This window comes from Prevotella sp. khp7, assembly GCF_900109055.1.
Classification (GTDB): Bacteria; Bacteroidota; Bacteroidia; order Bacteroidales; family Bacteroidaceae; genus Prevotella.
The window spans coordinates 749,728-853,413 of sequence record NZ_FOIV01000002.1; the positions used below are offsets into that span (position 1 = coordinate 749,728).

General features: G+C 47.8%; 71 protein-coding genes, 1 rRNA gene and 2 pseudogenes (1 of these 74 only partly in view). 47 read left to right on the forward strand and 27 right to left on the reverse strand.

Annotated features, from left to right (window positions below):
* The 5 genes in view from BMX82_RS06555 to nrdG are tightly spaced (at most 28 nt apart) and all read left to right on the forward strand, a layout consistent with a single transcriptional unit that may run on beyond the window.
* Window positions 1–138 carry the 3' end of a deoxynucleoside kinase gene (locus BMX82_RS06555; protein WP_036913895.1) on the forward strand. It extends 483 nt beyond the left edge of the window, so 138 of the gene's 621 nt are visible here — the last part of the coding sequence; the start codon falls outside the window, past its left edge; its stop codon occupies window positions 136–138.
* Window positions 139–143: 5 nt separating this feature from the next.
* On the forward strand, window positions 144–1,403 hold the full coding sequence (locus BMX82_RS06560; protein ID WP_091767310.1) for a peptidase U32 family protein: 1,260 nt from the start codon (window positions 144–146) through the stop codon (window positions 1,401–1,403).
* Complete coding sequence (locus BMX82_RS06565; protein WP_036913892.1) at window positions 1,393–1,815, forward strand: SufE family protein; 423 nt, start codon at window positions 1,393–1,395, stop codon at window positions 1,813–1,815. Before BMX82_RS06560 ends, BMX82_RS06565 begins: the two co-directional genes overlap by 11 nt.
* Before the next feature lie 28 nt (window positions 1,816–1,843).
* On the forward strand, window positions 1,844–4,081 hold the full coding sequence (locus BMX82_RS06570; protein WP_036913889.1) for an anaerobic ribonucleoside triphosphate reductase: 2,238 nt from the start codon (window positions 1,844–1,846) through the stop codon (window positions 4,079–4,081).
* Window positions 4,082–4,083: 2 nt separating this feature from the next.
* A complete protein-coding gene (gene nrdG / locus BMX82_RS06575; protein WP_036913887.1) occupies window positions 4,084–4,599 on the forward strand; it encodes an anaerobic ribonucleoside-triphosphate reductase activating protein in 516 nt (171 codons plus the stop codon).
* Here nrdG and BMX82_RS06580 read toward each other — a convergent pair.
* Entirely contained in the window at window positions 4,584–5,870 is a 1,287-nt protein-coding gene (locus BMX82_RS06580; RefSeq protein WP_036913886.1) for a histidine-type phosphatase, read from the reverse strand. The genes nrdG and BMX82_RS06580 overlap by 16 nt on opposite strands.
* A 68-nt stretch (window positions 5,871–5,938) precedes the next feature.
* On the opposite strand from BMX82_RS06580, the gene BMX82_RS06585 reads away from it, so the two are divergent.
* From BMX82_RS06585 to ispG, 5 genes are read left to right on the forward strand one after another with little or no spacing between them, the layout of a single operon-like run.
* Window positions 5,939–6,586, forward strand: a complete 648-nt coding sequence (locus tag BMX82_RS06585; protein WP_036913880.1) for a hypothetical protein — start codon at window positions 5,939–5,941, stop codon at window positions 6,584–6,586.
* A gap of 21 nt (window positions 6,587–6,607) precedes the next feature.
* Window positions 6,608–8,119: an RNA polymerase factor sigma-54 gene (rpoN, locus tag BMX82_RS06590; RefSeq protein WP_036913877.1), complete on the forward strand. Its 1,512-nt coding sequence runs from the start codon at window positions 6,608–6,610 to the stop codon at window positions 8,117–8,119.
* 9 nt (window positions 8,120–8,128) lie between these two features.
* A complete protein-coding gene (locus tag BMX82_RS06595; RefSeq protein WP_036913872.1) occupies window positions 8,129–8,761 on the forward strand; it encodes a phosphatase PAP2 family protein in 633 nt (210 codons plus the stop codon).
* Window positions 8,762–8,782: 21 nt separating this feature from the next.
* The gene (gene purE, locus BMX82_RS06600; RefSeq protein WP_036913869.1) at window positions 8,783–9,289 is read left to right on the forward strand and encodes a 5-(carboxyamino)imidazole ribonucleotide mutase; all 507 of its coding nucleotides are present in this window, start codon (window positions 8,783–8,785) and stop codon (window positions 9,287–9,289) included.
* Between the two features lie 2 nt (window positions 9,290–9,291).
* Window positions 9,292–10,668 carry a (E)-4-hydroxy-3-methylbut-2-enyl-diphosphate synthase gene (ispG, locus tag BMX82_RS06605; RefSeq protein ID WP_036913861.1) on the forward strand — a complete coding sequence of 459 codons (1,377 nt, stop codon included), beginning with the start codon at window positions 9,292–9,294 and terminating at the stop codon, window positions 10,666–10,668.
* A gap of 401 nt (window positions 10,669–11,069) precedes the next feature.
* Here ispG and BMX82_RS06610 read toward each other — a convergent pair whose 3' ends face one another.
* Window positions 11,070–11,762, reverse strand: a complete 693-nt coding sequence (locus BMX82_RS06610) for an SIR2 family NAD-dependent protein deacylase (protein WP_036913854.1) — start codon at window positions 11,760–11,762, stop codon at window positions 11,070–11,072.
* Window positions 11,763–11,930: 168 nt separating this feature from the next.
* On the opposite strand from BMX82_RS06610, the gene BMX82_RS06615 reads away from it, so the two are divergent.
* The 6 genes from BMX82_RS06615 (at window position 11,931) to BMX82_RS06640 (ending at window position 17,651) form a co-directional block, all read left to right on the forward strand.
* Window positions 11,931–12,536, forward strand: a complete 606-nt coding sequence (locus tag BMX82_RS06615) for an FKBP-type peptidyl-prolyl cis-trans isomerase (protein ID WP_036913853.1) — start codon at window positions 11,931–11,933, stop codon at window positions 12,534–12,536.
* Window positions 12,537–12,582: 46 nt separating this feature from the next.
* Window positions 12,583–13,461 (forward strand): FKBP-type peptidyl-prolyl cis-trans isomerase, encoded by an 879-nt coding sequence (locus BMX82_RS06620; protein ID WP_036913851.1) that lies wholly within the window; start codon window positions 12,583–12,585, stop codon window positions 13,459–13,461.
* Window positions 13,461–14,363 carry an FKBP-type peptidyl-prolyl cis-trans isomerase gene (locus tag BMX82_RS06625; protein ID WP_036913849.1) on the forward strand — a complete coding sequence of 301 codons (903 nt, stop codon included), beginning with the start codon at window positions 13,461–13,463 and terminating at the stop codon, window positions 14,361–14,363. The genes BMX82_RS06620 and BMX82_RS06625 overlap by 1 nt, the downstream gene beginning before the upstream one ends.
* A 116-nt stretch (window positions 14,364–14,479) precedes the next feature.
* A complete protein-coding gene (locus BMX82_RS06630; RefSeq protein WP_036913847.1) occupies window positions 14,480–14,956 on the forward strand; it encodes an Lrp/AsnC family transcriptional regulator in 477 nt (158 codons plus the stop codon).
* On the forward strand, window positions 14,956–16,671 hold the full coding sequence (locus tag BMX82_RS06635) for a membrane dipeptidase (protein WP_091767061.1): 1,716 nt from the start codon (window positions 14,956–14,958) through the stop codon (window positions 16,669–16,671). The genes BMX82_RS06630 and BMX82_RS06635 overlap by 1 nt, the downstream gene beginning before the upstream one ends.
* Window positions 16,672–16,706: 35 nt before the next feature.
* Entirely contained in the window at window positions 16,707–17,651 is a 945-nt protein-coding gene (locus tag BMX82_RS06640; protein ID WP_255396570.1) for a M28 family peptidase, read from the forward strand.
* A gap of 42 nt (window positions 17,652–17,693) precedes the next feature.
* On the opposite strand, the gene BMX82_RS06645 is transcribed toward BMX82_RS06640, so the two are convergent.
* On the reverse strand, window positions 17,694–18,359 hold the full coding sequence (locus BMX82_RS06645; RefSeq protein ID WP_255396557.1) for a DUF4294 domain-containing protein: 666 nt from the start codon (window positions 18,357–18,359) through the stop codon (window positions 17,694–17,696).
* Between the two features lie 93 nt (window positions 18,360–18,452).
* Between BMX82_RS06645 and BMX82_RS06650 the strand changes: the two genes are divergently transcribed.
* A complete protein-coding gene (locus BMX82_RS06650; protein WP_091767067.1) occupies window positions 18,453–20,438 on the forward strand; it encodes a ComEA family DNA-binding protein in 1,986 nt (661 codons plus the stop codon).
* Window positions 20,439–20,440: 2 nt separating this feature from the next.
* Here the strand turns inward: BMX82_RS06650 and BMX82_RS06655 are convergent, their stop codons facing one another.
* Together BMX82_RS06655 and BMX82_RS06660 are read right to left on the reverse strand one after the other, a co-directional pair.
* Window positions 20,441–21,577 carry a glycosyltransferase family 4 protein gene (locus BMX82_RS06655; protein WP_091767071.1) on the reverse strand — a complete coding sequence of 379 codons (1,137 nt, stop codon included), beginning with the start codon at window positions 21,575–21,577 and terminating at the stop codon, window positions 20,441–20,443.
* The gene (locus BMX82_RS06660) at window positions 21,574–21,957 is read right to left on the reverse strand and encodes a GtrA family protein (RefSeq protein ID WP_036913833.1); all 384 of its coding nucleotides are present in this window, start codon (window positions 21,955–21,957) and stop codon (window positions 21,574–21,576) included. The genes BMX82_RS06655 and BMX82_RS06660 overlap by 4 nt, the downstream gene beginning before the upstream one ends.
* Before the next feature lie 74 nt (window positions 21,958–22,031).
* Between BMX82_RS06660 and BMX82_RS06665 the strand changes: the two genes are divergently transcribed.
* Genes BMX82_RS06665 through BMX82_RS06685 form a run of 5 tightly spaced genes read left to right on the forward strand, consistent with a single transcriptional unit; the run spans window position 22,032 to window position 26,255 of the window.
* A complete protein-coding gene (locus tag BMX82_RS06665; RefSeq protein WP_177172034.1) occupies window positions 22,032–23,072 on the forward strand; it encodes a pyridoxal phosphate-dependent aminotransferase in 1,041 nt (346 codons plus the stop codon).
* Window positions 23,069–23,800 carry a phosphocholine cytidylyltransferase family protein gene (locus tag BMX82_RS06670; protein ID WP_091767074.1) on the forward strand — a complete coding sequence of 244 codons (732 nt, stop codon included), beginning with the start codon at window positions 23,069–23,071 and terminating at the stop codon, window positions 23,798–23,800. The genes BMX82_RS06665 and BMX82_RS06670 overlap by 4 nt, the downstream gene beginning before the upstream one ends.
* 4 nt (window positions 23,801–23,804) lie before the next feature.
* Window positions 23,805–24,623 carry a LicD family protein gene (locus BMX82_RS06675; protein ID WP_091767077.1) on the forward strand — a complete coding sequence of 273 codons (819 nt, stop codon included), beginning with the start codon at window positions 23,805–23,807 and terminating at the stop codon, window positions 24,621–24,623.
* Window positions 24,613–25,536: a LicD family protein gene (locus BMX82_RS06680; protein WP_091767081.1), complete on the forward strand. Its 924-nt coding sequence runs from the start codon at window positions 24,613–24,615 to the stop codon at window positions 25,534–25,536. The genes BMX82_RS06675 and BMX82_RS06680 overlap by 11 nt, the downstream gene beginning before the upstream one ends.
* Entirely contained in the window at window positions 25,533–26,255 is a 723-nt protein-coding gene (locus tag BMX82_RS06685) for a lipopolysaccharide kinase InaA family protein (protein ID WP_091767084.1), read from the forward strand. Before BMX82_RS06680 ends, BMX82_RS06685 begins: the two co-directional genes overlap by 4 nt.
* A gap of 12 nt (window positions 26,256–26,267) precedes the next feature.
* On the opposite strand, the gene BMX82_RS06690 is transcribed toward BMX82_RS06685, so the two are convergent.
* From BMX82_RS06690 to miaB, 5 genes are read right to left on the reverse strand one after another with little or no spacing between them, the layout of a single operon-like run.
* Complete coding sequence (locus tag BMX82_RS06690; protein ID WP_255396558.1) at window positions 26,268–27,296, reverse strand: glycosyltransferase; 1,029 nt, start codon at window positions 27,294–27,296, stop codon at window positions 26,268–26,270.
* Between the two features lie 12 nt (window positions 27,297–27,308).
* On the reverse strand, window positions 27,309–28,220 hold the full coding sequence (locus tag BMX82_RS06695; RefSeq protein WP_091767090.1) for a lysophospholipid acyltransferase family protein: 912 nt from the start codon (window positions 28,218–28,220) through the stop codon (window positions 27,309–27,311).
* The gene (locus BMX82_RS06700; RefSeq protein ID WP_177172035.1) at window positions 28,217–30,013 is read right to left on the reverse strand and encodes an LTA synthase family protein; all 1,797 of its coding nucleotides are present in this window, start codon (window positions 30,011–30,013) and stop codon (window positions 28,217–28,219) included. Before BMX82_RS06700 ends, BMX82_RS06695 begins: the two co-directional genes overlap by 4 nt.
* Before the next feature lie 4 nt (window positions 30,014–30,017).
* The gene (locus tag BMX82_RS06705; RefSeq protein ID WP_091767096.1) at window positions 30,018–31,844 is read right to left on the reverse strand and encodes an ABC transporter ATP-binding protein; all 1,827 of its coding nucleotides are present in this window, start codon (window positions 31,842–31,844) and stop codon (window positions 30,018–30,020) included.
* A complete protein-coding gene (gene miaB, locus BMX82_RS06710; RefSeq protein ID WP_091767099.1) occupies window positions 31,841–33,175 on the reverse strand; it encodes a tRNA (N6-isopentenyl adenosine(37)-C2)-methylthiotransferase MiaB in 1,335 nt (444 codons plus the stop codon). Before miaB ends, BMX82_RS06705 begins: the two co-directional genes overlap by 4 nt.
* 181 nt (window positions 33,176–33,356) lie before the next feature.
* Here miaB and preA point away from each other — a divergent pair, with 181 nt between their 5' ends.
* Window positions 33,357–34,814, forward strand: a complete 1,458-nt coding sequence (gene preA / locus BMX82_RS06715) for an NAD-dependent dihydropyrimidine dehydrogenase subunit PreA (protein ID WP_091767102.1) — start codon at window positions 33,357–33,359, stop codon at window positions 34,812–34,814.
* Window positions 34,815–35,228: 414 nt separating this feature from the next.
* On the opposite strand, the gene dgt is transcribed toward preA, so the two are convergent.
* On the reverse strand, window positions 35,229–36,566 hold the full coding sequence (gene dgt, locus BMX82_RS06720) for a dGTP triphosphohydrolase (protein ID WP_091767319.1): 1,338 nt from the start codon (window positions 36,564–36,566) through the stop codon (window positions 35,229–35,231).
* A gap of 162 nt (window positions 36,567–36,728) precedes the next feature.
* On the opposite strand from dgt, the gene dut reads away from it, so the two are divergent.
* From dut to BMX82_RS06740, 4 genes are read left to right on the forward strand one after another with little or no spacing between them, the layout of a single operon-like run.
* Window positions 36,729–37,166 (forward strand): dUTP diphosphatase, encoded by a 438-nt coding sequence (gene dut / locus BMX82_RS06725; RefSeq protein ID WP_036913790.1) that lies wholly within the window; start codon window positions 36,729–36,731, stop codon window positions 37,164–37,166.
* A gap of 1 nt (window position 37,167) precedes the next feature.
* A complete protein-coding gene (locus BMX82_RS06730; RefSeq protein ID WP_091767105.1) occupies window positions 37,168–38,763 on the forward strand; it encodes a tetratricopeptide repeat protein in 1,596 nt (531 codons plus the stop codon).
* On the forward strand, window positions 38,760–39,617 hold the full coding sequence (locus BMX82_RS06735) for a lipoprotein insertase outer membrane protein LolB1 (protein ID WP_091767108.1): 858 nt from the start codon (window positions 38,760–38,762) through the stop codon (window positions 39,615–39,617). Before BMX82_RS06730 ends, BMX82_RS06735 begins: the two co-directional genes overlap by 4 nt.
* Before the next feature lie 47 nt (window positions 39,618–39,664).
* On the forward strand, window positions 39,665–41,287 hold the full coding sequence (locus BMX82_RS06740) for a murein hydrolase activator EnvC family protein (protein ID WP_091767130.1): 1,623 nt from the start codon (window positions 39,665–39,667) through the stop codon (window positions 41,285–41,287).
* Here the strand turns inward: BMX82_RS06740 and BMX82_RS06745 are convergent.
* Complete coding sequence (locus tag BMX82_RS06745) at window positions 41,284–42,348, reverse strand: M20 family metallo-hydrolase (RefSeq protein ID WP_091767133.1); 1,065 nt, start codon at window positions 42,346–42,348, stop codon at window positions 41,284–41,286. The two genes, BMX82_RS06740 and BMX82_RS06745, sit on opposite strands and share 4 nt — an antisense overlap.
* Window positions 42,349–42,474: 126 nt before the next feature.
* Here BMX82_RS06745 and BMX82_RS06750 point away from each other — a divergent pair, with 126 nt between their 5' ends.
* The gene (locus BMX82_RS06750) at window positions 42,475–43,905 is read left to right on the forward strand and encodes a ComEC/Rec2 family competence protein (RefSeq protein WP_091767136.1); all 1,431 of its coding nucleotides are present in this window, start codon (window positions 42,475–42,477) and stop codon (window positions 43,903–43,905) included.
* On the opposite strand, the gene BMX82_RS06755 is transcribed toward BMX82_RS06750, so the two are convergent.
* Window positions 43,871–44,770 carry an AEC family transporter gene (locus BMX82_RS06755; protein ID WP_255396559.1) on the reverse strand — a complete coding sequence of 300 codons (900 nt, stop codon included), beginning with the start codon at window positions 44,768–44,770 and terminating at the stop codon, window positions 43,871–43,873. The genes BMX82_RS06750 and BMX82_RS06755 overlap by 35 nt on opposite strands.
* Before the next feature lie 49 nt (window positions 44,771–44,819).
* Window positions 44,820–47,549 carry a triple tyrosine motif-containing protein gene (locus BMX82_RS06760; RefSeq protein ID WP_091767142.1) on the reverse strand — a complete coding sequence of 910 codons (2,730 nt, stop codon included), beginning with the start codon at window positions 47,547–47,549 and terminating at the stop codon, window positions 44,820–44,822.
* A gap of 293 nt (window positions 47,550–47,842) precedes the next feature.
* On the opposite strand from BMX82_RS06760, the gene BMX82_RS06765 reads away from it, so the two are divergent.
* The 18 genes and pseudogenes from BMX82_RS06765 (at window position 47,843) to BMX82_RS06845 (ending at window position 85,674) form a co-directional block, all read left to right on the forward strand.
* Complete coding sequence (locus BMX82_RS06765) at window positions 47,843–50,950, forward strand: SusC/RagA family TonB-linked outer membrane protein (protein WP_255396560.1); 3,108 nt, start codon at window positions 47,843–47,845, stop codon at window positions 50,948–50,950.
* A 40-nt stretch (window positions 50,951–50,990) separates the two neighbouring features.
* Window positions 50,991–52,664 carry a RagB/SusD family nutrient uptake outer membrane protein gene (locus BMX82_RS06770; RefSeq protein WP_091767147.1) on the forward strand — a complete coding sequence of 558 codons (1,674 nt, stop codon included), beginning with the start codon at window positions 50,991–50,993 and terminating at the stop codon, window positions 52,662–52,664.
* A gap of 29 nt (window positions 52,665–52,693) precedes the next feature.
* Window positions 52,694–53,293: a hypothetical protein gene (locus tag BMX82_RS06775; protein WP_143058334.1), complete on the forward strand. Its 600-nt coding sequence runs from the start codon at window positions 52,694–52,696 to the stop codon at window positions 53,291–53,293.
* A gap of 204 nt (window positions 53,294–53,497) precedes the next feature.
* Window positions 53,498–54,307, forward strand: a pseudogene (locus tag BMX82_RS13315) (alginate lyase family protein); the annotation flags it as partial.
* A gap of 1,188 nt (window positions 54,308–55,495) precedes the next feature.
* Window positions 55,496–57,076 carry a ThuA domain-containing protein gene (locus BMX82_RS13320; RefSeq protein ID WP_410524405.1) on the forward strand — a complete coding sequence of 527 codons (1,581 nt, stop codon included), beginning with the start codon at window positions 55,496–55,498 and terminating at the stop codon, window positions 57,074–57,076.
* A 25-nt stretch (window positions 57,077–57,101) separates the two neighbouring features.
* Window positions 57,102–60,344: a SusC/RagA family TonB-linked outer membrane protein gene (locus tag BMX82_RS06790; protein ID WP_091767179.1), complete on the forward strand. Its 3,243-nt coding sequence runs from the start codon at window positions 57,102–57,104 to the stop codon at window positions 60,342–60,344.
* A 17-nt stretch (window positions 60,345–60,361) separates the two neighbouring features.
* Window positions 60,362–62,359 carry a RagB/SusD family nutrient uptake outer membrane protein gene (locus BMX82_RS06795; protein WP_091767325.1) on the forward strand — a complete coding sequence of 666 codons (1,998 nt, stop codon included), beginning with the start codon at window positions 60,362–60,364 and terminating at the stop codon, window positions 62,357–62,359.
* Window positions 62,360–62,538: 179 nt separating this feature from the next.
* A pseudogene (locus BMX82_RS13190) lies at window positions 62,539–64,278 on the forward strand (glycoside hydrolase family 2 TIM barrel-domain containing protein); the annotation flags it as partial.
* Window positions 64,279–64,722: 444 nt separating this feature from the next.
* The gene (locus BMX82_RS13195; protein ID WP_255396571.1) at window positions 64,723–66,906 is read left to right on the forward strand and encodes a glycoside hydrolase family 2 protein; all 2,184 of its coding nucleotides are present in this window, start codon (window positions 64,723–64,725) and stop codon (window positions 66,904–66,906) included.
* Between the two features lie 35 nt (window positions 66,907–66,941).
* Window positions 66,942–69,521: a triple tyrosine motif-containing protein gene (locus BMX82_RS06805; protein ID WP_091767185.1), complete on the forward strand. Its 2,580-nt coding sequence runs from the start codon at window positions 66,942–66,944 to the stop codon at window positions 69,519–69,521.
* Window positions 69,522–69,680: 159 nt separating this feature from the next.
* Window positions 69,681–71,390 (forward strand): hypothetical protein, encoded by a 1,710-nt coding sequence (locus BMX82_RS06810; protein WP_143058335.1) that lies wholly within the window; start codon window positions 69,681–69,683, stop codon window positions 71,388–71,390.
* A gap of 19 nt (window positions 71,391–71,409) precedes the next feature.
* Window positions 71,410–74,571, forward strand: coding sequence for a SusC/RagA family TonB-linked outer membrane protein (locus BMX82_RS06815; RefSeq protein WP_091767191.1), 3,162 nt, complete (start codon window positions 71,410–71,412; stop codon window positions 74,569–74,571).
* 18 nt (window positions 74,572–74,589) lie between these two features.
* Window positions 74,590–76,545, forward strand: coding sequence for a RagB/SusD family nutrient uptake outer membrane protein (locus BMX82_RS06820; RefSeq protein WP_091767328.1), 1,956 nt, complete (start codon window positions 74,590–74,592; stop codon window positions 76,543–76,545).
* 19 nt (window positions 76,546–76,564) lie between these two features.
* Window positions 76,565–77,335, forward strand: a complete 771-nt coding sequence (locus BMX82_RS06825; protein ID WP_255396561.1) for a DUF3823 domain-containing protein — start codon at window positions 76,565–76,567, stop codon at window positions 77,333–77,335.
* Window positions 77,336–78,925, forward strand: coding sequence for a glycoside hydrolase family 99 protein (locus BMX82_RS06830; RefSeq protein ID WP_255396562.1), 1,590 nt, complete (start codon window positions 77,336–77,338; stop codon window positions 78,923–78,925). It begins immediately after the preceding gene.
* A gap of 10 nt (window positions 78,926–78,935) precedes the next feature.
* On the forward strand, window positions 78,936–79,910 hold the full coding sequence (locus tag BMX82_RS06835) for a family 43 glycosylhydrolase (RefSeq protein ID WP_091767200.1): 975 nt from the start codon (window positions 78,936–78,938) through the stop codon (window positions 79,908–79,910).
* Window positions 79,911–79,936: 26 nt separating this feature from the next.
* On the forward strand, window positions 79,937–83,338 hold the full coding sequence (locus tag BMX82_RS06840) for a GH92 family glycosyl hydrolase (protein WP_410524404.1): 3,402 nt from the start codon (window positions 79,937–79,939) through the stop codon (window positions 83,336–83,338).
* 5 nt (window positions 83,339–83,343) lie between these two features.
* Entirely contained in the window at window positions 83,344–85,674 is a 2,331-nt protein-coding gene (locus BMX82_RS06845) for a glycoside hydrolase family 31 protein (RefSeq protein WP_091767203.1), read from the forward strand.
* Window positions 85,675–85,803: 129 nt separating this feature from the next.
* Here BMX82_RS06845 and BMX82_RS06850 read toward each other — a convergent pair whose 3' ends face one another.
* The 13 genes from BMX82_RS06850 to tsaB all read right to left on the reverse strand — a co-directional run bounded on the left by BMX82_RS06850 (window position 85,804) and on the right by tsaB (window position 102,750).
* Window positions 85,804–87,789: a glycoside hydrolase family 97 protein gene (locus BMX82_RS06850; RefSeq protein WP_317039586.1), complete on the reverse strand. Its 1,986-nt coding sequence runs from the start codon at window positions 87,787–87,789 to the stop codon at window positions 85,804–85,806.
* A gap of 2 nt (window positions 87,790–87,791) precedes the next feature.
* Entirely contained in the window at window positions 87,792–88,994 is a 1,203-nt protein-coding gene (locus tag BMX82_RS06855) for a glycoside hydrolase family 71/99 protein (RefSeq protein ID WP_143058336.1), read from the reverse strand.
* A gap of 1 nt (window position 88,995) precedes the next feature.
* Complete coding sequence (locus BMX82_RS06860) at window positions 88,996–90,528, reverse strand: RagB/SusD family nutrient uptake outer membrane protein (protein WP_091767212.1); 1,533 nt, start codon at window positions 90,526–90,528, stop codon at window positions 88,996–88,998.
* A gap of 29 nt (window positions 90,529–90,557) precedes the next feature.
* Complete coding sequence (locus BMX82_RS06865) at window positions 90,558–93,473, reverse strand: SusC/RagA family TonB-linked outer membrane protein (protein ID WP_255396563.1); 2,916 nt, start codon at window positions 93,471–93,473, stop codon at window positions 90,558–90,560.
* 21 nt (window positions 93,474–93,494) lie between these two features.
* Window positions 93,495–94,757 carry a hypothetical protein gene (locus BMX82_RS06870; protein WP_255396564.1) on the reverse strand — a complete coding sequence of 421 codons (1,263 nt, stop codon included), beginning with the start codon at window positions 94,755–94,757 and terminating at the stop codon, window positions 93,495–93,497.
* Between the two features lie 15 nt (window positions 94,758–94,772).
* Window positions 94,773–95,267, reverse strand: coding sequence for a DUF5004 domain-containing protein (locus BMX82_RS06875; RefSeq protein WP_091767341.1), 495 nt, complete (start codon window positions 95,265–95,267; stop codon window positions 94,773–94,775).
* A 189-nt stretch (window positions 95,268–95,456) separates the two neighbouring features.
* Window positions 95,457–97,046, reverse strand: a complete 1,590-nt coding sequence (locus BMX82_RS06880) for a DUF6377 domain-containing protein (RefSeq protein ID WP_091767215.1) — start codon at window positions 97,044–97,046, stop codon at window positions 95,457–95,459.
* 10 nt (window positions 97,047–97,056) lie between these two features.
* Entirely contained in the window at window positions 97,057–98,442 is a 1,386-nt protein-coding gene (gene rseP, locus BMX82_RS06885; RefSeq protein ID WP_091767218.1) for an RIP metalloprotease RseP, read from the reverse strand.
* A 24-nt stretch (window positions 98,443–98,466) separates the two neighbouring features.
* On the reverse strand, window positions 98,467–99,624 hold the full coding sequence (locus BMX82_RS06890) for a 1-deoxy-D-xylulose-5-phosphate reductoisomerase (RefSeq protein WP_036913777.1): 1,158 nt from the start codon (window positions 99,622–99,624) through the stop codon (window positions 98,467–98,469).
* Entirely contained in the window at window positions 99,621–100,130 is a 510-nt protein-coding gene (rimM, locus tag BMX82_RS06895) for a ribosome maturation factor RimM (RefSeq protein ID WP_091767221.1), read from the reverse strand. The genes BMX82_RS06890 and rimM overlap by 4 nt, the downstream gene beginning before the upstream one ends.
* Window positions 100,130–101,437, reverse strand: coding sequence for a UDP-N-acetylglucosamine 1-carboxyvinyltransferase (gene murA / locus BMX82_RS06900; RefSeq protein ID WP_091767224.1), 1,308 nt, complete (start codon window positions 101,435–101,437; stop codon window positions 100,130–100,132). The genes rimM and murA overlap by 1 nt, the downstream gene beginning before the upstream one ends.
* 8 nt (window positions 101,438–101,445) lie before the next feature.
* Entirely contained in the window at window positions 101,446–102,039 is a 594-nt protein-coding gene (locus BMX82_RS06905; protein WP_036914448.1) for a DUF4290 domain-containing protein, read from the reverse strand.
* A 15-nt stretch (window positions 102,040–102,054) separates the two neighbouring features.
* Window positions 102,055–102,750, reverse strand: coding sequence for a tRNA (adenosine(37)-N6)-threonylcarbamoyltransferase complex dimerization subunit type 1 TsaB (gene tsaB / locus BMX82_RS06910; protein ID WP_091767227.1), 696 nt, complete (start codon window positions 102,748–102,750; stop codon window positions 102,055–102,057).
* A gap of 804 nt (window positions 102,751–103,554) precedes the next feature.
* On the opposite strand from tsaB, the gene BMX82_RS06915 reads away from it, so the two are divergent.
* A 16S ribosomal RNA gene (locus BMX82_RS06915) occupies window positions 103,555–103,686 on the forward strand; the annotation flags it as partial.

The window sequence follows — 103,686 nt, forward strand, 5'->3', positions numbered from 1 at the left end:
GACTGGATCGCTACCTATAATGGCCCACTGATTATTGTTGACGGCGACCATTGTAAATTTGGGGATTTCCCTGAAGACTTCAAGATGGTGACCGATATGATTGACGCTAAGCTATATGGACTTTTCCCAATGGATTGAAAATGATGAACCAAACGATAAAAGACTTTGAAATTATGGCGCCCGTCGGTTCTCGTGAGTCGTTGGTAGCAGCCATACAGGCAGGTGCCGACAGTATCTATTTCGGCATCGAGAAACTGAACATGCGAGCACACTCCGCCTCTACCTTTACGATTGATGATCTTAAGGAGATGGCACAGACATGCAATGAACACGGTATAAAAAGCTACCTGACCGTCAATACCATTATATATGGTGAGGATATTCCATTGATGCACGAGATTATCGATGCGGCCAAGGAAGCTGGTATCTCGGCTGTTATTGCCTCAGATGTGGCTGTGATGACCTATTGTAATAAGGTAGGTCAGGAGGTACATCTTTCTACGCAGTTGAATATTTCTAATATCGAGGCTCTGCGCTTCTACGCCCAGTTTGCTGATGTGGTGGTGTTGGCGCGCGAACTGAATATGGATCAAGTGGCAGAAATCTACCGTCAGGTAGAAGCGGAACATATTTGTGGCCCAAGTGGCGAGCAGATTCGTATTGAGATGTTCTGCCATGGGGCCCTCTGTATGGCTATCAGCGGTAAGTGTTATATGAGTCTCGACAATGCCAACCGTTCGGCCAATCGTGGCGAGTGCATTCAGATATGCCGTCGTAGCTATACGGTTACTGATAATGAAACAGGCAATCAGTTGGAAATCGATAATAAGTACATCATGTCGCCCAAGGACCTGAAGACCGTTCGCTTTATTGACAGGATGATGAAGTCGGGCGTCCGGGTGTTTAAGATTGAGGGACGTGCCCGTGGTCCGGAATATGTCTATACCGTAGTGAAGTGTTATAAGGAGGCCATTCAGTCTGTACTCGACGGAACCTTTACAGAAGAGAAGAAGGACGAGTGGGATGAGCGACTGGCTACCGTTTTTAACCGTGGATTCTGGGACGGCTATTATCAAGGACAGAAACTGGGCGAGTGGAATAAGAACTATGGTTCGAATGCTACAGAGCGCAAGGTGTACATCGGCAAGGGCGTGAAGTACTTCTCGAAATTGGGTGTGGCGGAGTTTACCGTTGAGGCCAATACCTTTAAAGTGGGTGACAATATGCTGATAACGGGTCCTACCACAGGAGTGATGTATGTAACGGCCGATGAGATTCATGGCGATAATGGTCCTATAGAGCAGGCCCATCAGGGAACGAAGGTCTCTATTGCTGTGACGGGCAAGGTGCGCCCAAGTGACAAATTGTTTAAATTAGAAAAGACAGAACAACATGACAATTAATGAAATTCAAGATGAGATTATAGAGGAGTTCAGTGGCTTCGACGACTGGATGGATAAATACCAGTTGTTAATTGATCTTGGCAACGAACAGGAGCCGCTTGACGAGAAATACAAGACGGAGAATAATCTGATTGATGGATGCCAAAGTCGTGTGTGGCTGCAGGCAGATTATCTTGATGGTAAGATTCATTTCTCTGCCGAGAGTGATGCTTTGATTGTGAAGGGCATCGTGGCTCTTCTTATAAGAGTGCTCAGCGACCATACGCCAAAGGAAATACTCGATGCAGATCTTTATTTCATCGAGGAGATAGGACTGAAAGAGCACCTCTCGCCAACACGTAGCAACGGCTTGGTGGCTATGGTGAAGCAGATGCGTGTCTATGCGCTTGCTTTCAGTGCAAAAGAAGGATAATACTTAATACTAAAAACTTGATATATATATGATTCAAACAGTTGTAAAGCGCGACGGACGTATTGTCGGCTTCAATGAGCAGAAAATCATGGCTGCCATTCGTAAAGCGATGCTCCATACTGACAGGGGCGAAGACGAACGTTTGTTGTATCAGATAACCGATCACATTGCTCAGCGTGGTGAGAGCCAGATGACAGTAGAACAGATTCAGGATGCCGTAGAGGTAGAACTGATGAAGTCGAGCCGTAAGGACGTGGCTCAGAAGTACATCGCCTACCGCAATCAACGTTCTATTGCCCGTAAGGCCAAAACGCGTGATGTGTTCCTTGATATTGTAAACATCAAAAACAACGATGTTACTCGTGAGAATGCCAACATGAATGCCGACACACCTGCAGGCATGATGATGAAGTTCGCATCAGAGACAACCAAACCTTTCGTAGATGATTATCTGCTTTCAGAAGACAGCCGTGATGCTGTAGAGCACAACTATCTGCATATTCATGATAAGGACTATTACCCCACAAAGTCGCTCACTTGTGTACAGCATCCGCTCAATCATATTCTGAACTGTGGCTTCATTGCGGGTCATGGCGCTTCACGTCCTGCAAAACGCATCGAGACAGCCTCTGTGTTGGCTTGTATCTCTATGGAATGTGCACAGAATGAGATGCATGGTGGACAGGCTATCCCCGCATTCGACTTCTATTTAGCTCCTTATGTGCGTATGAGCTATATTGAAGAGTTGAAGCATCTTGAGGAACTGAATGGTGAGAGCTATAAAGATCTTTACGATGAGCCGTTGATGGACTATATCAAAAAACCGCTTGATGGGCTGACAGGTCGTGAGCGTGCTCAGCAACATGCCATCAATAAGACGGTGGGTCGTGTTCATCAGGCTATGGAGGCTTTTATTCATAATATGAACACCATCCACTCTCGTGGCGGTAACCAGGTGGTTTTCTCTTCAATCAACTATGGAACGGACACTTCAGCAGAAGGCCGTTGTGTGATGCGTGAGATTCTGCTCTCTACTTATGAAGGTGTAGGTGGTGGCGAAACCGCAATATTCCCCATTCAGATATGGAAGAAGAAGCGTGGCGTGAACTATCTGCCTGAGGATCGTAACTTCGACCTCTATCAGTTGGCTTGTAAGGTAACGGCCCGCCGTTTCTTTCCTAACTTCCTGAATCTTGATGCCTCATTTAATCAGGATGAGGCGTGGAAAGCTGACGATCCAGAGCGATATATTCATGAAGTGGCTACCATGGGTTGTCGTACTCGTGTGTTTGAAAACCGCTTTGGACCAAAGACAAGTATCGGACGCGGTAATATCTCCTTCTCTACAATCAATATTGTGAAACTCGCCATTGAGTGTATGGAAGAGGCTGATGAGCAGAAACGCATAGATATGTTCTTTGCCAAGCTCGACCACATGCTGGAGGTTACTGCCCAGCAACTCGACGATCGCTTCCAGTTCCAGAAGACAGCCTTTGCAAAGCAATTCCCTCTGTTGATGAAGAGCCTTTGGATTGGAGCAGATAAACTGGGCCCGATGGATACTATCGAAAGTGTGATTAATCAGGGTACGTTAGGTATTGGATTTATCGGACTGGCTGAATGTCTGGTAGCTCTTATAGGCAAGCATCACGGCGAAAGTGAGAAGGCGCAGGAGTTAGGTTTGAAGATCGTGACTTACATGCGTGATCGTGTCAACGATTTCTGTCAGCAGTTCCATCATAACTACTCAGTGCTTGCAACTCCCGCAGAGGGCCTGAGTGGCAAGTTCACGAAGAAAGACCGCAAACAGTTTGGTGTCATCCCTGGTGTTACTGATCGTGACTATTATACCAACTCGAACCATGTGCCAGTCTATTACAAGTGCTCAGCCCGTCATAAGGCAGAGATTGAGGCGCCTTATCATAACCTGACTCGTGGTGGTCACATCTTCTATGTGGAGATTGATGGCGATGCCACACACAATCCTCAGGTCATTATGAGTGTGGTTGACATGATGGATCAGTTTGATATGGGCTATGGGTCGGTGAACCACAACCGCAACCGTTGCATGGATTGTGGCTATGAGAATGCAGATGATCATTTGGAAGTCTGCCCGAAGTGTGGTTCAAAGAATATCGATAAGTTACAGCGCATCACAGGCTATCTAGTTGGAACAACTGATCGCTGGAATAGTGGTAAACTGGCAGAACTTAATGATCGTGTGACACACATCGATCATGGCTCGCAAGACATGTTTGAGAGCTAGCCATGATTCGTGTACTCGATATCATAGAAGATACAATGGTGGATGGTCCGGGTTTCCGGACCTCCATTTATTGTGCTGGATGTAATCATCAGTGTCCAGGCTGTCATAATCCCCAATCGTGGGCTTTTGATGGCGGACGTGAGATGACTACCAGTCAGCTTATGAAGATTATCATGGCTGATCCTTTTGCCAACGTCACATTTTCGGGTGGTGATCCTATGTATCAGGCAGCAGGCTTTGCTGAGTTGGCTTGTGCTATCCATGAGTATTCCAATAAAGATATTTGGTGTTTTACGGGCTTTACTTTTGAAAGTTTAATTCATGACGACCAGCGTGAGTTGCTTGAACAACTTGATGTGCTTGTCGATGGTCCCTTTATTCAGAAATTGCATGACCCCGACCTGTTGTTTCGCGGTTCGTCCAATCAGCGTCTCATCGATGTGCAGAAGTCACTCTACACAGGGCAGACCGTTCTTTGGCAACCAGATGTGGCTGTCAGTGGTCACTCTTCCTTGTAGGCATTGAGCTTCTTCAGGTAAACATCCCGGAAATCGCTCCAATGATAATAGGGCGCGCTGTTTGTAGGAATGGGTAGAGTGGCCTCGTTCTCATTGAGTAGTATCTTGAAAAGCACATCCTTGTCCTTTGGATTCTTTCGGTAAAAAATAAACTGTATGTTGGCGGCCATGGGGAATACATCGAAGTTCTGCCAGCCGTTTATGTCAAGCTCCTCCAAGTCGGTAAACTGATGGTCGAACCCGTTGAGGCCTAATAAACAGGTTAGTGGCAGTACGATAGTCTCATGCCCGAAACGCAGTGTGGCACCATTGCGGGGTGTGGCAATGCAGCTGTCAGCATCTTCGATAATCTTGCGCAGCAGGTTGCGCTGGGTGTAAGGTTGTGTACCGCCGTTGAAAGGACAGTTGCCGAAACTGAGATACCAATAAGCATTGTATTGTAGCCAGTTGGAATAGAGTTCGTCAATTGTGTAGATGTCAAACAGATTGAAGTGGTAGCGCTGTTCTGTACCCTGGATACTGGATGCTATCTTGAAGATGGTTTTGTTCAGTTCATAGCTGTCAATACTGTCACGATAGAATACTGAGTCATTGAAAAGCTTGCCCATAGCCTGTTCGTGTATGGCGTGACGGTCGCAGAAAGCCTTATAGGTGTCAACAGATTCCTGGGGAAAGCGTTTCTTGTAGAGTGCGGAATCCTGAAGGTTCATGTAATACATGTCGTGCTGGCTGGCATCCGACCTGATGACAAGCATCGGATTGTTCCTCACCAGTTGCGTTAACTCGTTTTCCATGGATATGATGCAACGAATGACCACCGTACTCTTGGCGTCGATGATTGCATGTCCCTTGAATACCTCAGGGAAATTGTCGTACATGCGCTGGGCAATCATACGATGCTGATGGGCACCAAGAGGTGTCAGGTCGCCATAGCGGTCGCGTGCCTCATTATGAAAAACCTTCAGTTGCTGGAGTGTCCTCTCTCCCAGCTCGCTCAACTTCCCTTGCTCATGAGCTTTTTGTAGAACGGTTTCCGGCCATTCATATTCACTGGCCCTTATCAGGAAACGGGATCCATGACGGGCATAGGTACTGATGTAGAAGGGCTTCTTACCCTTGGGGGCTGGCGCTAAGTTAGTCGATGGAGATGGATAGGCATAATAGTTACTACCCGCTTTAAAGATATCACTTTTAAGCTGTTCTCTGACGCTTTGCGCCAATAAGGTCTGTAAAGAAAGGAGCCAAAAGGCAAATAATGCTATCTTTCTCATAAGTTTTTTCCTTTTCGGTTGCAAATATATAAAAAAAACAGTATTTTTGCAAAAAAATAGCGAGGATTATGGCAAAAAAAACAAAATGGCAGGATGATTATTGGCTTCTGCTTATGCAGATATACCTACAAAAACCTGTGGGAATCAAGCCGATGTACAGCCGGAAGATGATAGACTTGAGTCTTGAGCTGCACGTCTCTCCAAGCGTCTTATTTAATAAGATGTGCCAGATTGCCAATCTTGAAACTCCCCGCATCGAGCATATTTGGGAAGTATATGGCAGCAATCCCAGAAAGCTTGCGAGAGCTGCCAGTCTGCTGCGTGAGATGAAGGGCTTTAACAACGCCGGTTTGTTCTATGAGGGCGTTGAGACCAACGAGAGTTTTGAGTTGGATTTCAAGCCTGTGGCAGAGGGTGAGACCCTCACACCGGTTATGCTCACATTGATTCTGGATCTTTATTTCCGTCTGACGCCTATCACGATGGTGATAGAGACGCCTGAGGTACAGGAACTTGCGAAATTACTGAAACAAAAGCCCCAGCGTGTTGTAGAGGTGTTGGAGGTGTTCCAATATTGCGACCCTTATTTAAATCGTAAGGATGTAACCTTCGACCCGCTATTGTTGCCTTGCCAGCAGGTATGGCGCCGATATGGTAATGCTAACACAGAAGACCTTGCGTCTTATGCCGAGCAACTTAAAGAATACTTTAAGTAGTAGAAAAAGTAAAAAGGAAAAATGAGTGAAAAATACGGTCAGATACAGGAACAGACACAACAGCTGAAGTTGGGTCAGATGATCTCTCATCAGCAGTTGCTTCAGGCATCATTGGTGGAATTGCCAGTCATGCAGCTTGTTGATCGTATCAACACAGAGATGAACGATAATCCCGCCTTGGAGTCGGCAGGCTCGGGCGATGAGGACTATCAAGACCATCAGGACTACTCAGACTATCAGGACTCAGTCGAGGGGGCAGATGATTTTGAGTCGGCCACAGAACAGGAAGAACGCCAGTCGGCGCTCGATGAGGCCTTGAGCGGTATTGGCCGTGACGACGAGGAGCTGCCTGTGTATCAGGGTGGCCATTTCGCATCTGAGGAACGTGAAGAGATGGTCTATGGTGAGACCTCTTCATTCTATGATCAGCTAAAAGAGCAGATGGGCGAGGTCGATATGACAGAACAGGAGCGCGATGTGATGGAATACCTCATTGGCTCGCTCGATGACGATGGTCTGCTTCGTAAGGACCTTGAGATAATCAGCGAAGAACTGGCCATCTACCATAATATTGACCTGACTGTGGCTCAGATAGAGCAGGTGCTAAAGAAGCTTCAGGAGTTCGACCCTGCCGGCATTGGCGCCCGAACGCTCCAGGAGTGTCTCTTGCTGCAGATTGAACGTAGAGCCCCTTCCCGTCTAAGAGACTTGATGGAACAGGTCGTGAACTCCTATTTCGAAGAGTTCACCAAGAAGCATTGGGATAAGATACAGTCGTCTTTAGGACTGAATGACGCGCAGGCTGAAGTACTCTTTCAGGAGCTGAGGAAACTCAACCCGCGTCCAGGTGCTTCTTTAGGCGAAACGGTTGGCAGAAGTCTGCAGCAGATTACGCCCGACTTTATTGTCGATACACTGGATGATGGTACGGTCACCTTTACGCTCAATAATGGCGAAGTCCCGGAGCTGAAGGTGTCGCAGTCGTTTGTCGACTCCATGAAGGAGTATCAGCAGAACAAGGAACATCTCAGTCGCCAGACCAAGGAGGCACTGCTATATATCAAGAAGAAGGTTGATGCCGCTCAGGGCTTCATCGAGGCGGTGAAGATGCGTAAGCACACGCTTACCATCACCATGCGTGCCATCATCCAACTGCAGCATCAGTTCTTCGTTGATGGCGATGAGGCTTCGTTGCGCCCTATGATATTAAAGGATGTGGCAGAGAAGACAGGTCTCGACCTCTCTACTGTGTCGCGTGTCAGCAACTCCAAGTATGCGCAGACCCGTTGGGGCACTTTCCCCCTCCGTCATTTCTTCAGTGATGGCTATGTAACAGAAAGCGGCGAGGAGCTGTCGACCCGTCAGATTAAGGCTGCGCTTCGGGATATTATTGATTCAGAGGATAAGAAACGTCCGCTAAGCGATGACCAGTTGAAGGACCTGCTCGCCTCGAAGGGCTATCCCATAGCCCGTCGTACGGTGGCGAAATATCGTGAGCAACTGGGTATACCTATAGCGCGACTGAGAAAGTGAAAGAAGAAAATGAAGAAAGAAATAAGTAGAGAAAAGGCTATCATTCTTACGGCACGTGTCATCAGCATGCTGTTCACCCCGTTCTATCTGCCGTTGGTAGGTCTTATGGCACTTTTCTTGTTCAGTTATTTGGGTCTTATGCCTTGGGGGTATAAACTACAGGTGCTCACCCTTGTCTATCTGTTCACCATCCTCTTGCCGTCGCTTCTGATTCATCTCTATCGTCGCTATCAGGGATGGAATCTGATAGAGCTGGGACACAAGGAGCGCCGCGTGGTGCCTTATGTCATCTCCATCCTGTGCTACTTCTTCTGCGTCTATCTCATGGAGATGATGCATATCCCTCATTTCATGGGTACCATCGTTTCTGCGGCGATGGCCATTCAGGTGGTGTGCGCACTTATCAACGTGTGGTGGAAGATATCTACCCACATGGCTGCTATCGGCGGTGTGGCTGGTGCCCTGTTTGTTTTTGGCGAGATATTCGGCTTCAATCCTGTATGGTGGTTCTGTGTTGTCATGATGCTGGCTGGCGTGCTGGGCTCAAGCCGTATGATTCTGCGCCAACACTCCTTGTTGCAGATTGTAGCGGGCTTCCTGATTGGAGCTGTCTGTGCCTTCTTTGGATTAATCTATATGTAAAAGTAAAAAAGTAAGATATATATGAAACCGTTAGTTAGTATTATCATGGGTAGTACAAGCGATCTGCCCATTATGGAGAAAGCCTGCAAGTTGCTCGACGAGATGCAGGTGCCTTTCGAAGTGAATGCCCTCTCAGCCCATCGCACCCCCGATGCTGTTGAGGAGTTTGCCCGCACCGCCAAGGATCGTGGCATTAAGGTTATCATTGCCGGCGCAGGCATGGCTGCTGCCCTTCCTGGCGTCATCGCAGCCTCTACCACTCTTCCTGTGATTGGTGTTCCTATTAAAGGCATGCTCGACGGACTTGATGCCATGCTCTCTATCATCCAGATGCCACCGGGTATTCCTGTGGCTACTGTCGGTGTGAACGGTGCTCAGAACGCCGCTATCCTTGCCGTTGAGATGATGGCGCTTAGCAACGACGAACTGGCTCAGCGCCTGGCCGTCTATAAAGGTAATCTCCGTGTAAAGATTGAGAAGGCTAACCAGGAGTTGGCCGAGGTGAAATATCAATTCAAGACCAATTAATTATGTATCAGAGACGACAATCATCCGAGACCCGTGTCGGCCAGATTGGCATTGGCGGCTCGAATCCCATCCGCATCCAGTCGATGGGAACGGTAGATACGAATAACACCGAGGGCTGTGTGGCTCAGGCCAAGCGCATCATCGATGCCGGCGGCGAACTGGTACGTTTCACCACCCAGGGTATCCGTGAGGCCGAGAACATGAAGAATATCTCTGCCCAGCTGAAGGCCGACGGCTATCCTACGCCACTCGTAGCCGACGTGCACTTCACGGCCCATACAGCCGATGTGGCAGCACTTTACTGCGAGAAGGTGCGCATCAATCCCGGCAACTACGTTGACCCGGGACGTACGTTCAAGCACCTCGAATATACCGACGAGGAGTATGCCGAGGAATTGAAGAAGATTGAGAAGAAGCTCGTACCTTTCCTTAATATCTGTAAGGAACACCACACCGCTGTGCGCATTGGTGTCAACCACGGCTCGCTCTCCGACCGCATCATGTCGCGCTATGGCGATACTCCCGAGGGCATCGTCGAGAGCTGTATGGAGTTCCTGCGCATCTTCAAGCGCGAGCAGTTCAACGACGTGGTCATCTCTATTAAGGCTTCTAACACCGTGGTCATGGTCACCACCGTGCGTCTGCTCGTTCAGACCATGGACAAGGAAGGTATGCACTATCCCCTTCACCTTGGTGTTACCGAGGCTGGCGAGGGTGAGGACGGCCGTATAAAAAGTGCCGTAGGCATTGGCGCCCTGCTCACCGAGGGCATTGGTGACACCGTACGTGTGTCACTCTCGGAAGAGCCTGAATACGAGATTCCCGTGGCCCGCAAACTCGTCGACTCTATCGCCGAGTGCGCTGCCTTGCGTGAACAGGCTGAGGCAGGCATTAAGGACGATACCATCACCCTCGAGATGCACGAGACCGACTGGGAGTCGCTCCAGCTGAAGGCCGCCATGGCCGTTGGTGCCCTCCTGATTGATAAGAAAGCCCATCAGCTTGTCATCCGCAACGAAGGCTTTTCAACCGAAAAGCTTGTCGAGCTGGCCGATGGCATCCTGCAGGCCGCCCGCATCAAGTTCACCAAGACCGAGTACATCTCTTGTCCGGGCTGTGGCCGCACGCTCTACAACCTGCAGGAGACCATCGCACGTATCAAGGCCGCCACGAAAGATATGGTAGGTCTGAAGATTGGTATCATGGGCTGTATCGTGAACGGTCCTGGCGAGATGGCCGATGCCGACTACGGCTATGTAGGTGCCGGTCGCGGTAAGATCAGCCTCTATAAGGCCAAGGAGTGTATCGAGAAGAATATCCCCGAGGAAGAAGCTGTCGACCGACTTATCGACTTTATCCGTAAGGATCGCGGCTTGTAGCCGATATAAAAGCTAATCCTCAGCGCGCCATCAGCGCCCTGATAATAAAGCAGTGAATGACGTCTTAGACACATCATTCACTGCTTTCTTTTTCTCCCTTTCTTTGACCTTAATCAATATAAAGCGTCCGTTGATTAGCTCTCTTTAGCGTTTCTATGTTGTATCATGTATTGATGGGGCGGCTTGCGGTGTTGTCATATCATAGCGCTTTGCCTGTCATGGAATGGCCCGCTTATTGACAGAGATTATCTCTTTGATTGCAATTTAGTCTATTTTGTTCTGCAATTTAGTCTAAATTGCTTTGCATGATAATATAGATTACAATCAGCGGGATTATTCTTGTCATAACCCACGCCTATCTTTGTCGGCAGAAAGCCTTATCTTTGCCAGTATGAGAGCCGCTATTCCATCAGTTCGGCGAAAAGCTCTTTCATACCTTCAGAGGCACCCTTCTGAATCTGATGAACACGGGTACCGGCATTGATGGGGTTGGGGTCGATGAGATAGATGGGCACATCGGGGCGGGCGTAATGCAGCAGACCGGCGGCGGGATAGACCACTAGCGAGGTGCCGATGATAATCAGAATGTCGGCCTCTTGAACTTCCTCGGCGGCAAGGGTGATGTTGGGCACGGCTTCGCCGAAGAAGACGATGAAGGGGCGCAGTAGCGAACCGTCGCCAGCCTTCGTGCCGGGTACTATCTCACAGTTGTCGGGGGTGAGCGTCTGCTGGTAGCGCGGGTCGTCGACATCGCGGCTAGAGCATACCTTCATGAGTTCGCCGTGTAGGTGGATGACTTTCGACGAACCGGCCATCTCGTGGAGGTTGTCGACGTTCTGAGTGACCACGGTGACGTTGTACTGCTCTTCAAGGCGGGCCACCAGTTTGTGCCCCTCGTTAGGTTTTACGCCCCAGCATTTCTTGCGGAGCATGTTATAGAAGTTGGTGACGAGCGTCGGGTCTGCCTCCCAGCCTTCGTGGGTGGCCACTTGCTGCACGGGATAGTTCTCCCAGAGACCATCGGCATCGCGGAAAGTCTTGAGCCCGCTTTCCACCGACATGCCAGCACCTGTAAGTACGACAATCTTTTTCATAAGCTGTGACGTTTGTTTTATGTTGCAAAAATAAGAAAATAGCCTCAGACGGCGCAGGTTTTAACCGTTTTTTTATATTAATCTGTGTTAATCTGTGCAATCTGTAATTAAAAAGTAGTATCTTTGCGTCCGATTTTGAGAGTTACACATTATTAATATAAAGAAAGAATGAACAAATTAAGTTATGCTTTGGGCTTGGGCATCGGACAGCAGCTGGCTCAGATGGGTGCTGATGACATCAGCGCAGAGGACTTCGCACAGGCCATCAAGGATGTGCTCGAGGGTAATGAGTTGAAGGTGAGCCACCGTGAAGCCCAGACCATTGTACAGGACTATTTCCAGAAGCAGGAGCAGAAGCTCCAGGCTGAGCGTGCTGAGAAAGGTAAGGCACATAAGGAGGCTGGTGAGAAATATCTGGCCGAGAACAGTAAGAAGGATGGTGTCGTGACGCTGGCCAGCGGTCTGCAGTACCAGGTTCTGAAAGAGGGTAACGGCAAGAAGCCCAGCGCAAAGGATACCGTGAAGTGCCACTACGAGGGTACGCTGATCGACGGTACCGTATTCGACAGCAGCTATCAGCGCGGCGAGCCCGCTACATTCCCCTTGCAGCAGGTGATTGCCGGTTGGACCGAGGGACTGCAGCTGATGCAGGAGGGTGCCAAGTACCGCTTCTTCATCCCCTACCGTCTGGCTTATGGCGAGGGTGGCGCAGGTGCTTCTATTCCTCCGTTCGCAGCCCTGATCTTCGACGTTGAATTGATTCAGGTTGTGTAAAGGTAAAAGGGAAAAAGGTAAAAAATAAATATAAACAATCACGAAAATGAAAAAGATTACATTTGCTGCTGTTGCAGCTGTAGCTGCCATCATGATTTCTTCATGTGGCAATTCGACTCCCAGAGCGAGTCTGAAGAATGAAGTAGACACCTTGAGCTATGCTATCGGTATGGCTCAGACTCAGGGTCTGAAGGAGTATCTCGTTGGTAGTCTCGACGTAGATACCACTTACATCGATGAGTTTATCAAGGGTCTGAACGAGGGTGCCAATGCTGGTGACAACAAGAAGAAGGCTGCTTACTATGCAGGTATCCAGATTGGTCAGCAGATTGCTAACCGTATGGTGAAGGGCATCAACCACGAGGTGTTCGGTGACGACTCTACCAAGACCATCTCTTTGAAGAACTTCATGGCTGGTTTTATCAGCGGTACAACAGGCAAGAAGGGCCTGATGACTGTTGATTCAGCTCAGATGGTGGCTCAGCGCCTGATTAGCAGCGTTAAGGCCAAGGAGCTTGAGAAGAGCTATGGTGCGAACAAGGCTGCCGGTGAGAAGTTCCTGGCTGAGAACGCTAAGAAAGAGGGCGTGAAGGTTCTGCCCAGCGGCGTTCAGTACAAGGTTATCAAGGAGGGTACTGGTGCCATTCCTGCCGACACTTCTTTGGTGAAGGTTAACTACGAGGGCCGTCTGATTAATGACTCTATCTTCGACAGTTCTTACCAGCGCGGCGAGCCCACCACATTCCGTGCCAACCAGGTTATCAAGGGTTGGACAGAGGCTCTCTGCCACATGCCTGCAGGTTCTGTTTGGGAGGTTTATATTCCTCAGGAACTGGCTTACGGTGAGCGTGAACAGAACATTATCAAGCCTTTCTCTGCACTGATCTTCAAGATTGAGTTGCTCGAGGTAAACGCTAAGAGATAATGAAGAAGACGATATGCGTGGCACTCGCCCTTGTGGCGGGTGCTTCTTTGTTTACGGCTGAGGCCGCAAAGAAGAAGACCGTTCAGAAGCCTGTAGAGGAGAAGGTGCAGGCTGTTCAGCTCACAAGCAGTTCCGACTCAGTGAGCTATGCGGCAGGTATGACAATGACCAACGGACTGCTGAACTATCTGCTCCAGCAGAAGATGGACACAACGATGATGGCCGATTTCGTGCGTGGCTTCATGGACGCCGTGAAGACTGCCGACGATCCTAGGATGAAGGCATACATGACCGGACAGAACATTGCCCAGCAGCTGAACGAGCGTATGCTGCCCAGTCTGAAGACGGAGTTCCAGGATTCGCCCGATTCCATCATGGCCGACGTGCTCTACCGCGGCTTTACCGACGCTATGCTGAATGATACCACGATCTTCACCTTGCAGAAGGCCGAAGATTATTTCTCCGCCAGACAGAAGGCCGACAAGGCTGCTCGTGATGAGAAACTGTATGGCGCCAATCGTGAGGCTGGCATTAAGTTCTTGGAGGAGAATGCCAAGAATGACAGTGTGATCACCCTGCCCAGTGGCCTGCAATATAAGGTGCTGGTGAAAGGTTCTGGCGCTGTGCCTCAGTCTAGTGACAAGGTGAAAGTGCATTATGAGGGCCGCTTGATTGACGGCAAGGTGTTCGACAGCAGCTATCAGCGTGGTGAGCCTTCTGAGTTTACACCTACGCAGGTGATCAGAGGCTGGACAGAGGCGTTGACGATGATGCCTGTAGGTTCGAAGTGGCAGTTGTATATCCCCTATGAGCTGGCTTATGGCGAGCGTGGGGCTGGGGCTGATATCAAGCCTTACAGCATGCTGATTTTCGACGTAGAACTGTTGGAAATCGTGAAGTAAAGAGCAAGTGTGTCACAAAAGTGACACACTTTTTTTAAACTTTTCCTGATAAAAGTTGCATTATTCAATTAATTTGCTTACTTTTGCTGACAAATTGTAACTAAAAAGGAAAGGTGATGGATAAAATTGATTTTCTTGACAAGAAGATACTGAGTATTCTTTCCAAGAATGCACGTATCCCGTTTAAGGATGTGGCTGCAGAGTGTAATGTCTCCCGTGCCGCCATTCATCAGCGTGTGCAGCATCTGATTGATGCTGATGTGATTACCGGTAGTGGATTCGACGTTAATCCCAAGAGCCTGGGCTATTCTACTTGTACCTATGTGGGTATCAACCTGGAAAAGGGTTCTATGTATAAAGACGTGGTAGAGTGTCTGCAGCATATCCCTGAGGTGGTAGAGTGCCACTTTACCACAGGCCCGTACACCATGCTGGTGAAGCTCTATGCCCGTGACAACGAGCAGTTGATGGAGCTGTTGAACGGAAAACTGCAGGGCATACCTGGCGTTGTAGCTACTGAAACATTGATTTCTCTGGAACAGAGCCTAAAACGAGAGATTCCTATTGTCATTAACGAAGTTGGGCAGAAGTAATGAACAGATTTGACTTACAGTCGCATCTGGATGATATCTATGCTCACTTTCCTGAAGCCGACCAGAAACCTGTCATAGGTATCACTGGTAATTATGAAGATCTGACCTGTAAATTAGGACAGGGCTACTACAAATCTGTAGTGGCTGCAGGTGGTGTGCCTGTTATCATTCCGCCTGTGGCTGATAAAGATGTAATCATCAACACCCTTGAGCATCTTGATGGTCTGATTCTGAGCGGTGGCGGCGATATCAACCCCTTGTGGGCTGGTGAGGAGCCTTCACCCAAACTTCATGGTGTTAATCAGGAGCGCGACCTGCCAGAGTTGCTGATAGCACAACTGGCCTATAATCGACAGATACCGATGCTGGGCATCTGTCGGGGCATCCAGACACTGGCAGTGGCTCTGGGCGGCAAGGTGGCTCAGGATATCGGAGATGTGGCAAAGGTGAAGCATTCGCAGGATGCCGACCGCTCTGAGCCTACGCATAGCATCAGTATTATAAGAGATTCTATACTTGACAGCATCTACAAGTCGTACGACAGGCCTCTTATGGTGAACAGTTTCCACCATCAGGCTGTGGTTGAGACGGGCGATAAGTTCCGTGTAGTGGCGCAGTCGGCTGATAATATCATCGAGGCGATAGAGAGTACGGAATATAAATCTATAGTAGGTGTCCAGTGGCATCCAGAGTGTCTGGAGGAGGGGCTGCCCCTGTTCCAGTGGCTGGTGGGCGAGGCTGCCTCGTTTAGACAGGCTCAGCGTGTGCATAACCGTGTGCTGACGCTCGACACCCACTGCGACACCCCGATGTTTTTCCCGTCAGGCATCCACTTCGACCAGCGCGACCCAAAGATATTGGTCGACCTGCATAAGATGACTGAGGGGCGTCAGGACGCAACGATCATGGTGGCCTATCTGCCCCAGAACACTGAGAATCCTACGACATATGCTGACCGCATCTTCGACAAAATAGAGGATATTGTGGCGCAGAACCAGCAGTATATCGTGCTTGCCCGCACCCCTGACGACCTCTGGATGAACAAGCATCGGGGGAAGAAGAGCATCATGCTCGGTATTGAGAACGGCATAGCCATTGACAGTAAACTGGAGAACCTGCAGCACTTCAAGGACCGTGGCATTGTATATATGACCCTCTGCCATAATGGCGATAACGATATCTGCGATGCCGCGTCGAAAAGCAATAACACCCATGGTGGCGTGAGTGCCTTTGGCGAGCAGGTCATCAAGGAGATGAACCGTTTGGGTATCATGGTTGATTTGAGTCATGGTGGCGAGAAGAGCTTTTATGACGCCCTTGACATCAGCACCATGCCTATCGTGTGCAGTCACTCGAGCAGTCGTGCCCTCTGCGATCATCAGCGTAACCTGACGGATGACCAGATGCGTGCCTTAGCTAAGAATGGCGGTGTGGCTCAGACCACGATATACAACGGATTCCTGCGTAAAGACGGCGAGGCAACAATCTTGGATGTGATGGAACATCTTGAGCATGCCATCGACGTGATGGGTATCGACCATGTGGGACTCGGTACTGATTTCGATGGCGATGGCGGCGTGAGAGGACTGGCCGATTCGTCGGAACTCATTAACTTTACCCGTGCGCTGTTGGCTCGTCGCTTTAGCGAACAGGACATCCAGAAAATCTGGGGCGGCAACTTCCTGAGGGTCATGCAACAAGTTCAAATGAAATGAAGAAAGGTGTATTTTTTGTTTTATCCATACTCCTGATGCTGAGCTGTGGAAACCTGCGTAAGCAGACTGCGGACGAGACGGCTGTGGCCCAGCCTGTAGGTCCTGCGTTCTGTGCAGACAGTGCCTACCAGTATTGTCAGGCTCAGTGTGATTTCGGCCCGCGAGTGATGAACAGTGTGGCTCACGACCAGTGTGAACAGTGGATTATTGCCAAGTTCAAAAGCTTTGGTATGGAGGTGATGGCGCAGAAGGCCGACCTGAAGGGTTATGATGGTACCATACTTCACAGCACCAACATCATTGCCAGCTATAAGCCAGAGTTGTCAGAACGTGTGCTGCTTTGTGCACATTGGGACAGCCGTCCCTGGGCTGATAACGACCCTGATGAGGCTAATCACAAGAAGCCGGTGATGGCAGCCAACGATGGTGCCTCTGGGGTGGCCGTAATGTTAGAGGTGGCGCGTCTGCTCTCAGCAGACACTCTAGGCATAGGTGTTGATTTTATTTGTTTCGACGCTGAAGACTGGGGTGTGCCTCAGTGGAGCGATGCAACAGACGATGGTAACTCGTGGGCACTGGGCGCTCAGTATTGGTCGGCTAACCTGCATCGTAAAGGCTATAAGCCACGCTTTGGCATTCTGCTCGATATGGTAGGCGGACAAGGCGCTCAGTTCTATAAGGAAGGCATGTCGCTGCAGTATGCCAGCAACGTTGTAGATAAGGTTTGGCGTGCTGCTCAGGTAGTGGGCTTTGGTAGCCTGTTTCCCACTCAGACGGGTGGTTACATTACTGACGACCATATTCCTGTGAATACCAAGGCAAAGATTCCGACAATTGACATTATTCCTTATTACCCCAACTGCGAGCAGAGCAGTTTCGGGCCTACGTGGCACACTGTCAACGACGATATGGCGCATATTGACAAGAATACGCTTCAGGTCGTTGGTCAGACGATGATACAAGTGCTATATTCAGAATAAATAATCCCCGTCAGCAGCGGGGATTATTTATTGGGTACGGGGTTATATCTGTCCTGCCTCAACCATGAGAACCACGCGCTCTGTGAGGCGGTCTACACCCTTAGGGTCGTATTCTTTTTTGAGCGAAGCACCGAACCCCCAGGCGAAGACTTGCCAGAACCCAGCACGGATAGGCCCCATGAAGGCACTGATCATATCGTAAGACGACGAGTGGCACTCCCTGTCTATTAGCTTGATGAGCAGCTTACCTTGCGAGTAAGTCAGCTTCTTCATCTGAGGCTTGTAAGTACGGAAGATGTCATCCTCTACACGCTTGATGTGCTCCTCCTTCGATTTCTGGTCAGGCAGTGTCTCGAGATATTCCGTGGTCTCGATCAGCATCTGGCGTGCCTGCTTGGCAATGGGCAGCACCTTCTTCACGTTCTTTACCAGACGCATGTACGAGTCGGCTTGCTTCCTGTTCTTGAAGGTGAGCTGGGGGTAAACATACACATTATTCATTTCCATATACTGTATGCTGTCGCCCTCGTGAAGCACCTTACCCACTTTGACAGTAGGTACGAAAGTGGGAGAGTCCATCTCAGCCAATACCTCCTCAGCTGTCATCCGCTTGTCTTGGGCAGAGGCAGTGAAGAGTGAATAGTGAAGGGTGAACAGAATGATCACCATTCGCATCATCCATGGGGTATATGGCTGCAGATTCGTCATTTCAGCTGCAAAAGTAAGCAGTATCTCTGAGAAATCCAAATATTTCTTTGGGATTTACGCAGATTTATCATATCTTTGCGCCGCTAAACAATTATGAAGACACTATTTATATCAATCATGATGATTATGCCACTGGGCTTACAGGCTCAGGAGGGACATGTGTGGGAACGTTATCTGAGTGAAGTGATGACTGTTGAGGATTCTGAGTCAGAATCGTGGGAAAGGACTTACGATCTGCTATGCGAATTGGAGCAGCAGCCCTTAAACCTGAATACCGTAACGAGAGAACAACTGGAGGAGTTACCTTTTCTTACAGCCCAACAGATAGAAGATATGATGGAGTATCGCTATCGTTATGGGGCGATGAAGTCGGTGGGCGAGTTGATGATGATTCGCTCGCTGGGTGAAGTCCAAAGGCGACTGCTTACCTATTTTATATATGTTGGTGATGACGCGTCACAGCGAAGTCCCCGACTCGGCGATGTGCTTAAGTATGGGCGTCATGAACTTACTGCCACTATGCGCATACCCTTCTATGAGCGAGAGGGTGATCATGAACAGTATCTTGGCTATCCCTATCGTCATTGGATGCGTTATCAGTTCAGCTATGGCGACTATGTGAAGCTGGGACTGGTGGGTGCTCAGGATGCTGGTGAACCTTTCTTCGCGAATCGTAACAAGTGGGGGTATGACTACTATTCGTCTTATCTTCAACTTCGTAACTTAGGCAGACTGGAGACACTCGTCTTGGGCAACTATCGCATGTCGATGGGTATGGGACTTGTTATGAATAATGGTTTCGGACTAGGTAAGATAGCCACTCTCCAAAACATGGGGCGAAGCACCAATACGCTTACAGCCCACTCTTCGCGCTCAAACAGTTATCTGCAAGGCATGGGGGCTACCATCCGTCTCTCCACAGCTTTCAGGGCCACAACCTTTTTGTCTTATACTCCCTTGGATGCAACCCTCAACAAAGACTCGACAGCCCGCACCATCCTTAGCTCAGGCTATCATCGAACAGAGACGGAGATGGCGAAGAAACACAATCTGTATGCCTTGAAAACTGGTGGTGCGCTGCGCTATGAGGCTCATGGCCTGCATCTGGGCGTGAATGCGCTTTATGTGCATCTTGACAGGCCGCTGCATCCGCAGAGAGTTTCACTATACCAGCGTATTTACCCCTATGATCAGGACTTCATGAATACCAGTCTTGATTACGGCTATGTGAGTCATCAGCTGTCCTTGAATGGTGAGACGGCATTGGATAAGAGAGGACATATCGCAACCATCAACACTTTCAATATCCGCTTGTCTGACGTGCTGAGCATGATGGCTCTCCAGCGATTCTATTCATACAAGTATGCCTCGCTCGATGCTCAGAGCTATAGCGATGGCGGACGCGTACAGAACGAGAGTGGTGTCTATCTGGGGCTTTCGTGGCATCCCTCGCCAGAGTTTCAGGTCTCTGCCTATACAGACTATGCCTATTTTGCCTGGGCAAAGTATCAGGTGTCGCAATCGTCGTATTCATGGGATCAGCTGTTGCAGGCGGCCTATACGGGAAAGCGTTGGAACCTGGGTGTCCGCTATCGATTAAGGATGAAACAGAAGGATGATAAGGACAAAAAGACGTTGAATGACCGTTGGGAACACCGTGGGCGTCTGAGTGCCGAATATGCGACAGACTTCGGTCTCAGTTGCCGCACCCAGTTGGATGGGGGCTATTGTGCCTATAGCGAAGGCGAGTGGGGTGGAATGGTGAGTGAAAGTTTGTCGTATACCAAGGACTGGTTGAGGCTGAATATAGGGGCCGGCTATTTCCATACAGATAGCTATGACAGTCGCGTGTGGCTCTACGAACAAGGGCCGCTTTACGCCTACTCTATGAATCAGTTCTATGGTGAGGGCATCCGTTATTGGCTCATGGTAAGGGCGAAAGTCGCGGGAAACCTTATGCTCACGGCCAAAATAGGTACAACAGACTATTTCGACAGGGATTACATCGGGAGTGGCTATCAGCAGATTGACGGCTCATCACAGACGGATCTCGACCTCCAGCTGCGCTGGATTATATGATGTTAGAGCAGTGAGTGGTAAAGCTCAATCATCTGATTGGCCATATCGCTGCCCAGAAAACGACGGATGTATGCCTGGCTGCTGGCTATTCTATGTTCGCGCCCTGTTGCCCCGCGAAGCGACTCTTTGATGGCTCTGGTCATGCCTTCTACGTCGTCTGGTGCTACATAAAAACAATCAGGCCCTCCTGCCTCTTCCAGACAGGAACCTGAACATGCTACCACAGGAAGTCCGCAGTTGATTGCTTCGATGATGGGGATGCCAAAACCTTCGTAGACAGACGGATAGACAAAGGCTTCTGCTTGGGTGTAGATGGCTGGCAGATGCTTGTTGGGCACACCATGTAGAATCAGTACGCGATGGCTCAGCTGGTGACTGTTAACATAGTCGATGACTTGATCCGTATATTTGGTATGTCTTCCTACAATGACGAGCGATAGGTCTTCTGGAAGGCTTTGCAATGCCTTGACTGCCAAGATGATATTCTTTCTTGCCTCTATACTGCCGACGTTTAGGATATAGCGTTGGGGCAGGTTGTAGTGCAGCCTTACCTCTTGTTGCTTCTGCGTGTCAGGTTCTGCAGAGAATCGTGGCGCACAACTCTGATAGATAAGGGAGATGCGGCTTTCGTCCACATGTCCATACTCAATGATGTCGCGTTTCGTACATTCGCTGATGGCAATGATACGGTCGGCTTCTTTGATGGTCTTCCTGAATTTCCATGCGTAGATCTTTGTGTCTATCCAATGGTAGAACTCCGGGTGGCGCAGGAAAATCAGGTCGTGGATGGTAACCACGCTCTTGATGCCGCTCTTCCTGATGCCAATGGGCAGCTCGCCAGAAAGCCCGTGATAGATCTGTATACCGTCTCTCTTGAGGTCTTTTATAATGCCATGCGTGCGCCAAAGGGAAGTTCCCAACGCGGGAACTCCTGGTTTACCGTAATGAAACTGCAAGTTTCCTCGGAGTAAAACCTGACTTCTAAGGTCGTCTCTTCCTTCATTGGGCGCATAGAGGTGAAGGTCGAGATGTTCGCTGGCGGCGAGGTCGTTGACGAGCGTCCTGCCATAGCTGCCAAGACCTGTAGCGTTGCTGACAATGCGTTTGGCGTCGAAACCGATGGAGAGTTGTGGTGTCATGAGCGTTTGAAGTGTTTGAAGACATACCTTACGAGTATGAAGTTGATGGGCACAGAGATGCTGAACACCGCGAAGGGAGCCAGGATTCTGTGTACACCTATCCAGAGGAAGAAATTGAAGAGACCCATTTGCAGGAAATAATTGAATATGTGAGCCCCCGCAAACCCCGCTCCGTTTCTGGCAGAGGTCTTCTCCTTGAACGTGAAATGGGCAGAGAGATAATAGTTGGCGCAGAAACTCACCAGATAGCCTATGGTGAAGGCTATGTTTACATCAATCCAGTATTGCAGTATCCAGTAGACGGCGTAATGAATGGCCACTGCCAGAATACCAACGATTCCGAACCTGACGAGCTCCCCTAAAGTCTCTTTTTTCTCCATATTTCTGAAAATATGGGGCAAAGTTACGAATAATTCTCGAAATCTTTGTACCTTTGCAGGCAAATAATGACGTTATGGAAAAGAAAATGAATTATCTCGACAGGAACGAGTTTAACTTTGAACCCAGTCAGAAAGTGGTGGAAGCCATTCGTAATTTCGATCCCAAGACCCTATGTTTCTATACCCGTATTTATGACGAGGGGAAAAAGAGCGTGGTGTCTGTACGTTTGAGTGAAATCTATGGTGTCCCAGAGGAACAGGTTCTCTTGGCCTATGGCGGAGAGGACATTCTGAAGAATGCAATCCATTATTACCTCATGAAGGGTGACAACAAGAAGATTCTTATTCCAGAGTTCTCTTGGTGGTATTACAACAAGGTGGCCAGCGAGTGCTATGGTACGTTCGAGATGTATCCCCTTCACGAGCAGGATGATACTTTCGCCTATGATGTGGAAGAGGTCATCGAATATACAAACCGCATCCACCCGCGTATGCTGCTGTTGGCATCGCCCAACAATCCTACGGGTAACAGCCTGACGCCTGACGAGATAGGACGTATCATGGAGAATATCCCCGACGATACGATGGTGCTTATCGACGAGGCTTATGCCAGCTTTATTACCTCAGATACCGACTATATTGCCCCTCTGGTCAATAAGTACGCTAATCTGATTATCTCTCGTACCCTGTCTAAGTTCTATGGCCTTCCAGGCTTGCGCTGCGGTTTCGGCTTCATAGGTGCCGGGCACGACCATTTTGTAAGCTATATCAATAAATATCTGGGCTACAATCGCTTCTCTGAGGCTGTTGCCTTGGCTGCCCTCGATAGTGATGACCACTATCGTCGTGTGGCAGATGATATGGAATGGGGTCGCCAGCTCTATAAAAAGGCCTTGGGCGACAAACCTGGTTTCAAGGTTTATAAGAGCGTGGCCAACTTTATCCTTATCAAGTATCCTATCGCCATCAAGGAGAAGCTTCAGAAAGCCCTTGCCGAACAGGATTATAAGATTAAGTTCATGACTGATAAGGGACTTGAGGAGACCCTGCGCATCACCTTGGGTCGCAAGGAACAGACTCAGACTGTTGTCGATACGATTCTGCGTTGCTTATGATAGGTGTGATTCTGGCCGCAGGAATGGCCAAGCGGCTAAGACCGTTAACGGATACGAAGCCTAAGTGCTTGTTGGAGGTGGGCGGAAAGACGCTGCTCCAGCGCACTGTAGACGCCATGCTGTCTGCCAATATCCGGGAATTTGTTGTTGTGACGGGTTATCGTGCAGAGATGATTCGCGACTTCCTCGCCAGTCATTATCAAGATCTTTCAATCCGTTTCATTGATAATCCTGATTATGCCCATAACAACAATATCTTCTCCCTCTGGCTGGCGATGGAACAGTTGCATGGCCAAGAGGTATTGCTGATGGATAGCGACATCCTTTGTGATCCGGAGGCCGTGCGCCGCGTGGCAGCTCAGGAATGCTCAGCCCTTGCCATGCAGCGTCATGAGTTGGGCGAGGAAGAGATGAAGATTGTCGTCGATGGCGAAGGCCGGATAACGGAAATCAGCAAGACCTGTCGTGTCGAGGATGCTGTCGGTGAGTCGGTGGGCATCGAAAAGATTACGTCATCCTATGGCGAGGCTCTCTATCAGGAACTTCGTGGGATGATACTCGACGAAGGTCTCATAGACATTTTCTATGAACGTGCTTTTGAGCGTTTGATTCCTCAGGGCCATACCTTCAAGGTCGTAGACACTACGGATCTGTTCTCATACGAACTCGACACCCCAGAGGATTTACAGCGTGCACAGCTTGAATTGCCCCAGAACCTGATTTATTGAAATAATGGCTGATTACGATATTGACAAGCTCCACCAGCGAATCCTGAAGATTCTCCTGGCTGTCGACAAGACCTGTCGAGAGCATAGCCTGCGCTATTATCTATGGGCAGGGACACAGCTTGGGGCTATACGGCATAAGGGCTTCATCCCCTGGGATGACGATATCGACATCGCCATGCCCCGGCCTGATTATGAGAAGATGATTAAGCATAGCCGGGAATGGTTGCCAGAACCTTTTGAACTGGTTTGTGCAGAAAACGATGCGTCATATAATCTGCCATTCGGAAAAATACAGGATGCGTCGACAACGCTGATAGAACGTATGCATCTGCGCTATCTGGGAGGTATCTATATCGATGTGTTCCCTATAGACGGGGTTCCCGAATCCAGCCTCATGCGCAAGCTCCATTTTGCAAGATACGAGTATCTGAAGCGAGTACTCTATCTGCTTCATCGTGATCCCTACAAACATGGCCATGGCCCCTCAAGTTGGGTTCCTCTATTGTGTAGGAAGTTCTATACGCTGGATGGTGTCCAAAAGAGAATACGGCAGCTGTTGATGACCTATGACTATGAAAAGTCTGCTTTGGTCGCTGACTACGATGACGGTTCTAACGGATCTATGCCGAAGGATGTTCTGGGAACTCCCACCCCATATACTTTTGAGAATGAGATGGTCATGGGGGTGGAAAAAGCTGATACATATCTCTCAAAGAAATATGGTGATTACATGACTATCCCTGATGGAGACCATCAGCGACAGCATAATTTCCATTATTTAGACTTGGACCATTCCTATAAAGACAATATCCATGGGCTTTAATACCGACGCAGAGAAACGTGGCGGATATCTGGTATCGCACGAGATGAAGAAAGTCTGGGCTGTGGAGCTCGATCTTCTTAGACAGTTGATAGAAGTCTGTCAGCGTGAGAACTTGCGTATGTGGGTAGATGGCGGAACACTACTTGGAGCAGTCCGTCATCAGGGATTCATCCCTTGGGATGATGATATAGATGTGTGTATGCCCCGTCCTGACTACGATCGTCTGACGGCTATTTCCGGGCAGGTATTCAAAGAGCCCTATTTCTATCAGAATGCCTATACTGACAAGGATTATTTTGCTGGTCATGCACAACTTCGCAATAGCCGTACTGCCGCCATACGTCCCTCTGCCAGCTTCAATCCTTTTAATCAGGGCATATTCATCGATATCTTCGTGCTTGATGGTGTCCCTGAGGAAGAGACTGAGCGTAGAAGGGTATGGAAGGCATCACGTCGTATGCAGCATTTTCTGAAAGCCAAGAATCTTAATATCCTTATATCGGGTCGCTGGCTTCAAGTATTCAGGAAGATACAGAGCCGTCGGGCTGTCAGCAAGACTGGCTGGACTTCATTATACCGTCAGGCAGAGGATCAGTTGCGCTTGGCCTCTTTCGATGAAAGCAAGGAGGTGGCAGAGATTTCATTCAGTGCCTATGACATCGTACTTGACAGACATATATTCGATGATACAGTATGGTTGGATTTCGAGGATATGAAAGTACCGGCTCCTTCTGGATACGATCAGCTCCTTCGGACGCAGTATGGTGAAAACTATATGACTCCTATCCAGACAGGCAATTATCATGGTGAATTGGTATTCGATACAGAAAGGAGTTACGTGGAGTTGTTGCCTGAGGTCAGACTTCGATATAAGAAATCACAGATAGCCAAGCTTTTTGGGAAAAAGAAATGAAAATAGTTGTAGACGGTAAGTACCAGTATTTGGCTCCTTTTATAGCCCAACTTCCTCATTTGTTGGATGAGGGACGGGGAGAGCTGGTCTACGATGGGCGCAATCAAGTGGCCCGTTTCCATGAGCAGGGATTGGTAATGATGGTAAAGCGCTTTAAACGTGTAAACTTTATCCAGCAGATAGTCTATAGCTTCTTCCGTAAGACGAAAGCCGAACGGGCATATCTCTTTGCTGAAGAATTCGCTAGTCGTGGTATAAAGACCCCGCAACGTGTGGCTTATATAGAACAAAAGAAGAACGGACTTTTTACCATTGGCTATTTTGTCAGTCTTGAAGCTGTCGGTACGGAAGGCCATCTGTTGCTGCGCGAAGTGAAAGATTACGATCCGGATTTAGCCGAGGCCGTAGCTCGTCAGATGGTGCTGATGCATAGCAGAGGTGTTCTCCATGGCGATTTGAATTTGTCGAACTTCCTTTGTAACCATGATAACGAAGGCTATCATTTTACTATGATTGATATCAACCGCTCTCATTTCTGTGTGGGTTTCCCATCTGAAAAGGAATGCCTGCAGAATATGGTGCGTCTGACGCATCGTCGAGATCTTTATGAAGACCTGATACGTCGTTATGCGCTGTTGCGAGGCTGGGATGCCGGGTCGACCATACAAAAAGCCGTCGCGTTGCTCGACCGTTTCGAACAACGTAGGTTTCATTTTTAATCTCTTTGCTTCTTATCCAATTTGCTGGAGTGCCTGACTGATGGCATCCTGCAGATATTCTCCTTTTCTTAGGCGCTCACTGATACGAAGAACATTCTTACGCATCTCTGCTAATTGCTCTGGTGTAATCCTGCTCAGCGTGCTGCCTAATTCCTGAATATTCTCAATAGTGATACCAATACCTTCTTTCTCTACAATGGGGGCCACAGCAGCCTCTTTCCAGATAATGATGGGCAGCCCTGCACGGAGATAAAAAGACACTTTGTGTGGACTGTTCCAGCGTAAGTATTCTCCGAAGTTACCAGTACAACTGTCAAGTGAATCGCCGTCCCAAACAAAGCCGAAGTCACCCTCCACTTCTTGGATAAAAGTGTCTGCGGGAGTAAACGGATGGAAAAGGATTCTGGAGTTATCGTTCATGTTTGGCAGACCATTGCGGTTGCCGTAGATATGCAGTTCAAAGGGAAGTTCTTGTTCTGCCAGTTTCAACAAGAAGGAATTCTTTCGCATGGCCAGCGCTCCTGCATAAACCAGTCGCAGGTGTTCTGACGGCTGTTGTCCTCTTGACTGTGAAGTAGAACGATAGTCAAATAGCTGTAAGGCACCTAACGGATGTTGGTAGCCGTGTTCTTTTAGCCATGTCTTCATCGCGTCGTTTGATGCAATCACATAATCGGCATGCATCAGTCTGTTGATTTCCTTCTCTATCGTGAGTTTCTTTCTTCGAAATGAACCGAGGTCATGTATAAGGGCCATGGTTTTGGCTCCTTTCAGATGAGCTATGCGACAAAGGAAAGCGAAGTATTTCTTTACAGGATATTGTAGCACGACAACGTCACCTTGTCTGACAGTAAAGACATACTTGATAACCCCAGCCAAATCGAGAAAGAATGTGATAATCTTATTTGGATAGAAAGTGCGTTTCAGACCAAGATTTCTGGCCCCAATTACTTGTAGAGTGTCTTCGTTGTCAGTCTTGGCCTTGTTGCCAGCCCCATTGAGATTACGGTAGTTACGGGTGATATAACAGAGTCTTGTCATAATAGTATTTGCTTATTTCTGTGATATTCTGAGATTATATTCTTCGTGGGTACGTTTCCAGCGGTTATGTGTCCAGAGGTAGTAAGCGGGTTCTTGGCGTATGGTGTCTTCTAACATCTGGAAAAAGCGTATGGTGATAGTATGCTCCGTTTCCTCTTTAGCATGGGCCGAGAGCATCTTGAAGGTACATATATACTTACCTCTTTTAGGACGACTCATCTCTGTGTAGAACACTGCATCATCCATCTTTCTCATAATACGTTCACCACCAGTAAAGACAGGGGTGTCGTGATGTAGGAAAGGCAACCACAGATGGATATTCTCCCATTTCGGTGCCTGGTCGCTGATATAGCCGAAGAGCGAGCGGCGATTTTCACGACGAAAGTCTACGAGATAGCGGAGAATGTCTTTTTTGGGGACACATATACCACCATGGGCAGAGCGCAGAGCAATGAACAGACGATCGAAGGCATCGCTGTAGAGTGGATGGTATATGAGTCCCATTGCAGCCTGTGGATGGCGCTCAAAGGCCAATCCTGACGCAGATAGCCATTCCCAATTGCAGTAGTGCCCTAGAATAGCGGCGCAGTTGCGTCCTTCATCGAACACTTTCTCAATCTCTTCCGTTCCGTGGAACTCTATATGCTTGAGAAGCGTCTTGTTAGAGATGCTGAGAAGCTTGAAAGTCTCGAGGATATAATCACAGAACCAATGATAGAATTTCTTTTCTGTCTTACGCAACTCCGCTTCGCTCTTCTTAGGGAACGACGAGGTGAGATTCTTCCATACAATCTTGCGCCTGTATCTGATGATATGATACATCAGCAGGTAGAGTCCGTCGCTCAGCAGATAAAGTAGCCAGAAAGGCAGCAACGATAGAAGATAGACCAAAGCGTAGAGTAGGTAATAACTAATCTGTTTCATCTTTCTTTCAAGTCTTTCGTTGTTACTTGTAATATTGCTTTGTTTAAGCGTAGCATTCTTTCAGGCTCTTTGCTGTTGCTCACTGTGAAACGCTTAGCATCGAAATCATAGAGTATATGCCCAGTGCTGTCTATCAGCAATTGAGCGTTGTTATAGTTGTGTACTGCAGTGGGATAGTGATAGCTCTTCGATAGAACGTCGCGACTGAAGCGGAAGTCTTCGTGGTTAAGCCTCATCTGTCCTAATAATGTAGCACATATATCCGTCTGGTTACAGAGTATATTGACAGTGCGTGGTCCTTTCACTGCTCCTCCAAGCCAGAGCATAGGAATGTGGTTACGCTCTAAAGGTCGCTGCTCGTTAATGTTCTTGTAGTTGATGCCGTGGTCAGCTACAAGAACGATGAGCAGGTTGTCCCATGCTGCTGTCGACTTCATCCTGTCAATGAAGTCGCCCAGGCAGTTGTCGAGATATCTGAAAGCATTCAGCACCTCGTCGTCAAGTTCCTTCGTAGGCACGTCCCAAGGCTCGTGGCTGCTCAGTGTAGAGTAGCCTATGAGCAGTCTTCCCGTCGGATCGGCTTTACTGATCTGGTCGTGAAGCGTCTGGAAGGTGATATCGTCGCGTACGCCCCATTGGGCGGTACTCTGTTCCTCTGCAGTGTAGTCGGCCTTCCAGGTTAACTTTTCCCATCCTGTAGATATGAGGTAACTGCGCATATTGGTAAAATTGATGTCGCCACCATAAAGGAAACAGGTCTTGTAGTTCTCCTGCTGCAGGGTACGGGCGATGGATGGCAGTGAGCGACTCTTCTCAGGCATCTTCATTACCGAAAGTGACGGGAATGAAGGATAACCGCTCAGTGTGCATACCGTGCCGCGATCTGTGCGCCAGCTGTTACCATAACACTGGCTGAAGTAGATGCCTTCCTTTTTCAGCTGTTGCAGGCGGGGCATGACGCTTGCAAACTCCTCGCCACAACTCTCCAGCAGAATGATAGCAATGTTGGGACGTGTCGTTGTAAGCAGAGTGTCGCTAAATGTACTTTCTGTGGTGAAGACGCCCTTCACGAGCGCCTCGCACTCCTCTTCCTCCATATAGTTGTACTTGCTTGTGTCGCCCATCTGGTGGCTCAGTGAATAGAGGAAGCTGAACACAGGGTTCACGGCCGAATGGTTCAGAAACTGTTCTTGCGAGTAGTATACCTGTCCGATATTGGTTGTCGACTCGTCAATACCACCACGGATGCCGATAATAAAAAGAGGTATCAGCAACAGGTCACCAATGACAGATAATTTTTTGTTGGATGGCTTCTTGTCCCACATAGGGATACGGAAGTACATCCACCAGATAGCAATGGCGCCTATGATGATAAGCAGAAGCCGAATGGCCATGTAGAGTCCTGATACACTGGCCCCTATTTCTGCAGGATTATCGAAATATTGCAGACACACGGCATTGAGTTTGAATCCCCAGAAAGGGTATAGGCTGGTGTCAGCGACAAAGGCCAGGGTAAATGCTATGGCGATGATAGTATAATAGCCACAGAGAATCCTTCTCAGCCAACGGCTCTCTGTCCAAATTGAACCTATACTTATCAGGAAAGGTACTATGAGTGCGTATAGAGCTGTAGAGAGGTCGAGCGATAGACCATGACTTATCACGTCCCATACGTCGCCTGAAGAGAAAACATGCTCTTCGTGGTTTGCCCACATAAACACGACCTTGGCAACCATAAACAAGATCACCGTCAGGGCGTACACTTTGATTAAATATATCAGTCTCTGCCTCATCTTCCTAACTCTGCATGTCATGCAGTTTCTTGTAGTAGCCGTCCTGAGCCAGTAAGCCTTCATGGGTTCCGCGCTCCACAATCTTTCCGTCGTGAAGTACGCAAATCTCATCTGCATTCTTGATGGTGCTCAGACGATGGGCGATAGCTACGGTGGTACGTGTCTTCATCAGTCGCTCCAGCGCATCCTGTACCAATCGCTCGCTCTCAGTGTCGAGGGCCGATGTGGCCTCATCGAGAATTAGGATCGGAGGATTCTTCAGAATGGCACGTGCTATTGATACACGTTGACGCTGGCCACCTGAGAGTCGTCCGCCACGATCACCGATGTTGGTGTCGAAACCCTGTTCCGAGGCCATGATGAAGTCGTAGGCGTTGGCAATCTTGGCTGCCTCTTCTATCTGCTGCTGGCTGGCATTATCTACACCAAACGATATATTGTTGCGGAACGAGTCGTTGAAAAGGATTGCTTCCTGGTTCACGTTGCCTATCAGTTGGCGCAGGTCGTGTATGCCCAGTTCTTTTACGTTGATGCCATCTATCAGTACCTCACCCTCCTGAACGTCGTAATAGCGGGGGATAAGGTCTACCATAGTAGATTTTCCGCTGCCACTTTGCCCAACCAGCGCAATAGTCTTACCCTTGGGAATGGTGAGGTTGATGTCCTTCAACACCCATTGTTCACCATATTTAAACGACACGTGGCGGAATTCAATCTCGTGGTCAAAACTGACAATGTGCTTGGGCTCTGCAGACTCTTTGATGGTATTCTCTGCCATTAGAATCTTGTCGATGCGCTCCATTGAGGCCAAACCTTTTGGAATGTTGTAGCCTGCCTTTGAGAACTCCTTCAGAGGTTGGATGATAGAGTAAAGTATCACCATGTAATAGATGAATGTTGGACCCGTGATGGCCTGATTTGTCAGCACCAGGATGCCTCCAAACCACAATACTATGATAATCATCACCGTGCCAAGGAACTCACTCATGGGGTGGGCCATTGACTGGCGTATGTTCACTCGCATGATATCATTCCTGTAGGCTGAGTTGATGCGATCGAAGCGGGTGTTCATCTTGCCTTCGGCACAGAAGGCTTTGATAATGCGCAGTCCGCCCAGCGTCTCCTCTACCTGACTCATTGTGTCGCTCCAGAGCGTCTGAGCCTTGATGCTCTTCTGCTTCAGCTTTCGTCCTACGAGTCCCATGAACCAACCGAAGATTGGGACGAAGACGATGGTGAAGAGAGTCAGTTGCCAGCTCACGAAAAGCAGTGTTGCGAAATATACAATGATAAGTATCGGATTCTTGAACAGCATATCCAGACTTGACATGATGCTCGTTTCAACCTCTTGTACGTCACCACTCATGCGGGCAATGATATCGCCCTTGCGCTCTTCAGAAAAGAACCCCAGCGGCAACGATGTTATTTTCTGATACAGTTGGTTACGTATGTCGCGCACTACGCCAGTACGGATGGGGATAATTGTGGCCGAAGACAGGAAATAGGCTCCCGTCTTCAGGGCTGTGGTCAGAGCCAGGAACAAGCCGATGAAGAGCAGTGTCGTGGTTTGTCCGAACTGTGCGATAAGCTGAGTCACGTAGTAATTCATGTTGTTCATCAGCACTGTCTGCACGTTGCCCCAGTCCCATGCCATGTAACCAGTGGCGGCTTCAGCGTCGCCCGTCTGGAAAAGAATCTGGAGGATAGGTATCAGTGCTGCAAACGAGAAGATGTTCAGCACGGCAGAGAGGATATTGAAGATGACCGACAATATCAGGTGTTTCTTGTATGGCGGAACAAAGCGCCTCAATACGTTGATGAATTCTTTCATAATGCTTCTCCTAGTAATGTGGCACTTGTAGAGCCTGTGATGCGTACGCGCACCGTCTCTCCGATATGGTGGCCTGCTTTGTCAAATACCACCATCTTGTTCTGCTCGGTACGTCCGCAGAGTTGTTCACGGCTACGTTTAGAGAATCCCTCTACCAGCACGTCAAACTCCTTGCCCTCGTCTTTCTTGTTCTGCAGGGCGCTCATTTCCGTCTGTAGGGCGATGAGCTCGTTCAAACGACGGATCTTCTCCTCCTCTGCCACGTTGTCAGGCAAGTGCTTCGAAGCGTAGGTGCCTGGGCGCTCAGAATATTTGAACATAAAAGCAGAGTCGTAGCCTACCTCACGCATCAGACTCAGACTTAGCTGATGATCCTCTTCCGTTTCGTCGTGATACCCTACGAAGATATCCGTAGAGAGTCCGCAGTCAGGAATAATCCTGCGGATGGCAGCCACGCGATCCATGTACCACTCGCGGGTATATTTGCGGTTCATGAGTTTCAGAATCTTGTCGCTTCCGCTCTGCACAGGCAGGTGGATATGCTTGCATACGTTGGACACCTCGGCAATTACCTTCAGCGTCTCGTCGCTCATGTCCTTAGGGTGCGATGTGGTGAAGCGTACCCTCATCGTTGGCACTTCCTCGGCTACCTTACGTAGCAACTCAGGGAAACTGATGTCGTCAAAGCGGTAGGAGTTCACATTCTGTCCCAATAGCGTCACCTCCTTATACCCCTTGTCTCTCAGGTCGCGCACTTCACGGAGGATGCTCTCCACATCGCGGCTGCGCTCACGGCCTCTGGTGTAGGGCACGATGCAGTAGTGGCAGAAGTTGTTGCAGCCACGCATGATGCTCACGAATCCGCCAATCTTATGTCCCAGTGCGATGCGCTGTGGCACCACATCCTTATACGTTTCTGTAGTTGAGAGTTCTGTGTTCATCGCCTTGTGCCCCATCTCTGCTTGAGCAATCAGGTCGGGCAGAGAAAGATAAGCGTCTGGACCTGCAACGAGGTCGCAATGGTGGTTATCCAGCAAGTCCTGCTGTGCCCTCTCGGCCATACAGCCCAGCACGCCTAAAATCAATGGGTTCTGGGTATTGTCTTGCTGTTCCTTCTTACGCTTTCTGCGCTCAGCGTCGAGCGCCTCCAAACGGTGATAGATCTTCTGTTCGGCGTTATCCCTAACGCTACATGTGTTGAGGAAGACGGCATCGGCCTCTTCTAGCTTCTCGGTGGTCTCATAGCCAGCCATCTGCATCACAGATGCCACCACCTCTGAGTCTGCCACATTCATCTGGCAGCCATACGTTTCAATATACAGTTTCTTCATTTCGGCTGCAAAGGTAGTGCAAATCGAGAGAAATGCAAAATAAATTAATATTTATTTTCATTTCCGAAATGCTGCCTACCTTCGAGTTTTAGTCAAGGGTAGTAAAAAAATCGTAATACCATAGGTATTCTTGCAAAAAAAGTTGTATATTTGCAGCAGATAACTTAAAACGATCTATTATATGCTACACATCCATGAAGAAGCCTCACGCTGTCTGTTGTGCGAGGAAGCCCCTTGTACCAAAGCATGTCAGAAAGGTGACCCCGCACGTGCCATCCGTGCCATCCGTTTCGATAATGCCAAGAATGTCTGGCGCTGGCTAGAAGGCTGTACTGATGCCGATCTGCAGCGTGCTGAGCAGGCTTGTATCCATTACGACATCCCCATCCGTATCAGGGAACTGCTCCATTCTGTTGAGAGTTGTGACAAGATAACTTGTCAGCCCTCGCTCGCCATCACTTTTTGTGGTATTCCCTGTGAGAGTCCTTTTTTCCTGGCTTCGTCAGCTGTCTGTACCAACTACGACATGGTGGCCCGTGCTTTCGAGGCTGGTTGGGCTGGCGTCTTCTATAAGACTATCTGCAAACAGGATATCCGTGAGGTGTCGCCACGCTTCGATGCTGTGAAAGAAGGTACCTCGTTTGCTGGTTTTCGCAACATGGAGCAGTTGTCAGAGAATCCTTACGAAGAAGACTTCGATATCCTGCATCGCTTGAAACAGAACTATCCCACGAAAGTGGTGGTGGCCTCTATCATGGGACAGTTTGAGGAGGAGTGGATAGAACTGGCAAAGATGGCAGAGGAGGCTGGTTGCGATGCTGTGGAGCTGAACTTCTCCTGTCCCCAGATGCGACTGGTTGGCTTAGGCAGCGATATCGGACAAGAGCCAGAGTTGGTAAATGCCTACACGACGTTTGTAAGGCGTAATGTCAATATACCCGTCATTCCCAAGATGACCCCAAACATCACACAGATGAACCGTGTTGCGATGGGTGCCTACTTCGGAGGAGCTGATGCCATCTCAGCCATTAACACCATCAAGAGTGTCACGATGTCGAAAGAGGCAACTGTCAGCGAGAAGAAGACAATCTCGGGCTATAGTGGGAAAGCCGTGAAGCCCATCGCCCAGCGTTTTATCGTTGAGATGGCCTCGAATGCCGTACTTAGTGGCTCGCATGGAAAGCGTGTGGAACTGAGTGGTATCGGAGGTATCGAAACATGGCGCGACGCTCTGGAGTTTATGCAACTGGGTTGCCGCAACGTGCAGGTTTGTACTGCCGTGATGCAATATGGCTATCGCATCATCGACGACCTTGTGCTGGGACTTCAGACTTATCTTGCAGAGCGAGGCATTGAGCGCTTGGAGGATGTTGTGGGCGAGGAGTTGCCCAACTTCGTGCTGCCCTCCGATCTTGATCGTGAGACGCTTGTTTTTCCCAAGGTCGATTATGGAAAGTGTATAGGTTGTGGGCGCTGTTATGTGTCTTGTATGGATGGAGGCCATCAGGCCATTGGCTTCGATACGGCTACACGTCAGCCTCGTATCATTGGTACAAAGTGCGTTGGCTGTCATCTCTGTCGCCTTGTCTGTCCTACAAATGCTATCGGCCTCACTAAGCGCATTCCCAAGAAACATTGATTAAATGTCAAGAACTATTACCAAAATTTAACACTTGGAGATTTCTGAAATAGAGAAAGAAGAGGGCGCTTTTAGGGGCATTTGAAGTTTCATTACGACAAAGTGGGAGTTTGAACGGAGCAAAGTATGGGTTTAGTCCGACTAAACTCCCACTTTAGACTATCCTTTCGCCCGCTTTGGATGGTCCTTTCGGCTGGAAAAGATAGTTCCTACGGAGGCAAAACAATTTGTTTTACTTTCAAAAAGACTATCTTAACGAACTCTGAAAAGTGTCTTTTCTTATAACGCGTACGTTTTCAGCTACTTAGCAAAATGGCTCAAAAATCGCATATTTGCGACAGAAAGTTCGCTTGCTGACTGAGAAACGATTCTTATGCATTGGTTTGTCGTTCTTTTTTTACCAATAAAGCCCGCCTATACAATAGGCAGGGCAATGCCGCTGATCTTCTGGTAGACGTCAAGGGCATAGACGTCTGTCATGCCGCTGATATAGTCGATGATAGCCATGAGGCGCGTCTCAAGGTCTGGAGCGTCGATGTGGTATTGGCTCGATACGCGACTGATTAAATGCTTGGAGTAGAATCGCTCTGGATGGACGGCGGCTTCTGTGAACTGCTGCATGAGGGTCTGGATGATCTGATAACCAGAGAGCTCCACGTCGAGCACAGGACGGCTCTTGTAGATGTACTTGACGGAGAGTTGGCAACAGCGCTGATAGGCCTCTTGCTGTAGTGGACTGATATGGTCGATGAGGCTGCCCGTGAAGGTTCCGTTGAGGATAGCTTCCTCGTTGTCTACAAACACGCGGACACATTCGTTTTCGAGCTTGCCAATAACGCAGGCCCGTAGATAGACCACTTTTTCGTTATCGTCAGTCACGCCCTCCTCGTCGATACGTTGGAGGATGTGCTGTTGGCTTTCCTTGTCGAAGAAACTGAGAAGCAGTTGCATCGTTTCATCATGAGAGATGATTTTCAGCTTGTGGGCGTCCTCGATATCCATAATCTCGTAGCAGATATCGTCAGCAGCCTCGACCAGATAGACTAGTGGGTGGCGAGCATAACGGAGAGGTTCGCCAGCCTCGGAGAGACAAGGAATGCCAAGTTCCTGGGCAATCCTGCGATAAGCGTCTTTCTCTGAGTCGAAGAAGCCGAACTTTCCCTTCTTGCCAGCAGCCGTCGAGGAGTGGGGGTACTTCACGATGCTGGCCAGCGTGGAGTAGGTCATAACAAAGCCTCCAAGCCTGCGGCCCTTGAACTGGTGGGTGAGGATGCGGAAGGCGTTGGCGTTGCCCTCGAAATGGGTAAGGTCGTTCCAGAATACAGAACTTACCTCGCGCTGTAACTCTTTCCCTGGTCCTTCGAGAAAATAAGCCTGCATGGCTTTCTCACCGCTATGACCAAAGGGGGGATTCCCTAAGTCGTGTGCCAGACAGGCTGTGGCCACAATCTGCCCTATCTCCTGGAAAAGCGTATCCTTTAACTCTGGATGCTGCTTCGTGAGTTGCTGTGCCACATCGTTGCCAAGCGACATGCCTACGCTGGCCACCTCAAGCGAATGGGTGAGGCGGTTGTGAACGAAAATACTGCCAGGGAGGGGAAATACCTGAGTCTTGTTCTGCAAACGACGGAAAGGGGCTGAGAAAATCAGACGGTCGTAGTCACGCTTGAACTCCGTGCGATCGTCATGGCGCTCAGGGTGGCGATGCTCCTGCCCAAGGCGCTTGTTGGAAATAAGTTGTTGCCAGTTCATCATATCTAAGGTGCAAAGATACGAAATTTAAGTCAGGAAGGCACGGATTTGACGGAATTTTTTTATTTAATGTAAAAAAACAGCCTTTCGCATCAAAATAATTTGGTCGATTAGGAAAAAAACACTACTTTTGCACATTGATTAAAATGAAATTTTAAAACCATGTTGAAAATAAAAGTCGTAAATAAAGGCCATCAGCCATTGCCACAGTATGCCACACCCCAGAGTGCGGGCATGGACCTGAGGGCAAATCTGGACGAGCCTGTCACGCTGAAACCACTGGAGCGCAAGCTCATCCCAACAGGCCTGCACATTGCCCTGCCAGCAGGGTATGAAGCACAGGTAAGACCACGTAGCGGTCTGGCTCTGAAGAAGGGCATTACAGTGCTGAATACCCCAGGAACCATCGATGCCGACTATCGTGGCGAGGTGTGTGTGATATTGATTAACCTTTCGCAGGAAGATTTCGTGGTCGAAGACGGTGAGCGTATAGCCCAGATGGTGATAGCCCGTCACGAACAGGGCGACTTCATTGCTGTCGACGTGCTCGACGAGACAGAGCGCGGCGAAGGCGGATTCGGACACTCAGGAGTGAAGTAGAATGAGAAAAGGACTATTGGCGATCGTGATGTTGCTGGCAGGGCTTACAGGCTTTGCCCAGCGAACCTACGATCAGTTCTTTCTGGAGGCAATGATGCAGAGGCAGAAAGGTAATAATGCCGCTGCGTTCGACTTGTTGCGTCACTGCCTGGAACTGAACCCTGAGGCTCCTGAGGTGTATTACTTCCTGGCGCAATACTACAATGCGCTGAAAGACAATAAGACCTCGGAAGAATATTTTAAGAAAGCTGCCGCTCTGGCGCCCGATAACGTGACCTATATGGAGACGCTGGCCCAGATATATATCCGTCAGCAGAATTTTGCTGAGGCTATTCCTGTGGTAGAGAAGATATACGAACGCGACAAAGAACGAATCGATTTGCTGGAGATGCTGTTCCAGTTGTACCAGCAGGTAGGCAAGAATGATCAGGCTGTCGAAGTGCTGGACCGAATGGAGGCCATTGACGGTAAAAGCGAACGCCTGTCAGTAGCCAAGAGCGAGATTTACACCCGTCAGGGCGATAAGAAGAAAGCCATTGCCGAGATGAAGTCATTGGCAGAGAAGTATCCCAACGACCTGAACTATCTGGGTCTGTATGGTGAGACGCTGATGATGAATGGTGAGGTGAAGAAGGCACTGAAGGTGTATGGCCAGATATTGGAGCAGGAGCCGGATAATAACAAGGTGCTGATGTCGCTGAGGACGTATCATCTGGCTTTGGGACATAAAGAAATGGCCGACTCGCTGTCAGAGCGCGTACTGATGAATAAGAATGCTACGTCAGAGGAACGTATACATCTTTTACGACAGGAAATGTCGGCCAGTGAGCTGGCTGGGGGTGACAGTACTCGTGTGCTGCGTCTCTTCAAAAAAATATTGAGTGGCCCTCAGACTAGCGAGGATATGGCGTTGCTCTGTGCTTCGTATATGAACGCCAAGAAGATGCCGAAGGATAGCATTATCCGTGTGCTGGAACAGGCTCTGACGATAGCGCCAGACAACTCAATGGCACGCCTGCAGTTGGTGGGTTATGCCTGGGAGAACGACGACATGGAACGCGTGGTGGAGCTATGCCGTGATGCCCGTCAGTATAACCCCGACGAGATGGCCTTCTACTACTATCAGGGCATCGCTTACTACAAGCGTGAGAACCTGGATGCGGCCCTGTCAGCCTTTAAGAACGGTATTGGGGTGATTAAGGATGATAGCGATCCGAACATCGTGTCAGACTTCTATGCTGTGATGGGCGACATCCTGCACCAGCAGGGACTGGCCGAAGAGGCGTTTGCCGCCTACGATTCGTGCTTGGTATGGAAGGAAGACAACATTGGCTGTCTGAATAACTATGCCTACTACCTGAGCGAACGAGGCGAGAAACTCTCGAAGGCTGAGGAGATGAGCTATAAAACCATCAAGGCTGAACCCAAAAACTCGACCTATCTTGATACTTATGCATGGATACTCTATATGGAGGAACGTTATGCAGAGGCCAGGATATATATCGAACAGGCCATACAGAACCTGGACGAGAAAATGGACAACGCCGTGATATACGAACATGCTGATAAAATAAAACTTAAAATAAAAACAGAATGAAACGTACAAGTATTCTCAAAGTGACCTTTTTGGCAATGCCGTTGCTTTTGACATCGTGTGGTATCTTCCAGAAGAAACCCACAGGGCCTGCGCCAATCACTGCTGAGCAGAGAGCCAAGGCCGATTTTATCGGACAAGTACAGGATAATGCTCAGACGGCTAAGTTTCTGACATCGAAAGTGAAGTTCTCTGTTGAGGTTGGTCCACAGAAACTGACGCTGACAGGAAACCTGCGAATGAAACGCGACGACGTGATTCGTCTGCAGTTAATGGCTTTCGGATTTGTGGAGGCAGGACGTATAGAACTGACCAAGGATTACGTACTCATTATGGACCGTATCAACAAACAGTATTTGAAGGCTCCGTATATCCAGGTTGACTTCCTGCGTAATAGCGGCTTGAACTTCAAATCGCTACAAGCCTTGTTCTGGAACGAATTGTTCAAGCCCAACCAGAGCAGTGTCATGAGGCACGCTGTTGATACAACAAAGGCCTATTCGACCTTAGAGAGCGGCGACGACATGATTATCAGCATGGAAGAGGGTAAGATGGATTATAGCTGGCTGGCCAGCAAGAGCACGGCTTTGATACGTATGGCTAACATCCTGTATAAGGATCGTTTCAATGGCAATACGCAGTTGAACTGGGACTACGATCAGTTTGAACCTTTGCAGAAGAAGGCGTTCCCCCACAAACATATGATTACCCTGACCACACCACAGAAGGAGGTGAAACTGGGCATGACGCTCAACTACATCGGCTCGGATCAGGAGTGGGAGACACGTACGGAGATATCAAACAAATACAGAGAAGTGACAGTTGACGAGATTCTGCGTCGATTCATGGCTCTGTAAAGGAAGAAATATATACCCACTAAGGAAAAGAAAGATTAAAGGATAGCGTGAGGAAACTACTTGCACTCTTGATTTTAGTATGCTTCGTGGTGACTGCTCCTGCTCAACAAAAGCGGACAGCCACCACGAAGGTGCGTACTACCAGCACACAAAAGAAACAGACCACGAGGAAAAATACTCCCACGAGGAAGAAAACAACTACAACTACAAAGAAAACAGCTACCAGGAAAAACAGCACACCAGCTCCTACTGTTAGCGGATTGAAGAAAGAACAGCAACAGGTTCGCAACCAGATTAAGGAGCAGGAGCGGAGATTGAAGGCCAATGAGCGCGATGTGAACAAACGACTGCAGAATCTGTTGGTAATCAATAATGAGATTGCCTACAAGCGTAAAACCATCGACACAATCCGACACGACATCACCCGATTGGAGGACGACATCACTCTGTTACAGGCTCAGCTGAAGATGTTGGAACAAGAATTGGCGGAACGTAAGCAGCGTTACCTGAAGTCGATGCGCTATATGCAGTCCAATCGTCACATCCAGAGTAAGCTGATGTTCATCTTCAGCGCCAAGAACTTGTCGCAGATGTATCGTAGATTGCGTTTCGTACGTGAGTATGCTGCTTATCAGCAGACACAGGGTGAGGCGGTGATTTCGATGAAACAGCAGGTGGCTGAGACCTTCGACGAGTTGAAGATGTCGAAGAAGCAGAAGAATGATTTGCTGTATCGTGGCGAACAGGAGAAGAAATCGCTCGAGAACAAGCAGGTGGAACAGCAGCAAATGGTTAATTCGCTGAAAAAACAGCAGAAGACCATCCAGAGTATCATCGATAAGCAGAAAAAACGCGATGCAGAGTTGAACGCCCAGATAGATCGCCTGATAGCACAGGAGATAGCTCGTGCCAAAGCTCGTGCTGAAGCCGAGGCAAAACGTAAGGCTGCCGAGGCTGAAGCGAAGCGAAAAGCGGAGGAACTGGCTAGGAAGAAGGCGGCTGCTGAAGCGGCTCGTAAGGAGAACGAACGACGTATAGCTGAAGCAAAGGCCAGAGAAGAGAAAGCCAAGGCTGAAGCTAGGGCTGCTGCCCAGAAGTCGGCACGTGAGAAAGCTGAGGCAGAGCGTAAGGCCAAGGAGGCTGAGGATGCCCGTTTGGCTGCTGAACGTAAGGCCGCTGCAGAGGCTAGGGCTCACGAAAAGGAGATGGCTGAAGCCAAGAAGTCGTCGACCATCGACTATTCTGTGTCATCGGAAGACCGCTTGCTGAGTGGTAGCTTCGAGAACAATCGTGGACGCCTGCCCATGCCTATTGCTGGTAACTATAAGATTATGAATCATTTTGGAACAAATCATGTGACAGATGTGAAAGGTCATGTGACACTCGATAAGAAGGGCATTGACATCAAAGGTCAGCCAGGAGCTGCGGTGCGTTGTATCTTCGATGGTGAGGTGAGTGCTGTATTCGGCTATGGTGGTACCACGGTCGTTATTGTGCGTCATGGCAGTTACCTCTCTGTGTATTGTGACTTGGCTTCTGTCAGCGTGAGTCGTGGTCAAAAGGTAAGTGCACGACAAACGTTAGGGCGTGTAGGCTCTGACGGTGTGATGCAGTTCCAGTTGCGTAAGGGAAATGCGAAATTGAATCCTGAAGGATGGCTGGCGCGTTAAAGCGTCAAGCCATCGAGCAGGCTGACGTAGGTATCGATGGCCTGATGGATTTCAGAAATCTTAATAAACTCATCAGCTGAATGTGAACGGCTTGATTCGCCAGGTCCTAGCTTCAACGAAAGGAAGGGCATGAGGGCCTGATCGCTGAGGGTGGGAGAACCAAAGGGGGTCATGCCACGCTCGGTGCATCGTCTGACTAGTGGATGATCTTCGGGAATACTTGATGAGTGGAGACGGAAGGAGCGGGCACGAAGCTCACATTTGCTCATCTTCTTACGAAGGAATTCAAACAGGTATTCATTCTGATAGAATTCGTTCGTGCGTACATCTATTATAAAATGAAGTGTATCGGGAATAACGTTGTGTTGGGTACCGCCCTCTACAACGGTAACAGTCATTTTTGTAGGGCCGAGTAAGGGGCTGACTTTGCGGAAACGGTAGTCGCGTAGCCATACAAGGTCGTCGAGGGCTTCGTAGATAGCATTAACGCCTTCGTTACGGGCTGCATGGCCCGACTTGCCATGGGCATAACCATCGATTACCATCAACCCTTTTTCCGCAATGGCAGGCTGCATGCCTGTAGGTTCGCCAACGATAGCTACATCGATATTAGGCAATTTATGGAGTACACGGCTGAAACCGTTATCGCCAGAGACTTCCTCTTCAGCAGAAGCAACCCACAGCAGGTTATATTTGCGTGGGCGGTTAAGCATGATGCGGTAGGTTTGTAGCAAGGCTACAAGTCCGCCACCGCAATCGTTGGCGCCAAGTCCATAGAGTACATCACCTTCCTGCATAGGCTGAAAGGGATCGCGGGTCCAGGAACTGACAGGCTTCACTGTATCAATGTGGGCATTGAGCATTATGGTAGGACGGTTATTATCCCAATCAGGACAACCTACCCAAAGGTTATTGCCCTCACGGCCGAATGGCAGATGCCAAAGGTTCAGATACTCTGCCAGCTTATCAGCTGCCTTTTCCTCGCTTCTGCTGATAGAAGGAATGGCTATCAGGTCCTTCAGCAGCGTTATGGCGTCGTTTGTGTAGTAACTTGTCTCCATGTTTGCAAAGTTACGAACTTATGAGCAAAAAGCCAAGTCTTTTTAAACTTTTCTTACATATTTCCTGAGAAGATTAGGGGTTTACGCCAAAAAGTTGTACCTTTGCAGAACTAAATTAGAAGCATTGTGAGAAACAGATTATTGGAAAACTCACCCTTGCTAAAGCTGGCTGTCTTCATGATGGCGGGTATCGTAGTGGGACACTATGTGATGGTGCTGACACCATTGCAACTTCTGCTGTTATTGGCCGTTGCAGTTTTTCTGGCTTTGATGATGCGCCGAAACGGTCAGCTGCAATCGTTGGCTATCTGTGTGTGCTTTGCTGTCCTGGGGTGGTTCCTTACTGTATGGCACAAGACTTCGGAACCTGTGTGGCCAGAAGAAAAGGTTGTATATGAGGCGGTAGTCACGAGTCGACCGATAGAGAAGCCGAAGACAATGGCTATCGATGTGGTATTGATAGGTAGTGGGCATACGTTGAAATGTTATCTGTATAAAGATGAGCGGAGCAAGTCCCTAAAAATCGGTGATGGTTTGAAAATACAATCCAGAATAGAGAATGGTCGCACATTTGTGACAAGCTGGGACTGGCAGAGGTCTCGCCCCACTCTTAGTAGCCTGTCAGTGTTGACCAGGACTAGGCTCTTTTTCCTGAAACTGCGTAGCAGGTTGCTCGAAAGATTCGACGTGGAGGATGCTGATGACGATGCTTATGCAGTAGTGGCAGCGATGACGCTTGGCGATAAATCAGCGTTGACCAAAGAACTGAAGGATACTTATGCCATAACCGGAGCTTCGCACGTATTGGCTTTGAGTGGGCTGCATCTGGGTATCATCTATATGCTGCTTTCTTTCTTAACGGTGGGGCACAGGTGTCAGACTATGACGCAAATCTTTATCGTAATGAGTGTATGGCTATTTGTGTTCCTTGTAGGCATGTCGACTAGTGTAGTGCGTTCTGCCATCATGCTGAGTGTATATGCTCTTTTGCAGTTAGGGTATAGGGAGAAAATGTCAATCAATACCCTTGCATTTACTGCTATTGTGATGTTGATGGCTAATCCGTTGTCGCTTTTCGATGTGGGCTTCCAAATGTCGTTCATGGCTGTGTTCTTCATATTACTGTTCATGCCGTTATTCAATGAACTGATAGCTCAAAAGAATCTGATGTCCCATCGGGTAGTAAAATGGTTTTGGAGTATATTTGCCGTCTCTTGTGCGGCCCAGATTGGTGTAGCCCCACTGATTGCTTATTACTTCGGACGGTTCTCAACTTACTTTCTGCTTACAAATCTGATTGTACTTCCTGCGGCTATGCTGATACTTTACTTGTCGTTGGTAGTATTATTGATTCCGTCTTTCGCGTACCTATTATTATATATTGTCTCAAGACTGAATGCAGCTTTGATACGGATAGCAACCATGCCTTATGCAAGCATAGAAGATTTACATCCTTCGATTATGCAAGTGGTGATGATCTATGTCATCATTCTTGCTGGTTACATATTGATGGAACGGCTTCTTAGAATAAAAGCATTACCAGCAGGGGAATGCTGATCATGGATAGCAGGGTGGTGATAAAGGTGACTTCTGTAATCATGGTCGTGTCTTTCTCATACTTCAGGCAGAGAATGGTTCCATAGGTGGCTACAGGCATGGCAATCACTACGGTGTTGATATTCACCACAAAACTGTCGAAACCTAAAAGTGTGCACAGATAATACATGCCGATGGGCAGAATGGCCAGTCGGAACAAGGTGGTAATATAAACGTTGGTGTTGCCTAACAGTGATTTTATCGGGAGGTTCGACATTGATGAACCGATGATCAGTAGCGCTGCTGGCACGGTAATATTGCCAATCATGGTCAGTGGCTGACTAATGACCTCGGGGATATTGTCGATGCGCAGCGCTACTATCAGCATGGTTAGATAGCAGGCTAACATTGGGGTAGAGTAGAGCACCTTCTTCTCAAATCGACTTTCTTCAACCTCATTTTTCCCTGTAATCAGGATAGTGCCTACCGTAAACACCGCAAACGTGTTTACCACATTCAGCACGGCTGCATAGAATACGGCCTCGTGCCCGAATATCGATGCCACCACGGGGTAGCCCATAAAGCCCACGTTGCCAAACATCAGTGCAAAACCAATAGTCCCTTCGTCGTCTTTCTTTTTGGTGAGGTAGCGTGGCAAAAAGAATGCAATACCTGTAAGCACAGCGTATGTTATTACGCTGATGAGCAATAATGGCAGAATATACTCGCGGTCAGGCAGTTCGCCCGTCATTGCCGACGATAGAATCAGCGCCGGACAAGTCATATTAATTACCAACCTCGACAGTTGTCTGTCAAAGTCGCCTCCCAAATATCCTAATTTACCAGCCCCGTATCCCACGAGCACAATGGTAAACAAAGTCATCATTACTACAAACATGGCTGCAAAGGTACTACTTTTTATTCTGATTTATGTGTTATAAAGCTTGTAGAAAGTCTGTAAGGCTGTCTTTTTGAGATAGCGCAAACTTTTGACGGATACGGTAACGGGCAATTTCTACACCGCGGATGGAGATATTGAGTAGGGGGGCAATCTCTTTCGACATTAGATTCATGCGGATGTAAGCGCAGAGCATCTTCTCCTTGTGTGAGAGTTGTGGATAGCGTTCACCGAGGGTCTTCAAGAAGTTATGATGTACGCTGTCGAATTCGCTACGGAAGGCTTCTAAGTCTTCATCATGTTCGATGTTGGTGTCAATCTGACCGATGAGTCGTACTACACGGCGTTTGATAGCAGGTAGATTCTCTTCGCTTAGTCCATTATTAATACTAACGGCTGTCTTCTTGATTTCCTGCAGCATCTCGTTTTTGCGGACTATGTTCATACGTGAACGTACTAGCTCATCCTGGCGTGCCCGTAGTTCTATCTCCAGTTTCTCTTCCTCCAGATTCTCAATCTGTTCGTCTTTCTCTTGGATGAGACGCTGTCGACTTTGTACCAGGCGACGATATAGTGTGCAGATGGCGATGAGAATAGTTATTATATATAAGGTGTAAGCCCACCAAGTACGATACCAAGGTGGTAGAATGGTAAACTCAAAACATGTCTCTCCACTTTTACTACCATTAGCGGTAATTACTCTGACGTGGTAGGTATAATGGCCTTCGGGTAAATTTGTGTATTCCTTGATGTGCAGTCGGGTAGGCTGACTCCACTCCTGCTCTTCTGAACCTTCTAACCAGTAGCTGAAACGAATTGTCTGAGTGGGATCGTAGCTATTGGCGCTATATTCGAAACGTAACGAGTTGTTACCCCACTTAATTTGTGGCGTCTCGGCTTTATAGTAGAGGGTGTCGGTGTTGTTGCCTATAACGATACGTCGGATATACGGCTGTATCAATCTGGCAGTGTCCTGTGACTGCTGGTTTTCCAACAAGGCAAAACCATCCTCAGTGCCGATAACGGCTTGGTGGTGGTTGGTAAAGCTCACATTTTCAAAATCCTCCATCAGGCAATCATTCAGGTAGCTGTGATGCACGTGGTCTTTGCTTACATGCATGGCGCCATCAGTAGCATACCAAATGCACCCATCAGACGATTGGTAGATATAGGTATAAGCAGTCTGTCCGCCCAGTTGTTGCTCTAAGGCAAAATGGCGAACCAGTTGGTCGTGAGTGGCATCGTAACGAAAAAGACCTTGACGACTGGCAATCACCATCTCGCCATCTATTTTGGTAATGTAAACATTGTCACCTTTTGGCAATGCAGCCGAATTATAACACTTCTTACTCTTAACGTTTAGCAGGTCATTGCTGAGTGTTAGGCGGTAGAGTCCTTTCTCTTTGTTAGCTACCCAGATAGCATCTGTTAGTTCTTCGATATAGAAGGTTTTAGCCGAGATGTCGGCGCCCTTCACTTTTTCTGCTATCTTCCAACCTTGTGACAATTGCTTCATCAAGCGTAAACCCCAATAGGAACTAGTGAGTAATACGTCTGGATGACGGCTAAGTGCACGTACACCCCATACACCTCGGTTGTCGTAATGGGTGATACGACTGCCGTTGATATTCATAAAGAATTGTCGTCCACCACAGAATAGCTGACCACCAATGGTGTCGAGACATAGTACCTGACTACCCGTACCTTCTACAAAGCGAATATGGTTACCCTCCATTACGTACAGACCTTGGTTAGTGCCAAAGTAGAGCTTACCTTGATAAGTGATGCTGCAGTTGCCACTGCCGATTGGTGACTGCCGACTATTAAGAAATCGCATGGGTGAGCTGAGTTGGATGCAGTCAAGTCCATTGTCGAGTGCCAACCATAGGTTTTGGTCATTGTCGAAGGCCGTAGAAAGTACCGTCTTGTTCTGCAGTCCGTTGTTAGTCGAAATCCTGTCGATAGTGTTAGTGCGCAAGTCCATTAATATCACTCCATCCTGCAGTGTGCCCAATGCCAGCATCGATCCAGATAGAGCAGCGCACGATAGCTGAATTCCACCTGAAAGTTTGTTGTCTGCTACATTGAATGGTTGCAAACGGTTGTTGCTGTAGAGGTACAATCCATTGTTACTGGTTACCAATAGCAACTTTTGCTGCCAAGGCAGTATGGCTACAATATTCGATGTTTTACGAATGTCGATACCTTCTAATGGCACAAACTTCTTTCCAACCAATACGGATAGCCCTTTATATGAGGTGATATAAAGCCGGTTGTAGACTACAGTTGAATAATGTACACCAGGTTCGCAGGCGAGTCGTGTCTTATAATCGTTAATGTAGAATGCGTTATCGCTTTGAAAAAAAACGTCGTTGCCAATACGGTGTATATACCATATGTTTACTTGTCCCTTTTGGCCCATCTTTCCTGATAGTTCTTGGTAAGCCATTTTCCCTTTGTTATTCCTTACAAAACGTCCGAACTGCCCCAAAGCACCCACGTAGATTGTGTCGCTACCAGGTAGTACCGATCTTACCTTAGTGTTGCCTGGTAGTGGGTAAGTACTCCAATTGGTGCCATCGTATTCTAACAGACCGCTATTGTTGGCAAAATACATCCAGCCTTCTTTACTTTGCCCTATCTGCCAATTCTGGTTGCCGGAGTGGTAAGTTTGCCGTGAATAGTTTATAACTGCTCGTTGCCAAGGATTCTGGGCAGTAACTTGCAGTGTGGTAGCAACCAATAGTAATAATATCCATTTCTTCATACATATTTTTATTTGGTGGCAAAGATAAACATTATATTCGAGAAAAGCAATAAACAAGAGAAATTTATTTTAATAGTTTGATGTAGCGCTTTTATTTGTTAATGCATTGATTTGTAATGAGATATTCTCTTGTAGAGAAACTACTGATGTAGTGGTTCTGTTGGTGTGTAGTAATTGTGATGTGGCAGATTATTTATGTTGGTGGAAGAATTGACTTACTTTTGTGCCATCAATTTTATATATCAAACTAAATACCTGTTTATATGAGTACAAAAAAATTATCAACACGAAGCATGAAGTTGCTACTTTGCTGCTGTACGTGGTTACTGATGGGAACTAGTGTGTGGGCACAATCCACCATAATCATTAAGGGAACCGTGCTCGATGCGAGCACGCGCGAACCTATGATTGGCGTCAGTATTCTGGAACAAGGTACATCAAATGGTACCGTGGCCGATTTCGATGGTCATTTCTCCTTAGCAAATGTAAAGAGTGGAGCAACCATTCAGCTTACGTTTATTGGCTATAAGACGCTCTCGCTGCCAGTTGCCAAAGTGCAAGGCACTATCCTGATGACTGAGGACGATAAAACACTTACCGAAGTGGTGGTGGTGGGTTATGGCACACAGAAAAAGGTAAATCTTTCGGGTGCTGTTTCTGCTGTTGATGGCGAAAAGTTGTCCGCCAAACCATCAAGTAATGTGCTCGATGCTATGCAGGGCGAACTGCCTGGTGTAGCTGTACTACGAAGCAGTGGTGAGCCTGGTAGCGAGACCAGCGGTATGCGTATTCGTGGCTTCTCGTCGGTCAACTCTACCTCAACGCTTGTGCTGATAGATGGTGTTGAGGGCGATTTGTCTCTGCTCAATGCCGAAGATATCGAAAGTATTTCGGTACTGAAGGATGCTGCTGCCTGTGCTATCTATGGTGCCCGAGCTGCTGCTGGTGTAGTACTTGTTACTACAAAGAATGGTGGCGATGGCAAGCCCAGAATCAGCTATAGCGGTTATTATGCTACCAACCTGCCTAGTAATATGCCAGAGCGTTTGCCTGCATGGGAAGAGCAGGAGTGGATAAATATCGGACGAATCAATCAGGGTGGTAAACCCGAGTGGAACCCAGAGCAGTCAAGTTGGGTAGGTAATAGCAACTTCAACTATCGTCCCAATAATACCAATGGCCGTTGGGATCTGTTCTCGGCTACCAACTGGGTAGATGAGGGTACACGTAATCATTCTGATCAGACCAACCACAGTCTGTCTGTGTCGGGTGGTTCCAAAAATATCAACTACCTGATTTCGGGAAACTATTTTTATAAAAACGGTATGCTTAAGTATGGTAAGAACGATAACACCCGTGTTAATCTGCATGCCAAGGTAAATGCCGAGTTTAGTAAGTATATTGCTGTAGGTGTAAACATGCAGTATCAGTCGAAAAAGAATAATAATCCATCGGCAGGAGCTGGTGCCATCCTAAATAACCTTTATGGCTCTCGTGCACGCCAGCTTATCTATAATCCTACTGAGGACGTAAACTATGACGTTAATCCCTATAATGGCGATTTGCAATTTAACCCTATCCAAGTGATGAAGGAGGGCGGACAGTCGGAAACACTTTATGAAACTTTTGTTGGTAAGGGCGACCTGACCATCAAGAATCTGTTAAAAGGTTTGCGTATTAACCTTAGTGCCAGTCGTCGTGCTGGATATTATACAGGTCGTACCGAGCGTCATTATATGGTATGGTACGGTATGACTGGTAATAATGTACGTCAGTCGTACAACGATCCTAACTCACTCTATCGTATTAAGAACAATGACTTTCACGATTTGTTCGAGGCGACTGTTAATTATGAGTTTGATATAAAGAAGCATAACATCAAGTTGTTGGCTGGAACTTCATATGAGAACTATCGTAAGGATGAGTTCTCTGCCACAGCTAAGAATATGAACTCTAACGATTTCTACTCTTTCAACTACTACGATACAGCCGAGGCAACCAACACATCTTTGGGCGATAACATCGCACCTTGGTCAATGATGTCATACTTTGGTCGTTTGAACTACAACTATGCTGATCGTTATCTGTTCGAAGCAAATGTTCGCTACGATGGTTCGTCGCGCTTGGCTCCAGAGAAACGATGGAAGGCTTTCCCTTCTGTATCTGCGGCTTGGCGTATCAGTCAGGAAGAGTGGTTCAAACTTGGTTGGATAAGCAATCTGAAACTGCGTGCCTCGTGGGGTCAGTTGGGTAATGGTGCCATTTTGGGCCTATACGATTATATCCCCACCATTGCACAGAGCACGGTGTATATGGGCGAGAAGTCGTACTATCAGAGTCAGTTGGCTTCGAAAGATAAAACTTGGGAGACTATTGAGACCACTAACGTCGGTGTTGATCTAGGTCTGCTGAATGGTAGATTGAACGCTTCGTTCGATTACTATTGGAAGTATAATAACGATATGCTGTCTAAACTACAGTTGCCACATACTATCGGTATTGGTATCCCTAATGTGAATGTGGGTAAGCTGAAAACATGGGGTTGGGAGTTCGAAATTAAGTGGAACGACCGTATTGGCGACTTCAGTTATCAGGTGGCCTTTAATATCTCTGATGCTCAGAATAAACTCATGGAGTACGATGGTGCCGATGTTATCTATGCAGGAACAGTTGGTTTGCTCGAGGGCTATGCTTTGAACACCATTTGGGGCTATAAGACTGATGGCTACTGGAGCAGCCTCGACGAATACAAACAGTATAAGGAAGCACACCCTGGTTATAAGTCGTTCAGCGACGGTAAAGTAGGTGCTGGCGATGTGCGATACCTCACATTGCCCGATAAGGATGGTAACATAGGTCATCAGGTAGGTGCTGGCGATGGCACAAAAGAAAACCACGGCGATCTGGTTTATTTAGGTGATGCCAACGGACGTTATCTTTATGGTCTTAATCTCTCTGCTCAGTGGAAAGGCTTCGATCTGACGATGATGTTCCAGGGAGTTGGCAAACGCAAACTACTGATAGATACAGAGGCTATTGCCCCATTCGGTCGCACCTATCAGATGCCTTGGACCATCCATCGCGACTATTGGACCGAGGATAATCAGGATGCATTCTGGCCACGCCTTTACAACTACAATGGCGATATGTTTAATTTCCAACCTTCCGACAAGTGGGTACAGAATGCCGCTTACCTCCGTCTGAAGAACATTACTCTGGGATACACCGTGCCTATTTCTAAGAAGTACATTCAGAAACTGCGTGTATATATCAGTGGTAACGATGTATGGGAGAAGTCTGACATCCTGAAGGTTTTCGACCCAGAATCGGGTAACAATGTAGGTCGTAACTACTATCCTTTCTTCCGCACATGGGCTTTTGGCGTGAATGTTACGCTTTAGTGAATTGATAATAGAAAAGTTATAATTGATAATTAGAATTATGAAAAAGAATATCATAAAATCCATCTATACGGCAGGTGCTGTTTGTGTCATGATGCTGCTTACGAGCTGCGAACTCGACCGTCTGCCCGAAACAACACTCGCCGATAATACCTTCTGGCAGAGTGAAACCGACCTGCGCGGTGCTTGCAATAAGTTGTATGTCGACCTGCCAGGTTTCGATCACGACCGTCGTGCAGATGATATTATCGGTACATCGGCTAATGGCACCTCGAGTGGTAACTGGAGTCTGCCTTCAACATCGGGCGATTGGAGCAACCCTTATAATAAAATAGGTGTATGCAATAATATCATTTCCAAGGGAGCCGTGGCTCCTCTTACCGATGCTCAGAAGAATCGCTGGTTGGCCGAGGCTTATTTTTTCCGTGCTTTCCATTTCTTCGATCTCGTAAAGAAATACGGCGATGTGCCTCTGATTCTGAAAGCTTTCGACTCTACCAGCGATCCGGATATCAAGATGGCTCGCACACCAAGAGAAGAGGTGATTCAGCAGTGCTACAGCGACTTGCGATTTGCCGAGGAGTGGTTGCCTGAGATCGATGCTGTCAGCAGTGATGCCGATTGGGGGCGTGTATCAAAGTCGGCTGCTCGTGGTCTGATGATGCGTATCGGTCTCTACGAGGGTACTTTCTCTAAGTATCATGGTTTGTCGAGCGACTCGAAAGCGCATCTGAAGATAGCTGTTGATGCGGCCGAGCGCCTGATTAATAGTGGTAAGCACGCCCTATATCCCGACTATCAAAAGTTGTTTTATTTTGATGGCGAGGGTCGTCAGAATAAAGAGAATGTATTTGTGAAGGTGTATGGTCCTAATGGGGCAGGTGCCACCATTGCTCATGGCAACTCTCGTCAGTTGGAGAATGGTGTCAGCGTAACGCGTCAGGCTATCGACCAGTATCTCTATACCGATGGTCTGCCTCGCGAAAAGAGCAAACTGGCAATGATCCCCGAGACACACTATGACGATATCTTTGAAAAGCGCGACCCACGTTTGGGTATGACCATCTATCATAAGGGCGAAGAGGCTTACAAGGGAGGCTATGTTCCCTTCAGCAATCAGCATGGTAATGGTTATGGCATCAAGAAAGGTTTTATGCTTGATGAGTGGACTACTAATAGTAAGGAAACGGTTGATAAGATGGTGATTCGTTATGCTGAGGTGCTGCTTTCGTATGCAGAGGCACTTTATGAGTTAAACGGTAGTATTACCGATGAGCAGTTAAACCTGACAGTGAATGCCGTTCGTGCCCGTAGTGGTTTTAGTGCTAAGCTTACCAACGATTTTGCCAAGCAGAATGGCTTGAATATCCTTGATGAAATCCGTCGCGAACGTTTGGTAGAGTTTATCGACGAGGGACTGCGCTATAACGATATCATCCGTTGGAAGATTGCCGAAAAGGTTCTGCCAACTACTATGCTTGGTCTGAAGTATAATGAGGATGATACCAATGCCCAGCGCGAAGATTTGCAGAGTCGTCTCACTACCGAGGGTGGTATGTACAAAGGACAGAAGGTATGCGACCAAGCCGATATCTATGTCATCGAAGAGGCAGCAGCCCGCTCTTTTAATCCCAATAAAGATTATTATTATCCCATCCCAACTTACGAGATTGCTACCTCTGAAGGCAATGTGGTTCAGAATGCAGGATGGTAAACAACAAACAAACTAAAAAAACGTAATTTATGAATAAGATAGTATCAAAAATCGTTTGTGCATGGTGCATCATGATGGTAGGTATGTCGTTCACTGCTTGTAACGACGATGCTTGGGGAAACGATAATCCCGAAACCCAGAATGTGTTCTACTTCGGTTTCCAGGATTGGGGTAGGCTGGATAATAAACTGGCTTATACCGTTGCTCAGGGGCAAACGTTGGATATTCCTGTCCAGTTTTGGTGCGCAGGTTCGCGTGCTTTCGATGCAGAGTCTTTCTATTATGTGGATAGCAACCTGACATTAGGAGCCGATTATCAGATTGTTGATGCCAACGGCACCTCTCTGCAGCCTAATGCCAATGGTGCCTTCAGCATGAAGTGGCAGCTTACAGGTATTGATGCCACTGATAATCATCGTGTACAGAGCATTTATTTCAAGGCTCTTAATGGTGCTAAGGGCGATGTTACAGTTACCACTTTCGATCCTAAGGATGTGGATGCTGATGATAAAGTCCGTATTTCTAATGGCTCTGCTGATGGCGTAATCTATACGCCTAATAACATCAATAATCAGTACGAGGTACATTGCTTTACACAGAATTACAAGGTAAAAGTAACTATTCAGTAATTGCTTGATATGATAAAGAATAGGTTAGTTGTATTCATACAGTTGGTTTTGTTAGTTGCCGAGGCAGGTGCGCAGTCTATTTGGGACGGCGCGCACCTGGCCCAGGTAAAATCCTGCCTGGAGCAGCCGGCCTATGCTACGGCATATCACCAGCTGATAGCCGATGCCGATACACTCATGCGTACTTTACCGGTATCTGTGATGATGAAGGAGAAAACGGCCGTTAGCGGCAGTAAGCACGACTATCTCAGCTTGTCGCGTTATTACTGGCCCGATCCTTCTGAACCCGATGGCCTGCCATATATAGTACGTGATGGGGTGTCGAATCCCGAACTGGAGAAATACGATCGTCCCCGATTGGCCGAAATGGCTCGTCGTGTAACAACTCTCTCTCTGGCTTGGTACTTCAGTAACAATGAGTGCTATGCCCAGAAAGCTGTTGAGCAGTTGCGGGTATGGTTCCTGAATTGCGATACCCGTATGAATCCCAACCTGAACTATGCCCAAACCATTCCCGGTAAATTTGGTGGCAAAGGGCGTTGTTATGGGGTTATTGATGGTTACTCATTTGTCGAGATGCTTGATGCTGTACAGTTGTTAGAGCAGTCAAAGGCATTTACAGCTAAGGATGCAAAAGGCTTAAAGCATTGGTTCTCTCAATTCTTACAGTGGATTCTTACCAGCGAGCAGGGGATAGAAGAAAGTCAGCAACTCAATAACCATTCAACTGCACACGATGCGCAAGTTATGGCTTATGCCAAATACGTAGGTAACCAGCAGGTCCTTAACCAGTACCTGAGCGCGTTTTATCAAAAACGGATGCAGGCGCAGATAGAACCTGATGGTAGGCAACCGCGTGAACTGCGTCGAACTTTAGCCTTTGGCTATTCGCAATATAACCTGAGTCATATCATCGATGTGTTTCAGATAGCAAGAGCGGTTGGATACAAATTCCAGCCCGAGGCGCATCAGTTGTTGGAGAATGCTACCAATTACCTGGCTCAGTATCTGGGTAAGAAGGTTGAGGCATGGCCTTATCAACAGATAGGCGAGTGGGACTACAAACAGCAGCTGTTAGCACACGATTTGTACCGTCTTTGGTTGTTGATCCCAGAGCGTACTGATTATCAGCAGTTGGCCTGTCGTCATATCGTGAAACGTTTTTCCGACCGCTTTTTCCTGTTGTATTACAAGCCCTGTCAGATTGATCAGGCTTTTGCCGCTGCCGATACGCAGTTGCGCTATTTGTTACAGAATACCGAACAAGCTCGCAAGATAGCGAAGGATAAGTCGAAGATCATGCCTCGCTGCTTGGAGAAAGATGGATCGCTGCGTTTGGTAGGCATGTACGATTGGTGTTCAGGCTTTTTCCCAGGTTCTCTTTGGCAGATGTATGAGTATTCACATGATGCTTTTTGGCGAGAGCAGGCAGTGTCGAATACTTGGAAGATAGAAGAGGTGAAGTATCATAAAGGAACACACGATCTGGGCTTTATGATGTATAACTCGTTCGGACAGGCTTACCGACTTACTGGCGAGCAGTCGTATCGTGATGTCGTCGTCCAGTCGGCTAAGACCCTTGCAACCCGATTCAACGAGCAGGTAGGCTGTATTCGTAGTTGGAGTTGGGGTACACCAGACCGTTGGCAGTTTGCAGTGATTATTGATAACATGATTAATCTCGAACTGCTGTTCGAAGCCTCAAGACTCACTAACGATAAGCGCTATTACCAGATGGCTGTGAGCCATGCTAATACGACGATGGCTCATCATTTTCGCGAGGATGGTTCATCTTATCATGTGGTAGATTACAATCCTGAAAACGGTAAAGTGATCAAGCGCATCACCCATCAGGGTTTGTTCGATGAGTCGGTATGGAGCCGCGGACAGGCATGGGGCTTGTATGGCTTTACCATGTGTTACCGTTATACCCACGATGAGGCATATCTGCGCCAAGCTCAGAAGATTGCGAAATTCTTTTTCTCGCAACAAAATATGCCTGCAGATTTAATCCCTTATTGGGATATGCGCGATCCGAATATCCCTGATGCACCACGTGATGCATCGGCGGCAGCCGTATTTGCTTCTGGATTATTTGAACTCGCCACTTATTCCGATACCGTGTTGGCTAAAGAGTACAGGCGGATAGCTAATCATATCATCTCGTCTTTGGTGTCAGGATATCAGCCTGCACCCCGAACCATGCGGGGATTCCTTCTCGATCATTCAACAGGTAACTATCCGGCCCAAGATGAGATTGATGTGCCTATTAACTATGCTGACTATTATTACCTGGAGGCATTGCGTCGGTCAATAACACTTGCTGACGATAGAATAGAGGATCTTGCTGCTCCACAAAAGAGAATTTTGGTGTTGGCAGAACGTGGAGGAGTGCATGAGCCTTTTACTGCTCGAGCTCTTCAATGGCTTCAGGACAATAAAGACCGTTTTAGTTTGGATTTAACTATCTGTACTTCGGCAAAAGAATTGAAGGCTGGTGAGTTGGATACTTATAATCTTGTGTTGCAATTAAATCATCCACCTTATGAGTGGAGTGAGGTCGCGCAGAAAGAATTCCATGAATATATTGAGAGAGGGCATGGTGGCTATATTGGTTTTCACCATGCCACCCTTTTGGGGGAATTTGACGGCTATCCTATGTGGTCATGGTTCTCAGACTTTATGGGTAGGATTCGATATAAGAATTATATTGCAGAGGAGTCTGATGGTAAGGTTGTGGTTGAAGACATACGTCATCCTGTGATGCAGGGTGTCCCTGATTCATTTGTTATTGAAGATGATGAATGGTATACTTATGATCAGTCTCCTCGTCGGAATGTACAAGTGTTGGCTCATGTAGACGAGGCTAGCTATACGATAGATACAAACGTAAAGATGGGGGACCATCCTGTGGTCTGGAGTAATCCTTATGTGGCTGCCCGTAATGTATATTTTCAGTTCGGACATAGTGCAACACTTTGGGATAATCCTGTGTTTGTAAGATTAGTTGAAAATGCTATTAGATGGGCGGTGGAAGAACTTCATGAGGCTTATCCTGCCAGTTATGCTTCTGCACCACGTTTCAAGGCCTTGGTTTATTGGAATCCTTTGGCTGAAGAGGCTCATGTACAGTTTGATCGTCAAGCCATGGCTTTTTTTCAAAAGCTGACCTATGGTAATGGATGGATAATGGAACAGACAACATCATTGGCAGATTATCCCTATGATAGATTAAAGGGATATGATGTGATTATCAGTTTGAATGCAATGCCGCATGTAGAGGTAGAGCGACGTGCTTTTGAATTGTACATGGAGAATGGTGGAGGCTGGATGGGATTTCATGCCTCGGCCTATAATGATAAGAACACACATTGGCCTTGGTTTAACCGATTCTTAGGGTGTGGCGTTTTTTATTGTAATAATTGGCCGCCACAGCCTGTGCTGGTGGAAAGGAATATCCTGCAACATCCTGTTACAAAGTCAATTCCGCATGAGTTCGTGGCTCCGTCCAGCGAATTCTATCAGTGGAATCCGTCACCACGGAATAATTCTGATGTTGATGTCTTACTGAGTATTTCGCAGAAGATGTATCCTTTTGGTTTGAAGGATGTGGTGAAGTTTGGTGATTTTCCACTCGTTTGGACTAATAAAAAATATCGAATGATATATCTTAATATGGGACATGGTAATGAGGGGTTCATGGACACCACTCAGCAGTTGTTGTTCATTAATGCCCTTCGTTGGATAGTCAGTTGCAATCCAAATGGAAATCCTCTTAATTAATATTTTTATTAACTAAAACCGTTTTATGAAACAAAACAAATTATCAATGATCGGCATGCGGCTGTTATTGTTTTGCTGCATGTGGCTACTGTCTGAGACATGTGTCTGGGCACAAAGTACCATTACTGTCAAGGGAATGGTGTTAGATGCTGTTACATGTGAACCTATGGTTGGTGTGAGTGTGGTAGAACAAGGTACTTCGAATGGTGTAGTTACCGATCTCGAAGGACACTTTACGCTTAACTATGTAAAGCCTGAAGCTATGATACGTTTTTCGTATGTAGGTTATATGGAAAAAATATTATCTTTGGATAAGGCTAATGGTACTATTATGATGCGTGAGGATGACAAAACACTAAGCGAGGTAGTTGTCGTGGGTTTTGGAATACAGAAGAAAGTGAATTTGACAGGTTCTGTGGCCACAGCTTCTGCGAAAGACATCGAGACTCATCCCGTTAGTAGTGCTGTGCTAGCTTTGCAGGGTGTTGTGCCTGGACTGAATATCATGAATGCAGGTCATGGTGGTGAGTTGAATGCAACCAAGACCATAAATATCCGTGGTAATGGCTCTGTTGGTAAGGATGCCAACGGTAACGATTATGCTAGTGGCTCGCCACTGATTCTTATCGATGGTATGGAGGGGGACCTAAACACCATCAATCCACAGGATATTGAGAATATTTCTGTATTGAAGGATGCTGCCGCATCGAGTATTTATGGATCGAGAGCACCTTTTGGCGTCATTCTTGTCACAACCAAAAGTGGAAAAAGTGGACGAGCTGTCATCAATTACAACAATAGTTTTCGCTTTAATACGCCAGTAAAGATGCCTGAGATGATGAATTCATGGGAGTGGATTAACTATTTTGATCAGGCCCAGTTTAACAAAAACAGTCAGCATTTATATATTGGTAGTGCCAAACTGCCCGATCTGGCTGAGCGTATTTATGAGACCTGTTATGGTAACCCCGCAGAACCAAACACACAGGTTATTGCCGATACCAATGGAAAATGGCTGTACGATTATCCTTGGGGAAATGTTGACTGGCTACAAGAATACTATAAGAAATGGTCTGGAGCTCAGGAACACAATGTAAGTGTGAGTGGCGGAAACGATAATATGAGTTATTATGTAAGTGGCAATTTCTTGGGACAGACTGGTTTTATGCGTTATGGTACAGACAGCAATGAACGCTATAACCTGACAGGTAAAATATCTGCTCAGTTAACAAAGGCTTTGAAGTTGGATTATTCAAGTCGCTACACACGTGTACACTATAGCCGTGCCCAACGTATGAATAATGATTTCTACAATAATATGCTTCGCCGTACACGTCCGAATCGTCCGAAGTATGATCCTAATGGTTATTTGATGTCGGATATCAACTATATCAATGCATTGGAAAATGGTGGACGTTCTATTGATACCAATGAGAGTTTGTCACAACAGCTTAAGTTGACATTGAATCTGATGAAGGACTGGGATGTGACAGCAGAATTGAATGTAAAGACAGATAATAACTGGAACCATACCGACGAAAAACGCGTGTATGCCCATTACGCTAGCGATCCAGATCAGACTTATGTTACCACGATGACTGGTCCCTTGCAGGATAAGGTGTCAGAATATTCATATAAGTCACAGTATATTAATCCAAACATATATTCTCACTATAACTTCTCGTTGGCTAATCACAATATCGCAGCTACTGCAGGTATGCAGATTGAACAGCAACAATATCGTGACCTGAATGCCAACCGAGCTGATATGATATCAACCGTACAGCCTGTACTTAATTTGACAACCAGCTCAACTGTTTATGGTTTGGGCGGTGCTGTTCAAAAATGGGCCAACGTTGGTTTCTTTGGACGTCTGAACTATGATTTTGATGGGCGTTATCTCTTCGAAGCTAATCTCCGCTATGATGGTTCTTCACGCTTCCGTCGAGATAACCGTTGGACATGGTCGCCATCATTCTCTTTAGGTTGGAACATTGCTCGCGAGGATTTTTGGAAACCATTGGAAGATGTAATTAATCTGCTGAAGCTACGTGTATCGTATGGAACATTAGCTAATGCTAATATTTATAATTGGTATCCTACTTATCAGACTGTTTCTACAGGTGCCGCCAATGGTGACTGGTATTTGAATGGTGCAAAACCCAATACTGCCAGTGCACCAGCATTAGTGTCGACATCTTTGACATGGGAGAAGATTAAGAATACCAACATAGGTCTTGACTGGGGGGCTTTCCGTAATCGTCTTACTGGATCGTTTGACTATTTCGTGCGTAAGACCTCCAACATGATGGGGCCCGGTATCGAATTGCCAGCCACATTGGGAACAGGTGTGCCAGCTACCAACAATACCGATATGAAGAGTTTCGGTTGGGAATTGCAGATTGGATGGCGCGATCAGATTAAAGATTTTAACTATGGTGTACGACTGAGTATTAGCGATTCGCAGGCAAAGATTCTGCGTTATGCCAATCCTACGAAGAGCCTAAGTAAGTATATTGAGGGCGAACTGATTGGTGAAATCTATGGTTATACTACCATTGGCATCGCTAAGACTGACGAGGAAATGCAGGCCCATCTGGCAAATGTAGACCAGAGCCCGCTTGGTAATCAGTGGGCAGCAGGCGATATTATGTATGCAGATCTGAATGGGGATGGTAAAATTAATAATGGAAGTAATGCGCTTGATGATATGGGTGATATGAAAAAGATTGGTAACTCTACTCCGCGTTTTATGACAGGCGTAAACATCGATGCAGCATGGAAAGGTATCGACCTGCAGATTTTTTTTCAGGGAGTATTGAAACGTGATTGGTGGCCTGGTGATACCAACATGACTTTCTGGGGGGTAACAGACGGCGAATGGTGGTCGATGGCTATGAAAGAGCACCTTGACTATTTCCGTACCTCGGATAATGCCCTTGGTGAGAATCTGAATGCTTATTATCCTCGTCCAGTCTTTAATACAAAGAACAATAAGACGCAGACTCGCTATCTACAGAATGCGGCATATATGCGCTTGAAGAACCTTCAGATTGGTTATACTTTCCCTAAGCAAATAGTGAGCAAAATAGGACTTCAGAATCTACGTATCTATGTGTCGGGCGAAAATTTGTTCACTTTAACAGGTCTCTCTAATACAATGGATCCAGAGACATGTGGCGCAGGATATCAATCTAATAGCCAAGCTAATGGTACGGTCTATCCTCTTTCAAAGACCTATGCATTCGGTTTAAGTGTTAATTTCTAAAGAAAGTTATGAAAGTTATGAAAACAATTAGTCGAAATTTAATAACTGGCATCCTTATTTTGCTTTCAATGGGTGAACTTGTTTCAAGTTGCAACGATTACCTTGATATCGAACCGCCCTCGTTAGTATCACCCGAGAGTTATTTAGTAGATGGAGATCAGTTGGGAGCTTATACCATCCGATACTATTCTGCCAATTTTACTAGTATTAACAATCTCTATGGCGGTGATAATGCCACTGATAACTCTACTACACGTAGTTCGAACAACCGTTACCTGAAGGGCGAATGGAAGGTGCCTGCATCAGGTGGAGAGTGGAGCTTCTCAGATATCTATCCTCTCAACTACTTTATCAATGATGTTGAGAAGAAATATGCTGAAGGTCAGATATCTGGTAATGATGCGGCTATTCGTCATTATATAGGCGAAGGCTACTTTTTGCGTGCTTATCAGTATTTTTATCGTCTGCGTAAGCTGGGGGATTTCCCCATCATCAAGACTGTATTGCCAGATAATCTCGACTCTCTTAGTGAGGCCTCAAAACGCATGCCTCGTAACGAGGTGGCTCGTTTTATTTTAAATGATCTTGACCATGCTGTCTCGCTGATGAGTAATAATCCCGATGGTGGCAAGGCTCGATTGACCAAGAGTGCGGCCCTTGTTCTGAAAGCACGTGTGGCATTATTTGAGGCTTCGTGGGAGAAATATTTTGCTGGAACGGCTTTTGTTCCTAACGGTAACGGTTGGCCTGGTGCACAGAAAGATTATAATAAGGGGTATCAGTTCCCAAGTGGTTCGGCCAAGGCAGAGGTGAATTTCTTCCTCGATCAGGCCATTGATGCCTCGCAACAGATTGCCGATAATGTCAAGTTGACACCTAATAGTGGTATTATTCAGGAGAGTGAAGCTGATGTAAATGATTATAACGATATGTTTTCTGTAAAGGATCCTAGCAAATTTGAAGAGGTGTTTTTCTATCGTCCTTACGATCGCGATTTGGGTAGCTATGTCGATTGGTTCCATCATATCTATTATGGTTATGCCCGTGGTTATACGCATCAGTTCGAGCAGTCGTTCCTCATGAAAAACGGTTTACCTATCTATGCAGCTGGTAGCGGTTATGCTGGTGATGATCGTATCGGCGATACCAAGGTGAATCGTGATGATCGCTGGCGCCTGTTTATGAAAGCTCCTGGTGAAAAGAAAACCTATATTAATACCCCAAGTCCTGAGTATTTCTCGGCAACTCCCAATATTTATTCTGACGATGTGAAGTATTCAAGTGCCACTGGTTATATTATTGGTAAGGGTTTTTCACATGATTTGAAGAATCAAGATCTGGGTAAGGACGAGACGGCGCCAATCTATTTCCGTGCTGCTGAAGCTTATCTTACCTATATAGAGGCCTACTATATGCGGCATGGACAATTGGATGCCAAGGCTGCCAACTATTGGAAAGCCTTACGTCGTCGTGCCAATGTTGATGAGGACTTCCAAAAGACTATCGATGCAACCGATATGAACGAGGAAGCAAAGAATGACTGGGGAGCTTATAGCGCCGGCAAACTGTTGACAGATAAGACACTTTATAACATCCGTCGCGAACGTCGCTGTGAGTTGATTGGCGAAGGATTCCGTTATGATGATCTTATTCGTTGGCGTGCTTTGGAGCAGTTGAATGGCTTCCAAATAGAGGGTTGTAAGATATGGGGACCTATGATTGAGGATTATAAGCAGGCTTTTGGGGTAGACTTTAGTAAACTGCTGGTTTATGGTAAGAGTGCCAAGGAGAATACTATCTCGTCGCCTTCTTTGAGTCTCTACACCCGTCCTTATCAAGTGGCTGAATCCGGCCTCTATTACAATGGCCTTTTCTGGACAATGGCTCACTATTTGAGTCCAATTGCTATTAATCATTTTCTGATAACCGCTCCTGATGGCGCTACAATCAGTGATTCGCCAATATATCAGAATCCTGGTTGGCCAACAGAAGCAAATGTAAGTGCAGAAGAGTAATAGTTGGTAAAATGTTAGTTAGGTTATATTTGTTATTATTATTTGTTTCATTGATTGGTAAGTCAGATGCACAGCCTGTGATGGGTGATGGGCATCTGACACAGACCATCAATGATGGTTGGACGTTTGAAGGACAGAGGATAAACCTGCCGCATACATGGAATACCGATGCTTATATAATGAAGGATTATCGTCAGGGGTGTTTTACTTATGAACGTTCTTTCGTGTGGCATCAGTCTGGTCGTCAGACCTGGCTGAAGTTCGATGCAGCCTTCAAACGTGCTGATGTGTTGGTGAATGGTCAACCCATTGGTCAGCATATCGGCGGCTATACCGCTTTCGCATTTAACCTAACCCCATATTTACGAGAAGGAAGTAATACCCTGCAAGTAAAAGTGTCGAATACCGATGAGACGATAGCGCCTGTTTCAGCCGACTTTACTTTCATGGGGGGTATCTATCGCGATGTGTGGTTGATAGAGAAGGCTGTACAGCATTTTGATGTGGTGGATGGAGTGAATGTTACAGCCAATCTTCATCAGGTCACTGTTGATTGTAGAGTTTCTGTGCCCAATGGTTGCCAAGTGGTCTGCCTATTACAGGATGCCGAAGGGCATGTTATAGCCCAGGCTTATCGTCGTGCTAGTACGAACACGCGTCTAGTTCTGCCTTTACCCCCAAAACCACATCTCTGGTCGCCAGAATCACCTTATTTATATAAGGTAGTCACGCTACTGCAAAGCAAGAACGGTAAGATGGAATTCGATTGTCAGCAGCGCTCGGTGGGTGTCCGCTCGTATGCATTCGATGCAGAGAAGGGATTCCTGTTGAATGGCAAACCTTATAAACTGCATGGGGTGTGTCTCCATCAGGACCAGAAACCGTTTGGCATCGCACTTGACGATGACCAGCATCGGCGTGATTTCCGACTGATGAAGGAGATGGGTGTGAACTTTGTACGTTTGGCGCATTATCCACAGGATGATGCGTTGCTCGAACTGTGCGATCGCGAGGGTATGTTGGTCTGGGAAGAAATCCCCGTGGTGGATATTGTGCCTGAAGGCGAGGCTTTTGCAACAAACTGCGAGCGCCAGTTGCGAGAGATGATTCGTCAACATAAAAGTCATACATCTATTATTCTCTGGGGGTATATGAATGAGATTCTACTTCAGACGCAGCGCCGTTATCAGGGGGGACTGCTCGATGCTGCCATCCAACGTACACTCGCATTGGCCCAAAGGTTGGAACTGGTTGTACACGAGGAAGATAGCAGTCGTGCCAGTGTGATGGCTTTTCATAGTAGTAATGATTATAATAAAGTAGGGTTGAGTGATATCCCGCAGGTCGTAGGTTGGAACCTCTATCAGGGGTGGTATGGTTCGGATATGACTGATTTCGAACGTTTCCTTGAGCGCCAGCATCGCCAGCAGCCTACTCATCCCATCATCGTTAGTGAGTATGGGGCTGGAAGCGACCTCCGTTTGCATAACCCGACAAACGCGGTGGCTTTCGATTTCTCAATGGCATATCAACAGCGCTACGTTGAGCATTATCTGCCGGTCATTGAACAGACACCTTATGTGTGTGGAGCGGCTTATTGGAACTTCATTGACTTCGCCTCGGCCAATCGTGATGAGTCGATGCCACGAATCAACAACAAGGGCTTAGTTACTAACGCTCGTCAGCCTAAGGATGTGTATTACTATTTTCAAGCTAACTGGATTCAATGCCCTGTAGTGCATATTGCTGTCCGTGATTGGTCCGATCGCTGTTCGTTTGAGCGCAAGATGCCCGTCAAGGTATATACTAATCAGCCCACGATAGAATTGATACATAATGGGCAGTCGTTAGGTTGGAAAAAGGTGGTTAACTGCCGGGCAGTATTCGATGTGTCATTTTCTGATGGTGTCAACACTTTACGGGCAGTTACAGAGGCTCATGAGGATGTGGCAACAGTGACATACCGTCAGCCGTCAGCTGAGATTGCTGTAAATGTTGGTAGCAACTGCTATTTCCAGTCAGACGCCTCCGGACTGACTTGGTTGCCCGACCAACCTTATCGTGAAGGCAGTTGGGGTTATATCGGCGGCAAGACTATACAAACGCAGAAGGAGATACTCCTGACGCACGATGGACCGCTCTACCAAACCATGCGCGAGGGTATGCAGGCTTATCGTTTCGATGTGCCTATAGGACGTTATGAGGTTGAACAGTTATCTGTCGATACCCGTAAGTCGCAGGCCTCAAGTGCTTATCTGTTGGGACGCCAGGATACCCATAGTGGTGGAATCGCTGTACGTCGCCGTTACTTCGTCGATAATACCGATGGACATCTGCTCATAACATTCAAACCCAACGAAAGCTTGTCGGCCATCAAAATCAGAAAACTCTCTCCTGCCATTGTACCACCCAAACAGCGTGTCGAAAGTAGCTGGCAGTTTGCTCGTCAAGACCAACTGCATAATTGGCAGACAATCCATCTGCCACATTGCTACAATGCGCAGGATGGTGTCGATTCCGACGTGAAATACTATCAAGGGACGGGCTGGTATCGCACCACACTGCAGGTAGATAATCCATATCCAAACGGTCATACGCTGTTGGAGTTTGAGGGAGCTGGCCAGAAAACAGATGTGTATGTAGATACGGTATTGGTGGGCTCACATATTGGTGGATACGACCGTTGGACGGTCGATCTTACTCGCTTCGGCAATGGGGCATTGCCATTGGTGGTTCGTTGTGATAATAGTCGCGATGTGCAGATGATACCATCCAACTTGTCCGACTTCTGTCTCTATGGTGGCCTCTATCGCCCAGTCAATATGTTGTATATGCCTGAGACGTATATCGATGATGTCCGTATTGATGTCAATGGTAACACGGTCATCATATCTCCTCAGCATTCCCTGCAAGTGGAGTTGTTTTCTCCTGATGGCAAGCGTGTTTTCAAGGGCGACAACCACAAGCCTATCGTCATCAGTCATCCTGTGCTGTGGGATGTCGACCATCCCCAGCTCTATACTGCCCGTATCCGCTATGGCAAGCAACTGATCGAGAAGCGTTTTGGTTTTCGTACATTTGAGTTCAAAACGCACGGGCCGTTTTATCTGAATGGTCGGCGTTTGCTGCTCAATGGTACGCATCGTCATGAAGATCATGCTGGTGTAGGAGCTGCCATGACCGACGAGCAGATTCGTCGCGAGATGCAGCAGATTAAAGATATGGGAGCCAATTTTATCCGTTTGGGCCATTACCAACAGCGTGACCTCGTGTTGCAGCTTTGCGATTCGCTGGGCTTGCTGGTGTGGGAGGAAATTCCTTGGTGTCGTGGCGGCGTAGGTGGCGAACGCTATCAGGCGCAAGCCCGTCGCATGCTGACCAATATGATTACTCAGCACCGGCATCATCCTTCCATAATCCTTTGGGGATTGGGCAACGAGAACGACTGGTCTGGCGATTTTTCGGATAAGATCGATACTGTTGGCGTCAGACAGTTGATGACATCGCTGAATACCTTGGCCCACCAACTCGACCCGAGTCGCAAGACCACTATCCGACGATGCGATTTCTGTGCCGACATCGTCGATGTCTATTCGCCTTCTATCTGGGCGGGTTGGTACGCCCAACGTTTTACCGACTACCGCACCATGGAACAGTCGGCCATCGAGAGTTTCCCTCATTTCCTTCATGCCGAGTGGGGTGGTGACAGCCATGCTGGGCGTCATGCCGAGAGCGGTTTTGATATCGAGGCGGGAGATAGAAATGGTGACTGGTCGGAGAGCTATATTGTACGCTTGTTCGATTGGCATTTGAAAGAGCAGGCGCAGATGGATAGTCTCACGGGTTCTGCCTTTTGGACCTTTAAAGATTTTTGCACCCCTTTGCGTCCCAATAATCCGATTCCTTATGTCAACCAGAAAGGCGTATGTCAGCGCGATGGTACGCCCAAAGAAAGCTATTATGTGTTCCAGTCGTATTGGTCGACCAAGCCTATGCTCCATATTTACGGCCACACTTGGCCTATCCGTTGGGGCAACGAGGGCGAGGCAAAAGAAATTCTAGTCTATTCCAATCAACCCGAGGTGGAATTGTTCGTGAATGGCAAGTCGTGTGGCAAAAAACGGCGTCGAATCAGTGATTATCCAGCCCAAGGGTTCCATTGGCATGTGCCGCTGGTAGCCGGTGTTAATCATATACGTGCCGTGTCAGCCGAGCTTACTGACGAAATCACTTGCACGTATCAGACCGAGAAATGGGGCGCACCAGCACAAATCAAACTGAGTTATGCTAACGGGCTTCTAACGGCACAGATCTGTGATGTTCAAGGTGTACCATGCTTGGATTCGAAGGACAGGATTGAATTCTCGCTTATTGGCGATGGTTATATCCATCAGAACGAAGGAACATCTACTGGCTCCAGTCGCATTCAGGCTGCTAATGGCCGTGCCAGCATTCGTGTCGATGTCTCAGGCGAGTGCATGGTCTATGTTCGGACATATCAAACAGTTTTTTTTGATATAATACATGCTGAATTAAAAATAAATTAGTAAGTTTGCATTCGAAAATTAAATGACCGACTAAAATGCTACGTATTATTACTTTATTCTGGATTTTTGCATTGTTGTGCGTTGGAACTTTTGCTGGTGTTCCTTTCATATGTCACTATGGTATTGAAGACTATGGTAGTGGCCATACAACTTGGCGTATTGCTTCTTATGAAAACTGGACTTTCTTTGCCAATGAGCGTGCATTGCTTACGTATGATGGCGTCAGTTGGGAGCGACATATGCTAAATAATCGTTCAGAAGTAAGAGGCGTTGCCGTTTTTCCCAAACAGCATCGTGTGTATGTAGGTGGAGAAAATGAGTATGGTTTCTTTGAGGTTGGTCAAAACGGTGTTCTGCAGTATCATTGTTTATCAGATTCTGTTGATAAGAAATTCCGAGAGGTAGGTAATGTATGGGAAATATACGAATTAAGCGGGGTTCTTTATCTGCGCTGTGATGATTATATCCTCATTATGCACCACAAGGAACCTTTCATGATTGAATCAAAAGATAAAATATTTGCCTCTATATTGGTAGATGGTGTTATTTATGTAGCTACTGATCATGGTGTGAAGATGGTGGCTGGTGAGCGGCTATTGCCTATTACTGGAGGAACTGTTTTGGATCATATGCGTATCAATTCTATGTTTAAGTATAAACAAGGTATGATTGTTACTACTTCAAATGATGGAATGTTTTACTATAATGGCCGGTCGGTTACGCCTTTTCCAACAGCCGCCGACCGTCTGTTAAAGGAAGGTGTCATCTGTTGCGCAACTATTAATGGTGATTTGGTAGCATTAGGAACAATACATAATGGTATTGTCATTATCAATCTTGCTACGGGAGAGGTGAAGAATTATAATGAGATGCATGGATTACAGAATAATACCGTACTCTCAATAAGTTTTGATGCATTAGGAAATTTGTGGGCAGGTATGGATTACGGTATTGATTATATCCTTCTGAACGCCCCCTATTCTCACCTTTATGGCAAAGGTTTGTCGTATGGTATTGGCTATAGTGCACAAGTTTTCCAGAATAATCTGTATCTTGGAACGGATCGTGGACTGTTTATGACACCTCTTGACCACGTGCTGCAAGGTCAGAACATTCATCTGAATAGGATTGATAGCCCCAGTGGACCTGCTTGGTTCTTATACAGTCATCATGACGAGTTGTTCTGTCTGCATGACAAGGGCATCTTTTGTGTTAACGGGACAAAAGCTAACAAAATAACAGATGTCATCGGTGCTTGGTCCTGTGTGGCTCAAGAAGGAACTAACAACAGATTGTTTGTGGGGTTGTATAATGGTATCTGTATTTTAGAGAAGTTAGATGGTGAATGGCGCTCGTTAGGTCGGATAAAGGGCATAAGTGAATCAGGTCGCTATTTCCGACAAACAGGTAAACAACAGCTTACGGTGTATAACCGAAATCTGAATCTGGCAGAAATATATCATTTGGATAGCTCATATCAGACCGTGATCAGTCATCAAACGGTAAGAAAAGTCTGGATAGATTCCTTATCAGATGTTCCTTCTGATTTATATGAGATGTGGGATGCTTCTGGTAATATCATTAAACTCGACAAACAGATTAATCTGATTCCATGTAGTTCAGGTTTTATCCTGTATAAACCAGATGTGGAAATGCCGTCAGTGCGTACGCTGATTCACCGAATGTTGCTAACTGCACCAAGGGATTCTGTGGTGTATCGTGCTAATTTCACTCATTTCAAATCTTCACCGATAATCAGCTTTGACAACAACTCTGTCCGTTTTGATTTCCGTGCCGTTGCATTACAGGTTGATGATGGTGTTACTTATCAGTATAGACTGAATGATGGTGAATGGTCTGAACCTACTACCTCGACGTCAAAAGAATACAGCAATCTTCTTGAAGGAACCTACACTTTTGAGGTCCGAGCATGTAGTGGTAACCATTTTACAGAGCCTGATAGTATTACTTTCACAATCTTATCTCCCTGGTATCGTACATGGATTGCCAATCTTGTTTATATCTTCTTGCTTTGTTGTGGAGGGTTCATGATGTATCAATATGCTCGTCGTTATATGTGGCGTAAGCAGAATCTGGCGGTTGAACTGAAAACCAAGGAAATGAAGATTGAAATCGATCAATTGGAAAAAGATAAGATCGATCTTGAATTGAAGCATAAAAACCAGGAGATAGCTAATCTTATTATTAGTGTTGCCAGAAAGAACGAGACGCTCTTTGCTTTAAAGGAGAGTATTCGTTCTGTGGCAGTAAAACTCTCAAAGTCGAATACGGCAGAAAGTAAGCGAGAGTTGTTGATGATCAATAACAGTATTGAATCGAGTATGGAAGGAGATGAGTTGCTCAAGCGATTTGAAGAGCAATTTGATCTGGTAAACAATAACTTTATGCAACGACTTTCTCAAAAGCACCCCGACCTGTCTGGTAGCGAACGACTGATGTGTGCTTATCTGAAAATGAATCTTTCTACGAAGGAAATAGCTCCGTTACTCAACATTTCTGTGCGTGGAGTTGAGACAATGCGATATAGAATCCGTAAAAAATTTAATCTTGAACGCGATATGAACCTGATTGATTATATTAGTTCATTTGCTTGATAATCAGCTGCTTTGTTATTTTGACGTACTTCTGACGTATTCGGCAGATGTGGCTGGTGTATTTATAACGACCTGTAAAAAGAACACCATTTGATCATAATAACTACCTTTGCCAGCGAAATAGACTTTTATCCATTAACTAAATCAAAGCAATCGATTATGAAAAGAAAGTTTTTGAATGCGCTCCTCGTTGGAGCAATGGTGCTAACAGGAACAGGTTTCTCATCCTGTAGTAAAGACAATGATGACCTCGAAACACGCATTACTGCTATCGAGGGTTACTTTAATGAGGCTGTGGGTGCTACGGTTGTAAGTGCAACTCAGTCTGCTGATGGTTCTTGGACACTGACTATGAGCGATGGCAAAGTGATTACCACACCACCAGCAAAGAGTGGCTCAGAGGTGACTGTTACTGAAAACGAAAACAACTTTATTATTACTGTAAATGGTACTCAGTATGTCATTCCTAAAGCTGCAGCGGCTTGCCAGTTAATCTATAGTCCACAGTATGAGGATGGAATGGAGATATATGATGGCCAGACTATCTATGTTATGTTCCAGATGAGTCCTAAGCTTGCTACACTTGATGATGCCTATATCGATATACAGGAGGCACATGAGCTGAAGACACGTGGAAGCAACGACTTGTTCAAGGTGATAGATGGTGCTAGTATTAGTGGCGATATGATAACCATTCCTGTTCAGGCTACTGCTGCCGAAGAAGGAAAGTCTTATGCTGTGAATATTGTGATTACACAGAATGGTAAGACCTATATCTCCAACTATTTCCGTATTCAGGTTAATAGCAATAGTTTTGTAGCTGAGGTTCTTGAGGATTATGGTTTTGCCGCATCTGTTTCTGATGCTCAGAAGAGTGAGATAACACAGACTTCTGCAGGTACGGACACCTGGTATTGGACAGCTACTATTCCTACCGATTTGGTGGATGATTTCAATATGGCCGAGTTCTTTACAGATTTGCCCGAGGGTGTAACGTTCGAGGTCGCAAGTGCTTCAAAGCAGTTGAATGATAATGCACGCAATGCCTATGATGTCTTGAAGAGTAGTCTTGCTGTTAATGGTTCATGGTCACTGGCTGGTCGTCCAGGTTGCGACTTTCCTGAAGGTTTTATGGTAAATGTTCTGATAGATGGCGTGGTCAAGATGAAGGTTAACTGGATTTTCAATGATCCATTGAAGGAAATCAGTTTTAAAGGTGGTTTCAACAATCTTTCTGAGCATATGGAAATTTGTCCGGAGGACGGTTCTGGCTATTGGGCTCCTGGTGTGAATAGTTGGGATATCCAGAAGGCATTCTCTGCCGTATTCGATGGTGACGATAGTCAGGTCCCCATGCAGCATGGTGGCGCACAGACATTCCTGCACGAACAGTGGGGTAATTATTCTGTTCAGATGAAGGAACAGGGCGACATCATCTTCCACGACGGAACCCGTCTGGCATTGGGTGATTTGGGACAGAAGTATGCTAAGCACTCTAAGGGCGTTTACTGGTATCTTGGTGGTGCTGCTGTCACTTCTTCAAACCGTCGTAATATTGCTGGCAAGCCTGAAGATGAAGCCGGTCTGATTGAACAGTTCGGTGGTAACTGTAATGGTGAGATTATTGGTGGTTGGGACTGGATTCCATATAGCGACTGGCACGATTTGATTGGAATCGATATCAACGATGCAGGCGTGATGACCACTGGTAGTCAATACCCAGGATGGGGACTTCGTATCCATGTCCGTGCTGCCTTCGAATATGCTTATGGTCAGCGTTATATCGGTGATGGTGATGGTGGTATTGCATTCCTCTTCATCAATCGTCGTGGTGCTGCTGAAGGTGTTGTCGATCCTGCTTCACGTTAATCACTAATCCCTATTGATTATGAGAAGATATATTATTATCATATTGTGTATGCTTGCTGCTTTGCCAGGTTTAGCACAGCAACGTGAGGTGAAGGGCCTTGTGACTGATGCTAACGGTGAACCTGTCATTGGTGCGACCATACGTGTGAATGGCTCGAATAGGGCGACCGTCACCAACATGAATGGCCAATTCAGTATCTTGGCTTCTCCTAAAGAAAAGCTGAAGATCTCTTTCGTAGGTTATCATGATGCGCAGGTTAGCGCTTCAAAGAATAGCTTGAATGTAATGTTGCAAGAAGATAGCCACTTACTCGACGACGTGGTGGTTGTTGGTTATGGCACACAGAAAAAGGCTACTCTTACTGGAGCCGTTGCCTCCATAAATAATAAGGAAATGACTGTCACCAAGAACGAGAATACGGTTAACATGCTGGCTGGTAAAATTCCTGGCATTCGTATTACACAGTCCAGTGCACAGCCTGGAGAGTTTAATAGTAAGATTGATATTCGCGGTATGGGAACGCCATTGATTGTGGTCGATGGCATTCCTCGCGACCAGTCCTATTTCTCACGCATGGATGCTAATGAGATTGAGAATGTGTCTGTACTGAAAGATGCATCGGCTGCAATCTATGGTGTACGTGCTGCAAATGGTGTGATCCTGGTTACTACAAAGCATGGAACAGGTACAAAGAACGGCAAGTTTGATATCACTTTCTCTGCTAATTATGGCTGGCAGTCGTTCCTCTACCTGCCAGAAACGGCTTCTGCAGCAGAACATATCATGCTGTATAATGAGAAGGTTAACAACTCCCTCAGTAATAATACCTATCCTCAACGTTTGGGAAATGGACTGAAATCGTATAAGGATATGTTCTACTATACCTCACATGGTATCACTGGAACTAACTGGACTAAGGAGATGTTTGATACATCTTCACCTCAGGAACAGTACAATGTGTCTTTGAATGGTAGCTCGCAGAAAATCGACTATTTCTTTAATGTCGGTTATATGAAGCAGATGGGTAGTTATAAGAGCCATTCGATGAATTATGACCGCTGGAACTTCCGTTCAAATGTTGATGCTCGCATCACTGATCGTCTTAAAGCCACTGTTTCACTCAGTGGCTATAAGGACGAGAAGAATCAGCCTTATACAGATATTTGGAGTGTTTATAAGAAGGCGTGGACCTATCGTCCTACTGCCACACCGTATTTGAATGGCAACACAGATTATCCTTCTAAGGATCCTGACTTTACAGAGGAGGCAAACCCTGTAACAGAGATAGATTCTGATTACTCTGGTTTCAGACGTGAGCGTCGTTATAATTTCAATGGTGGTTTGACGTTGCAGTACGACTTCAAGTATGTGAAAGGTCTGAGCGCCAAGGCTTTCTATAGCTATGATTATTATACCACTGATAACCATAACTACCAGAAGGAATATAACCTTTACCGTCTTAACGATTCTACCAAGGGCATAGATGAGCCGGGAAACTTGGTTTCTCTGCCTCAGAACTCTGGTAAGTCGTATGTGCGACGTTGGACAGATCCTAGTCATTCAACTGATCTCCAGTTGTCACTGAACTACGATCGTACCTTTGGCGACCATAAAGTCAGTGCCTTGCTGCTTTATGAAGAGCAGTATAACACGTGGGACAATTTCTCTGCACAGCGTAATATGCTTTTGTCGACTGAGTATCTCTTTGCAGGTGATACAGATGGTATGGCAGGCTCAAGCTCTGGTATTGGCGATATCACCCGTAAAGCTTGGGTGGGCCGCCTGAATTACGACTATCAGGGGAAGTATCTGGCAGAGTTGGCGTTCCGTGAGGATGCCTCTTCTCGCTGGGCTGATGGTGCTCGTTGGGGTTTCTTCCCCTCTGTGCTCGTAGGTTGGCGTGCTAGTGAGGAAAACTTTGTCAAAAAGCTGGTACCATTCCTGTCTAACTTAAAATTCCGTTTGTCGTATGGTGAGATGGGAGATGATGGAGCTGCAGGTACTTATCCTCCAACTGTTGTCGGGTATAATCTGAATAACGATTTCGGTTGGTATTACACAGAGGGTACTTTGACTACAGGTGTCACGCCCACTGCCATACCTAATCCTGATCTGACATGGTATAAATCAAAACTATACAATGCAGGTATTGATTTCGAACTGTGGAACGGACTCCTTGGTGGTACGTTCGAGGTGTTCAAGCGTCAGCGTAGTGGACTTCTCGATCGCTCAAACCGTACTATTCCTGGTACAGTAGGTGCTGACCTGCCATTGGAAAATATGAATAGTGATATGACCTTCGGTTGGGAAATCAGTCTCTATCACCGAAATCGCATTGGCGAGTTGGGCTATCAGGTCATGGGCCAAATCTCCGCAGCCAAAAACCGTTGGGATAAACGTAGCAATAATCAGGGCAGTAACTCTATGAGTAACTGGTATGATGTAAACCGTAGTGGTCGTAATATGGATATCTGGTTCAGTATCGAAGAAGGTGGACGTTTCAGCAGCTATGACGAGATACAGCACCATTCAACCATTGGTACCAACTATGGTACAGGCACACTTCCTGGCGATTACTGGTATAAAGACTGGAATGGCGATGGTGTTGTTGATGGTAATGATAATCATCCTGTTGCCACTTTCAATCTGCCAGTATTCAACTATGGCATCTCTTTGTCTGCCGATTGGCGTGGTATCGACCTTTCTATGAACTGGCAGGGTTCTGCTGGTATCTACAATCTGTATGATGAGGTGTTTACTGAGGTTTGTCCGTTCAATGGCGGTGCGGCCCTTGATATCTATCTTGATCGCTGGCATACCAAGAAACTGACTGACGATCCCTGGAATCCTCATACAGAGTGGGTGTCTGGCTATTATCCTGCAACAGGGCATAGCTTTAATATTGGTACAACAGGTATTCAGAATACATCCTACATCCGATTGAAGACTTTGGAGCTGGGCTATTCTCTGCCGAAGAAATGGTTAGGAACAGTTGGTGTGAAAGACCTGCGTGTCTATGTCAATGCCTACAACCTGTTGACAATAACTGGTATAAAGAATATGGACCCAGAGCGTCCTGGTCATCAGGGTGGAGCCAACAATGGTACTGAGAGCAGTATACTTTTCTATAATTATCCTGTGAACCGCTCGTTTAATGTAGGTGCTACGCTTAAGTTCTAATTAATGAAAGAAAAGAATATGAAGACGATTAAATATTTAATATTTACAGCATTCATAAGCACGTTAACGATAGCCTGCGACGACTTGGACTTGGAGCCCAAGGGAATCTTGGCCGAGAACCTGCTCTTTAAATCGGAGGTGGGAGTACAGCAATATTTTGCACGTGTTTATAATACTTTGCCGATAGAGGATTTCAATTACTATCAGGGCGAAGGATATAAGAAAGAAGGTAATGCTTGGGAAGGTCAGAAAAACAGTCCGTCATCAGTCTGTCTGGAAGGCAATGGTCGTGGAGAGAACATGGATGCCGGCTATTACTGGCCCTATGGCGAAATCCGTTATATCAACACATTTCTGACAGAGTTCCCCAAATATAAAGAGAACTATACTGAGTCCGATTATGAGGCCCTGCTGTCTGAGGGGTACTTTATCCGCGCCTTCTACTATTTTGGTTTGGTTAAACGCTTTGGTGGCGTTCCCTTGATTAGTACACCTCAGGACCCTAAGGGTGATCCAGATACTCTAAAGGTTGCACGTAGCACAGAGTATGATACTTACAAGTTTATCTATAACGACTTGAAGTATGCCATGGCTCATGGCAGTACGGATAAGAAACGAACCACTCGTGGAACAGCTTATGCTGCAGCTGCCTTGATGTCGCGTGTCATGCTCTACGCTGCCTCAAGCGCCAACTATGGATGGACGGTTGGTACCACAGGTCCTGCAGTCAATGCTGGTCTGATGATTATCCCTCAAGAACATGCTGAGGAATTCTATCAGTATGCCTACGATGCTTGTAAGTTTCTGCACGATGCTGGCTTTAAACTCCATACGGCTGGTGATGGCGAAACAGCTTTTGTCGAGACCATGGTCAACGATACTGAAGAGGATATCTTCATGAAAAGATTTGGCAATGTAACAACGCTCGAGGCTGGTGGTAATCGTAATACAGGTTTGTTCCATGGTTGGGACGCTATGGTATTACCATTGGGAACAGGCATGTCATCAAGTGTAGGATGCGCGTTGCAGGGATGCTGGGAATCAGCAAAACTGTTCCAGATGCCAGCTATAGCCGACGGAGATGGCAAGCCTATCCGCTTTAATGACCCTTCTGAGTTGTGGAATACTGATGAGATGGAAGGACGAGCTCGTGCCACCTTCTTCTTCTCAGGTATGATAGAACCCGTTTCAGGTGAGAAGATGGACTTCCGTGCTGGTATCTTTAAAACCTATGGTGGTCACACACAGGCTGATGGATGTCCTTACGGTGGCAGTAATGACTTCACTAACGAGAACCGTGTTATAGGTGGTGATAACGAGATGCTGAATGGTATCCGTGTGAACGGTCGTTATGGCATGGTGACCAATCATGGCGACGAGGGTTGGAACTACATGGGCATCGGTGTGCGCAAATATGTTGGCACCACCACCGGACGAGGTAAGGAACTGCATCAGAGTTCAACCAATTGGAAAGTGTTTCGTTACGGCGAGGTGCTTTGTAACTGGGCTGAGGCTGCCTATGAACTTGGACTGCTGCGTGGCGATGAAAGCCTGAAGCAGGAGGCCGTTGCTCATATCAACGAGTTGCATGTTCGTGCGGGCGCCCGTCCTTATGTCTATAAGGCTGATGCTCAGAACGTCAATGAGTTAGATGCTGAGCAGTATCCTTATTCCTATGATGTTGATGAAAACCTCCAGTATATTCGTGATGAGCGTGTTCGCGAGCTGTGTTTCGAGAATCAGCACTATTGGGATCTGCGTCGTTGGCGTGTATATCACGATCTGTTCCAGAATACGATAGCTCATTGTCTGTCTTGTTACTATGTACTGGATGAGGATAAGTATATCTTCCTGCCCGATGAGCCCTCGTTCAATTCCTATCGTCGTACGTTCTACTCTTCACAATATTACAAGCAGATTGGCGATGATGAGATTAATAAGAATGATTTGCTTATCCGAAATGATGGATTCTAAATAAAAAAGATAGAAGAATATGAAAAAAGGATATTTTAATCTGATATGTGGCATGACTCTATTGGGATTGGTGTCGTGTATGGAGATTGATAATTTCGATGAACCAGAAGCCTCTGTCAGAGGTAGCATTATCGACTCTACAACGGGGCTTCCTTACGAGGGCTGTGTGGGTGATAATCATATCAAGATCTGGGAAAAGAGCTTCAGTACTAATCCTGCCGAACAAGGTCTTCACATCAAGTCCGATGGTACGTATGTCAACAACAAACTCTTTGCAGGCACTTACGATATGTGTCCTGTCGATGGGCCTTGGTTCCCTGTTGATACCATCCGTGGTGTACAAATTGGCAAGACGAATAATGCCACTCAGGACTTTGTGATAACACCTTATATCAAAGTGAAGGATTTCTCGGCTGAGCTTGAGTTGTATCCTGAGGCCACTTACGATACTCTGGTGGTAAGCGGACGATTGTTCGCCCCCTATCCTAAGGGGTACAATGGTATGGACATGCCACAAGTACGTGAAATACGTCCTTTCGTAAGCAATGTCGAGACCTGTGGTGCTTCCATGTGCATGAGTTACTACTATAATGACCAGTGGCGTGTAAACGTGAGAAAGGGTTGGAGCACTATTGGCAATATGGATACTGGTGAAGGCAATTTGACTTATACCTTCCGTCTGCCAGTTAAGCGTGGATACAAATATTGGGTGCGTATGGGTGTAAACATGAACGACCAGTACAACCACTGGAATTATTCTGAAGTCAAATCGATTGAAATCCCACAGTAAATGATGTTAAGTAAAAAAAAGTTAGTTGTTGCAATGATGGTTGGGGCCTTTAGTGGCCTCACCATCATAGCTTGCGGTGGCGGTGGTAACGATGATTATATTCCACCTGCAGTACAACCAGAAAAACCGGTGAATCCTGATACATCGGATCCGATGTCAGAATATAATAGTCTGGGCGATGATTTCAAGATTCATCAGGATGGTGAGCCGTTTGATACCTACATGGGTTTGGTGATGTGTGGCTATCAGGGGTGGTTTGGTACGCCTGGCGATGGCTCGCCTCTTACCACTGTGGCTGCCAACGAAGGGTGGTACCATTATCGTGAGAGCGAGCAGTTCCGTCCTGGTGTCCTGCGTAATAGTATCGATTTCTGGCCTGATATGTCGGAATATGAGTATAAATACGTGGTTGGTGATGGCGACGAGACGGGCTACAGTTCTCCTTTTGTACTGCCCGATGGCAGTCATGCTACTGTGTTCAGTTCATACGACCAGCAGACGGTGATGACCCATTTTAAGTGGATGAAACAGTATAATATCGATGGTGTCTTCATGCAGCGTTTCGTTGGCGAGATTATGGATGCCCGTCATAAGGATCATTTCGATGTTGTTCTCAGTCATGCTATGGCTGCCTCGAACGAGTACCAGCGAGCCATCGCCGTGATGTATGATATGAGTGGTATCACGACTGATGCCAATATGAGGATTATGGTTGATGATGCACAAAAACTAATGAATGAATATAGTCTGTCCGATCGTACCAAACAGAAATACTATCTGTATGAGAATGGTAAACCCACGCTTGCTCTTTGGGGGGCAGGTTTTAATGATAACAACCATCCCAAACCATCGTTCCTGAGAACGTATGTCGAACAGCTGAAGGCTCAGGGCTGGAGTATCATGTTAGGATGCCCAGGCTATTGGCGACAGGGTGGCAACGATTGTGTTAGTGGCGCTGAACATACAGAACTCATCAAACTCATTAAAGCGTGTGATGCCTTTATTCCTTGGTATGTGGGGCGTTATGGTCACGATAACTATACCAATGCAGATTGGCAGACGCGTATCAAACAGGATATTGCAACTGCCAAGACCTATTCTACCGCTTCTCATCGTGTGGTCTATGCAGAGCATATCTTCCCTGGTGGTAGCGATCGCAATATGCATCCTAACAATGGTAAGGATAATCCCGATCATACCAATACCGGTTTCCGCTTTGGTGGCCAGTTCTACTGGAACCAGTTCTATTACGATATCAAAAACGGTGCGCAAGCCATCTATGTCGGCATGTTCGACGAGATAGACGAGGGTACGGCCATCTTCAAGCAGTTGAATGTCAGTAAGGTACCCAGCAATGTGGCCAGTCAGGACTATTATGTCAACTATACCACTGGCGGCAGCTATTCTATGTCGTCCACTCAGCGTACAGGTTCTTCCATCCAGTGGAGCGAGCTGGCCAGTTCTTTGGATATCCGATTCCAAGGTATTGATGATGATAAGCCTACTGACCACTATCTCTGGTTGACAGGCGAAGGCCGTAAGATGCTGAACGGTCAGACCAAGATGACAAAAGATATTCCTTTACGATAATACTACAGTTATGAAGTTATTCAAGACAACAACAATTCTGATGGCAGCAAGTATGAGTATCAGTCTGCTTGCTTGCAGTTCCTCACGTGATTCAAAAGAAACAAAGATTGGCGAACTGCCTGCCAATCCGTTCGTAACCCATATCTACACAGCCGACCCTTCTGCTCATGTATGGAAAGACGGCCGACTGTATGTCTATCCTTCTCACGATGTTGACCCTCCTCGTGGTTGTGATCTGATGGACCAGTACCATGTGTTCTCTACTGATGATATGGTTAACTGGAAGGACCATGGCGAGATACTCAACTCGTCGCAGGTGGAGTGGGGACGTCCTGAGGGTGGCTTTATGTGGGCGCCCGATTGTGCCTATAAGAATGGTAAGTACTATTTCTACTTTCCACACCCCAGTGGTAGTGATTGGAACGACACCTGGCAGGTGGGTATCGCGGTGAGTGACAAACCTGATTCAGGTTTCCAGCCAGTGGGCTATATCAAAGAGATTACCGAACATTTCGCCATGATCGACCCCTGTGTATTTGTCGATACCGATGGTACACCCTATTTCTACTATGGTGGTGGCGGTCGTTGTCTGGGTGCGAAAATGAAGGACAATATGTTAGAACTGGCGGAACCGCTTCAGGAAATGAAAGGTTTGCAGGATTTCCACGAGGCCACCTGGGTGCATAAGCGTGGCGACTGGTATTATCTGTCGTATGCCGACAATCATACAGAGAATGGTCGTGGCGCTAACCGCATGCACTACGCCATGAGTAAGTCGCCGCTTGGTCCGTGGGATTATAAGGGGATTCTGCTGTTGCCGACAGGATGTGATACCACCCATGGCTCCATCGTCGAGTATAAGGGCGAGTGGTTTTTGTTCTATCATAATCAGGCGTTGTCCAACCATGGCAACCTTCGCTCTATCTGTGTCGACCGCTTGTCGTATAATGATAATGGAACTATTAAACTTGTTAAACAACATTGATGAATGTATAATTTAGAGATAGTTATATGTTAGTTAGTTTTGTAGTTTTTCTGATGTTATTCTGTATCTCTTCTGCGGGAGCAGCAGAGTACATGGGCGGTAAGATGTACAACTCTTATCGTGGTTTAGTCATGGCCGGATACCAGGGGTGGCAAAACACCCCTGGTGACGGCGCTAACCGTGGCTGGCATCACTATCAAGGGCGCAATGGCTTCCAGCCTGGCTCGACGAATGTCGATTTCTGGCCCGAAGTATCAGAGTATGAAAAGACTTATCCCACCCCGTTTAAGTTCAACGATGGCAGTGTGGCCAGGGTATATTCGCCTTACGATGCCTCTTCTGTCGATACGCATTTCCGTTGGATGAAGGAATATGGACTCGACGGTGTGTTCATGCAGCGCTTTGTGGCTGAGATCCGCAACCTCAGCGGCAAACAGCATTTCAACCGTGTGTTGACTTCGGCCATGACGGCTGCCAATAAATACGAGCGCGCCATTTGCGTGATGTATGATTTGAGTGGTATGAATCCTGGCGAAGAACAGTTGCTGTTGAATGATATCAAGGAGCTGTCTGCAATCCATGCGTTGAAGGAACACCAGAAGAATCCTTCCTATCTCTATCACAATGGTCGACCGTTGGTGGCTGTCTGGGGCGTAGGCTTCAATGATCATCGCCGCTATGGTTTGGATGAGGCTCAGACCATTATCAGTGGTCTGAAGGCTCAGGGCTTCAGCGTCATGCTGGGCGTACCTACTCATTGGCGACGCCTGTATGAGGATACGGAGGGCGATGCCCGTCTGCACGGGCTGATTCAGCAGTGCGATATCGTGATGCCATGGTTCGTGGGACGCTATGATGAACGCGTCTTTAATACCCGATATCGTCAGCATGTCATTGACGATATCGCCTGGGCTAAGGCACATGGTGTAGATTACGCCCCACTTTGTTATCCAGGCTTCTCGTGGCATAATATGCACTATCCCCACAAACCGGCTGTAGAGATTCCTCGCAACCGTGGACGTTTCTTTCAGATGCAACTCGATCATGCCATCAATAGTGGCGCAGAGATGATTTACATCGCCATGTTCGACGAGATTGATGAAGGTACGGCGATCTATAAGATCGCACGTCGCGTACCTATTGGAAAACCTGGCTCCATGTTCGTACCTTTGGAGGATGGCATCGACAACGACCATTACCTACGATTGGCAGGAAAGGCCGCCTTGCGCCTGAAGCGTCAAGTCAAGGAACCTGTCGACTACGTCAACCCCTACATTGGCAATATCAGCCATCTGCTGGTGCCTACGTTCCCAACGATACAATTGCCAAATAGCCTACTGAGGGTCTATCCTCTGCGTGCCGACTATACCTCTGAGTATGTAGCTGGCTTGCCTATCATTGTGACTAACCATCGTGAACGTTCTGCCTTCAGTCTGTTGCCACAGACAGGTAGCCAGTTGACGCTAAAGAAACAATATACTTACGACAACGAGACGATACGGCCCTATGAGTTCACCATCGAGCTCGACGACCAGATGTCTGCGCGCTTTGCCGTCAGTCATCAGTCGGCTATTTATGAGGTGAGCTATGATGAGGGCAGTGCGCCTAATGTGGTCCTTGCTACCGACGATGGTCAGCTCGCGGTTTCAGGTCGTGTCATGCATGGTTGGCAGCGTGTAGGAGGCCCGGTTAGCCACGATACCAAGGTCTATATCTATATGGAGTCGCTTGAACAGCCAGCGCAGACTGTCACACTATCTTTTGAAGGCAGTACCAGTGGCGTGGCTTTTCGCTATCCTATGACTACTCGGAAGGTACATCTGCGCTATGGCATCTCTTTTATCAGCGAAGAGCAGGCCAAGGCCAACTTGTATCGCGAACAGAAAGGATACGCTATCGATAGTCTGGCTGCTGCAGGTCGTCAAACATGGAACGATGCCCTTGGCCGTATGCAGGTGAAAGGGGCTTCTGATAATGATCTGACAGTCTTCTATACCGCCTATTATCGTACTTTCGAGCGTCCTGTGTGTATGAGCGAGGATGGGCGTTATTGGAGCCCTTTCGATGGACAGGTGCATGCCGATGGTGGCACGCCGTTTTATAATGACGACTGGATATGGGATACCTATCGGGCAGCCCATCCCTTGCGAACGCTGATGGATCAGTCTGTTGAAGAAAACATCTTGAATTCCTATCTCCTGATGGCAGAACAGATGGGTAACGGATGGTTGCCAACATTCCCCGAACTAAATGGCGATTCACGTCGTATGAACTCTAATCATGGCATCCCAGCACTGGCCGATGCCTTGGTCAAGGGATTGAAGGTCGATGCGCAGAAGGCCTTCCGTTATTCCCAAAAGGCTATGGAAGAGAAGACCTTGGCACCATGGTCGGGGGCAAAGGCGGGCTGGATTGATCAGTTCTATCAGACTCATGGCTATATCCCCGCTCTGAATCCTGGCGAGAAGGAGAACGATCCCAATGTGAATAGCTGGGAGAAACGTCAGCCAGTGGCTGTCACTTTAGGCACCAGTTACGATGCGTTCGCACTCTCTGAGATTGCGAAGTATCTGGGTGCGACAGCCAAGAAGAAGGAGCGCCAGCAGTGGGTGCAACAGGTTGAAAAATATGCCCGTCAGAGTCTGAACTATCGTCATCTGTTCAATGCAGGAACAGGTTTCTTCCATCCGAAGAACAAGGAGGGCGAATTCATCATACCCTTTGACTATCGCTATGATGGCGGTCCTGGTGCCCGTCAGTATTACGATGAGAACAACGGTTGGATTTATCGTTGGGATGTGCCTCACAATATCGCTGATCTGATTCAGCTGATGGGGGGACGCCAGCAGTTTATCGCCAACCTGAACCAGACCTTTGCCGAGCCGTTAGGCAAAAGTAAATGTGAGTTCTATGCCATGATGCCTGACCATACAGGCAACATCGGTCAGTTCTCGATGGCCAACGAACCCTCGTTCCATATTCCTTATCTGTATAACTACGCTGGACAGCCTTGGATGACTCAGAAACGTATCCGACAGTGCCTGCGTACCTGGTATCGCAATGATTTGATGGGTATTCCTGGCGACGAGGACGGATCGGGTATGTCGGCTTTCGTGGTGTTCTCGTCAGTAGGTCTCTATCCCGTTACTCCAGGTCTGCCTGTCTATAACATCGGTTCGCCACTCTTCCCCTCGGCAGTGCTCACATTGTCGAATGGTCGTACCTTCGAGGTGCGCGCTTACGGGGCTTCGGCTCAGAATAAGTATATCCAGCGTGCCACACTCAATGGTCAGCCTTGGAATCAGCCTTGGCTCAGTCACCAGCAAGTGATGCAGGGCGGGGTGCTCGAACTGCAAATGGGGTCACGTCCAAACAAACAGTGGGGTGCGGCAGAAGATGCTGTGCCTCCTTCAGCCAAAATCAATTAATCAGCATGAAAAGATATATTATGATGCTATTCGTTCTGCTCTTGTTTGTCGGAGTCTCGTCTGCCAAAATCAAGAGCGAACGAAATGGAATAGCTGTGTGCCATCAGGGACTCTTTGTGAAGGTATCGTTCCTGAACGACAGCGTGTTGCATATCACCAAATCGTACGATGTGAACTATCAGTCGGATAAGCTTGTCGTCGTAGCAGAAGTTTCAGCTCCCGCTACGCTCAGACAAGAACAGCGCAAGCAACACCTGATTCTTTCAACCAGTCGGGTAGTGGTCGATTATCATCAACGCACAGGTTTAATCAGCGTGCGCCGTCCTGATGGTCAGTCGCTTATCAGCGAGCAGACTACACAGTTCACCCCTCGTCAGGATGGACCGTTCGATGCGTACACCATCCGCCAGTCTTTCACCCTTGCGCCCGATGAACGGATCTATGGATTAGGACAGATACAGAATGGTCGTCTGAATCAGCGTGGTCAGCATATCCGTCTGGTCAATGAGAACATGAAGATCTGTATTCCTATGTTTCTCTCGTCGAAAGGTTATGCTCTCTATTGGGAAAACTATTCGCCTACCGATTTCGACGATGATACCAAGGGCACTTCGTTCACCTCCATAGGTCGTGCCATTGATTATTATCTGCTTGTGGGCAGCAATGCCGCCTCAGCTCAGCGTGCCGTCTTCGATTTGACCAGTCATGTGCCCATGCCTGCCCTCTGGAACTTAGGCGTGTGGCAGAGTAAGGAGCGCTATACCAGCAGTCAGGAACTGCTCGATGCGCTGCGCCGCATGCGTCGCTTGCGTGTGCCTGTAGATGGCATGGTGCAGGACTGGCAGTATTGGGGCGATAATCAACACTGGAATGCCCAGCGCTTTCTGAACCCTGCCTTTGCCGACTATCGCCAGATGATTGACTCTGTGCATGCGCTTCATGCCAAACTGTTAGTGTCTGTCTGGCCTGACTATGGACCTTCTACCGAGCAATATCAGCATCTGCAGACGTTGGGCAAGCTGCTGCCAGGCAAATCGTTCCCCAACGATGTCGAGTCGCGTGTGTACGATGCCTTCGACAGCGACGCGCGTAACTATTACTGGCATCATATGTTCGAGGGATTGTTGCGCCATGGGGTCGATGCTCTTTGGCTCGATTCTACCGAGCCTGATTATTCAGGTACAGAGGCTGACCTCGACTTCGTGACAGGTGCTGGTCGCACGTGGCGCTCACTGCGCAATGCCTTCCCCTTGGCAACCGTCCTGGGTGTCTATAATCGTCATCGACAGGAACCGTTGCTGGCTGATAAGCGTGTCAGCATCCTCACCCGTTCAGGCTTTATGGGCTTGCAACGTACGGGTGCTTTCGTGTGGAGCGGCGACATCGATGCTAACTGGCAGACACTGGCCCGTCAGATTCCTGCGGCCTTGAGTGCGTCTATCAGCGGCCTGCCCTTGTGGAACAGCGATACGGGTGGCTTCTGGGTGCGCGACTTCGAGGGTGGCTGTCAGAATCCTGCTTATCGCCGGCTTTTTGCCCGCTGGACACAGTTCTCCACCTTTACGCCTATGCTTCGTTTTCATGGCACCAACACACCACGCGAGATATGGAACTATGGTAGCGAGGGTGATCAGGAAGGAACCTACGATAACATCCTGCGCTATGTTCGTCTGCGCTATCGTTTGCTTCCCTGGCTTTATGCGCAGATGCATCAGCTCTCGCAGTATGGTGCTTTGCTCATGTCGGCTCTGCCAGTCAACTATCCGCACGATGTACAGGCCGCTGATATCATCGATGAGTATCTCTTTGGTCAGAGTTTCCTGGTAGCTCCCATATTGCGCGATGGTGCCGATGGGCGTCAGGTCTATCTGCCCGCAGGCAACGATTGGATAGATTTCTGGACGGGCGAGACCTTGAAAGGTGGACAATGGCTCTATAGACAGGCTCCCTATCAAGTGCTGCCACTCTATGTCAAAACAGGCTCTATCCTGCCGTGGGGGCCTGATGTGCAGTACGCCACAGAGAAGCCATGGGATGATCTCGAAGTGCGTATCTATCCAGGCGCCGATGGCGATTTTACTCTATACGAAGATGCCTTCGATGGCTATGGATACGAACGTGGACAACAGTCCGAGATCCGTTTCCATTGGGACGATGTTGCCCACCAGCTCACCATTGGTCAGCGCTCAGGCTCATTCCCTAGTATGCTCCAGCAGCGCACCTTCCGCGTGGTGGTCGTCTCTCCCGAACAGCCTCTCGCCGATAGCCCTGCCGTAGCCTGTCAACACACTATCCACTATAATGGCACAAGCCAGATTATCGACGTGAAGCTATGAAATTCTGGCACAACTTGTTTTCTTGTGAGTGATAGAATTAAATAAAGAGTGATAGATAATGTTCTTCTATCACTCTTTTAACTTATTGATATATCGTGTGCTATATCAAAAGTTACAAATATGTATGAATCAATCTTTTTTCTCAATCCTGATAGCGAAGCCGCCGCTAGGGGCTAAGTTGATATGGAGCGAACCAGTGGAGCTGACATCCTGCTGCAGAATGGTCATTGGGTAGGGATTGGTGCGGTAGTCGGCACCAGGACCATCCTGATAGATGACAGCGCGGTAGACGGTATTGGTATCGAGGAAATCCAAGGGGATGGTCAGTGTGCGTGCCTCGCTATCGGTGGCACCACCCACAAACCAGCGATCGCTGTCACGGTCCTTACGTGCCATCACCAGATAGCGACCTATTTGAGCATCGATGACCTTCGATACTGCCCAGTTGGTGGGACACGACTCGATGAAGCTCAAGGCTGGCTGGTACTCGTAATTCTCAATCTCGTCAGCTGCCATCTGCCAGGGAGTGTAGAGCAGCACATAGAGCGACAGTTGCTTGGCCAGTGTGGATTGTGGATGGGTGGCTGGCACAGCCTTGTTGGTGAAGTTGAAGATGCCGGGTGTGTAGTCCATCGGACCAGCTAAACCGCGTGTGAAAGGCAGCAGCACTTCGTGGTAGGGGGGATTGCCACCATCCTGACTCCAGGCATTATACTCCTGACCGCGCATATCCTCGGTGGCCACCAGGTTGGGATAGGTGCGGCGCAGACCGGTGGGCATGGCACCCTCGTGGTTTACTATCATCAGGTGGTATTTGGCTGCAGTCTCAACGACCTTACGGTAGTGGCGGATGCCGTACTGCGAGTGCTGTGTCTCCTTGCCATCGAGCATCATATTGACATAGCCGGTCTTCACACTATTGATACCCAGACGCTGGTAGAGGGCGAAAGCCGCATCGAGCTGCTGCTCATAGTTGGTAGCCGATCCGCCCGTCTCGTTATGGGCGATGAGGCGAACGCCTTTCGATGCAGCATAGCGACAGAGCCCCTCCAGGTCATAGTCGGGGTAGGGCTTGGTGAACTTGAAGTGATTGCCAATGCGTGTCCAGTCGCCATCCCAGCCTTCGTTCCAGCCTTCGACCAGTACGCCCCTGAAGCCGTGTTGTGCGGCAAAGTCGATATAGCGGCGTGTCATCTCTGTGGTGGCTCCATGCTTGGGACCTTGTGCCCAGGTGTAGTCATTCATGTGCATACCCCACCAGATGCCAATATAACGCCCTGTGTCGAGCCACGAGGTGTCGATCCGACAGGGCTCGTTGAGGTTGAGGATGAGGCGCGAGGCGATGAGGTCACCAGGTTTTGAACCTACGATAATCGTACGCCAAGGCGACACGAAGGGGGCTTGGGCATAGACTTTGACACCCGACTGCCAAGGGGTGAGTGCCGTCAGCAGCTTAGTACCGCGAGGCGTCAGGTTCAGGCTGGCATAGTCGGTGAGGTTGGCCTCGTGGATGGCTAAGTAGAGGTTAGGCTTAGCCTCGATGGTGACTGGAGTCGAGACGGTGTCCTTGCGGCTGACGGGGGTCTTGGTGTACAGCGCCTCGTAGTACACGGTGCCATTGGTGGGTTGCGACCACATCTGTGCATCCCAAGGCAGGTTGAACTCTGTGAGCTCGTCCATTATCTCAAACTGTTTGAGATGGGGCTGCAGGGGGAACTCGTAGCGGAATCCGATGCCGTCGTCAAACACGCGGAACACCACGTTGAGCAGGCGTTTCAGTCCTTTCTTCTCCTGCAGACGCATACGCAACTCGTTATAGTGGTTGCGCACAAAGCGCTCCTCGCCCCATGGCTGCTCCCATGTCTCGTTCTTCGTGTCGCGCTGGAAACCAACGATGCGGAAGTTTCCGCTGAGCAGCCCTTGGCTCAGTTGGAAACCAAGGTTGGAGGGGTTGATGACAGGCTCGCTGCCACGCGACAACTGGTAGTAGGCCTGTCCCTGCCTGACGCCTGCAGAAAGCGTGAGTTTGCCATCAGGCGAACTGACGGTTTCGACCGATTTGGCTGTTGCTGACAGCGAGAGGATGGTGATGAGTAATAGGATCGTTTTCTTCATAATCATTCGAGTGTTTTGATGATCTCCTCAGCCTTCGCAGGTTGCATGGCTGCCAAGAATGCGTAGGCCTTGGCTACCTGAGTGTCGTTCGGCTTCGACTTGCGGAGCTGATACCAGCGCAGGATGAGCGCCAGATGGGCCTCCGTACAGTTGACGCCCGAGAACGTTTGAAGCAGAGTGAGGTATTGATATTTGTATTGTGTGGTTGGCTCGATGGTAGTGCCCTCTCCATAATCGTTCCAGGTGCTCACCTGCAACCAGTTGAGACCTGCACTCTTTGCTGCCTCTAACTGTCGCTTGAACAGGGCACCATTCTCCCTATCGTAGGTGGTATAGCCGTTACCCTGTCCGAACTGCTTATAGACATCCCAGAACCCAGGCATGGCACCACCGATGGTCCAGCCTTGATACTGGCTGTAGTCGGGGGTAGGATTGACCCACAGGAACTCGCCTGCAGGCGTACCGAAATTGCTGGTATGACCATTGAGCACCACTACCTCGACATCGCCTAAGGGATTGGTGATATACTGCCAGTTAGCCGCACCTGTCACGCGGGCTGGTCCGAACATCAGCAGCACAGGCTTATTGTTGTGCTTGGCATAACTATCCTTGTTCATATAGTTACTCTTGATAAACCGCATGTCGGTACGACCTTGGTCCTTGGCGTCATCAGTCTGAGGGAACACACCTGTGGCAAGCGCGGTTTGTTCGTCGTAGCAGAGAGCGAACTCCATGCCGGCTTTGGTGATGGCGCTGACCATTTTCTTGGTGTTGGCGGCAATGGTACCGAAATCGTTCTTGCCCGATTCACCCATGTAGTCGATGATGACACCATCCAGTCCGGCGTATTTCATCAGCAGACACTGGTAGTCGAGTATGGCTTCATCGTCGGAGGCGTAGGCGCCTGTCAGTGGTTCGTAGTGACTCGCCAGATTGCTCTTGTCGCTCTTTAGGGAGTTGGCACTCATTGTCCAGTGATTCCACACACCAGAGGCAGTAGGCTTGACAAACCACGGCATATAGTGGGCATAGAGCTTCATGGAGATGGCTTTCGTCGGCTGGACAGGGGCGCCTGGCTCCTCATCTACAATGACTGGCGGGGTGGGTGGTGGTTCGGGACCGTCGCTGCTACCACTGCCCCCACATGCCGCCCATAGGCTGCATGCGGAGAGTAGTATGGTATATAAAAACATGTTCTTTTTCATATTAATAGCCGGGGTTCTGAACCAGATTGGGGTTCTTTTCCATTTCTACACGAGGGATGGGGAAAAGGCCTGTGTGATGATCGGCAGGGTCTTCCTCCTTGTTCCACCACGACTTGAAGAAGGTGCCGAAGCGGATGTTTACATTGCGGCGCAGACCCTCGAATACGAACTCATGCTTCCACTCATTGTCGATGGCATCGAGTGTCAGACTGGTAAGTCCCTCAACATTGGCACGGGCGCGCACCCTGTTGATATAGCTCAGAGCGGTCTGTGTGTCGCCCAGACGGAAGTAGCACTCGGCCTGCATCATCAGAATCTCGGCATAGCGCATCAGCACCCAGTCGTTGTCGCGCTCCCACTGGTCGTTCACGCTCCACTCATACTTGTCGAGACGTACGCCTTCGTTCTGCTTGGCATTGGTGAAGTTCTCGATATCCTCGGTATAGTTCAGAGGCTCGCCATTCTCCATCAGTACATTGCTGCCATCCTTGGCATTTTTCTGCTGACCGATCATCAGGCAGTTGCGACGCACATCGCCCTCTTCGAACGACGAGTAGAGGCCTGGTTGGCCACAGATACCATTGCCACTCCACTGCCAGTTACCATCAGGCGAGAAAGCGTACTTCTGGTTGTAGTGATACGACATGGAAGCCAGATAGTTGCCCACGGTGCCCTGGGCGTGGTCGTACTGGATGGCAAAGATAATCTCCTTCGACTTCTCGTTCTCGATATAGAAGTTGGCCTTGTAGGTGCCTTCGAGGGTATAGCCCTGCACTTTCTCACAGGCGTTCAGACAGTCCTGCCAACGGGCCTGACCGGTATAGACCTCGGCATTGAGATACAGACGGGCCAGCAGCGTGTTGGCCACATTCTGGGTGAAGCGTCCGTAGATGATGTCCGAAGGCAGCGAGGGCAGCACCTCCTTTAACTCGCTTTCAACAAAGTTGAATACCTCCTGGCGTGAAGCGTTCTTGGGTAGCTCGCTGGTGTTGAAGTCCTTCATGATGGGCACATTGCCGAAATTATCGAGCAGATTATAGTAATAGTAAGCGCGCAGACCTCTGAGCTCGGCCTCGGCCGATTTCTTGGCGGCTGCAGGAATCTCTGTCTGATCGACCTGACTCAATACGGCATTGATCTTAGAGATGCCTACGAAGTTGTAGCGCCAGATGGAGGTGACACCATCATTATCGGACGTCCAGGTGTGGAACTGCAGTTCCTGATAGCGACCACCATCGTACCAGTCGGAACCACGGGTGGGGATACAAGCCTCGTCGCTGGCGCATTCGGCTGTGAAGAATACGTATTCGCAGGTAGGATAGCAGTTGATGCCATTGCCCTCGTCGGTACCAGAGCCATAGCCGCGCAGGGTTGCGTAGGCACTGTTGACAAACGACTCGGCCAGAATAGAACTCTTGTCGCCCTTGAAATCATCTATCGTCAGTTTGTCGTACAGATGCTCGTCAAGGTTTGTACATGCACTCAGTGCAAAAGCCGATGCACAAAGTGCAGAAATAATATATCTTGCTTTCATAATTGTTTTGAATCTTTATTTGTTTCATGTTAGAAGCTTACGTTCACACCAACAGAGACGGTACGTGGACGAGGATAAGAATTGAACTTATCGATACCTGGGTCGTTGAGTACATTGTCTGGAATCTGTACTTCGGGGTCAAGCCCTTTGTAACCAGTCAGGCAGAACAGATTCTCGCCAGTGACAAAAAGGCGCAGCCGACTGAGCCCTAATGCCTTAGGATTGGGCATCGTGTAGCCGAGGGTGATGCTCTGCAAGCGGAAGAAAGAACCGTTCTCGATAAAGTAATCAGAGTATTTGGGGGCCTCTGTAATACCGCTGGTCATGCAGTCGTCGAGCACGTTCTGTGAGGGGAAACGGTTGGGGTCGAACAGTACCATGCGGGTGGCATTGAGAATTTTCTGACCGAACATGCCATAGCCGGCAACCGACAGGTCGAAGTTTCGGTAGGCCACATTGATGGCCAAGCCAACGTTCCACTTGGGCTGAGCTGATCCCAGATATTCATTGATAGGATTACCATCGGCATCTGTGTTCAGAATGTAGTGGCCGTCGGCATCGATACCTAAACACTTGGGACCCCAGAAAGCGCCTGCAGGGTAGCCCTCGCGTATGGTCTGGGCATACATGTTCGACATGCCGCTCAAGCCATGGAGTGAACCAGCCTGAAGTCCTACAGCCTCATACTGGTCGTTAGAAAGTTTGGTAATCTCCTGCTTGTTGTACGATGCTGATGCATTGACGTCGATTGTCCAGTCCTTGGTGCGGATCACGTTATAGCCGAGGGTCAGCTCGAAACCTTTGTTCTCCATGTCGCCTACGTTGGCAAGCATAGTGCCGTAAGGGTATGGTGGCTGGGGTACAGGGTAGGTCCACAGCAGGTCGCTGGTCTTCTTGTAATACAGCTCCAGACTACCATGCAGCTTGTTGAACATGGCGAAGTCGATACCGATATTCCACTGGGCTGTTTCCTCCCACTTCAGGTCGGGATTTGGGTTCTGGTTTTGGGCGTAGGTGTTCTTCCACAGCCCGGTAGTCGCATTCTTGGTGATACCGGCAATGCCGATGGTGGCCAGCGACTTGTATTCGCCGATACCATCCTGGTTACCAGTGATACCAAAGCCTGCGCGGAGTTTCAGATTGTCGAGCCACGACTTGCTGCTCTCCATGAACGGCTCGTTGCTGATGCGCCATGCCAGTGAAACAGATGGGAAGGTACCCCACTTGTGGTTATCTCCGAATCGTGAGCTACCATCGCGACGCAGGGTGGCTGTCAGCATGTATTTGTTGTCGAGGGTATAGTTCACACGTCCGAAGAACGAGATCAGGGTTGCCTCGCCTTTGTAACTATAGACATCCCCCTGCTTGTAATCAGTACCTGCTGCCAGGTTGTTATACAGGAAGGCATCGGTATCAAAGCCGGAACGGGTAGAACCGAATCCTTCGTAGATATTATTCAGATAGGAATAACCTGCCATCAGGTTGAGGTGATGGATGTCTGCAAACTGTTTGCCGTAAGTCAGATAGGTCTCCAACTGCTTGTTGGTGTAGTCGGCATAGGTGCGCTGTCCCCAGCCGTTCATGCTCTGTCCTTCCAATCGGGCATAGGTAGGCTTGTAGATGCCTCCCTTTGTGGAATTCTGTTCGTACGAGCCGTTAACGGTGTACTTCAAACCATCGATAATGTCGAGCTCGGCTTTGAGGTAGGCGAGGAAACGATGACGCTTCTGGTCGTCACTGCGATTGCTGTTCAGCTCTACAGGATTCTCTGTGTTCAGACCTGCCAGCTGTGCAAACGAACCGTCAGGATTATGGACGGGGAAGGTGGGGTTGACATTGGTCATGCGTTCAAAGATACGTGTGTCGATGGGGTGCCAGCTGTCGAAGTTGGCATTGATGCCTTCGTCCAGACGCAGACGCCCCTGCCAACCAATCTGATAGGCTGTCAGTGAGCCAGCCAAACGGTTCATGTTGCTACGCTCAATGACACCCTGATTGTTGTTATAGGTGACTGACGCACGATAGCCGCTCTGTTTCTTCGAGTTGCTGAAAGAGATATTATGCGAGTGGGAGATAGCTGTGCGGAGCAGCTCGTCCTGATAATCCACATCGGCACCAAAATCGTTGGCATTGAGTACGTTGTTGCTACGGACATAACTGCGCCACTGATTGGCTGAGAGCAAATCGAGCTTGGATGCTGCCTGTGCAAAGGCAACATAGCCGTTGTACTGAATAGAGCTCTGTTCTACATCACCGCCCTGACGATTGGTGGTGACGATGATGACACCATTGGCACCACGGCTACCATAGATGGCTGCGGCTGAGGCATCCTTCAGAATATCCATCGATACAATTTCTGTAGGCTGAACCGAGTTGATATCGGCACCAGCAATACCATCGATGACAACCAGTGGACCGTTGGAGGCAGAGAGTGAGGTACCACCACGTAGGCGGATGCTGGCACCAGCCTCAGGCGCACCTGACGACTGTACGATGCTCAGACCTGCCACCTTACCTTGCAGCAGCTGCTCTGTTGAGGTGATGACGCCTTGTTTCATATCCTTGGCACTGACCGATGCGATAGAACCCGTCAGGTCGCTTTTGCGCATGGTACCATAACCGATACCTACGACGATGGTCTCATCAAGAACTTTGGCATCCTCCTGCAGAACAATCTGCATGTTCTGTGCAGCCTTGACCTGCTGAGTGAGATAGCCTACGTATGAGATTTCGAGCGTGCTGCTTTTGGCGCAGTTGATGGAGAATTGGCCTTCGGCATTGGTGATGACGCCAGCTGCCGACTGTCCTACCACTCTGATGGTGGCACCAATGAGGGGCTCTTGATTGTTGTCAACGACTTTGCCGTTGACCGTTATATTCTGTGCTTTTGCACTGTGGCAGACCATTAATAAGGCTGTCACAATCATAAATAGATATCGTTTCATATGATTCTCTTTTTTTTGCAATTAATCCTCTGTGGGCACTTGTATGATTCTCTTTTCTACAGGTGTTCCGTCTTCTTTCTGTATCTCAATCTCGATTTCTGAAGCAGTCATGCCACTAAACTCATCAGTCAGGTTCAGGGTGACTGTTCGTTTGTCACGAACGCCTGGAATCTCACCTGTTAATGTCTTGCTGCCTGCCCTGATGATATACTTCAATTCGCCAGCATTGCGCTCATTGTACTGTCGTGTCAGCGTGATGATATCTTTCGGCGTGAACTTGGTGGGGAAGATACCGAATACAGGATCTGGATAGGGAACTGCAGCACCTGCCTTCTGACTCTTGTCACCACTATTAGGACCCCAGTCAGGATTACCTTCGCCATTGGGCTGAACCTTGACTACGAGGTAGCAGATATTCTCCAGTTCATAAGCAGAACGGGTGTCGGCATCGGCCAGAATGGTGGGGAGAATCTCATCGCCATCACCAGGGTTGGTGGCAAAATAATCGCCTGGTACACCAATATTCCATACCCAGTAGCCATTGGTCAGCTGCTTCACTTTTACTTTCTCCAAGCACTTGGGGCGCCAGGTGTTCAGTTGTTGCTGAACCTCCCAGTCGTTCAAACCTGCATGGGTTCCAAACTGGATGAAATCGGCATCCTGAGCCACCTCGTTCATGGTGCGTCCGCCAATGGTAAACAGGTCGCCATTGAATACTACCGTCAGAGGATCGTTCAACGTGAAGAGTTCCTTGAATCCCTGTGCCTTGATGCCGCTATAGAATTTGACATCCTGGCCTGATTCAGCAAAGTCGGTCCACTCAGAACGGGAGTCTGGTGCTTGGAAAACATCGCTTTCTTCGCTTCCATCCTTCGTTTTCAGTCGGCACCAGAATCCTGGCCAGTCGGCTGTCTGGCAATAGTTGTACACTTCTTGCTCGCTCATGCTCGAAGCACCGCTTGAGAAGTATTTCGTGGGGACCATCGTCATCGTATAGATGTTGTCGCCCTGATAGGTCAGTTTGGCAAAGTCGGATGAGTTCTCCCAATTGCCAGCATCAGGCTCTGAGGGATTCCAACACCAGAGATAGAGGTCGACACCTTCCTTAAAGCCGGCATCGTTCATGTCGAAATAGAAGGTTACTTCTTCGTCAACCGAGAAAACGGCTGGTATAGTCCACATTCTCTGAGGACCACCATGGTCAATAGTTTGTGCTGTTCCTGCCATTGATGCAAGTAGAAAACCTGTCAATAGTATGATATTCTTGATGCAATTCTTTTTCATAATAGCATTTTTATTTTATTCAACGGGTGATAGTGAGTATTTATAGGATAGGAAAGATTTGCCTTCTGAGGTTCGTGATAATTGGAAACCTAGTTCAGGGGTAGCACCAGGTGTGCTGGTAATGGTCAATTTTACGTTTCCTTCACTGCCTTTAAGAAGTAACTGGGTTGCCTCGCCTGTTGATTTTACATAATTGTTGTCTAACTCCCATGTGCCTGTGGTGGGGAGTAGTTTGGGCGCATTTCCTGTTACGGAAAACTGCCCACCTTCTGACAGGTTGATACAGAATGTGTCGAAACCAAGTAGATTCGTTAGCGCCATCTCGTTGCCGCTTGTCTCATCTACTTGTGTGATGGAGTTGAGCATCCAGTTGCCACCAACCTTCTCTGTGAGTTTGATTGGGTCTACATAGGAACCGTCCTCCATGGTGCTGCATGACGACAACATCAGCATCGGAAGCGTTGCTACTGTTAAGGCGAATGCTCTGATTAATCTTTTTTCTGTTCTCATTTCTTTTAAGTTTTTAGAGTGAATGAACTTAGTTAAAAATTGTCGGTGCAAAATTACGACAAATGAGAACTGAAGGTATTAAATATTATGGATTGTATTATGAAAAAAAAGCGGTAAAAAAGTTAAGTAGTTGAATATGAGCTATTTAATATTTTTATAATATTAGATTTGTATTAAAGAAATATGAAGTTAAATGGCCATGATCCGTTGCTCAAACTCATCATTATCCACGATAGATTTGTTTTTAACGCGGGTTTTGTAGGTATTAATGGTATGAACGGAGTAGTCGAGGAAACTGGCAATGCTATCACTGTCGGTGATACCCAGACGTATTAATGCAAAGATACGCATCTCGGTGGTAAGTGACTTCTCGTTGTCTGGCATCTTTTGGTCTTTCTCATCGAAAAGTTTGTTGTACTCACTTATAAAATGAGGAAATAGTTTAAGGAAGGTCTCATCAAAACCATTGAACATGTTCTTGCGATCAGCCATCAACTCTGATTCTTTCAGCGATGTCTGTAGGTTTTCATATTGTCGGGTGACAATCTTGCGGTCTAAGGTCTTATAGAGTTTCTCCACCTTATTAATATATTGGGCATTGATATAGAAGGTTTTGCCGATATACTCATTTTTGATGGCATTTGCTTCTGAGAGTTGGGCATTGGTCAGTTGGAGTTCCGTATTCCTATCAACAATGGTCTTACGGGCCTCTTTGAGTTTCTTAATCTGTTTCCAGATAATGTAGGTGGCAATGAGCAAGCAGACAACGGCTAGCAGAGCTACGATAAGGGCTGTTGTGATGGCATTTCGTTCGTTCTTGATGATGTTGTATCTGTCTTGCTCGATAATCGGCAGGATATTACCTATCTGAATCTTTCTCTGGCGGGCATCGTAGAAGTTGGCATCGTTCATCGACTCCTGGACAAAGCGGGTGGCGCGTTCAATATCTCCGTCTTCGTATAGCATCTCGGCCAATACGCAAAGGGCTGTGGTCTCTTTGGTGGCAGTCTCGTTATCGTAGATAGCGGCCTGAGCCAGATAGTCTTTGGCTGCTTCGCGTTCTTTCTGGGAGATACTAATCCACCCTAGACAGGACGACACGATGGCTTTGATATGGGGATCGAGAAGAGAATCTTTCCATAGCGATTTGAATGTCTCGATACTTTGATCGTAGTGGTACTCCTTCATCTGTCTCATAGCTACGGCATAGAGCCAGTCGGACGATTGCGGTGTGAGATATCTCAGCAATGAGTCGGTGTATATGCCTCCTTGGGTTACATATTTTTTCTGATAGGGCATGGAGTGGTTAAAGTCGGCCATATCGTAGTTCAGACGACTTGCCATCCAGAAGAACTTCTTGCGATAGTCGGTTGAAGCCTCCTTGATATCAATACTCTCGAGTGTTTCGAAAGCTTCCTTGTATAGACCTGCCGACGACAGACAGAATGCCACTGCGCATTTTGCCTCGATGATATAATCCTTCTTTCTCAGGGCAATAGCGGTTTCTAGACTCTTTTGTGCATAGAGATGTGCTGAATCGTATTTATACGACTTGTATTCGTCGTATAATTGGTGATAGAGTTGATATAGAGAGAGCGTATTGCTGACATCTGCTAGTTGCTGACGGATGTCGGCAATACGAGTCTCTTTTGCTTTTACATAATCTGCCTTATGTTCAAGACTATTTTCCAACCTCTGGATGACGTTTGAATGTTGGGTTGCCGACCAGCTATTGGGGCAACCAAGGAACAGAAGGATGAAAAACAGTATATGGCGCATCACGTTTTGATTACATATAACCTAACCAGCGTAGGATATCATTGAGGTTTGCCACGACCATCAGGAGTATCAGGAGACCGAAGCCGAAGTACTCGGCGCGGATCATGAATGTCTCTGAGGGCTTGCGGCGTGTAATCATCTCATAAATCAGGAACAATACATGGCCGCCGTCAAGAGCGGGGATAGGCAGAATGTTCATGAAGGCCAAAATAATAGAGAGGAACGCTGTCATCTTCCAGAAAAGATACCAGTCCCATACTGGAGGGAAGAGGCTGCCAATAGCTCCGAAACCGCCAATTGATTTGGCACCATCGGCGGTGAAGACATACTTCATGTCGCCAACATAGCCTGCCAGCACATTCCAGCCGTACTTGATGCCAGCGGGGATGCTCTCTAAGAAACCATATTCACGGGTGTAGGGCTCGTAAAGACCAGCCAGGCTCTTAACGAAGAAGCCGAGCTTCAACTCTGATGTAAGTGTGACTGTAGCAGTGTCTCTTGCTTCGTTACGTTCATAAACGATAGTTGCAGTGCGCACCTTCATACTATCGGCCTGTGTCTTGGCTGCAGCCATCATGTCCTCGAGAATACCAAGTTGATCAGTAAATTCGTTATAGCTGTCGATAGGTGTATCGTTGATGGCTATAATCTTGTCACCTTTCTGTAATCCCATAGAGGCTGCGGGGGAGTCGGCCATCACACTGTCAACCTCAGCGGGAACGAGCGGACGCACAAACGAAGGCTCTGCCTTCATCATACCAAGCAGGTTGATGTCGCCAGGCAGACTCAGGCTCATCTGTTGGCCGTCGCGAACCAAGTCGACACGCTTGGCTTCTGAGAGGTCGCGATAGAGGTCTGCTGAGAAGTCCTTGAAGGTGCCTTTGTCGGTGCCAAGGAGGATATCACCATCTTGGAAACCTAATGCTTTAGCCTCGGCATTGAACTTCATACCTAGAGTCATATCCTTGACTGGGATATAGGTGTCGCCCCAGTAGAAAAGAATCATTGAGTAGATGAACAAGGCCAGTAGGAAGTTAACAAGTACACCGCCAATCATGACCAGCAGTCGCTGCCAGGCTGGTTTGGCACGGAACTCCCAAGACTGTACGGGCTGCTTCATCTGATCGGTATCAAAACTCTCGTCGATCATACCGGCAATCTTACAGTAGCCGCCCAAAGGCAACCAACCCATACCGTATTGCGTAGTGCTGTTTTTGGGCTTCCATTTAAAGATAGAACCGTCCCACTTCCAGATGCTAGGGTCGAAGAAAAGATAGAACTTATCGACACGGATGCCAAAAAGCTTGGCAAAGAAGAAATGACCGCCCTCATGGAGCAGTACTAAAAGTCCTATTGCCAGCATGAACTGCAATAGACGAATCAGAAATATATCCATAATCCTTTTACCTTATTCTTATTATTACTTATTCATTAGTTCGGTTGCAATACGGCGGGCCTCGGCATCGGTGGCTATGTACGTTTCGTAAGATGGATTCTTATCAAACGTAGCACGCTGCATGGTCTCGGCTATGATGTCGCCCATCTGCAGGAAACCACACTTGTCTTCCAAAAAGCCGCGGTTCACGATTTCGTTTGCGGCGTTTACGATACAAGGCATGTTACCGCCCTTGTTGATAGCCTCGAAGGCGAGAGCCAGACAACGGAACTTGTTCAAGTCGGGTTCGAAGAATTCCAGGTGCTGGGCCTTGAAGAGGTCGAGACGCTCACCGCTCAGGTGCAGACGCTGGGGGAATGAGAAAGCGTACTGAATGGGCAGGCGCATGTCGGGCACACCCAACTGAGCTTTCACGCTGCCATCTTGGAATTGTACGGCACTATGAACAATCGACTGTGGGTGAACCAATACCTGAATCTGGTTGGCTTCAACGCCAAAGAGCCATTTGGCCTCAATCACCTCGAAACCCTTGTTCATCATCGAAGCCGAGTCGATGGTTATCTTGGCACCCATGTCCCATGTGGGATGGCGTAGGGCGTCGGCTTTGGTCACATGGGCAATCTCTTCCATCGACTTCAGACGGAACGGACCGCCTGAGGCTGTGAGCAGAATCTTCTCAATAGGGTTCTGGTCTTCACCGACAAGACTCTGGAAGATAGCAGAGTGCTCGCTGTCAACGGGAAGAATGGGGGTGTGGTACTGCTGGGCCAATTGCAGAATAAGTTCACCTGCAACAACCAGTGTTTCCTTGTTGGCCAGACAAATGGTCTTGCCTGCCTTGATAGCGTGGATGGTGGGGTTGAGACCGGAAAAACCTACCATGGCAGTGAGCACCATGTCGATAGGACCTGCCTCTACTATCTCGTCGAGCGCCTTAGCGCCAGCATATACCTTCACGTCGGGCATGTCGCTCATCAGCGACTTCAGTTCGTCATAACGCTGCTCGTTAGCAATGACGATGGCGGCGGGCTTGAACTTATGAGCCTGCTCTGCCAGCAGTTGTACTTTATTGTTAGCTGTCAGACAGTACACTTCGTACAGGTCTGAATGTTCCTCGATCACTTCGAGGGCTTGTGTTCCAATAGACCCGGTAGAACCGAGTATGGCTATTTGCTTCTTCATAATTCCAAAATGCCTTCCGGCAATTCTATTTCTATTTGATGTTTCTTTGTATCTACATTGGTAATGAGTTCTTCTGAAGCTGGAATCAGACGGCCGTCTTCCAGTTCGAAGAGAATGTTGATGGTGGCATCGTCGATAGAGGCTATCTTGCCTATGGTGTTTCCTGTATTCGCCTCTATGAGCTCGTAACCCACAAGGGCCGACCATGAGAGGGAGTCGCTGTCTTCATCAGCCAACTCGCGTGGGAAGTAGACATCGCAGCCCGTCAATTCTCTTACTTGTTCCTGTGTGTCCATACCCTCAAACTTTATCAGGGCATTGCTGTCGCTCTTGAAGCGATACTCTTCAATAAAGAAGGGTACGAGGATGCTGTCGATGTCGAGAATCAGGTAGTCGGCATCCACACGGTCGAACACATCGTCATCGAAGAGAAAGCTGATCTCTCCCTTCACACCGTGCGCCTTGCCCAGCTTACCTATCTTATATACTTCTTCTCTTCTGATCATTATTCACTTCTGGTAATCTTTGCACCAAGCGCATTCAGGCGACTCTCAATGTTCTCGTAACCACGGTCTATCTGCTCGATATTGTCGATACGGCTGGTTCCTGTGGCACTCATAGCGGCAATCAGCAGGGCAATACCTGCACGGATGTCCGGGCTCGACATGCGACCGCCGCGAAGGGTTATCTTACGATCGTGGCCTACGACTACGGCTCGATGCGGATCGCAGAGAATAATCTGGGCGCCCATGTCAATCAGCTTGTCGACAAAGAACAGTCTGCTCTCAAACATCTTTTGGTGGAACAGCACGCTGCCGCGAGCCTGCGTAGCCACAACGATGAGCACTGATAGCAAGTCGGGGGTCAGACCAGGCCAGGGCGCATCAGCCAGAGTCATGATAGTACCGTCGATAAACGATTGTATCTCATAATGCTTCTGGCGCGGAATCACCAGATCGTCATTCTCAACCTTGATCTTTACTCCCAGACGGCGGAATGCATCGGGAATGATGCCAAGGTCTTTTACCGAAACGTTCTTGATACGGATGCCGTCGCCACACATGGCTGCCATGCCGATAAACGAGCCTACTTCAATCATGTCGGGAAGAATCCTGTGCTCTGCCCCGTGAAGTCGGTCTACGCCTACAATGTTCAGCAGGTTTGAACCTATGCCGCTGATGTTGGCTCCCATCTGGTTCAGCAGATGACAGAGCTGCTGGAGATAAGGTTCACAGGCCGCATTGTAGATGGTGGTCGTACCTTTGGCAAAGACCGCTGCCATCACGATGTTGGCCGTACCTGTGACAGATGCCTCGTCGAGTAACATATAAGTGCCCTTCAGGCGTTTGGCCGCTATCTCGTAGACGTCACGACCAGGTATGCGAGTGAACTTGGCACCCAGTTTCTCGAAACCTAAGAAGTGGGTGTCGAGTCTGCGGCGGCCTATCTTGTCGCCACCGGGTTTCGTGATGACGGCTTTGCCCATGCGTGCCAGCAGCGGACCAATCATCAAGACGCTACCGCGTAATGCTGCGCACTTCTTGACAAACTCGTCGCTCTCCAGATAATCGAGCTTCAACTCGTCGGCTTGGAAAGTGTAGGTGCCCGAGCCTTCAGAAGAAACCTTCACGCCGATATCGCGTAGCAACTGAATCAGATTGTTCACGTCGCGGATATCGGGAATGTTGTTGATGGTCACTTTCTCCTCTGTCAGCAGCGAGGCACAAATCACCTGCAGGGCCTCGTTCTTGGCTCCCTGCGGTGTGATGGTTCCTGATAGCAGATGCCCGCCTTCAATGATGAATGATGCCATTCTTCCGTTTATTTCTTTTTCTTACTCTTCTTGCCGTCGTCGGCCGAAATCTTCTCAAACTTGAAGTTGTTGAGGTCGAGCTGGATGATGCCGTTGGTGAAATGCGCCAGGTCGCTGGCCACGCGCTCGTCATCCATCGAACCGTGTCCCCAGGTAGCCAGGTCGCGCTTCATCTGGTTGGCTGTGTAGAAAGTCAGAGCGTCGCGCTCCTCACCCTCGGGCATGGTCTTCAGCTTCTCAAACAGTTCCTCTATGAGTCTGCCATAGTGGCGCAGTCTTACACGGTCCTTCGGCAGTTTCATAGGCTGAGGCTTCGAGAGAATCTTGTCTGCCCCTGAGATGTCATAGGGCCAGTCAATCTCCAGCTCCCGATGACTCATCAGGTAGAGATGGTCCCAAAGTGTCTGCTCATAGTTGGCATTATCTTTCAGTTGGGGATTCCTGGTCTCCATCTGCTTTATAATTGCCTGAGCGCATTTCAGGCGCTCTTCCTTTGTGGGCAGCTCGCAGGCGTAGGCAATCATCTTCTGAATCTCGCGGCCATACTCTGGCATGATGAGCTTCTCGCGCTGCGTGTTGTAATCTAATCCTTTGATATCCATATTGTTATTCATTATTTACACGTTTAAGAGGTTTTTTGGCATCTTTGCCACAAAGTCCTTCAGGTAGTAAGGCGCGAAATAGGCCACATCCTCCGTCTGGTCGTTCAAGAGTCTCTTTTCTGCCAAGGGCTGCATCCACTTGGCCAAGGGTTCAATACCTTCTATCAGGTGAGCGTTGGGGTGGTTGATCGCCTCCATACATTTCTTGGCACCATTACCGAAGAAATAAACTGGATGCTGGTCAAGATACTCCTTGTAAGTCTCACCATCCACAATGTCGGCGCCAATCTCTCTGATGGGCTTCAGGCCTCGGTCGTAGATGCCTGCATAGACTTCCATCCTCCTGGCGTCAAGCATCGGACAAAGCAACGCGTCTTCTTCTACCATCTCGCGTAGCAACACAGGCACACAGAGCAGCTCCAGAGTAGGCACGGCTATCAGCTTCAGGTTTCTGCCATAGCAGATGCCCTTGGCCATCGAAACGCCGATGCGCAAACCAGTGTATGAGCCCGGACCGCAACTCACAGCCACGGCGTCAAAGGGAATGGCGTGGTTGTCGGTAAACGAGAGTGCCTCGTCAACCATCGTCCCCAGGCGCTCTGCGTGGTTCGGACCGCTGTGGTCTTCTTGCTGAAAGATAACCTGCGAGTCTTCCGATACAGCAACGGAGCAAACGTCCGTACTGGTTTCTATATGTAATATTGTCGACATACTTCTTGTTCCTTATATTAATAAGGTGCAAAGGTACGCATTTTCTTGGAATTTAAATACAAATAATTGGTTTTTTTGCATTTATTCCAGCTTTTTATCGTAGGATAATTCCTTGCCAGCGGTAAGGTCTCTCGCTGACAGATATAAGTGCTGTTTATGGTAAAGTTGTTCTGTCTGGTTGTGACGATACTTATCGTTCCCAGCAATTTAGACTAAATTGCTCTGCAAAATAGATTAAATTGCTCACCAATTTAGACTAAATTGCAAACAAAGAGGCTATCTTTGTCAATATCACGGCTGTTTGTTTACAGCCGCTCGATATGCTTCTGTCAGGAACGGGTCTTATCTTTTTCGTAGTAGAGTTTGGTTTCCCCCGTAGTAAAGTGGCGGTTTCCTCGTAGTAAAGTCGGAGTTTGCCCGTAGTGCCCTTCCGGTTGTGTGATTCCTTCGTTGTGCTCTCGCCTTATATAATATATAATAAGGTGAGCGTTGTTTTTTGCCTTGACATTTATCAAGAGGCTGAAAATAATCGCATAAAAATCGAAAATTTCTTCTGAAAAGTTTTGCCGGTTCGAAAATTCTTCTTACCTTTGCACCCGCTAACGAGGAAACGACCTCTGTAAGCAGGCAAAAAGAAAGAGTTCTTTGAAAGATTTACATAGACAGAAGTAGTACAAGAAGCGAGAGCAGAGATGCTCTTGGGTAGAAAGAAACGAACCGTTTCAATTTCTTGAATTTGGATAGTCGTTCTGAGACAGATAATGATTATTTTCTCTTGTAGAAAATATCGAAGATATAATTTATACAATGAAGAGTTTGATCCTGGCTCAGGATGAACGCTAGCTACAGGCTTAACACATGCAAGTCGAGGGGCAGCATAACGAAAGCTTGCTTTTGTTGATGGCGACCGGCGCACGGGTGAGTAACGCGTATCCA

Bases quoted from the DNA above. Each gene is read 5' to 3' on its own strand.
- BMX82_RS06560 (WP_091767310.1), top strand. From the start codon at position 144: ATGAACCAAACGATAAAAGACTTTGAAATTATGGCGCCCGTCGGTTCT.
- BMX82_RS06565 (WP_036913892.1), top strand. From the start codon at position 1,393: ATGACAATTAATGAAATTCAAGATGAGATTATAGAGGAGTTCAGTGGC.
- BMX82_RS06570 (WP_036913889.1), top strand. From the start codon at position 1,844: ATGATTCAAACAGTTGTAAAGCGCGACGGACGTATTGTCGGCTTCAAT.
- nrdG (WP_036913887.1), top strand. From the start codon at position 4,084: ATGATTCGTGTACTCGATATCATAGAAGATACAATGGTGGATGGTCCG.
- BMX82_RS06580 (WP_036913886.1), bottom strand. From the start codon at position 5,870: ATGAGAAAGATAGCATTATTTGCCTTTTGGCTCCTTTCTTTACAGACC.
- BMX82_RS06585 (WP_036913880.1), top strand. From the start codon at position 5,939: ATGGCAAAAAAAACAAAATGGCAGGATGATTATTGGCTTCTGCTTATG.
- rpoN (WP_036913877.1), top strand. From the start codon at position 6,608: ATGAGTGAAAAATACGGTCAGATACAGGAACAGACACAACAGCTGAAG.
- BMX82_RS06595 (WP_036913872.1), top strand. From the start codon at position 8,129: ATGAAGAAAGAAATAAGTAGAGAAAAGGCTATCATTCTTACGGCACGT.
- purE (WP_036913869.1), top strand. From the start codon at position 8,783: ATGAAACCGTTAGTTAGTATTATCATGGGTAGTACAAGCGATCTGCCC.
- ispG (WP_036913861.1), top strand. From the start codon at position 9,292: ATGTATCAGAGACGACAATCATCCGAGACCCGTGTCGGCCAGATTGGC.
- BMX82_RS06610 (WP_036913854.1), bottom strand. From the start codon at position 11,762: ATGAAAAAGATTGTCGTACTTACAGGTGCTGGCATGTCGGTGGAAAGC.
- BMX82_RS06615 (WP_036913853.1), top strand. From the start codon at position 11,931: ATGAACAAATTAAGTTATGCTTTGGGCTTGGGCATCGGACAGCAGCTG.
- BMX82_RS06620 (WP_036913851.1), top strand. From the start codon at position 12,583: ATGAAAAAGATTACATTTGCTGCTGTTGCAGCTGTAGCTGCCATCATG.
- BMX82_RS06625 (WP_036913849.1), top strand. From the start codon at position 13,461: ATGAAGAAGACGATATGCGTGGCACTCGCCCTTGTGGCGGGTGCTTCT.
- BMX82_RS06630 (WP_036913847.1), top strand. From the start codon at position 14,480: ATGGATAAAATTGATTTTCTTGACAAGAAGATACTGAGTATTCTTTCC.
- BMX82_RS06635 (WP_091767061.1), top strand. From the start codon at position 14,956: ATGAACAGATTTGACTTACAGTCGCATCTGGATGATATCTATGCTCAC.
- BMX82_RS06640 (WP_255396570.1), top strand. From the start codon at position 16,707: ATGCTGAGCTGTGGAAACCTGCGTAAGCAGACTGCGGACGAGACGGCT.
- BMX82_RS06645 (WP_255396557.1), bottom strand. From the start codon at position 18,359: ATGACGAATCTGCAGCCATATACCCCATGGATGATGCGAATGGTGATC.
- BMX82_RS06650 (WP_091767067.1), top strand. From the start codon at position 18,453: ATGAAGACACTATTTATATCAATCATGATGATTATGCCACTGGGCTTA.
- BMX82_RS06655 (WP_091767071.1), bottom strand. From the start codon at position 21,577: ATGACACCACAACTCTCCATCGGTTTCGACGCCAAACGCATTGTCAGC.
- BMX82_RS06660 (WP_036913833.1), bottom strand. From the start codon at position 21,957: ATGGAGAAAAAAGAGACTTTAGGGGAGCTCGTCAGGTTCGGAATCGTT.
- BMX82_RS06665 (WP_177172034.1), top strand. From the start codon at position 22,032: ATGGAAAAGAAAATGAATTATCTCGACAGGAACGAGTTTAACTTTGAA.
- BMX82_RS06670 (WP_091767074.1), top strand. From the start codon at position 23,069: ATGATAGGTGTGATTCTGGCCGCAGGAATGGCCAAGCGGCTAAGACCG.
- BMX82_RS06675 (WP_091767077.1), top strand. From the start codon at position 23,805: ATGGCTGATTACGATATTGACAAGCTCCACCAGCGAATCCTGAAGATT.
- BMX82_RS06680 (WP_091767081.1), top strand. From the start codon at position 24,613: ATGGGCTTTAATACCGACGCAGAGAAACGTGGCGGATATCTGGTATCG.
- BMX82_RS06685 (WP_091767084.1), top strand. From the start codon at position 25,533: ATGAAAATAGTTGTAGACGGTAAGTACCAGTATTTGGCTCCTTTTATA.
- BMX82_RS06690 (WP_255396558.1), bottom strand. From the start codon at position 27,296: ATGACAAGACTCTGTTATATCACCCGTAACTACCGTAATCTCAATGGG.
- BMX82_RS06695 (WP_091767090.1), bottom strand. From the start codon at position 28,220: ATGAAACAGATTAGTTATTACCTACTCTACGCTTTGGTCTATCTTCTA.
- BMX82_RS06700 (WP_177172035.1), bottom strand. From the start codon at position 30,013: ATGAGGCAGAGACTGATATATTTAATCAAAGTGTACGCCCTGACGGTG.
- BMX82_RS06705 (WP_091767096.1), bottom strand. From the start codon at position 31,844: ATGAAAGAATTCATCAACGTATTGAGGCGCTTTGTTCCGCCATACAAG.
- miaB (WP_091767099.1), bottom strand. From the start codon at position 33,175: ATGAAGAAACTGTATATTGAAACGTATGGCTGCCAGATGAATGTGGCA.
- preA (WP_091767102.1), top strand. From the start codon at position 33,357: ATGCTACACATCCATGAAGAAGCCTCACGCTGTCTGTTGTGCGAGGAA.
- dgt (WP_091767319.1), bottom strand. From the start codon at position 36,566: ATGAACTGGCAACAACTTATTTCCAACAAGCGCCTTGGGCAGGAGCAT.
- dut (WP_036913790.1), top strand. From the start codon at position 36,729: ATGTTGAAAATAAAAGTCGTAAATAAAGGCCATCAGCCATTGCCACAG.
- BMX82_RS06730 (WP_091767105.1), top strand. From the start codon at position 37,168: ATGAGAAAAGGACTATTGGCGATCGTGATGTTGCTGGCAGGGCTTACA.
- BMX82_RS06735 (WP_091767108.1), top strand. From the start codon at position 38,760: ATGAAACGTACAAGTATTCTCAAAGTGACCTTTTTGGCAATGCCGTTG.
- BMX82_RS06745 (WP_091767133.1), bottom strand. From the start codon at position 42,348: ATGGAGACAAGTTACTACACAAACGACGCCATAACGCTGCTGAAGGAC.
- BMX82_RS06755 (WP_255396559.1), bottom strand. From the start codon at position 44,770: ATGATGACTTTGTTTACCATTGTGCTCGTGGGATACGGGGCTGGTAAA.
- BMX82_RS06760 (WP_091767142.1), bottom strand. From the start codon at position 47,549: ATGAAGAAATGGATATTATTACTATTGGTTGCTACCACACTGCAAGTT.
- BMX82_RS06765 (WP_255396560.1), top strand. From the start codon at position 47,843: ATGAAGTTGCTACTTTGCTGCTGTACGTGGTTACTGATGGGAACTAGT.
- BMX82_RS06770 (WP_091767147.1), top strand. From the start codon at position 50,991: ATGAAAAAGAATATCATAAAATCCATCTATACGGCAGGTGCTGTTTGT.
- BMX82_RS06775 (WP_143058334.1), top strand. From the start codon at position 52,694: ATGAATAAGATAGTATCAAAAATCGTTTGTGCATGGTGCATCATGATG.
- BMX82_RS13320 (WP_410524405.1), top strand. From the start codon at position 55,496: ATGCGGGGATTCCTTCTCGATCATTCAACAGGTAACTATCCGGCCCAA.
- BMX82_RS06790 (WP_091767179.1), top strand. From the start codon at position 57,102: ATGAAACAAAACAAATTATCAATGATCGGCATGCGGCTGTTATTGTTT.
- BMX82_RS06795 (WP_091767325.1), top strand. From the start codon at position 60,362: ATGAAAACAATTAGTCGAAATTTAATAACTGGCATCCTTATTTTGCTT.
- BMX82_RS06805 (WP_091767185.1), top strand. From the start codon at position 66,942: ATGCTACGTATTATTACTTTATTCTGGATTTTTGCATTGTTGTGCGTT.
- BMX82_RS06810 (WP_143058335.1), top strand. From the start codon at position 69,681: ATGAAAAGAAAGTTTTTGAATGCGCTCCTCGTTGGAGCAATGGTGCTA.
- BMX82_RS06815 (WP_091767191.1), top strand. From the start codon at position 71,410: ATGAGAAGATATATTATTATCATATTGTGTATGCTTGCTGCTTTGCCA.
- BMX82_RS06820 (WP_091767328.1), top strand. From the start codon at position 74,590: ATGAAGACGATTAAATATTTAATATTTACAGCATTCATAAGCACGTTA.
- BMX82_RS06825 (WP_255396561.1), top strand. From the start codon at position 76,565: ATGAAAAAAGGATATTTTAATCTGATATGTGGCATGACTCTATTGGGA.
- BMX82_RS06830 (WP_255396562.1), top strand. From the start codon at position 77,336: ATGATGTTAAGTAAAAAAAAGTTAGTTGTTGCAATGATGGTTGGGGCC.
- BMX82_RS06835 (WP_091767200.1), top strand. From the start codon at position 78,936: ATGAAGTTATTCAAGACAACAACAATTCTGATGGCAGCAAGTATGAGT.
- BMX82_RS06840 (WP_410524404.1), top strand. From the start codon at position 79,937: ATGTTAGTTAGTTTTGTAGTTTTTCTGATGTTATTCTGTATCTCTTCT.
- BMX82_RS06845 (WP_091767203.1), top strand. From the start codon at position 83,344: ATGAAAAGATATATTATGATGCTATTCGTTCTGCTCTTGTTTGTCGGA.
- BMX82_RS06850 (WP_317039586.1), bottom strand. From the start codon at position 87,789: ATGAAGAAAACGATCCTATTACTCATCACCATCCTCTCGCTGTCAGCA.
- BMX82_RS06855 (WP_143058336.1), bottom strand. From the start codon at position 88,994: ATGAAAAAGAACATGTTTTTATATACCATACTACTCTCCGCATGCAGC.
- BMX82_RS06860 (WP_091767212.1), bottom strand. From the start codon at position 90,528: ATGAAAGCAAGATATATTATTTCTGCACTTTGTGCATCGGCTTTTGCA.
- BMX82_RS06865 (WP_255396563.1), bottom strand. From the start codon at position 93,473: ATGAAACGATATCTATTTATGATTGTGACAGCCTTATTAATGGTCTGC.
- BMX82_RS06870 (WP_255396564.1), bottom strand. From the start codon at position 94,757: ATGAAAAAGAATTGCATCAAGAATATCATACTATTGACAGGTTTTCTA.
- BMX82_RS06875 (WP_091767341.1), bottom strand. From the start codon at position 95,267: ATGAGAACAGAAAAAAGATTAATCAGAGCATTCGCCTTAACAGTAGCA.
- BMX82_RS06880 (WP_091767215.1), bottom strand. From the start codon at position 97,046: ATGCGCCATATACTGTTTTTCATCCTTCTGTTCCTTGGTTGCCCCAAT.
- rseP (WP_091767218.1), bottom strand. From the start codon at position 98,442: ATGGATATATTTCTGATTCGTCTATTGCAGTTCATGCTGGCAATAGGA.
- BMX82_RS06890 (WP_036913777.1), bottom strand. From the start codon at position 99,624: ATGAAGAAGCAAATAGCCATACTCGGTTCTACCGGGTCTATTGGAACA.
- rimM (WP_091767221.1), bottom strand. From the start codon at position 100,130: ATGATCAGAAGAGAAGAAGTATATAAGATAGGTAAGCTGGGCAAGGCG.
- murA (WP_091767224.1), bottom strand. From the start codon at position 101,437: ATGGCATCATTCATCATTGAAGGCGGGCATCTGCTATCAGGAACCATC.
- BMX82_RS06905 (WP_036914448.1), bottom strand. From the start codon at position 102,039: ATGGATATCAAAGGATTAGATTACAACACGCAGCGCGAGAAGCTCATC.
- tsaB (WP_091767227.1), bottom strand. From the start codon at position 102,750: ATGTCGACAATATTACATATAGAAACCAGTACGGACGTTTGCTCCGTT.